Origin of the sequence: Aeromonas sp. V90_14, assembly GCF_029967615.1 — a bacterium.
Taxonomy (GTDB): Bacteria; Pseudomonadota; Gammaproteobacteria; order Enterobacterales; family Aeromonadaceae; genus Aeromonas; species Aeromonas hydrophila.
The window spans coordinates 1-112,859 of sequence record NZ_JASCAS010000006.1 but is presented as its reverse complement, the minus strand read 5'-3'; the positions used below and the strand labels follow the sequence as shown (position 1 = coordinate 112,859).

Annotated in this window: 121 protein-coding genes, 1 other RNA gene and 1 riboswitch (1 of these 123 running past the window's edge); of the genes, 37 read left to right on the top strand and 85 right to left on the bottom strand. The window is 59.6% G+C overall.

Annotated features, from left to right (window positions below; genetic code table 11):
- The 5 genes from lpdA to ampD all read right to left on the bottom strand — a co-directional run.
- Positions 1-194 carry the start of a dihydrolipoyl dehydrogenase gene (gene lpdA / locus QLG02_RS06875; RefSeq protein WP_017409445.1) on the bottom strand. 1,234 nt of this gene lie to the left of the window's left edge, so 194 of the gene's 1,428 nt are visible here — the first part of the coding sequence; its start codon is at positions 192-194; the stop codon falls past the left edge of the window.
- Between the two features lie 149 nt (positions 195-343).
- A complete protein-coding gene (aceF, locus tag QLG02_RS06870) occupies positions 344-2,248 on the bottom strand; it encodes a pyruvate dehydrogenase complex dihydrolipoyllysine-residue acetyltransferase (RefSeq protein ID WP_282464818.1) in 1,905 nt (634 codons plus the stop codon).
- 113 nt (positions 2,249-2,361) lie between these two features.
- Positions 2,362-5,022 (bottom strand): pyruvate dehydrogenase (acetyl-transferring), homodimeric type, encoded by a 2,661-nt coding sequence (gene aceE / locus QLG02_RS06865; RefSeq protein ID WP_011707563.1) that lies wholly within the window; start codon positions 5,020-5,022, stop codon positions 2,362-2,364.
- Between the two features lie 79 nt (positions 5,023-5,101).
- The gene (gene pdhR, locus QLG02_RS06860; RefSeq protein WP_011707564.1) at positions 5,102-5,866 is read right to left on the bottom strand and encodes a pyruvate dehydrogenase complex transcriptional repressor PdhR; all 765 of its coding nucleotides are present in this window, start codon (positions 5,864-5,866) and stop codon (positions 5,102-5,104) included.
- A 275-nt stretch (positions 5,867-6,141) separates the two neighbouring features.
- Positions 6,142-6,714, bottom strand: a complete 573-nt coding sequence (gene ampD / locus QLG02_RS06855; RefSeq protein WP_282464817.1) for a 1,6-anhydro-N-acetylmuramyl-L-alanine amidase AmpD — start codon at positions 6,712-6,714, stop codon at positions 6,142-6,144.
- Positions 6,715-6,860: 146 nt separating this feature from the next.
- Here ampD and QLG02_RS06850 point away from each other — a divergent pair, with 146 nt between their 5' ends.
- From QLG02_RS06850 to yacG, 9 genes are all read left to right on the top strand, one after another.
- Positions 6,861-7,331 (top strand): retropepsin-like aspartic protease, encoded by a 471-nt coding sequence (locus QLG02_RS06850; RefSeq protein ID WP_282464816.1) that lies wholly within the window; start codon positions 6,861-6,863, stop codon positions 7,329-7,331.
- A gap of 5 nt (positions 7,332-7,336) precedes the next feature.
- Positions 7,337-8,194, top strand: a complete 858-nt coding sequence (gene nadC, locus QLG02_RS06845; protein WP_282464815.1) for a carboxylating nicotinate-nucleotide diphosphorylase — start codon at positions 7,337-7,339, stop codon at positions 8,192-8,194.
- Positions 8,195-8,516: 322 nt separating this feature from the next.
- Complete coding sequence (locus QLG02_RS06840) at positions 8,517-8,948, top strand: prepilin-type N-terminal cleavage/methylation domain-containing protein (protein ID WP_282464814.1); 432 nt, start codon at positions 8,517-8,519, stop codon at positions 8,946-8,948.
- 3 nt (positions 8,949-8,951) lie between these two features.
- Positions 8,952-10,658, top strand: a complete 1,707-nt coding sequence (tapB, locus tag QLG02_RS06835; RefSeq protein ID WP_029302067.1) for a PilB family type IVa pilus assembly ATPase TapB — start codon at positions 8,952-8,954, stop codon at positions 10,656-10,658.
- 115 nt (positions 10,659-10,773) lie between these two features.
- Positions 10,774-12,015: a type II secretion system F family protein gene (locus QLG02_RS06830; RefSeq protein WP_282464813.1), complete on the top strand. Its 1,242-nt coding sequence runs from the start codon at positions 10,774-10,776 to the stop codon at positions 12,013-12,015.
- Between the two features lie 22 nt (positions 12,016-12,037).
- Positions 12,038-12,910, top strand: a complete 873-nt coding sequence (locus tag QLG02_RS06825) for an A24 family peptidase (protein ID WP_282464812.1) — start codon at positions 12,038-12,040, stop codon at positions 12,908-12,910.
- 18 nt (positions 12,911-12,928) lie between these two features.
- Positions 12,929-13,543, top strand: a complete 615-nt coding sequence (coaE, locus tag QLG02_RS06820; protein ID WP_282464811.1) for a dephospho-CoA kinase — start codon at positions 12,929-12,931, stop codon at positions 13,541-13,543.
- Positions 13,544-13,580: 37 nt separating this feature from the next.
- Positions 13,581-14,303 carry a cell division protein ZapD gene (gene zapD, locus QLG02_RS06815; RefSeq protein WP_024945431.1) on the top strand — a complete coding sequence of 241 codons (723 nt, stop codon included), beginning with the start codon at positions 13,581-13,583 and terminating at the stop codon, positions 14,301-14,303.
- A 9-nt stretch (positions 14,304-14,312) separates the two neighbouring features.
- A complete protein-coding gene (yacG, locus tag QLG02_RS06810; protein WP_005305661.1) occupies positions 14,313-14,507 on the top strand; it encodes a DNA gyrase inhibitor YacG in 195 nt (64 codons plus the stop codon).
- A 60-nt stretch (positions 14,508-14,567) separates the two neighbouring features.
- Here yacG and mutT read toward each other — a convergent pair whose 3' ends face one another.
- From mutT to QLG02_RS06710, 20 genes are all read right to left on the bottom strand, one after another.
- Positions 14,568-14,981: an 8-oxo-dGTP diphosphatase MutT gene (gene mutT / locus QLG02_RS06805; protein ID WP_016352173.1), complete on the bottom strand. Its 414-nt coding sequence runs from the start codon at positions 14,979-14,981 to the stop codon at positions 14,568-14,570.
- Positions 14,982-14,989: 8 nt separating this feature from the next.
- Positions 14,990-16,174 carry a tetratricopeptide repeat protein gene (locus QLG02_RS06800; RefSeq protein WP_282464810.1) on the bottom strand — a complete coding sequence of 395 codons (1,185 nt, stop codon included), beginning with the start codon at positions 16,172-16,174 and terminating at the stop codon, positions 14,990-14,992.
- A 74-nt stretch (positions 16,175-16,248) separates the two neighbouring features.
- Positions 16,249-18,969, bottom strand: a complete 2,721-nt coding sequence (gene secA, locus QLG02_RS06795) for a preprotein translocase subunit SecA (RefSeq protein WP_011707576.1) — start codon at positions 18,967-18,969, stop codon at positions 16,249-16,251.
- A gap of 59 nt (positions 18,970-19,028) precedes the next feature.
- On the bottom strand, positions 19,029-19,934 hold the full coding sequence (locus QLG02_RS06790) for a M23 family metallopeptidase (RefSeq protein WP_016352175.1): 906 nt from the start codon (positions 19,932-19,934) through the stop codon (positions 19,029-19,031).
- A gap of 140 nt (positions 19,935-20,074) precedes the next feature.
- On the bottom strand, positions 20,075-20,998 hold the full coding sequence (gene lpxC, locus QLG02_RS06785) for a UDP-3-O-acyl-N-acetylglucosamine deacetylase (protein WP_011707578.1): 924 nt from the start codon (positions 20,996-20,998) through the stop codon (positions 20,075-20,077).
- Between the two features lie 101 nt (positions 20,999-21,099).
- Positions 21,100-22,251: a cell division protein FtsZ gene (gene ftsZ, locus QLG02_RS06780; protein ID WP_282464809.1), complete on the bottom strand. Its 1,152-nt coding sequence runs from the start codon at positions 22,249-22,251 to the stop codon at positions 21,100-21,102.
- 40 nt (positions 22,252-22,291) lie between these two features.
- Complete coding sequence (ftsA, locus tag QLG02_RS06775; RefSeq protein WP_005305690.1) at positions 22,292-23,551, bottom strand: cell division protein FtsA; 1,260 nt, start codon at positions 23,549-23,551, stop codon at positions 22,292-22,294.
- Positions 23,532-24,284: a cell division protein FtsQ/DivIB gene (locus tag QLG02_RS06770; protein ID WP_017409434.1), complete on the bottom strand. Its 753-nt coding sequence runs from the start codon at positions 24,282-24,284 to the stop codon at positions 23,532-23,534. Before QLG02_RS06770 ends, ftsA begins: the two co-directional genes overlap by 20 nt.
- A gap of 97 nt (positions 24,285-24,381) precedes the next feature.
- Positions 24,382-25,836: a UDP-N-acetylmuramate--L-alanine ligase gene (gene murC, locus QLG02_RS06765; RefSeq protein WP_016352177.1), complete on the bottom strand. Its 1,455-nt coding sequence runs from the start codon at positions 25,834-25,836 to the stop codon at positions 24,382-24,384.
- The gene (gene murG / locus QLG02_RS06760; RefSeq protein ID WP_282464808.1) at positions 25,833-26,918 is read right to left on the bottom strand and encodes an undecaprenyldiphospho-muramoylpentapeptide beta-N-acetylglucosaminyltransferase; all 1,086 of its coding nucleotides are present in this window, start codon (positions 26,916-26,918) and stop codon (positions 25,833-25,835) included. Before murG ends, murC begins: the two co-directional genes overlap by 4 nt.
- On the bottom strand, positions 26,918-28,099 hold the full coding sequence (gene ftsW, locus QLG02_RS06755; protein ID WP_016352178.1) for a cell division protein FtsW: 1,182 nt from the start codon (positions 28,097-28,099) through the stop codon (positions 26,918-26,920). Before ftsW ends, murG begins: the two co-directional genes overlap by 1 nt.
- Complete coding sequence (gene murD / locus QLG02_RS06750; RefSeq protein ID WP_065392461.1) at positions 28,096-29,379, bottom strand: UDP-N-acetylmuramoyl-L-alanine--D-glutamate ligase; 1,284 nt, start codon at positions 29,377-29,379, stop codon at positions 28,096-28,098. The genes ftsW and murD overlap by 4 nt, the downstream gene beginning before the upstream one ends.
- Before the next feature lie 3 nt (positions 29,380-29,382).
- Positions 29,383-30,465: a phospho-N-acetylmuramoyl-pentapeptide-transferase gene (mraY, locus tag QLG02_RS06745; RefSeq protein ID WP_011707583.1), complete on the bottom strand. Its 1,083-nt coding sequence runs from the start codon at positions 30,463-30,465 to the stop codon at positions 29,383-29,385.
- Complete coding sequence (gene murF / locus QLG02_RS06740; RefSeq protein ID WP_282464807.1) at positions 30,459-31,814, bottom strand: UDP-N-acetylmuramoyl-tripeptide--D-alanyl-D-alanine ligase; 1,356 nt, start codon at positions 31,812-31,814, stop codon at positions 30,459-30,461. The genes mraY and murF overlap by 7 nt, the downstream gene beginning before the upstream one ends.
- Positions 31,811-33,295, bottom strand: a complete 1,485-nt coding sequence (gene murE / locus QLG02_RS06735) for a UDP-N-acetylmuramoyl-L-alanyl-D-glutamate--2,6-diaminopimelate ligase (protein WP_282464806.1) — start codon at positions 33,293-33,295, stop codon at positions 31,811-31,813. The genes murF and murE overlap by 4 nt, the downstream gene beginning before the upstream one ends.
- Entirely contained in the window at positions 33,276-35,030 is a 1,755-nt protein-coding gene (locus tag QLG02_RS06730; protein ID WP_011707586.1) for a peptidoglycan glycosyltransferase FtsI, read from the bottom strand. The genes murE and QLG02_RS06730 overlap by 20 nt, the downstream gene beginning before the upstream one ends.
- Positions 35,027-35,341, bottom strand: a complete 315-nt coding sequence (gene ftsL, locus QLG02_RS06725; RefSeq protein ID WP_005305726.1) for a cell division protein FtsL — start codon at positions 35,339-35,341, stop codon at positions 35,027-35,029. Before ftsL ends, QLG02_RS06730 begins: the two co-directional genes overlap by 4 nt.
- A gap of 3 nt (positions 35,342-35,344) precedes the next feature.
- Positions 35,345-36,283, bottom strand: a complete 939-nt coding sequence (gene rsmH, locus QLG02_RS06720; RefSeq protein WP_101614263.1) for a 16S rRNA (cytosine(1402)-N(4))-methyltransferase RsmH — start codon at positions 36,281-36,283, stop codon at positions 35,345-35,347.
- A complete protein-coding gene (gene mraZ, locus QLG02_RS06715) occupies positions 36,284-36,742 on the bottom strand; it encodes a division/cell wall cluster transcriptional repressor MraZ (protein WP_060390599.1) in 459 nt (152 codons plus the stop codon). It lies immediately after the preceding gene.
- Between the two features lie 240 nt (positions 36,743-36,982).
- Complete coding sequence (locus tag QLG02_RS06710) at positions 36,983-37,279, bottom strand: hypothetical protein (RefSeq protein ID WP_282464805.1); 297 nt, start codon at positions 37,277-37,279, stop codon at positions 36,983-36,985.
- Between the two features lie 257 nt (positions 37,280-37,536).
- Between QLG02_RS06710 and QLG02_RS06705 the strand changes: the two genes are divergently transcribed.
- Complete coding sequence (locus QLG02_RS06705; RefSeq protein WP_282464827.1) at positions 37,537-38,391, top strand: lytic transglycosylase domain-containing protein; 855 nt, start codon at positions 37,537-37,539, stop codon at positions 38,389-38,391.
- 380 nt (positions 38,392-38,771) lie between these two features.
- Here the strand turns inward: QLG02_RS06705 and lafU are convergent, their stop codons facing one another.
- The 23 genes from lafU to lfgB form a co-directional block, all read right to left on the bottom strand.
- Positions 38,772-39,719, bottom strand: a complete 948-nt coding sequence (gene lafU / locus QLG02_RS06700; protein WP_017409424.1) for a lateral flagellar motor protein LafU — start codon at positions 39,717-39,719, stop codon at positions 38,772-38,774.
- Positions 39,719-40,576, bottom strand: coding sequence for a lateral flagellar motor stator protein LafT (gene lafT, locus QLG02_RS06695; protein WP_017409423.1), 858 nt, complete (start codon positions 40,574-40,576; stop codon positions 39,719-39,721). The genes lafU and lafT overlap by 1 nt, the downstream gene beginning before the upstream one ends.
- A gap of 47 nt (positions 40,577-40,623) precedes the next feature.
- A complete protein-coding gene (lafS, locus tag QLG02_RS06690) occupies positions 40,624-41,337 on the bottom strand; it encodes a lateral flagellar system RNA polymerase sigma factor LafS (RefSeq protein ID WP_282464804.1) in 714 nt (237 codons plus the stop codon).
- 7 nt (positions 41,338-41,344) lie between these two features.
- Positions 41,345-41,803 carry a lateral flagellar basal body-associated protein LafF gene (gene lafF / locus QLG02_RS06685; protein WP_039213955.1) on the bottom strand — a complete coding sequence of 153 codons (459 nt, stop codon included), beginning with the start codon at positions 41,801-41,803 and terminating at the stop codon, positions 41,345-41,347.
- Between the two features lie 37 nt (positions 41,804-41,840).
- Entirely contained in the window at positions 41,841-42,929 is a 1,089-nt protein-coding gene (lafE, locus tag QLG02_RS06680; protein WP_282464803.1) for a lateral flagellar hook-length control protein LafE, read from the bottom strand.
- Positions 42,920-43,072, bottom strand: a complete 153-nt coding sequence (locus QLG02_RS06675; RefSeq protein WP_282464802.1) for a hypothetical protein — start codon at positions 43,070-43,072, stop codon at positions 42,920-42,922. Before QLG02_RS06675 ends, lafE begins: the two co-directional genes overlap by 10 nt.
- Positions 43,073-43,381: 309 nt before the next feature.
- The gene (gene lafC / locus QLG02_RS06670; protein WP_026141638.1) at positions 43,382-43,774 is read right to left on the bottom strand and encodes a lateral flagellar export chaperone LafC; all 393 of its coding nucleotides are present in this window, start codon (positions 43,772-43,774) and stop codon (positions 43,382-43,384) included.
- A 54-nt stretch (positions 43,775-43,828) separates the two neighbouring features.
- Entirely contained in the window at positions 43,829-45,112 is a 1,284-nt protein-coding gene (gene lafB, locus QLG02_RS06665; protein WP_282464801.1) for a lateral flagellar capping protein LafB, read from the bottom strand.
- Between the two features lie 118 nt (positions 45,113-45,230).
- Positions 45,231-46,070: a lateral flagellin LafA gene (gene lafA / locus QLG02_RS06660; RefSeq protein ID WP_039213951.1), complete on the bottom strand. Its 840-nt coding sequence runs from the start codon at positions 46,068-46,070 to the stop codon at positions 45,231-45,233.
- A 188-nt stretch (positions 46,071-46,258) separates the two neighbouring features.
- Positions 46,259-46,534: a hypothetical protein gene (locus QLG02_RS06655; RefSeq protein WP_039213950.1), complete on the bottom strand. Its 276-nt coding sequence runs from the start codon at positions 46,532-46,534 to the stop codon at positions 46,259-46,261.
- A complete protein-coding gene (locus QLG02_RS06650; protein WP_282464800.1) occupies positions 46,531-47,817 on the bottom strand; it encodes a 6-hydroxymethylpterin diphosphokinase MptE-like protein in 1,287 nt (428 codons plus the stop codon). Before QLG02_RS06650 ends, QLG02_RS06655 begins: the two co-directional genes overlap by 4 nt.
- Before the next feature lie 50 nt (positions 47,818-47,867).
- Positions 47,868-48,869, bottom strand: coding sequence for a hypothetical protein (locus tag QLG02_RS06645; protein ID WP_282464799.1), 1,002 nt, complete (start codon positions 48,867-48,869; stop codon positions 47,868-47,870).
- Between the two features lie 21 nt (positions 48,870-48,890).
- Entirely contained in the window at positions 48,891-49,790 is a 900-nt protein-coding gene (lfgL, locus tag QLG02_RS06640; protein WP_039213947.1) for a lateral flagellar hook-associated protein LfgL, read from the bottom strand.
- Positions 49,791-49,800: 10 nt separating this feature from the next.
- Positions 49,801-51,120: a lateral flagellar hook-associated protein LfgK gene (lfgK, locus tag QLG02_RS06635; protein WP_139704533.1), complete on the bottom strand. Its 1,320-nt coding sequence runs from the start codon at positions 51,118-51,120 to the stop codon at positions 49,801-49,803.
- A complete protein-coding gene (locus tag QLG02_RS06630) occupies positions 51,120-51,518 on the bottom strand; it encodes a rod-binding protein (RefSeq protein WP_017409409.1) in 399 nt (132 codons plus the stop codon). Before QLG02_RS06630 ends, lfgK begins: the two co-directional genes overlap by 1 nt.
- A gap of 8 nt (positions 51,519-51,526) precedes the next feature.
- Entirely contained in the window at positions 51,527-52,630 is a 1,104-nt protein-coding gene (fgIL, locus tag QLG02_RS06625) for a lateral flagellar basal body P-ring FlgIL (protein WP_017409408.1), read from the bottom strand.
- Positions 52,631-52,638: 8 nt separating this feature from the next.
- Complete coding sequence (flgH, locus tag QLG02_RS06620) at positions 52,639-53,310, bottom strand: flagellar basal body L-ring protein FlgH (protein ID WP_017409407.1); 672 nt, start codon at positions 53,308-53,310, stop codon at positions 52,639-52,641.
- Entirely contained in the window at positions 53,310-54,095 is a 786-nt protein-coding gene (lfgG, locus tag QLG02_RS06615; protein ID WP_017409406.1) for a lateral flagellar basal-body rod protein LfgG, read from the bottom strand. The genes flgH and lfgG overlap by 1 nt, the downstream gene beginning before the upstream one ends.
- 83 nt (positions 54,096-54,178) lie before the next feature.
- Complete coding sequence (gene lfgF / locus QLG02_RS06610; protein ID WP_017409405.1) at positions 54,179-54,913, bottom strand: lateral flagellar basal-body rod protein LfgF; 735 nt, start codon at positions 54,911-54,913, stop codon at positions 54,179-54,181.
- A 10-nt stretch (positions 54,914-54,923) separates the two neighbouring features.
- Positions 54,924-56,117 (bottom strand): lateral flagellar hook protein FlgEL, encoded by a 1,194-nt coding sequence (gene flgEL / locus QLG02_RS06605; protein ID WP_103827125.1) that lies wholly within the window; start codon positions 56,115-56,117, stop codon positions 54,924-54,926.
- A gap of 18 nt (positions 56,118-56,135) precedes the next feature.
- Positions 56,136-56,831: a flagellar hook capping FlgD N-terminal domain-containing protein gene (locus tag QLG02_RS06600; protein WP_029302040.1), complete on the bottom strand. Its 696-nt coding sequence runs from the start codon at positions 56,829-56,831 to the stop codon at positions 56,136-56,138.
- Positions 56,832-56,834: 3 nt separating this feature from the next.
- Positions 56,835-57,260 carry a lateral flagellar basal body rod protein FlgCL gene (gene flgCL / locus QLG02_RS06595; protein ID WP_017409402.1) on the bottom strand — a complete coding sequence of 142 codons (426 nt, stop codon included), beginning with the start codon at positions 57,258-57,260 and terminating at the stop codon, positions 56,835-56,837.
- A 2-nt stretch (positions 57,261-57,262) separates the two neighbouring features.
- Complete coding sequence (lfgB, locus tag QLG02_RS06590) at positions 57,263-57,652, bottom strand: lateral flagellar basal body rod protein LfgB (protein ID WP_005305804.1); 390 nt, start codon at positions 57,650-57,652, stop codon at positions 57,263-57,265.
- Positions 57,653-57,703: 51 nt separating this feature from the next.
- On the opposite strand from lfgB, the gene lfgA reads away from it, so the two are divergent.
- The 3 genes from lfgA to lfgN all read left to right on the top strand — a co-directional run bounded on the left by lfgA (position 57,704) and on the right by lfgN (position 59,296).
- On the top strand, positions 57,704-58,504 hold the full coding sequence (gene lfgA, locus QLG02_RS06585) for a lateral flagellar basal body P-ring formation protein LfgA (RefSeq protein ID WP_181014725.1): 801 nt from the start codon (positions 57,704-57,706) through the stop codon (positions 58,502-58,504).
- Positions 58,505-58,580: 76 nt separating this feature from the next.
- On the top strand, positions 58,581-58,856 hold the full coding sequence (gene flgM, locus QLG02_RS06580; protein WP_017782423.1) for a flagellar biosynthesis anti-sigma factor FlgM: 276 nt from the start codon (positions 58,581-58,583) through the stop codon (positions 58,854-58,856).
- On the top strand, positions 58,853-59,296 hold the full coding sequence (gene lfgN / locus QLG02_RS06575; RefSeq protein ID WP_103827127.1) for a lateral flagellar protein LfgN: 444 nt from the start codon (positions 58,853-58,855) through the stop codon (positions 59,294-59,296). The genes flgM and lfgN overlap by 4 nt, the downstream gene beginning before the upstream one ends.
- 3 nt (positions 59,297-59,299) lie before the next feature.
- Here the strand turns inward: lfgN and lfiJ are convergent, their stop codons facing one another.
- The 16 genes from lfiJ to rsmI form a co-directional block, all read right to left on the bottom strand.
- Positions 59,300-59,716, bottom strand: a complete 417-nt coding sequence (gene lfiJ, locus QLG02_RS06570) for a lateral flagellar protein LfiJ (protein WP_103827128.1) — start codon at positions 59,714-59,716, stop codon at positions 59,300-59,302.
- 12 nt (positions 59,717-59,728) lie between these two features.
- Positions 59,729-61,057, bottom strand: coding sequence for a lateral flagellar FliI-like assembly ATPase LfiI (gene lfiI, locus QLG02_RS06565; protein WP_103827129.1), 1,329 nt, complete (start codon positions 61,055-61,057; stop codon positions 59,729-59,731).
- Positions 61,050-61,742 (bottom strand): lateral flagellar assembly protein FliH, encoded by a 693-nt coding sequence (gene lfiH / locus QLG02_RS06560; protein WP_043163919.1) that lies wholly within the window; start codon positions 61,740-61,742, stop codon positions 61,050-61,052. Before lfiH ends, lfiI begins: the two co-directional genes overlap by 8 nt.
- Before the next feature lie 12 nt (positions 61,743-61,754).
- Positions 61,755-62,783 carry a lateral flagellar motor switch protein FliGL gene (gene fliGL, locus QLG02_RS06555; RefSeq protein ID WP_017409395.1) on the bottom strand — a complete coding sequence of 343 codons (1,029 nt, stop codon included), beginning with the start codon at positions 62,781-62,783 and terminating at the stop codon, positions 61,755-61,757.
- Complete coding sequence (gene fliFL, locus QLG02_RS06550; protein ID WP_080708613.1) at positions 62,770-64,512, bottom strand: lateral flagellar M-ring protein FliFL; 1,743 nt, start codon at positions 64,510-64,512, stop codon at positions 62,770-62,772. Before fliFL ends, fliGL begins: the two co-directional genes overlap by 14 nt.
- Positions 64,513-64,529: 17 nt before the next feature.
- The gene (lfiE, locus tag QLG02_RS06545; RefSeq protein WP_282464798.1) at positions 64,530-64,856 is read right to left on the bottom strand and encodes a lateral flagellar hook-basal body complex protein LfiE; all 327 of its coding nucleotides are present in this window, start codon (positions 64,854-64,856) and stop codon (positions 64,530-64,532) included.
- A gap of 12 nt (positions 64,857-64,868) precedes the next feature.
- A complete protein-coding gene (lafK, locus tag QLG02_RS06540; protein WP_282464797.1) occupies positions 64,869-66,245 on the bottom strand; it encodes a lateral flagellar response regulator transcription factor LafK in 1,377 nt (458 codons plus the stop codon).
- A 138-nt stretch (positions 66,246-66,383) separates the two neighbouring features.
- Positions 66,384-66,471: riboswitch (cyclic di-GMP riboswitch) on the bottom strand.
- A 196-nt stretch (positions 66,472-66,667) separates the two neighbouring features.
- Positions 66,668-68,743: a lateral flagellar biosynthesis protein LfhA gene (lfhA, locus tag QLG02_RS06535; RefSeq protein ID WP_026080271.1), complete on the bottom strand. Its 2,076-nt coding sequence runs from the start codon at positions 68,741-68,743 to the stop codon at positions 66,668-66,670.
- 3 nt (positions 68,744-68,746) lie between these two features.
- Entirely contained in the window at positions 68,747-69,883 is a 1,137-nt protein-coding gene (gene flhB, locus QLG02_RS06530; protein WP_282464796.1) for a flagellar biosynthesis protein FlhB, read from the bottom strand.
- Positions 69,880-70,662 carry a lateral flagellar biosynthetic protein LfiR gene (gene lfiR, locus QLG02_RS06525; protein ID WP_017409389.1) on the bottom strand — a complete coding sequence of 261 codons (783 nt, stop codon included), beginning with the start codon at positions 70,660-70,662 and terminating at the stop codon, positions 69,880-69,882. Before lfiR ends, flhB begins: the two co-directional genes overlap by 4 nt.
- On the bottom strand, positions 70,659-70,928 hold the full coding sequence (gene lfiQ / locus QLG02_RS06520; protein ID WP_017409388.1) for a lateral flagellar biosynthetic protein LfiQ: 270 nt from the start codon (positions 70,926-70,928) through the stop codon (positions 70,659-70,661). The genes lfiR and lfiQ overlap by 4 nt, the downstream gene beginning before the upstream one ends.
- Before the next feature lies 1 nt (position 70,929).
- Positions 70,930-71,664 (bottom strand): flagellar type III secretion system pore protein FliP, encoded by a 735-nt coding sequence (gene fliP, locus QLG02_RS06515; protein WP_017409387.1) that lies wholly within the window; start codon positions 71,662-71,664, stop codon positions 70,930-70,932.
- Positions 71,664-72,041, bottom strand: a complete 378-nt coding sequence (gene lfiN / locus QLG02_RS06510) for a lateral flagellar motor switch protein LfiN (protein ID WP_017409386.1) — start codon at positions 72,039-72,041, stop codon at positions 71,664-71,666. Before lfiN ends, fliP begins: the two co-directional genes overlap by 1 nt.
- A gap of 7 nt (positions 72,042-72,048) precedes the next feature.
- Positions 72,049-72,924: a lateral flagellar motor switch protein LfiM gene (lfiM, locus tag QLG02_RS06505; protein ID WP_029302030.1), complete on the bottom strand. Its 876-nt coding sequence runs from the start codon at positions 72,922-72,924 to the stop codon at positions 72,049-72,051.
- Positions 72,925-73,151: 227 nt separating this feature from the next.
- An RNA gene (rnpB, locus tag QLG02_RS06500) (RNase P RNA component class A) lies at positions 73,152-73,538 on the bottom strand.
- 125 nt (positions 73,539-73,663) lie between these two features.
- Positions 73,664-74,497, bottom strand: coding sequence for a 16S rRNA (cytidine(1402)-2'-O)-methyltransferase (rsmI, locus tag QLG02_RS06495; RefSeq protein ID WP_016352184.1), 834 nt, complete (start codon positions 74,495-74,497; stop codon positions 73,664-73,666).
- Between the two features lie 199 nt (positions 74,498-74,696).
- On the opposite strand from rsmI, the gene QLG02_RS06490 reads away from it, so the two are divergent.
- Genes QLG02_RS06490 through dolP form a run of 4 tightly spaced genes read left to right on the top strand, consistent with a single transcriptional unit; the run spans position 74,697 to position 77,980 of the window.
- On the top strand, positions 74,697-76,484 hold the full coding sequence (locus QLG02_RS06490; protein WP_282464795.1) for a penicillin-binding protein activator: 1,788 nt from the start codon (positions 74,697-74,699) through the stop codon (positions 76,482-76,484).
- Positions 76,405-76,797, top strand: a complete 393-nt coding sequence (locus QLG02_RS06485; protein ID WP_254201337.1) for a YraN family protein — start codon at positions 76,405-76,407, stop codon at positions 76,795-76,797. Before QLG02_RS06490 ends, QLG02_RS06485 begins: the two co-directional genes overlap by 80 nt.
- Before the next feature lie 9 nt (positions 76,798-76,806).
- Positions 76,807-77,397, top strand: coding sequence for an SIS domain-containing protein (locus tag QLG02_RS06480; RefSeq protein WP_005305871.1), 591 nt, complete (start codon positions 76,807-76,809; stop codon positions 77,395-77,397).
- A 4-nt stretch (positions 77,398-77,401) separates the two neighbouring features.
- Positions 77,402-77,980 carry a division/outer membrane stress-associated lipid-binding lipoprotein gene (dolP, locus tag QLG02_RS06475; RefSeq protein WP_024945441.1) on the top strand — a complete coding sequence of 193 codons (579 nt, stop codon included), beginning with the start codon at positions 77,402-77,404 and terminating at the stop codon, positions 77,978-77,980.
- Between the two features lie 52 nt (positions 77,981-78,032).
- On the opposite strand, the gene QLG02_RS06470 is transcribed toward dolP, so the two are convergent.
- The 8 genes from QLG02_RS06470 to zapE all read right to left on the bottom strand — a co-directional run bounded on the left by QLG02_RS06470 (position 78,033) and on the right by zapE (position 84,205).
- Positions 78,033-78,458: a ClpXP protease specificity-enhancing factor gene (locus tag QLG02_RS06470; RefSeq protein WP_017409380.1), complete on the bottom strand. Its 426-nt coding sequence runs from the start codon at positions 78,456-78,458 to the stop codon at positions 78,033-78,035.
- Positions 78,455-79,084 carry a stringent starvation protein SspA gene (gene sspA, locus QLG02_RS06465; protein WP_011707594.1) on the bottom strand — a complete coding sequence of 210 codons (630 nt, stop codon included), beginning with the start codon at positions 79,082-79,084 and terminating at the stop codon, positions 78,455-78,457. The genes QLG02_RS06470 and sspA overlap by 4 nt, the downstream gene beginning before the upstream one ends.
- Positions 79,085-79,171: 87 nt before the next feature.
- Positions 79,172-79,906 carry a cytochrome c1 gene (locus QLG02_RS06460; RefSeq protein WP_011707595.1) on the bottom strand — a complete coding sequence of 245 codons (735 nt, stop codon included), beginning with the start codon at positions 79,904-79,906 and terminating at the stop codon, positions 79,172-79,174.
- Positions 79,903-81,120 carry a cytochrome bc complex cytochrome b subunit gene (locus QLG02_RS06455; RefSeq protein WP_011707596.1) on the bottom strand — a complete coding sequence of 406 codons (1,218 nt, stop codon included), beginning with the start codon at positions 81,118-81,120 and terminating at the stop codon, positions 79,903-79,905. The genes QLG02_RS06460 and QLG02_RS06455 overlap by 4 nt, the downstream gene beginning before the upstream one ends.
- A 2-nt stretch (positions 81,121-81,122) precedes the next feature.
- A complete protein-coding gene (petA, locus tag QLG02_RS06450; protein ID WP_011707597.1) occupies positions 81,123-81,713 on the bottom strand; it encodes a ubiquinol-cytochrome c reductase iron-sulfur subunit in 591 nt (196 codons plus the stop codon).
- Between the two features lie 295 nt (positions 81,714-82,008).
- Positions 82,009-82,401: a 30S ribosomal protein S9 gene (gene rpsI, locus QLG02_RS06445; RefSeq protein ID WP_005336286.1), complete on the bottom strand. Its 393-nt coding sequence runs from the start codon at positions 82,399-82,401 to the stop codon at positions 82,009-82,011.
- A 14-nt stretch (positions 82,402-82,415) separates the two neighbouring features.
- The gene (rplM, locus tag QLG02_RS06440; RefSeq protein WP_005336289.1) at positions 82,416-82,844 is read right to left on the bottom strand and encodes a 50S ribosomal protein L13; all 429 of its coding nucleotides are present in this window, start codon (positions 82,842-82,844) and stop codon (positions 82,416-82,418) included.
- A gap of 266 nt (positions 82,845-83,110) precedes the next feature.
- A complete protein-coding gene (gene zapE, locus QLG02_RS06435) occupies positions 83,111-84,205 on the bottom strand; it encodes a cell division protein ZapE (RefSeq protein WP_011707598.1) in 1,095 nt (364 codons plus the stop codon).
- Between the two features lie 140 nt (positions 84,206-84,345).
- Here zapE and QLG02_RS06430 point away from each other — a divergent pair, with 140 nt between their 5' ends.
- The 12 genes from QLG02_RS06430 (at position 84,346) to QLG02_RS06375 (ending at position 95,226) form a co-directional block, all read left to right on the top strand.
- On the top strand, positions 84,346-84,726 hold the full coding sequence (locus QLG02_RS06430) for a YhcB family protein (protein ID WP_011707599.1): 381 nt from the start codon (positions 84,346-84,348) through the stop codon (positions 84,724-84,726).
- Between the two features lie 81 nt (positions 84,727-84,807).
- Positions 84,808-86,169 carry a Do family serine endopeptidase gene (locus tag QLG02_RS06425; protein ID WP_011707600.1) on the top strand — a complete coding sequence of 454 codons (1,362 nt, stop codon included), beginning with the start codon at positions 84,808-84,810 and terminating at the stop codon, positions 86,167-86,169.
- A gap of 89 nt (positions 86,170-86,258) precedes the next feature.
- Positions 86,259-87,380: an outer membrane-stress sensor serine endopeptidase DegS gene (gene degS / locus QLG02_RS06420; RefSeq protein ID WP_011707601.1), complete on the top strand. Its 1,122-nt coding sequence runs from the start codon at positions 86,259-86,261 to the stop codon at positions 87,378-87,380.
- 310 nt (positions 87,381-87,690) lie between these two features.
- Positions 87,691-88,053: a transcriptional regulator gene (locus QLG02_RS06415; RefSeq protein WP_017409378.1), complete on the top strand. Its 363-nt coding sequence runs from the start codon at positions 87,691-87,693 to the stop codon at positions 88,051-88,053.
- The gene (locus QLG02_RS06410) at positions 88,054-88,419 is read left to right on the top strand and encodes a glycine-rich SFCGS family protein (protein WP_282464794.1); all 366 of its coding nucleotides are present in this window, start codon (positions 88,054-88,056) and stop codon (positions 88,417-88,419) included. It abuts the gene before it with no gap.
- Entirely contained in the window at positions 88,419-88,715 is a 297-nt protein-coding gene (locus tag QLG02_RS06405; protein ID WP_282464793.1) for a DUF4312 family protein, read from the top strand. The genes QLG02_RS06410 and QLG02_RS06405 overlap by 1 nt, the downstream gene beginning before the upstream one ends.
- 40 nt (positions 88,716-88,755) lie before the next feature.
- A complete protein-coding gene (locus QLG02_RS06400; protein ID WP_016352193.1) occupies positions 88,756-89,532 on the top strand; it encodes a DUF4311 domain-containing protein in 777 nt (258 codons plus the stop codon).
- Between the two features lie 11 nt (positions 89,533-89,543).
- Positions 89,544-90,194 carry a DUF4310 family protein gene (locus QLG02_RS06395; protein WP_011707606.1) on the top strand — a complete coding sequence of 217 codons (651 nt, stop codon included), beginning with the start codon at positions 89,544-89,546 and terminating at the stop codon, positions 90,192-90,194.
- A gap of 43 nt (positions 90,195-90,237) precedes the next feature.
- Positions 90,238-91,377, top strand: coding sequence for an amidohydrolase/deacetylase family metallohydrolase (locus QLG02_RS06390; protein ID WP_282464792.1), 1,140 nt, complete (start codon positions 90,238-90,240; stop codon positions 91,375-91,377).
- Complete coding sequence (locus QLG02_RS06385; protein ID WP_282464791.1) at positions 91,361-92,476, top strand: DgaE family pyridoxal phosphate-dependent ammonia lyase; 1,116 nt, start codon at positions 91,361-91,363, stop codon at positions 92,474-92,476. Before QLG02_RS06390 ends, QLG02_RS06385 begins: the two co-directional genes overlap by 17 nt.
- Positions 92,476-93,216, top strand: coding sequence for a KDGP aldolase family protein (locus QLG02_RS06380; protein WP_282464790.1), 741 nt, complete (start codon positions 92,476-92,478; stop codon positions 93,214-93,216). Before QLG02_RS06385 ends, QLG02_RS06380 begins: the two co-directional genes overlap by 1 nt.
- 105 nt (positions 93,217-93,321) lie before the next feature.
- Positions 93,322-95,226, top strand: a complete 1,905-nt coding sequence (locus tag QLG02_RS06375; RefSeq protein ID WP_282464789.1) for a PRD domain-containing protein — start codon at positions 93,322-93,324, stop codon at positions 95,224-95,226.
- A gap of 15 nt (positions 95,227-95,241) precedes the next feature.
- Here the strand turns inward: QLG02_RS06375 and npr are convergent, their stop codons facing one another.
- The 10 genes from npr to QLG02_RS06325 form a co-directional block, all read right to left on the bottom strand.
- Entirely contained in the window at positions 95,242-95,514 is a 273-nt protein-coding gene (gene npr / locus QLG02_RS06370) for a PTS phosphocarrier protein NPr (RefSeq protein WP_005305943.1), read from the bottom strand.
- Between the two features lie 20 nt (positions 95,515-95,534).
- Positions 95,535-96,401: an RNase adapter RapZ gene (gene rapZ / locus QLG02_RS06365; RefSeq protein ID WP_011707611.1), complete on the bottom strand. Its 867-nt coding sequence runs from the start codon at positions 96,399-96,401 to the stop codon at positions 95,535-95,537.
- 42 nt (positions 96,402-96,443) lie between these two features.
- Complete coding sequence (gene ptsN / locus QLG02_RS06360; RefSeq protein WP_005305951.1) at positions 96,444-96,890, bottom strand: PTS IIA-like nitrogen regulatory protein PtsN; 447 nt, start codon at positions 96,888-96,890, stop codon at positions 96,444-96,446.
- A gap of 2 nt (positions 96,891-96,892) precedes the next feature.
- The gene (gene hpf, locus QLG02_RS06355) at positions 96,893-97,180 is read right to left on the bottom strand and encodes a ribosome hibernation promoting factor (RefSeq protein WP_005305957.1); all 288 of its coding nucleotides are present in this window, start codon (positions 97,178-97,180) and stop codon (positions 96,893-96,895) included.
- A gap of 21 nt (positions 97,181-97,201) precedes the next feature.
- Entirely contained in the window at positions 97,202-98,641 is a 1,440-nt protein-coding gene (locus tag QLG02_RS06350; RefSeq protein WP_011707612.1) for an RNA polymerase factor sigma-54, read from the bottom strand.
- Positions 98,642-98,706: 65 nt separating this feature from the next.
- Positions 98,707-99,432: an LPS export ABC transporter ATP-binding protein gene (gene lptB / locus QLG02_RS06345; protein WP_011707613.1), complete on the bottom strand. Its 726-nt coding sequence runs from the start codon at positions 99,430-99,432 to the stop codon at positions 98,707-98,709.
- 3 nt (positions 99,433-99,435) lie between these two features.
- The gene (gene lptA, locus QLG02_RS06340) at positions 99,436-99,963 is read right to left on the bottom strand and encodes a lipopolysaccharide transport periplasmic protein LptA (protein WP_016352198.1); all 528 of its coding nucleotides are present in this window, start codon (positions 99,961-99,963) and stop codon (positions 99,436-99,438) included.
- Positions 99,950-100,510 carry an LPS export ABC transporter periplasmic protein LptC gene (gene lptC, locus QLG02_RS06335; protein ID WP_016352199.1) on the bottom strand — a complete coding sequence of 187 codons (561 nt, stop codon included), beginning with the start codon at positions 100,508-100,510 and terminating at the stop codon, positions 99,950-99,952. The genes lptA and lptC overlap by 14 nt, the downstream gene beginning before the upstream one ends.
- Positions 100,507-101,061 carry a 3-deoxy-manno-octulosonate-8-phosphatase KdsC gene (gene kdsC / locus QLG02_RS06330; RefSeq protein ID WP_017409370.1) on the bottom strand — a complete coding sequence of 185 codons (555 nt, stop codon included), beginning with the start codon at positions 101,059-101,061 and terminating at the stop codon, positions 100,507-100,509. The genes lptC and kdsC overlap by 4 nt, the downstream gene beginning before the upstream one ends.
- Complete coding sequence (locus QLG02_RS06325; RefSeq protein ID WP_017409369.1) at positions 101,061-102,056, bottom strand: KpsF/GutQ family sugar-phosphate isomerase; 996 nt, start codon at positions 102,054-102,056, stop codon at positions 101,061-101,063. Before QLG02_RS06325 ends, kdsC begins: the two co-directional genes overlap by 1 nt.
- A gap of 207 nt (positions 102,057-102,263) precedes the next feature.
- Between QLG02_RS06325 and mlaF the strand changes: the two genes are divergently transcribed.
- The 7 genes from mlaF to murA are packed head-to-tail and all read left to right on the top strand — an operon-like array spanning position 102,264 to position 106,784.
- Positions 102,264-103,064, top strand: a complete 801-nt coding sequence (gene mlaF / locus QLG02_RS06320; protein ID WP_011707618.1) for a phospholipid ABC transporter ATP-binding protein MlaF — start codon at positions 102,264-102,266, stop codon at positions 103,062-103,064.
- Positions 103,064-103,843, top strand: a complete 780-nt coding sequence (gene mlaE / locus QLG02_RS06315) for a lipid asymmetry maintenance ABC transporter permease subunit MlaE (protein WP_011707619.1) — start codon at positions 103,064-103,066, stop codon at positions 103,841-103,843. Before mlaF ends, mlaE begins: the two co-directional genes overlap by 1 nt.
- 7 nt (positions 103,844-103,850) lie before the next feature.
- Positions 103,851-104,342 (top strand): outer membrane lipid asymmetry maintenance protein MlaD, encoded by a 492-nt coding sequence (gene mlaD, locus QLG02_RS06310; RefSeq protein WP_158196541.1) that lies wholly within the window; start codon positions 103,851-103,853, stop codon positions 104,340-104,342.
- A gap of 9 nt (positions 104,343-104,351) precedes the next feature.
- Positions 104,352-104,984 (top strand): phospholipid-binding protein MlaC, encoded by a 633-nt coding sequence (mlaC, locus tag QLG02_RS06305; protein WP_011707621.1) that lies wholly within the window; start codon positions 104,352-104,354, stop codon positions 104,982-104,984.
- Positions 104,981-105,253: an STAS domain-containing protein gene (locus tag QLG02_RS06300; RefSeq protein WP_282464788.1), complete on the top strand. Its 273-nt coding sequence runs from the start codon at positions 104,981-104,983 to the stop codon at positions 105,251-105,253. The genes mlaC and QLG02_RS06300 overlap by 4 nt, the downstream gene beginning before the upstream one ends.
- The gene (gene ibaG / locus QLG02_RS06295) at positions 105,253-105,510 is read left to right on the top strand and encodes a BolA family iron metabolism protein IbaG (protein WP_005306001.1); all 258 of its coding nucleotides are present in this window, start codon (positions 105,253-105,255) and stop codon (positions 105,508-105,510) included. The genes QLG02_RS06300 and ibaG overlap by 1 nt, the downstream gene beginning before the upstream one ends.
- Positions 105,511-105,527: 17 nt before the next feature.
- Positions 105,528-106,784: a UDP-N-acetylglucosamine 1-carboxyvinyltransferase gene (gene murA, locus QLG02_RS06290; protein ID WP_011707623.1), complete on the top strand. Its 1,257-nt coding sequence runs from the start codon at positions 105,528-105,530 to the stop codon at positions 106,782-106,784.
- An 85-nt stretch (positions 106,785-106,869) separates the two neighbouring features.
- Here the strand turns inward: murA and pmbA are convergent, their stop codons facing one another.
- Positions 106,870-108,213 carry a metalloprotease PmbA gene (gene pmbA, locus QLG02_RS06285; protein WP_282464787.1) on the bottom strand — a complete coding sequence of 448 codons (1,344 nt, stop codon included), beginning with the start codon at positions 108,211-108,213 and terminating at the stop codon, positions 106,870-106,872.
- 113 nt (positions 108,214-108,326) lie between these two features.
- On the opposite strand from pmbA, the gene yjgA reads away from it, so the two are divergent.
- Positions 108,327-108,851: a ribosome biogenesis factor YjgA gene (gene yjgA / locus QLG02_RS06280; protein WP_278191938.1), complete on the top strand. Its 525-nt coding sequence runs from the start codon at positions 108,327-108,329 to the stop codon at positions 108,849-108,851.
- Between the two features lie 86 nt (positions 108,852-108,937).
- Here the strand turns inward: yjgA and QLG02_RS06275 are convergent, their stop codons facing one another.
- Both QLG02_RS06275 and tmaR read right to left on the bottom strand, forming a co-directional pair.
- Entirely contained in the window at positions 108,938-112,021 is a 3,084-nt protein-coding gene (locus QLG02_RS06275) for a transglycosylase domain-containing protein (protein WP_269384442.1), read from the bottom strand.
- Between the two features lie 216 nt (positions 112,022-112,237).
- A complete protein-coding gene (gene tmaR / locus QLG02_RS06270; protein ID WP_016352207.1) occupies positions 112,238-112,555 on the bottom strand; it encodes a PTS system regulator TmaR in 318 nt (105 codons plus the stop codon).
- Between the last annotated feature and the right edge of the window lie 304 nt (positions 112,556-112,859).

Below are 112,859 nucleotides of genomic sequence, written 5' to 3'. Positions count from 1 at the left end.
TCTTCAATGACTTTGGCGACGTGCAGCAGCGCCTTGGACGGGATGCAACCCACGTTCAGGCAGACGCCACCCAGGGTGGAGTAACGCTCGACGATAATAGTATCCAGACCCAGATCGGCTGCACGGAAGGCAGCGGAATAACCGGCAGGGCCAGCACCCAGTACTACGACCTGGGTTTTGATTTCTTTACTCATCATGACCTCTTTGTCGTTCTTATATCCCCGGACAGCGCAGTCTTAAACCAGAACGAGGCGGCTGCAGCCGTGAAAAAAACGGGGCAAGTTTACAATCCTGTTAACGAAATGAGAAGTAAAAAGGGCAGGCTCTGGGCCCGCCCTCTCACTTACAGGACCAGTCGACGAATGTCGGACAGCACGCCGTTCATGGTGGTGATGAAGCGAGCTCCATCGGCACCATCGATGACGCGGTGGTCGTAGCTCAGGGCCAGCGGCAGCATCAGGCGCGGCGCGAATTCTTTGCCGTTCCACTTCGGCTTCATCTCGGACTTGGAGACGCCCAGGATGGCCACTTCCGGCGCGTTGACGATCGGGGTAAAGCTGGTACCGCCGATGCCACCCAGGCTGGAGATGGTGAAGCAACCGCCCTGCATGTCGGCAGCGGTCAGCTTGCCGGCACGGGCCTTCTTGGAGATCTCGGCCAGATCACGAGACAGCTCCATGATGCCCTTCTTGTTGACGTCACGCACCACGGGCACAACCAGACCGTTGGGGGTATCCACCGCCACACCGATATGGATGTACTTCTTCATGATCAGCTTGCTGCCATCTTCGGACAGGGAGCTGCAGAAGCGCGGGTGAGCTTCCAGCGCCTTGGCGGCGGCTTTCAGGATGAACACCAGCGGGGTGATCTTCACGTCTGCCTTCTGCTTCTCGAGCATCGCGTTCTGCTCTTTGCGGAACGCTTCCAGCTCGGTGGTATCGGCTTCGTCGAACTGGGTGACATGAGGGATCATGACCCAGTTGCGGTGCAGGTTCGGACCGGAGATCTTCTGGATGCGGGTCAGATCGACCTCTTCCACATCACCGAACTTGCTGAAATCGACCTTCGGCCACGCCAGCACACTCATGCCGTTACCGTTGCCAGTGCCTTGACCCGCAGCCGGAGCGGACTCGGCGCGCTTGACCGCATCCTTCACGTAGGCCTGCACGTCTTCTTTGACGATGCGGCCCTTGCGACCGGAGGCTTTCACCTTGGCCAGGTTGACACCGAACTCGCGCGCCAGACGGCGTACGGCCGGAGAGGCGTGCACGTAAGCATCGTTGGCAACGAAGTCGGAGGCAGCAGCAGCCTGGGCAACCGGAGCCGGAGCAGCGGCAACAGGGGCAGCAGCGACCGGGGCGGCAGCCTGAGCAACCGGGGCAGCTGCAGCGGCCGGAGCAGCACCAGCCACTTCGAATACCATGATCAGGGAACCGGTGGAGACCTTGTCACCCGCCTTCACCTTGATCTCTTTGACCACACCGGCGAACGGGGCAGGCACTTCCATGGAGGCCTTGTCACCTTCCACGGCGATCAGGGTCTGGTCGGCTTCAACCTTGTCACCCACGGCGACCATGATCTCGGTGACTTCGACTTCGTCGCCACCGATATCCGGTACATTGACCTCTTTGGCAGCGGCGGCAACCGGGGCAGCAGCCACGGGAGCGGCAGCCTGGGCCGGAGCAGCAGCAACGGCAGGAGCGGCGCCAGCCACTTCAAAGACCATCACCAGGGAACCGGTAGAGACCTTGGCACCAGCGGCGACCTTGATCTCGACCACGCGGCCCGCGAACGGTGCCGGTACTTCCATGGAGGCCTTGTCACCTTCCACGGCGATGATGGACTGGTCAGCTTCAACCATGTCGCCCACGGCAACCATGATCTCGGTCACGTCCACTTCGTCGTCACCGATGTCCGGCACGTGCACGTCTTTGCGAGCAGCAGCAGCAGCAGGAGCGGCGGCCGGGGCGGCTGCAACCGGGGCAGCGGCCTGAACCGGCGCAGGTGCGGCAGCACCTTCGGCTTCGAAGATCATGATCTGGGAACCGGTGGCAACCTTGTCACCCACCTTGATCAGGATCTCTTTGACGATACCGGCGGACGGGGCCGGTACTTCCATGGAGGCCTTGTCGCCTTCTACCGCGATGATGGACTGATCGAGTTCGACCTTGTCACCCACGGCCACCATGATCTCGGTGACTTCAACTTCATCGGCGCCGATATCCGGCACCATAATCTGTTTGGACATTGTGCTTTATCCTCTTGCGTGCATCCGCGTGACCGACTGCTGTCACGCGTCTCTCGCGTTAACCTTTGCAAGGTCGTGCCGGGCAGCGAGTCCCGGCACGACACTTGATCCTCTTACGCGTACAGCGGGTTGACCTTGTCGGCATCGATGCCGTACTTGGCGATGGCGTCGGCCACAACCTGCTTGTCTACCTCGCCGCGCTTGGCCAGTTCGGTCAGGGCAGCAACCACAACGTAGAATTCGTTCACTTCGAAGTGACGACGCAGGTTGGCACGGCTGTCGGAACGGCCGTAACCGTCGGTACCCAGCACGCGGTAGTTCTCGGTCGGTACGAAGGCACGCACCTGATCGGCGAAGGACTTCATGTAGTCGGTCGCGGCGATGGTGGCTTCAGAACCCAGTACCTGAGCGATGTACGGTACGCGAGCATCGGCGTTCGGGTGCAGCATGTTCCAGCGATCCGCGTCCTGACCGTCACGAGCCAGCTCGTTGAAGGAGGTGACGCTGAACACATCGGAGCCGATGCCGTACTCGCTGGCCAGGATCTGGGCGGCGGTGCGCACGTGACCCAGGATGGAGCCACAACCCAGCAGCTGTACCTTGGCCTTGGTACCGGCCACGGTTTCCAGCTTGTAGATACCCTTGCGGATGCCTTCCTCGGCGCCTTCCGGCATGGCCGGCATGGCGTAGTTCTCGTTCAGGGTGGTGATGTAGTAGAAGACGTTCTCCGGCTTCTCACCGTACATGCGACGCAGACCGTCCTGTACGATCACCGCTACTTCATAGGCGTAGGACGGGTCGTAGGAGACGCAGTTCGGGATGGTGTTGGCCAGGATGTGGCTGTGACCATCTTCGTGCTGCAGACCTTCGCCGTTCAGGGTAGTACGACCGGAGGTCGCACCCAGCAGGAAGCCACGGGCTTGCTGGTCACCGGCTGCCCACGCCATGTCGCCGATCCGCTGGAAACCGAACATGGAGTAGTAGATGTAGAACGGGATCATCGGGCAATCGTTGGTGCTGTAAGAGGTCGCAGCAGCCAGCCAGGAGGACATGGCGCCCAGCTCGTTGATGCCGTCTTGCAGAACCTGACCCTGCTTGTCTTCCTTATAGTAGGAGACGATGTCGCGGTCTTGCGGGGTGTACTGCTGACCGTGCGGGCTGTAGATACCGATCTGGCGGAACAGACCTTCCATACCGAAGGTACGGGCTTCGTCAGCCAGGATCGGGACGATGCGCTTGCCGATGGACTTGTCTTTCAGCATCACGTTCAGGGAACGCACGAACGCCATGGTGGTGGAGATTTCGCGCGCCTGTTCACCCAGCAGCGGACCAAAAGCATCCAGCGCCGGGATTTCCAGCTTGGTGGTGCTCTCGCGCAGACGGGTCGGTACATAGCCCTTCAGCGCGGCACGGCGGGCGTGCAGGTACTTGTGCTCTTCGGTACCTTCTTCGATCTTCAGGTACGGCAGGGTTTCCAGCTGCTCGTCGGTGACCGGCAGGTTGAAACGATCGCGCAGGTGACGCACGGAGCCCAGATCCATCTTCTTGACCTGGTGAGCGATGTTCTTGCCTTCGGCCGCTTCACCCATGCCGTAACCCTTGATGGTCTTGGCCAGGATCACGGTCGGCTTGCCCTTGGTCGCCGCAGCCTTGGAGAAGGCGGCAAACAGTTTGCGAGGATCGTGACCACCGCGGTTCAGGGCGAAGATCTCCTCGTCGGTCATGTCTTTGACCAGCGCGGCGGTTTCCGGGTAACGGTTGAAGAAGTGCTCGCGCACGTAGCCGCCATCACGGGACTTCATGGTCTGGTAGTCACCGTCCACGGTCTCGTTCATCAGCTGGATCAGCTTGCCGGAAGTGTCTTTCTTCAGCAGCTCATCCCACTTGCGACCCCAGATCACCTTGGTGACATCCCAGCCGGCGCCGGAGAACAGGCCTTCCAGCTCGTTGATGACCTTGCCGTTGCCGACAACCGGGCCATCCAGACGCTGCAGGTTGCAGTTGACCACGAATACCAGATTGTCGAGCTTTTCACGCACGGCAACGGTCAGGGCGCCCTTGGCTTCCGGCTCGTCCATCTCGCCGTCACCCAGGAAGGCGTAAACGGTCTGCTCGGAGCAATCCTTGATGCCACGGTCGGTCAGGTACTTCAGGAAGCGAGCCTGATAGATGGCGGCGATGGGGCCCAGACCCATGGAAACGGTCGGGAACTGCCAGAAGTCCGGCATCAGTTTCGGGTGCGGGTAGGAAGGGATACCCTTGCCATCCACTTCCTGACGGAAGTTGTCCAGCTGCTCTTCGGTCAGACGACCTTCGGCGAAGGCACGGGCATAGATGCCCGGGGAGATGTGACCCTGGAAGTAGACCAGGTCGCCACCGTCCTTCTCGCTGCGAGCGCGGAAGAAGTGGTTGTAGCAGACTTCGTAGATGGTCGCGGAAGAAGCGAAGGAAGACATGTGACCACCCAGGTCCAGGTCTTTCTTGGAAGCGCGCAGCACGATCATCATGGCGTTCCAGCGGATGATGGCGCGAATGCGGCGCTCCATCTCCAGGTCGCCCGGGTAGTCCGGCTCTTCGCTGGACGGGATGGTGTTGATGTAATCGCGGTTTGCCTTGGCAGCCACGTCCACACCGCTTGCGCGGGCTTTCTCGGCCAACTGTTCAAGGATGAACTGAGCGCGTTGGGGACCCTCTTCACGCAGCAGGGATTCCAGAGAGGCAAGCCACTCCAGCGTTTCTATCGGGTCCACATCGTTCTTCAGGATATCAGACATGGCTGGTTCCTATTTTGTTGTGATTGCACGGCATTGCACGGCGAAGGGCGCAAGCATTCGACAATAAAGCCTTGTGGGATTAGTTTTCCTGCTGACGGATCCGACGCATGGATCGCTGGATCCGGCTGTCTTCCCTCTGCATATCCAACAAGGTGTCCTCGATAAAGGCCAGGTGCTCATGACAAGCTGCCCTGGCCCGCTCCGGAGCCCCCGACAGGATAGCCTCGATCAGATGCGCGCGATGGCGACGGATCTTGGCGACCACTCCCGGACGGCGATTCAGAATTTCGTTATTGCGTAAAATGTTCTGCTCAAGCATGGGGCCCATGGCCCGCAGCAGATGCAGCAGCACCACGTTGTGGGACGCCTCGGCCACCGCCAGATAGAACTGGGTGACGGCAGCGGATTCGCTGACCAGCGAGCCTTGCTGGCCGGCCTCCTCGATGGCGGACTGCACCTGACGGATGCGCTCGAAATCGGCGTCCGTACCCCGTAACGCAGCATAGTAGGCACAGATGCCTTCCAGTGCGTGGCGAAACTCCAGCAGGTCATACTGGGCTTCCGGGTGAGTGCTGAGCAGCTCGAACAGGGGATCGGCGATCCCTTTGCTCAAGGCGTTTTGTACGTAAGTGCCGCCGCCCTGACGACGATACAAGAGTCCTCTTGCCTCGAGGCGCTGGATGGCTTCGCGCAGCGAGGGGCGCGACACCTGAAACTGGATGGCCAGCTCCCGCTCGGGCGGCAACTTCTGGCCCGGCTGCAAACTGCCTTCCAGAATCATCTGTTCCAGCTCGGCGACAATGGCGTCGGCCAACTTGGGTTGAGTAATCTTGAGATAGGGCATGAGGCTGCTTTGTTAAATTGGTATTACCAATTTCATGAATGGGGCGAAAATTAGCAGAGGGCATGGGAAAAGTCCACCCAAAAGATGATCTGAATCAAGAATCAACCTTGCCACTTAAGGGGTAAAGAGAGGGATTTATGATTTAGCTCATAGAAATTGGTCAGACCAATATTTTTGACATCGCTCACAAGCAACATTTGATCAACAGCCAGTAAAAATGGCCTACCATAAAGGCAAGCCATTGTTTTAAAAACACAAACTTATTTTTAGAATAATTACTTAAAGTTGAGTGCCTGACGGTAGCGCGACCATTCGAAACTGTCACCCGGATCCGTCTTGCGCCCCGGCGCTATGTCGCAATGGCCAACGATACGATCCGCCGTAATGGCGGGATAATGACCAAGCAAGGTTCGGCTGAGCCCGGCCAATGCCTCGTATTGTGCGTCGGTGTATGGCAGCTCATCGGTCCCTTCCAGCTCGATCCCGATGGAAAAGTCGTTGCACGCCTCTCGTCCCTGCCAGCTCGATACTCCCGCATGCCAGGCTCTGGCACCAAACGGCACATATTGCACCAGCTCACCGTCGCGCCGGATCAGGCAATGTGCCGAGACCCGCAGCTGATGGATACCGGTAAAATAGGGGTGAGCGTCGGGATCGAGCCGCCCAAGGAAAAGATCATCGATGAAGGGACCGCCAAACTCGCCAGGCGGCAGGCTGATGCCATGCACCACCAGCAGGGAGATATCGCTCGGGGTGGCCCGCTCGTTGTGGTGCGGTGACGGCACCTTGCGGGCTTGCTCACACCAACCGTCTGAATCAATGGAAAATACTATTTTTGGCTGAGTCATTGTCTACTCGCTCTGCAATGGAATGGCGCATCTGGCAACACTGGACGGGCAACAAGGCGATCCACCTCTCAGGCTCATCGCAGTCGCCTCATGACAACGGGCAACTGTGATAGGCTGGGCCATCTTCCGCTGACTCAGGAAAGAATATGCACCCGATGGCACGCCGCTTCTGGTTGCTGGCCTGGCTCTCCCTGATGGGATTGCTGACCCTCTATTTTCATGCCCGTGAACAACCATCTGTCACCGCCAGCGGCGACCTGCTGCTCAAGGCCGATGCCAGCGGCCACTATCGTCTGGAGGGTGCCATCAACGGTCAGCCGGTGCAACTGCTGCTCGATACCGGTGCGACCCGCATTACCGTGCCACAACAGGTTGCCGAGCGGCTTGGCCTGACCGCCCGCGGCAGCAGCCAGGTGAATACGGCAGCCGGCTTTATCCGGGTCGACAACGGCACCATCGAAACGCTGGCGATGGGACCACTGACCTTGTACGATCTGGCCATCTTCATCAATCCGGCAGCGGCTGGCGACGAGGTGCTGGTAGGCATGAACGCCCTCGGCCGGCTGGAGCTGGTTCAAAAGGAGCGGCAGTTGCTGCTCAGACCTTTGCAGGAATAAAAGGCATGCTACAACAGGACATCCGCCGCGCCGTACGCGCCGCACTACTCGAAGACTTGGGCGATGCCCTCACCCCGTTGGATCAACCCGATGCCAGCGCCGACATCACGGCCCAGCTGATCCCGGCGGATCGCCTCGCCAGCGCCAGGGTCATCACCCGCGAGGCTGGCGTATTTTGCGGCCAGCCCTGGGTCGATGAGGTGTTTGTCCAGCTTGGTGGCGAAGTCAGAGTTGAATGGCTGGTACAAGATGGCGAAGTGCTCTCCCCCAATCAGGAACTGTTTCGCCTGCATGGCCCGGCCCGCGTGTTGCTGACCGGTGAGCGCAATGCCCTCAACTTCGTGCAGACCCTCTCCGGAGTGGCCTCTCTTACCGCTCGCTACGTGGCCGAGCTGGCAGATACCGATTGTCGGCTGCTCGATACCCGCAAGACCCTGCCGGGACTGCGCAGCGCCCAGAAGTACGCAGTCACCTGCGGCGGTGGCAAGAACCACAGGATCGGCCTGTTCGACGCTTACCTCATCAAGGAGAACCACATTCTCGCCTGTGGCGGCATCGCTGAAGCAATCAGCGAAGCACGCCGTCTCAACCCGGGTAAACCGGTAGAGGTGGAAGTCGAATCCCTGGTCGAGCTGGAGCAGGCATTGGCTGCCAGCGCCGACATAGTGATGCTGGATAACTTCGACATTCCCATGATGCGCGAGGCGGTTGCCCTCAATCAGGGCCGCGCCAAGCTGGAGGTGTCCGGCAATGTCACGCTGGATACCCTGGCGGACTATGCCGCCACCGGCGTCGATTTTATCTCGGTCGGCGCCCTGACCAAGCATGTACGCGCTCTGGATCTCTCGATGCGATTCATCTAGCCGAAGAGGCATCATCATGCCCCTATCTTGTCGCTGACATATAACAAGATGAAGGACTTGCAAAAGGCGCCACGGGCGCCTTTTCTTTAAGGCAGGATCCCTCGGCAAAGGAGTGTGAGATGGACCCATCCCCGCCAGTAAAAAAGAGTCGATAGGGACTCTTCATCCATGATTTATATCAAAATTTTCGCAAATGACAGAAAGATTGTTAACAAAGACCCCGGCCTCTGTTGCCAAGTAAAACAGCTCGGATAAGATACTGACGTGTGGATAGTTTTCCACCGGCACTTCCCAGGAACCAAGGACAAAAAGGATATTTGAAATGAAGAAACAATCAGGCTTTACCCTTATCGAATTGATGATCGTGGTCGCGATCGTCGCCATTCTGGCCGCCATCGCGCTGCCGGCGTATCAGACCTATACCCAAAAAGCGAAGTTTTCTGAGGTTATTGCGGCAACAGGACCTGTGAAAACGGCAGTCGAGGTTTGCTTCCAGAGCACCTCTGACGCGACCAAGTGTCAAGCACAAGGGAATAATGGAATACCATCAGCCCCCAGTGCTGCAGGTAATGTGGCAAGTGTTGTATTGGCTGCAGGTTCCGGTGGTGCTGAATTCCAAATCACAGCAACATCTCAAAACCTGTCAACAAACTACACTTATATTCTATCCGGCGACACGGCCACAGGTAATGTCGTCTGGACGGCGAATGCATCTGGTGCTGCAGGTACCTGTGCTGCTGCAGGTATCTGCTGATACATGACTTCCAGCCCCAATAGCGGCCTGGCGTTAAGCCTGGCCGCCTCTTCCCTGCTCAGTGAGTCCGACTCACAACGCTACCTGAGTCAAGCCAAGGCCCAGCGTAAACCTTTTGTGACCTTTCTGATCGAAAACGAAATCCTCGACAGCAAGGCACTGGCTGACTTCTGCGAGCTGGAGTATGGGGTACCTCTGCTGGATCTTGCCGCCTTCGACCTGGCCGAGATCCCGCAGAAATACCTCAATCAAAAGCTGATTGAAAAACATCACGTCCTGCCCATCTATACCCAAGGCCACACCCTCTATATCGCCATGTCAGACCCGACCAATGTGTCTGCACTGGAGGATTTTGGCTTCAGCTTCGGGTTGCATACCGAGGCGCTGCTGGTCGAGGAGAACAAACTCACCACAGCCATCGGCAAGCTGATGGAGAGCGATCAAGATGCCCTCGGCATGGAGGACATCGACGAATCCGAGATCTCCGAGCTGGAAGTATCTGACGAGGGATCACGGCTCGACGAAAGCGTCAACACTGCTGACGATGACGCGCCCATCGTCAAATACATCAACAAAATCATGATGGATGCCATCAAGCGCGGAGCCTCCGACCTCCACTTCGAACCCTATGAGACCAAATATCGCATCCGCTTTCGGATAGACGGGATCCTGCATGAGATAGCGACCCCACCGGTCAACCTGGCCAACCGCTTCTCCGCCCGCCTCAAGGTGATGGCACGGCTCGACATCGCTGAGCGGCGACTGCCCCAGGATGGCCGCATCAAGCTCAAGCTGTCGCGCAACAAGTCGATGGATATGCGGGTCAATACCCTGCCCACCATGTGGGGCGAAAAGATCGTTATCCGTTTGCTCGACTCCTCCGCGGCACGCCTCAATATCGAGCAGCTCGGTTTTGACGATCGCCAGAAGGCGCAATACCTGCGTGCCCTGTCGAAGCCTCAGGGCATGATTCTGGTGACCGGCCCTACCGGTTCGGGCAAGACGGTTTCGCTCTATACCGGTCTCAATATTCTCAATACCACCGAGGTCAATATCTCCACCGCCGAAGATCCGGTGGAGATCAACCTGCCCGGCGTCAATCAGGTGCAAGTCAATCCCAAGGCAGGACTGACCTTCGCCAGCGCCCTGCGTTCTTTCTTGCGCCAAGACCCCGACGTAGTCATGGTGGGTGAAATCCGGGATCTAGAGACCGCTGAAATTGCCATCAAGGCCGCCCAGACCGGCCACCTGGTGCTCTCCACCCTGCACACCAACTCGGCGGCGGAAACGCTGACCCGGATGATGAACATGGGGGTGCCCGCCTTCAATATCGCCTCCTCGGTCACCCTGATCATGGCTCAGCGGCTGGCGCGCAAACTGTGCGATCACTGCAAAGCTCCCGAAGTGGTGCCAGAGGCTGAGCTGCTTGAGCTGGGTTTTACCCAGCAGCAGCTGGCCGCAGGCTTGCGACTGTTCAAACCGGTTGGCTGCAAAGAGTGCTCAGGTGGCTACAAGGGCCGGGTCGGCATCTACGAAATCATGCTAATGTCTGAAAATATCGCAAAATTGATCATGCAAGGGGCCAACTCTCTGCAAATTGCCGCCATCGCCCAGAAGGAAGGCATGCGTACCTTGCGTACCTCCGGCCTTGAGAAGGCTCGCCTGGGTGTGACCAGTCTGGCGGAGATAAACCGGGTAACAACCAACTGACAGAGTCTATCGCTCAGCCCATTCATCCAGGTGCCGCCGGCCCTGGCGATTTCCATCAGGCCGAGGCTGCTTCTCCTCATGACGAGCAACCCGGGCCCCATTGCAGGACGCAGTGATGGCAACGCTAACCCAGAAACAGAATCCCCCCAAGAAAGTCTTCGCCTTTCGCTGGAGCGGGGTAAATCGCAAGGGCCAGAAGGTTTCCGGCGAATTGCAGGCCGACAGCATCAACACGGTCAAGGCAGAGCTGCGCAAACAGGGGGTCAACGTCACCAAGGTGAGCAAGAAGAGCCAAGGGCTCTTCTCCAAGGGCGGTGCCAAGATCAAGCCGATGGACATCGCCGTCGTCTCCCGCCAGATCACCACCATGCTGTCAGCCGGCGTACCTCTGGTCCAAAGTCTGCAGATCATCGCTCGTAGCCACGAGAAGGCGGCCATGCGCGAGCTCATGGGGCAGATTGCCGCCGATGTGGAGACCGGGACCCCCATGTCCGAGGCGCTGCGCCGCCATCCCCGTCACTTTGACGATCTCTACTGCGATCTGGTGGAGGCTGGCGAACAGTCCGGCGCGCTGGAGACCATCTACGATCGCATCGCTACCTATCGCGAGAAATCGGAAGCCCTCAAGTCCAAGATCAAGAAAGCCATGTTCTACCCCACCATGGTCATTCTGGTGGCCATTATCGTTACCTCCATCCTGCTGCTGTTTGTCATTCCTCAGTTCGAGGACATCTTCAAGAGCTTCGGCGCCGAGCTGCCTGTCTTCACCCAGTTCGTCATCGGCATCTCACGCGTTATGCAGAACTGGTGGTATGTGATCTTTGGCGGCATAGCGCTCGCCATCTTTCTCTACGTGCGCGCCTGGCGCGCCTCCCAGAAGGTCAAGGACAACACCGACAAGTTCGTACTGACCATCCCTGTGGTCGGCATGATATTGCACAAGGCCGCCATGGCGCGCTTCGCCCGCACCCTCTCCACCACCTTCTCTGCCGGTATACCGCTGGTGGATGCCTTGGTCTCTGCGGCAGGTGCCTCCGGCAACTATGTCTACCGCACCGCCGTCATGGCCATTCGCAACGAGGTGGTGGCCGGCATGCAGATCAACGTGGCCATGCGCACCGTCGATCTGTTCCCGGACATGGTGATTCAGATGGTGATGATCGGCGAGGAGTCTGGCGCCATCGATGATATGCTCTCCAAGGTCGCCACCATCTTCGAGCAGGAGGTGGACGATCTGGTCGACGGCCTCACCAGCCTGCTGGAGCCTCTCATCATGGTGGTGCTGGGGGTTCTGGTCGGCGGCATGGTGGTCGCCATGTATCTGCCCATCTTCAAACTGGGATCGGTGATCCACTGATCCCCCATCAACCCGAGACTCAATGTTGCTGATCACTGACGTTTTTCACAGCCTGCCCTGGCTCTATTTCTCGCTGGTATTCCTCTTTTCCCTGATGATCGGCAGTTTTCTCAACGTGGTCATTCATCGCCTGCCCATCATGCTGGAGCGGGAGTGGCAGGCCGAATATCTCGGCTATTTCAATCCAGAGGCACTGCCGCAGCAGGAAGAGCGCTACAACCTGATGGTGCCGCGTTCTGCCTGCCCTCATTGCGGCCACGCCATCACGGCCATAGAGAACATACCCCTGCTCAGCTGGCTCTGGCTCAAGGGGCGCTGCCGTGAATGCCAGGCCCCCATCTCGGCCCGTTATCCTCTGGTGGAACTGCTGACGGCCCTGCTCTCGCTGGTCATCGCCGCAACATTCCCACCGGGCTGGGGCTTGCTGGCCGCCCTACTGCTCACCTGGGTACTGGTGGCACTCACTTTCATCGATCTGGACAAAATGCTGCTGCCGGATCAGCTGACCCTGCCACTGCTGTGGGGCGGCCTGCTGTTCAACCTGACAGGGGGATTTGTACCGCTGGCCGATGCGGTGATCGGCACCATGGCCGGCTATCTGGTGCTCTGGAGCCTCTACTGGGCCTTCAAGCTGCTGACCGGCAAGGAAGGGATGGGCTATGGTGACTTCAAGCTGCTGGCGGCGCTGGGTGCCTGGCTCGGCTGGCAGGCACTGCCCATCGTGTTGCTGCTCTCGTCGCTGGTTGGCGCTTTCATCGGGATTGGTCTCATCTTGCTGCGCAACCATCATCAGAACAAACCCATCCCCTTCGGCCCCTATCTGGCCATCGCCGGCTGGATCGCGCTGCTGTGGGGCGATACCATCACCCGCTGGTACCTCACGACGTTTCTCTGACCAAGGCAGCACTGACCCATGTATGTAGTCGCAATCACCGGCGGAATTGGCAGCGGCAAGACCACGGTTGCCAATCAGTTTGCAAAACTGGGCATCGAAGTAGTGGATGCGGACGTCATCGCCCGCGAGGTAGTCGAGCCCGGTACCCCGGCCCTGGCCGCCATCGCCGCCCATTTTGGCTCAGCAGTCATCACCCCCGCTGGCCAGCTCGATCGCCGTCGGCTGCGTGAGCGGGTCTTCACTGACCCGCAGGCCAAGGGCTGGCTCAACGCCCTGCTCCACCCCCTCATTCGCACCGAGATGCAGCGCCAGTGTGCGGCCGCTCGCTCCCCCTATTGTTTGCTGGTAGTGCCCTTGCTGGTGGAAAACCGGCTCACTGCCCTGGCCAATCGGGTACTGGTGATCGACGTGGATGAAGCGACCCAGATTGAGCGTACCTGCCGCCGGGATGGCGTGAGCCGCGAGCAGGCCCAAGCCATCCTGGCCGCCCAGGCGAGCCGGGCCGAACGGCTGGCGGCAGCCGACGATGTGCTGGATAACCAGAATGGCACGCCCGAGGCGATAAAGAGCCGAATTTTAGCGCTGCACGAGACATATCTGGCATTTGCCTCTCAACAAGCCCGCCAACTGTGAGTACACTAGGCCGGTTTATGGCTGGCCAGGATTAGGCATGATTTACGATTTTCCCCTCAATGAAAAAAGCCGGACCTATCTTCGTCTGGAGTCCCTGTTTTCCCAGATCCGCGACAATCTGGAGAGCGACCAGTCCTGGGCACATATCGCCTTTTTCAAGGGTCTGTTCGACCTGCAGGAGTTGTTGGAACGCGGCGACCTACGCGCCGATCTGATCAAGGATCTGGAGCGCCTCGGCCAGCGCCTGAGCCACTGGGCCAGCCTGCCCGATGTCGACCTGGAGCAGATCAGCCAGATGCAGCAGGAGAGCGCCCAGCTCTCCCGCAACCTGCTGAGTGCCCCACGTCCCGGTGCCCGCCTCAAAGAGGATCGGCTGCTCGGCTCCATTCGCCAGCGCTTCTCCATTCCGGGCGGATTGTGCGCCTTCGACGTGCCGCAACTGCACCACTGGCTCGCTACCCCGGCCATCGCCCGTCATCAGCAGATGCAGCTGTGGCTGAGCGACATCAATCTGTTGATGAACGCCATCTCCCTGCTGCTGCGGCTGTGGCGTGAGTCCGGCAACTTCAGCGAGCAGGTTGCCGTCAACGGCTTCTTCCAGGATACCGCCGAGAGCGCCGAGCTGATCCGCATCCGTCTGACCGGCACCCAGCAGTGCTACCCCACCCTGAGCGGCCACAAGAACCGGTTCGCCCTGCGTTTCCTGCCCACCACGGAGCAGCAGATCGGTGATGTCCCCTTCCAGCTTGCCTGCTGCTGAGGAGCATTCATGGTGACCAAAGTAAAGTGCCCGACCTGCCAAACCGAGCTGGAATGGGGCCCGCAAAGCCCGTTTCGCCCGTTCTGCAGCAAGCGCTGCCAGCTGATCGATCTCGGCGAGTGGGCCGACGAGGAGAAGCGGATCCCGGGGGAAATAGACCCGGAGCTGCTGCCCTACCCCGAAGAAGGGGAGCAGTGGCAGTAAACCAGCAAGCAAAAAGGGCCGATACGGCCCTTTTTATTTTGGTATGCACTGCGATTCACATCAGCCCTGTGCGGCCAGTGATGCCTGCAGGCGCGTCACGATCGGGCCATTGGCGTCGGGGAAGTGATACTCGTGCAGCGAGGCCAGCGGCACCCAGCGACACTCCTGCCCCTCCTTGCCGAACGGCTCGCCGCTGAAGCGGGTCACCTTCCAGATATCCAGCAGCACCTGCTTGTCCGGGTAGTCGTGATGCAGTTCCATGAAGGGGGCGCAATCCTGCACCCGGATCCCGATCTCTTCCCACAGTTCGCGATCCAGCGCGGTAAGCAGATCCTCTCCGGCTTCCACCTTGCCACCGGGAAACTCCCAGCGATCCCCCTGATGGCGATCGGCGGAGCGCTTGGCGATGAAGATATCGCCCCGTTCGTTCTCGATGACGCCAACCGCCACCCAGATCCGTTTCTTCTGTTCCATCATTGTCCTCAACGTAAACACGGCAAACGGGCAATCCAGGGCGCCAGCCGACGGGCCTGCGGCTCCCTTTGTGCCGTAAAGATATCTTGCCCCACATGTTCGCTCCCGCCAGGGGCGGGCTGCGGCCAGGGAATGGCACCGGGCGGCGTGAAGCAGCGATCGTGCACCAGACAGCTCTGCGAGAAATAACCCCAGAGCCGGTCGCGCAAAAACCATTGATCGATGTTTGGCGTCTCCATCACGTCGGGCTGATAGCCTTCGAGCAGGGGCTCCAACGGTGGCAATACGCCGGCCACCCCGCCCCACATCCCCGCCAGCACCAGATCGGTATGGCTCCACCAGTCGCGCATGATATGAAACCAGCGCGTCGATGCAAGCCACTCCTGTACCGCCAGCCGCTCGCGCACACCCGGCACCGAATCCACATCCCGCACCAGGAAGCGCCCCACCAATGGGTCATTGGCCACCTGGAAGCGCCAGCACAGACGCTGACGCAAAGGCTGACCGGCAGGTTGCAACAAGAGCTCTGCCCCCAGTTCGCGCAGCGCAGCGAGCAACTCGGCCGGCACGCTCTCATCCACGTAGAAACGCACCCGCCAACCCGGGTAGAGATAGGCCGCCGCCAGCACGTTGTCGATGGCCCCCCGCAGATAACGGGGCTCGCTACCCCACAGGGAAAAAGCGATGACATCCAGCTTGCAACTGCCATCGGCCAACCAGACGGCCGGTTCTGCCGCAGGCAATGACCAGGATGGTGGCGCCTTGCCCGCCGACCGGGCCTTCAGGGTCAGTGAGCGAGTTCCCGCCTGGGCAGCCTCATCGTGGCGATCCAGTTTGGCCAACGAGGCGCAGAGGGCGTCCAGCGCATGGAAATCGTTGGGGGCGCGCTGCTGCAAGGTTTGCAAGCGTGCCACTGCCAGCTCGTACTGACCGGCCCGTGACAGGCAAGCACAGAGGTTGCGCAGCACCTCGTCATTGCCGGGTTCGGCCTTGTGGGCCATCTCCAGCACCTGCGCCGCGGAAGCCGGGTCGTCGCACAGAAATAGGTAATAAGCAAACTGCAGCTGCAAGGCAATCGGCTTGGCCGTGCTGCCGTTGAGCCGGGCCAGCAGTTGCTGGATGGCCACCTGGCGCTGGCCGGCCAGCCAGCTGTTGTGGGCAGTGGCATCCCACCCTGTCGGCATCTTGCTCATCGCACGGCTCTCCTTCTTTGCCTGCCGGAAATGAATGCACCGCCCGGAGGCGGTGCATCATCGTCATTGCGCTATCAGGTCAACTGACCGTGGCAGTGCTTGTATTTTTTGCCTGAGCCGCACGGGCAGGGGTCATTGCGTCCCACCTTCTGCTCGTCCCGCACGAAGGTAACCGGCGCCGCTTCGGCCTGGGCCTCGTCATCAGCCAGCTGGTTGTCGGCCGCGGCATGGGTGTAGGTGCGGGGAGCGGCTTCGGCCTGCTGGCGCTGCTGCTCTTCCATCGCCTCCACATCGCGCTCCTGAACCTGTACCCGGCTCAGGATGCTGACCACGTCGCGCTTGAGGGTTTCCAGCATCTGGGTGAACAGATCGAAGGACTCGCGCTTGTACTCCTGCTTGGGGTTCTTCTGGGCGTAACCGCGCAGATGGATGCCCTGACGCAGGTGATCCATGGCCGCCAGGTGCTCTTTCCACAGGCCGTCCAGGGTTTGCAGCATCACCGCCTTCTCGAAGTTGCGCAGCACTTCCTTGCCGACCAGCTCTTCCTTGTGGGCATATAGCTTGGTGGCTTCATCCAGGATGCGCTCGCGCAGCTTCTCTTCATAGAGCTTGTCGTCTTCCGCCAGCCACTGCTGCAACGGCAGATCCAGTGCGAAGTCAGACTTCAGGCGGGCTTCCAGACCCGGCACGTCCCACATCTCTTCCAGGGACTGCGGCGGGATGTACTCGTCGATGATGGCGCCATAGACGTCGTCACGGATGACGTGGATGGTCTCGGAGATGTCGCTGGTGTCCAGCAGCTCGTTGCGCTGCTCGTAGACCACCTTGCGCTGGTCGTTGGCCACGTCATCAAATTCCAGCAAGCTCTTGCGGATATCGAAGTTGCGACCTTCCACCTTGCGCTGGGCATTTTCGATGGCCTTGGTCACCCACGGGTGCTCGATGGCCTCGCCCTCTTCCATCCCCAGCTTCTTCATCATGCCGGTGACGCGATCGGAGGCGAAGATCCGCATCAGGGTATCTTCCATGGAGAGGTAGAAACGGGAGGAGCCCGGGTCGCCCTGACGACCGGAACGGCCGCGCAGCTGGTTGTCGATACGACGAGATTCGTGGCGCTCGGTACCTATGATGTGCAGACCACCGGCGGCCAGTACCGCATCGTGACGCACCTGCCAGGCCGCTTTCAGCTCGGCGATTTGTGCCTCGGTCGGGTTCTCCAGCTGGGCGATTTCCGCTTGCCAGTTGCCGCCGAGCACGATGTCGGTACCACGACCGGCCATGTTGGTGGCGATGGTGACGGCGCCGGTCTGGCCGGCCTGGGCGACGATCTCTGCTTCCATGGCGTGGAACTTGGCGTTCAGCACCTTGTGCGGGATGTTTTCCTTGGTCAGGATGCCGGAGAGCAGCTCGGAGTTCTCGATGGAGACGGTACCGACCAGCACCGGCTGGCCACGCTCGACGCAGCCGCGAATGTCTTCGATGATGGCGGCATACTTCTCGTTGGCGGTCAGGTAGACCAGATCGCCCATGTCCTTGCGCACCATCGGCTTGTTGGTCGGGATAACCACGGTATCCAGGCCATAAATCTGCTGGAATTCAAAGGCTTCGGTATCAGCAGTACCCGTCATGCCCGCCAGCTTGTCGTACAGACGGAAGTAGTTCTGGAAGGTGATGGAGGCCAGGGTCTGGTTCTCGTTCTGGATCTTGACCCCTTCCTTCGCCTCGACTGCCTGATGCAGACCATCGGACCAGCGACGACCCGGCATGGTACGGCCGGTGTGCTCGTCGACGATGACGATCTCGTCCTTCTGGACGATGTAGTCGACGTTGCGCTCAAACAGGGTGTGAGCACGCAGGCCGGCGTTGACGTGGTGCAGCAGGCTGATGTTGGTGGCGGAGAACAGGGAGTCGTCCTCGGCCAGCAGTCCCTCTTTCTTGAGCAGCTCTTCCACGAAGATCTGGCCGTTTTCGGTCAGCAACGCCTGACGGTTCTTCTCGTCCACCGTGTAGTGGCCGTCGCCGGTGTACTCTTCAGAGTCTTCCTTGTCCTGCTTGACCAGCAGCGGGATCAGCTTGTTGACGCGGATATAGAGCTCGGAGCTGTCTTCAGCCGGGCCGGAGATGATGAGCGGGGTACGGGCTTCATCGATGAGCACCGAGTCCACCTCATCCACCAGCGCATAGTTGAGCGGACGCTGCACGCGCTGCTCGGGCGAGAACGCCATGTTGTCGCGCAGGTAGTCGAAACCGAATTCGTTGTTGGTACCGTAAGTGATGTCGGCGGCGTAGGCGTCACGCTTCTGGGACGCGTCCATGCCGGGCACGTTGCAGTCGACGGTCATGCCGAGGAAGGCGAACAGCGGGCGGTTCGCCTCGGCGTCACGCTTGGCCAGATAGTCGTTCACGGTCACCACGTGCACACCACGGCCACTCAGGGCGTTCAGGTAGGCCGGCAGGGTCGCGGTGAGGGTCTTACCTTCACCTGTCTTCATCTCGGCGATGCGGTTGGAGTTCAGCACCATGCCACCGATCAGCTGAACGTCGAAGTGACGCATGCCGAACACCCGGCGAGAGGCTTCACGCACGGTGGCAAAGGCCTCCGGCAGCAACTGCTCCAGTGTCTCACCCTGCTCCAGACGCTGACGATACTCGGCCGTCTTGGCCTGCAGCTGTGCATCGGACAGAGCTTCGAACTGAGGCTCCATCGCATTGATCTGTTTTACAATTTTGCGCAGAGCCTTGAGCGTTCTGTCGTTCCGGCTGCCGATAATCTTGGTAAGCAGTGTGCTAATCATGGGTACCAACTATTTCTGGTTATATAAGTGTTCCGTCACTGGAACCTGGAGAAAAAAACCTAACCCCGTCTGGCATTGAGAAAACGCGCGGGGTCCACCTGACGACCATCTTTCAACACTTCGTAATGCAAATGGACCCCGGTCGCGCGACCGGTGCGTCCCATCAAGGCAATTTTCTGGCCCTCATCGACCAGGGTGCCCACTTCGACCAGCAACTTGGAGTTGTGGGCATAGCGGGTCACCAAACCATTACCGTGGTTGATCTCCACCATGTTGCCAAATTCCGGATGACGGCCCGCCCAGCTCACTACGCCTGGGCCCGTCGCCAGAATGGGGGTGCCGGGCTTGCCACGGAAATCCACCCCTTTGTGCATCTTGGCGCGACCGTTGAACGGATCGACCCGGCCACCAAAGCCAGAGGAGACCCAAACCCGCTCCTGCTTGACCGGTGTTCCGGAAATAAAGCCGGCATCGGTTATATGGTGATTCATGATGAAAGATTCAAGTACCGACAGCTGCTCTTCACGACTGCTGAGCTGCTGGCTGAGATGCTTCATGGAGTCCTGCAGCTCGTTGAGGCTGACTTCCAGATCCGCATCATAGGAGGGGCCGCCCATGGGGGGCAGCTCCTTGAAATTGAACTCTTCGGGATCGAGGTCGGCCTTTTCGGTCAGCCGCTCGCCGAGCGCGTTGAGACGACCCAGCTGCCCCTGCATGGTGCCCACCTGAGCGGCCAGCATGGCAAGCTGTTCGCGGGCTTCGTCAGCCCCTTGCGTGGATTTTTGCTGTTCGGCCATGGCCAGCGCGACTTCCAGCGCCTCCATTTTTTGATGCCAGCTCTGCCAGAGCCAGCCACCACTCAGGGCCAATACAGTGAAGAAGATACCGCCGACCCAGGCCAGACGTTGTTTCGGTAAGTGCAACTTGCGTCGCTGCTTGCCATTGAGGATCAGGGTAATGCTCATAGAAATCAGTCTGCTCGGTCAGGTGTGGCCATTGGCCCGCACGGAAAATAAAACCGGGAGATAATCGGTATTACAGAATGGAGTAAACAAATGACGGAACGTCGGTGCGGAGAGAGGACCGACGTTCCGTTGCACAGCTATCAGGCCAGAACCAAACCGTTATCGTAGTAAGCGATGGGCGCTTTGTCGCCCTCACCCTCGAAGGTCACCAGTTCCCAGGCCTCCTGCTTGGCCAGCAAGGCACGCAGCAGCTTGTTGTTCAGGGCATGGCCGGTCTTGTAGGCACGGAATTCGCCGATAATGCTGCGGTTACACATGTAAAGGTCACCGATCGCATCCAACATCTTGTGTTTGACGAATTCATCTTCATAGCGCAGACCATCTTCGTTCAGTACCCGGTAGTCATCCAGCACCACGGCGTTTTCCAGGCTTCCGCCCAGCGCCAGGTTCTGGGAACGCAGGTACTCGATGTCACGCATGAAACCGAACGTACGAGCACGGCTGATCTCTTTCACGAAAGAGGCACCGGAGAAGTCCAGCACGCAACGCTGATTGCGTCCTTCAAATACCGGATGCTGGAAGTCGATCTCGAGATCCATCTTGAAGCCGTTGCGATAGGGGTGGAATTCCGCCCACTTGTCGCCGTCTTCAACCCGGATGCTCTGCTTGATCCGCACAAACTGCTTGGGCGCATTCTGTTCACGGATACCGACTTCTTGCAGCAGGTAGATAAAGGGGTGAGCACTGCCGTCCATCACCGGGATCTCGGGCGCATCAACCTCGACATAGAGGTTGTCGATGCCCATTCCGGCCAGCGCGGCAGAGAGGTGCTCAATGGTAGAGACTCGGACACCGGCTTCATTGACCAGAGCGGTACAAAGCACGGTATCACGCACCTGATCGGCATTGGCTGGCAGCTCTACCACAGGATTCAGATCGGTACGCAAGTAAACGATCCCTGTGTTAACAGGCGCCGGACGGAACGTCATTGTGACTTTCCGGCCCGAATGCAGGCCGACACCGGTGGCCTGGACACTCGTTTTCAAGGTTCTTTGTCTAATCATGGGCGTATCCGCTTAACAGCTCAAATTCCTGACCAGATGGTCGTTGCCGGGCCATCTTAGCACATTCCTTAAGCAACAAACAAACCAGCGTCATTGGAGGCTTAGTCAGCTTGCTTGCGCAGGAATGCAGGAATATCGAGATAATCCGGTTCGCGACGAGCTTGCGGCTCGGCGTTGACCACCTTGGCCGGGGTCTCTTCCATCACGCGAGACTGCAGGGCTTCGCTGATCAGGGGCTGACGGGCCGGACGCTCTTGTACCATGTTGTTCTTCACCAGCGTGATGTCGGGCTTGCGCTCGGCACCGATACCGGTGGCAACCACGGTCACACGCAGTTCGTCGTGCATTTCCGGGTCGATTACGGTACCCACCACCACGGTGGCGTTTTCGGAGGCGAAGGCCTTGACCGCGTTACCCACGGTTTCGAACTCTTCGATGGTCATGTCCATGCCGGCGGTGATGTTGACCAGGATGCCACGGGCACCGGCCAGATCCACGTCTTCCAGCAGCGGGCTGGAGATGGCTTTCTCGGCCGCTTCTTCGGCACGGTCATCACCGGAGGCGGAACCGGTACCCATCATGGCGGTACCCATTTCACGCATCACGGTACGCACGTCCGCGAAGTCGACGTTGATCAAGCCCGGACGGGTGATCAGCTCGGCAATGCCCTGTACCGCGCCAAGCAGTACGTCGTTGGCAGCCTTGAAGGCGTCCAGCAGGGAGATGCCGCGGCCCAGCACCTTCAGCAACTTGTCGTTGGGGATGGTGATCAGGGAGTCGACGTTCTTGGACAGCTCTTCGATGCCGTGAGCCGCGAAGCCCATCCGCTTCTTCCCTTCGAAGGAGAACGGCTTGGTTACGACAGCAACTGTCAGAATACCCATCTCGCGAGCCACTTCGGCCACGATCGGTGCAGCACCGGTACCGGTACCACCACCCATGCCGGCGGCGATGAACACCATGTCGGAGCCGGTCAGCAGCTCGCGCAGCGCTTCCCGATCTTCCATGGCCGCATCACGACCCACTTCCGGATTGGCTCCGGCACCCAGACCCTTGGTGATGCCACCGCCGATCTGCAGGGTTGTGTTGGCGCTGGAGTTACGCAGAGCCTGGGCGTCGGTGTTGACGGTAATGAATTCAACGCCTTCGATGTTTTGACGAACCATGTGCTCGACCGCGTTGCCGCCGCCGCCACCCACACCAATCACTTTAATGACGGCTTCGTCAGTGTGGCTATCCATAAATTCAAACATGTTGTCTCTCCGCTTTATTTGCCTGACTCAGCAAAATCTTTTAGAACTCGCCACGCAACCAGTTGCTGACCCGTTTGACCAGCCCACCTACGCTTGCCTTGGCGGCATATTCCTTGCTACTGCCGGTGGATTGATGGGTGCGGCCATACTGCAGCAACCCGACCGCGGTCGAGTACACAGGCGCCTGCACATAATCACTCAATCCCCGGATATTCATGGGCTCCCCTACCCGGACCTGGCTCTGGAAGATCTGCTCTGCGCACTCCACAATGCCTTCGATCTGGGCAGCGCCGCCGGTCAAGACCACACCGGCTGCAAGCTGATGCTTGACCCCCTGCGCTTTCAATTCGCTTTGTACCCGCACCAGCTCATCATTCACCATGGAGAGCAACTCGGTGTAACGGGGCTCAATCACTTCAGCCAGTGTCTGCCGCTGCAGGCTGCGCGCCGGACGACCGCCGACACTGGGTACTTCAATATTGTCTTCCTTGCTGACCAGCCGGCCGAGGGCGCAGCCATAGCGCACCTTGATCGCCTCCGCATCCAGTGGCGGGGTGCCGAAGGCATAGGCGATATCGCTGGTCACCGTGCTGCCGGCGTACGGGATCACCTTGGTGTGACGCAGGGCACCGCCGGTAAACAGCGACATGTCCATGGTGCCGCCACCGATGTCCACCACGCAGACACCCAGCTCCTTCTCGTCTTCGGTCAGCACGGCGTAGCTGGACGCCAGTGCGGAGAAGATCAACTGATCCACCCGCAGACCCACCTTCTCCACGCATTTCTCGATGTTGCGAGCCATGTCGTTGTGGCAGGTGATCAGGTGCACCTTGGCCGCCATCCGCACGCCGGAGAGGCCGACCGGGTTCTTGATCCCTTCCTGGTAGTCGATGGCGAACTCCTGGGGCAGCACGTGCAGCACCCTCAGCTCATCGGACAACCGTACCGACTTGGCGGTGTGGATGACGTTGTCCACGTCCTCCTGGGTCACCTCTTCGTCAGAGATGGGCACCATGCCGGTTTCATTGCGACAGTCGATATGCTTGCCGGACAACCCCAGATAGACGGAGCTAATCTGGCAGTCGGCCATCATTTCAGCCTCTTCCACCGCGCGACGCAGGGACTTGACCACGGAATCAAGATCGTTGACCCCGCCCTTGTCCATGCCGCGAGAGGCGTGACTGCCCATGCCGATGACATTGAGCTCACCGTCTGGCAGCACTTCGCCAACCAGAACCGCCACCTTGGTTGTGCCGATATCCAGCCCGACAATCAGATTTCTATCTGCGGTTTTGGTCATTCACTTTCTCTTCGTTCTTCTTCCAGCCAACTGCCATTCCGGTGTCGTATCGAAGATCCACGTAAGCAACCCGCTCACGAGGTTCGATGACCGGAAAGGCATCGATAAACCGCTGCAGTCGAAGCGCGATATCCGAGCGCCCCAAAAACAGCTGAATGTTGCCATCCAGGGTCAGTTCCCAGGCATGGCGAGGGGTCAGATTCACCCCCAGCAGCTTGTACCCTCTGGCCGCCAGCTGCGCCTCGTATTGGCGGCTGGCCTCCAGCACCTTGACGGCCTGATCTTCTGGCCCCGACAGCTGCATCAGAGGGGTCTTCACCCTGTCCGGCGCACTGAACACCTCACCCTTGGTGTTGACGAAGCGGTTGCCATTCCAGCGGGCCGCGACCGCCTGTTCGGTGAGGTAGACCTTGATCTTGTTGGGCCACTTCTTGCGTACCGAGACCTGGGCCACCCAAGGCAAGGCGTTCAACCGCGCCTGCAATTCGTTCACATCCAACTCGAAGAAGTTGCGCAACTCGGCGCCATCCAGCACGGCGCTGCGCAGTTCATCGGTTTGCAAATACTGGTGTTGCCCCTGCAGCAACAGCTCGCTCATGGGCAACCGATTGGCATCCGTCAGCCAATCTTTAACATCCAGCGCGGTCTGGTAGAGGCCCCACATGACCAGGATGAAAAATCCCACCCCGGCGATGAAGCCCCCCTTGGTGCGCCCTTGTGCCCTTGCCTCCACCCGATCGATCCCCGTTTAACGCGCCATGCCGGCCCTTTGCAGACCGGTTCGCCATTATATAGGCCCCGGCTTGGCGGTCAAAATACTCATTGGGCCCTCAGGCGCCGGATTTCATGCTCTCGATGCTCAATTTCATCTCGCCGAGACGACGAGCCAGTGCGCCGACGTTCCCTGCCCCCTGGGTCAGTACCAGATCGCCCTCACCCACCAGCCCGGCCAGCACCGCCGGCACATCGTCCGGCGTCGCGACAAAGATGGGCTCCAGGCTGCCGCGGGAGCGGATGGAGCGGCACAGGGCACGGCCATCGGCGCCCGGAATCGGCTCTTCACCGGCGGCATAAACCTCCAGCATCACCAGCACGTCCACCTTGGAGAGCACATCCGCGAAGTCTTCGTAGAGATCGCGGGTACGGGTGTAGCGGTGCGGCTGGAACACCATCACCAACCGCTTCTCGGGCCAGCCGGCGCGAGCGGCATTGATGGTGACCTTGACCTCGCTCGGGTGGTGACCGTAGTCGTCCACCAGCATGGCCTTGCCGCGACCGGTCTCGAACTCGCCATATTGCTGGAAGCGGCGACCCACCCCTTCAAACTTGGCCAGCGCCCGGATGATGGCATCATCGCCGATCCCGTCCTCGGTGGCGACCGCAATCGCCGCGGCGGCATTGAGCGCGTTGTGGATGCCGGGCAGGTTGAGGGTCACCTCCAGCTCGCCGGCATCTTTGCGGCGCACCCGGAAGCGACTGCGGTTGCTGGTCTGCACGAAGTCCAGCACCTGCACGTCGGCATCATCACTCAGGCCGTAGGTAATGGTGGGACGGGCGATCTCCGGCAGCATGCCGCGGATCACCGGATCATCCACGCACACCACGGCCAGCCCGTAGAACGGCAGGTTGTGCAGGAAGTCGATGAAGGTGGCCTTCAGCCTGGAGAAATCGCCACCATAGGTATCCATGTGATCCGCTTCGATGTTGGTCACGATGGAGACCATCGGCTGCAGATGCAGGAAGGAGGCGTCGCTCTCGTCCGCCTCGGCAATCAGATAGCGGCTGCTGCCCAGACGGGCATTGGTACCGGCGCTGTTGAGCAGGCCACCGATGACGAAGGTCGGATCCCGGTCCGCTTCGGCATAGATGCTCGCCACCAGACTGGTGGTGGTGGTCTTGCCATGGGTGCCGGCGATGGCGATGCCGTGGCGGAAACGCATCAACTCGGCCAGCATCTCGGCACGGCGCACCACGGGAATGCGCAGCTCGCGGGCGGCCAGCAGCTCGGGGTTGTCCTGCTTAATGGCGGTGGAGACCACCACCACGCTCGCCTCGTTCACGTGCTCGGCACTGTGGCCGACGAAGATGTGGGCGCCAAGGGACTCGAGTCGCTCGGTCACCGCATTGCGGGCCAGATCCGAGCCGGTTACCTGATACCCTTCGTTGGCAAGTACTTCGGCGATACCGCCCATCCCGGCACCACCGATGCCGATGAAGTGGATGCGACGCACGCGGCGCATTTCAGGGATAACGGTACGCAGTTTTGCCAGTTCAACCTTGGTCATAGTTCTCTCTCAATCTGCCCGGTCGCCAGGCGTTTGCACTCGTCGGCAACCCGCTCGGCGGCATCGGTAATGGCCACGCGACGGGCGGCCTGGGCCATGTTCAATAGGGTTTCCCTGCGCCCGGCAAGCCAGGAGAGACGGGCGGCCAGCGAGGCCGTCGTCAGCTCGGATTGGGGCAGGAATTCAGCCGCACCGCCGTCGACCAGAGTCAGGGCGTTGCGGGTCTGGTGATCATCCACCGCGTGGGGCAGCGGTACAAAAATGGCGGCGACCCCGGCGGCAGCCACTTCGGAGACGGTCAGCGCCCCCGCCCGGCACACCACAAGATCGGCCCAGGCGTAGGCATCGGCCATGTCCTTGATAAATTCACTCACTTCGGCCGCAACACCCTGCTTGGCGTAGGCTTCGGCCACGGCATCCCGATTGCCCTTGCCGCACTGGTGACGCACCTCGATGGGCACGCCGGCCGCCGCCACCGCTGGCGGCACCTGCTCGTTGAGCACCCGGGCCCCCAGGCTGCCACCGACGATCAGCAGCCGCAGTGGCTCGGCCCCGTTGCGCAACTGGGGATCCGGCAGCGCCACCACTTCGGGGCGTACCGGATTGCCCACCACGGCGGTGCGACGGCTCGGCGCGAAGGCGCCCGGAAATGCCATCAGCACCCGCTTGGCGAGGCGAGCCAGCAGCTTGTTGGTCAGGCCGGCCGCAGCATTCTGCTCGTGCAGCAGCAGCGGGATACCGGACAGCCACGCCGCCACGCCACCCGGGCCGGAGGCAAAGCCGCCCATGCCGAGCACCACGTCGGGGCGAATGGTCTTGAGCACCCGCCGCGCCTGCAGCACGGATTTGACGATGCGATAGGGCGCCACCAGCAGACGCTTGATGCCGTTGCCACGCACCCCCTGGATATCGATGAAGGAGATGGGGTAACCATGGGCAGGCACCAGCTCGGCCTCCATCCGGTCGGCGGTGCCGAGCCAGTGAATGGTCCAGCCCTGGGCCTTCAGGCGATCAGCCACGGCCAAGCCGGGGAACACATGGCCCCCGGTACCGCCTGCCATCACCAACAGCGTCTTGCTCACTAAACCTCCCGCACGCGCGCCTGGGCACTGGCCTGGCGCAACTCGAAATCGATACGAATCAACATGCTCACCGCCACCATCATGATGATGAGGCTCGAACCACCATAACTGACCAGCGGCAGGGTCAGCCCCTTGGTCGGCATCATGCCGCTGGCTGCCCCCACGTTGACGAAGGTCTGGAAGCTGAACCAGATGCCGATGCCGATGGCCAGATAGCCTTCATACAGTCGCTCGGCCACCAGCGCCTGGTGCCCCAGCTTGAGCGCCTTGATTGCCAGCGCAAAGATGAGAAACAGCGCGCCCAGCACGCCCACATAGCCCAGCTCTTCCCCCAGGATGGCGAACACGAAGTCGGTGTGCGCCTCCGGCAGGTACTCCATCTTCTGGATGGAGTTGCCAAGCCCCTCGCCAAACCAGCTGCCACGGCCGAAGGCCATCAGCGACTGGGTCAGCTGGTAGCCGCTGCCGAACGGATCGGCCCAGGGATCGAGGAAGGAGGTCACCCGCCGCATCCGATAGGGCTCGGCGATGATCAGAGTCACCACCGCGCTCACCCCCACCAGGATGAGACCGATGAACTGCACCAGCCGGGCGCCGGCCAGGAACAGCATGCCGAGCGAGGTGACGAACATCACCACCACCGAACCCAGATCAGGCTGGGCCAGCAGCAGGATGGCCACCACGAACAGCACCGCCATCGGCTTCATGAAACCGATGAAACGCTCGCGTACCTCGCTCTGGCGGCGCACCAGGTAGCCCGCCAGATAGACGAACAGCGCCAGCTTGCCGAACTCGGCCGGCTGCAGGTTGAACGGGCCAAGCGGCAACCAGCGCACCGAGCCGTTGACGCTGCGGCCCACCAGCAGCACCAGCACCAGCATGACGATGGCCAGCAGCAGCATGGGGCCGTTGTAGTGCTGCCAGCGCGCCATCGGCACCTGCAGCACGAACCAGGAGATGCCGAGCGCCATCAGCAGAAACAGGCCGTGACGCTTCACGAACATGAAGGGATCGTTGTTGATGGCGATCCCCTCCGGGATCGAGGCGGAGGCCACGATCACCAGACCCACCGCCATCAGCGCCAGCGCCAGCACGACCAGCTGCCGGTCATAGAGACCGGCAGGGCGCGCCGGCAACAGCCAGCGCTGCAAGAAGCCTGCGACTGCGCGAAGGGCGTTCATAACTTTTGTACCAGCTCGGTGAAACGATCACCGCGCGCTTCGAAAGACTTGAACTGGTCCAGGCTGGCGCAGGCCGGCGCCAGCAGCACCCAGTCGCCGGGTCTGGCATCGGCAGCCGCCTTGGCGACCGCGGCATCCAGATCCGCCACCCGCTCGGTCTGCTCGCCCAGCGCCAGCAGCACCTCGGCATCCTGGCCGAAACAGTACATGTGATCGATCTGGCTGCCGAGCAGCGCCTGCACCGGGCCGAAATCCTGACCCTTGCCCTGGCCACCGGCCAGCAGCAGCAGACGGCCTTTCACCGACTCGCGCACTCCGGCCACGGCAGCCAGGGTCGCCCCCACGTTGGTGGCCTTGGAGTCGTTGATCCAGCGCACCCCGTTCACCTCCCGCACGAAGCGGGCACGGTGGGGCAGCCCCTCGAAACGGCGCAGTACTCTCAGCTGCGGCTCGCGCGGGATGCCGACCGCATCGCACAGGGCCATGGCGGCCAGTGCGTTGGCCTGGTTGTGGGCGCCGACGATCTTCATCTCGTCCACCGCCAGCAACGGCTCGCCGTGCAGGGTCAGCCAGTGACGGCCATCCAGCTCGCAGCGGCCATAGCCGTTGCAGTCAAGGCCAAAGCTCTGCCACACCTGGCCCACGTCGGGCAGGGTCTGGGCATCGTCGCGATTGATCAGGATGTGCTGGGAGTGCTGATGGATCTCCATCTTGGCGGCCCGATAGTCGGCCATGCCCTGATAGCGATCCATATGATCCTCACTGAGGTTCAATACCACGGAGGCGGCGGCGCGCAGGCTGTGGGTGGTCTCCAGCTGGAAGCTGGAGAGCTCCAGCACGCAGAGATCCATCGGCTGCTTGAGCAGCTCGAGCGCCGGCGTGCCGATGTTGCCACCCACCCCGACCTTGAGGCCGGCTTCGGCGATCATTTCGCCCACCAGGGTGGTGACAGTGCTCTTGCCGTTGGAGCCGGTGATGGCGATCACCGGCACCTGGGTCTCGCGCACGAACAGCTCGATGTCGCCGACGATGCGCACCCCGAACTCGGCGGCCGCTTGCAGTTCGGGCGTAGCCAGGGCAATGCCCGGGCTCGCCACTATCATGTGCGCCTGCTTGAGCAGCTCGCCATCCAGCCCGTGGATGAGTTCCACCTCGGCAGGCAGTTGATCCTTGCCGGGCGGGTTGGCGCGGGTGTCCATCACCAGCGGCGTCACGCCACGGCCGAGGAAATAGTCGACGCAGGAGAGTCCGGTTTTGCCGAGTCCGATGATGATGACCATGGCTTACCTCACCTTCAGGGTGGCGAGGCCGAGCAGCACCAGCATGAGCGTGATGATCCAGAAGCGCACGATGACGCGCGGCTCCGGCCAGCCCTTCTTCTCATAGTGGTGATGGATCGGTGCCATGCGGAAGATGCGCACGCCGCGCAGTTTGTAGGACCCCACCTGCAGGATCACCGAGACGGTCTCCATCACGAAGACGCCACCCATGATCACCAGCAGAAACTCCTGACGCACCAGCACTGCGATGGTGCCAAGTGCGCCGCCCAGCGCCAGGGAGCCCACGTCCCCCATGAACACCTGGGCCGGGTAGGTGTTGAACCAGAGGAAACCCAGACCCGCCCCGACGATGGCGGTACAGACGATCACCAGCTCGGAGGTATAGGGCACATAGGGAATATGCAGGTAGTTGGCGAAATTGACGTTGCCGGTGGCCCAGGCGATGAAGGCGAAGCCCCCCGCCACCATCACGGTCGGCATGATGGCCAGACCATCCAGGCCATCCGTGAGATTGACCGCATTGGAGGTGCCGACGATGACGAAGTAGGTCAATACGATGAACATCAGCCCGAGTTGCGGCATCACATCCTTGAGGAAGGGCACCACCAGCTGGGTCTGACCGTCGTGAGTGGCGGTGGCGTAAAGGAACACGGCCACCCCCAGCGCAACGGCGGATTGCCAGAAGTACTTCCAGCGGGCGATCAGGCCGTCGGTGTTCTTGCGCACCACCTTGAGGTAGTCATCGGCGAAACCGATGGCGCCATAGGCACCCAGCACGAACAGCACCAGCCAGACATAGGGGTTGTCGAGGCGGCACCAGAGCAGCACCGAGATGAAGATGGCAGCGATGATCATCAGTCCGCCCATGGTCGGAGTGCCTTTCTTGCTCAGGTGCGACTCGGGACCGTCATTGCGGATCACCTGGCCGAATTTGAGGATCTGCAGGCGGCGGATGAGACGCGGCCCCATCCAGAGCGCCACCACCAGGCCGGTGATGATCGACAGGATGGCGCGAAACGTCAGGTAGGAGAAGACGTTGAAGAAGGTGAAGTGCGGGGTGAGCAGTTCCGCCAGCCAGACTAGCATGTGGCTGACTCCTGACGGTCTTTGACCATCTCGACGATATCTTCCATGCGGGAGCCACGGGCACCCTTGACCAGGATCGCGATTTCTTGATGTGTATTTATCATTTGCGCAAGCACTTCAAACAACGACGCCTTGTTATCGAAATGTCGGCCAGCCGCGGCATCTGCGGTGTGGCGACTCTGTTCCCCTACGGTCAGCACGGCATCAAGGCCGCGCTCGCTGGCGTGGCGTCCGACCCGGGCGTGCTGCTCGGCGGACTCCTCACCCAACTCCTTCATGTCACCGAACACCAGCACCTTGTAGCCGCTCATGGCGGTCAGGGCATCGATGCCCGCCAGCACGGACTCCACGCTGGCGTTGTAGGTGTCGTCCACCAGGGTGAGACCACCCCAGCGCTGGACGCAGAAACGGCCCTTGACCGGCGCCATCTGCTCGAGCCCGGCCTTGACCGAGGCGAGCGAGGCACCGAGCGCCAGCGTGCCGGCGGCGGCGGCCAGGGCGTTCGCCACGTTGTGGCGGCCCGGGATGGCCAGGGTCAGGCTCACTTCGCCCTGCGGCGTCACCATGACGAACTCGGCACAACCCTGCTGATTGATCACCACGCTTCTGGCATGGAACGGCTGACGCTGATCCTCGATGGAGAAGGCGCAGTGGATCCCGCGGGCCTGCCATTTGGGCCAGAACTCGTTGTCGGCATTGACGATGGCGGTGCCGCCCTCGCCTAGCCCCTCGAAGATTTCGCTCTTGGCATGGAATACACCTTCCAGCGAGCCGAAACCCTCCAGGTGGGCCGCCGCCACGTTGTTGATGATGGCGGCATCGGGTTTGGCCAGCGAGGTGGTCCAGGCGATCTCGCCCGGGTGGTTGGCCCCCAGCTCCATCACCGCAAAGCGGTGTTGCGGCTCGAGGCGCAGCAGGGTCAGCGGCACCCCCACTTCGTTGTTGAAGTTGCCGGCGGTGGCCAGCACTTCCCCTTCCTGACGCAGGATGGCGGTCGCCATCTCCTTCACCGTGGTCTTGCCGCAACTGCCGGTGATGGCCAGCACTTTCGGGTTGATCCGCTCGCGCACCAGCCGACCGAGGCGACCCAGTCCCTTGAGACTGTCGGTCACCACCAGCTGGGGGATCGCCAACGGCAGTTCACGCTCGACCAGCAGGGCCGATGCCCCGGCGGCCACGGCCTGCTCGCAGAAATCGTGGGCATCGAAACGCTCGCCGCGCAGCGCAACAAACAGCGCGCCTGCGCCCAGGGTACGGGTGTCGGTGCTGACAGCCGTGATCGCTCCGTCTTCACCAATCAGACGGGCATCGAGTACCTGCGCCAGCTCGGCAAGCCTGAGGGTCATCATGCGAATGACTCCAATAATGTGTGCAAGGCGGCCGCGACGGTTTCCCGGTCGCTGTAGTGCCGCTTGTCGGTTCCAATGATCTGATAATCCTCGTGGCCCTTACCGGCCACCAGAATGATGTCCTGTTTGCTCGCCTGGCTCAGTGCCAGCTGGATTGCCTTGGTCCTGTCGTGCTCGATCTGCACGGCGCCGGGATCGCGAAGACCCGCCACCATGTCGGCCATGATCCGGGCCGGCTCCTCGGTACGGGGATTGTCATCGGTCAGGATCACGCGATCCGCATGCAGCTCGGCCATGGCGGCCATCATGGGCCGCTTGCCGCGATCCCTGTCGCCACCACAGCCCACCAGACACCAGAGCCGCCCTTCACAGTGCACCCGCAGGGCCTGCAAGGCCTTCTCCAGCGCATCCGGCGTGTGGGCATAATCGACCACGGCGAGCGGCGCCTTGCCGCCACCGAAGCACTCCATGCGGCCGGTTACCGGCTGCAGTTGCGGCGCGCTGGCCAGCAGCTCGTCGAAGTCATAACCGAGCACCAGCATGGCGCCCATCGCTGCCAGCACGTTGCTGACGTTGAAGCGCCCGAGCAAGGGGGCGGATAATACACCATTCCCCCAGCTGGAGTTAATCTGCGTGCGAAAACCTTGCTGGTGGAAATGGGGATCCTGCGCCGTCAGCTGTCGCCCCGGGTGGCCGGCCACCGGGCCGTGCACGCTGAACGCCACGGCGGCCGGATAGGCAGCCAGCCATTGGCGGCCCAGCCGGTCATCGGCATTGAGCACGGCGCAGGGTTCGTCCACCAGTTTCAGCAGCTCTTCCTTGGCGGCGCCGTAGGCCTCCATGGTGCCGTGATAGTCCAGATGATCCCGGCTCAGGTTGGTGAACACGGCGGCGGCAAACGGCAGGGCCGCGACGCGATGCTGTACCAGGCCGTGGCTGGACACCTCCATCGCCACCAGATCCGCCCCCTGCGCTTGCAGAGCGGCCAGATTCGCCTGCACCTGCACCGCGCTGCCGGTGGTGTTTTCCGCTTCCACCAGCTCGCCGAACAGGCCGTTGCCTATGGTGCCCATCACACCGGCCTTGCCCCCCAGCAGGGTGCGCCAGTTGGCTACCAGCAGCGCCGTGGTGCTCTTGCCGTTGGTGCCGGTGATGCCCACCAGATCCAGCTTGCCGGCCGGCTGGTCGTAGAAATAGCCGGCCAGCTCGGAGAGCCTGGCTGGCAGAGCCGGGATCCCGAGACAAGGCACGCTCAGCGCCGGTGCCACGAATTCACCGTCCTCTTCAAACAGTACGGCGGTCGCTCCCTGAGCCACCGCCTGTTCGATAAACCGTCTGCCATCCACCTGATGCCCGCGAATCGCCACGAAGAGACAACCGGGCCCGACCCGCCGACTGTCCAGCTGGATGTCATTAAGCGCGAGCGCCGGGGCAGTAATGCCAAAGGGGCGCATCAGTTGATCAAGTGCGCGGGACAACATTGGAAGCCTCCGTACGGGCAAGTTTGGTGGGCACCGCAGGCGGCACCGCGTCGGGACGAATATTGAAGAGCTGCAGCACCCCGCCCATGGCTTCGGCAAACGGCGGCGTCGCAACGGCGCCACCGTAGTAGGCGTCGCCCTTGGGCTCGTTGATCACCACTACCATGACGAAACGGGGATTGCTGGCCGGGGCGAAACCGGCGAACCAGGCCATGTAGTCCTTGCCGTAGCCACCCGCGACCGCGACCTTGGCGGTACCACTCTTGCCGCCGACCCGGTAACCGGGGATCTGCGCTTTCGGAATGGCATTGCTGACCACGTACTCCAGCGCCTGCAACATGGCGGTGGCGTTGTTGTGATCGATGACCTGCTCCCCCTTGGGAGGCTCGGTCACCTTGACGATGGAGAGCGGCACCCGCTTGCCCTTGTTGGCCAAAGTGGCATAGGCGGAGGCCAGCTGCAGCGGGGTGACTCGCAGGCCATAACCGAACGACAGGGTGGCCCGTTCGATGTCAGACCAACGCCGGCGCTGGGGCAGCATGCCGCTGCTCTCACCCATCAGGCCGCTGCCGGTGTCCATCCCGAAGCCCACCATGCTGAGGGTGTTGATCATCTCCTGCGCCGGCATCCGCAGCGCGATGCGCGACATGCCGATGTTGGAGGAGTAGCGCAGGATGTCGTACAGGTTGGTCGCCTTGTGGATACTCACGTCGCGGATCTGCTTGGCCCCGATAAAGAGCGGGCCGCCCGGAATGGTGTCCTTCCAGCTGGTGACGCCGGCCTGCAGGGCGCTGAGCAGGATCAGCGGCTTGACGGTGGAGCCCGGTTCATAGGTATCGGTCACCACCCGGTTGCGCACCCGGAAACTCTGGTACTGACCGCGGTTGTTGGGGTTGTAGGAGGGGGTGTTGACCATGGCGAGCACCTCGCCGGTCTTGACGTCCAGCATCACCATGGAACCGGAAGTCGCCTTGTTCTCGTCGGTGGCCCGCTTGAGCGCCCGGTAGGCCAGTGCCTGCACCCGTTGATCGATGCTCAGTTGCAGGTCGTTGGCGTTCTTGCCCTCTTTGACCAGACCAAGCCGCTCGATGACCCGGCCCTGCCTGTCCTTGCGCACCCGCATCTCGCCAGGGGTCGCCGTCAGCCACTCGTTGTAGCTGCGCTCGATCCCCTCGATGCCGCTGCCGTCGATATTGGTTACCCCCACCAGGTGGGCGCTGATCTCGCCGGTCGGGTAGAAACGGCGTGCTTCGGGGCGCAGATAGATGCCACCCAGCTTGAGGCCCTTGATGTATTCCGCCACCGCCGGCGTCACCTGACGCTGCAGGTAGACGAAGCGCTTGCTCGGATTGGAGATGCGGTGCTTGAGGGTGTTGATGTCGAGCTTGAGCACGGCGGACAGGGCCAGCCAGGCACGCTCGTTATGAATGGCGCCAGACTCATGCACCGTCTTGGGATCGGCCCAGACAGCCTCAACAGGCACCGACACCGCCAGCTGTTCGCCGTTGCGATCGGTGATCATGCCGCGCACCGCCTGAGTAGCAGTGGTACGCAGCGAACGCATGTCCCCTTCCTGGCGCAGCCGATCCGGGTCGATCACCTGGATCCAGGCCAGTCGCAAGATCAAGCCGGCAAACGCAATGCCGATGAAGAACACCAGCGTGCGAAAGCGCCACGGATAGAGTGACGGAGCTTTGACCTTGGGTTGGGCCTTGGCGGAAGCCTTGCGTTTCATGGTTGTGTAATTACCTTCTCGGTGGTCACCAGCGGGCGAGCCATCTGCAACTTGTCCATGGCCAGACTCGCCACCCGGGAGTGCTCGGCCAGCGTGCCCTGCTCCAGCAACAGGTGCCGCCATTCGATGTTGAGCCGATCCTCCTCCGCCATCAGGTCGTTCTGCTTGGCCGTCAGACCGCGGGTCATGTTGGTCACCAGGATCACCGCAAAGGCGGTGATCAGCACGGCGATGGCCAGCACCACCTGCAGCTTGTGCCGCCAGAGATCACCGAGGATCTCCCTGGCCAGATGGACGCGCACCTCGCTCATGGCTTACTCCGCCAACCGCTGGGCGACCCGCAGCACCGAGCTGCGGGATCGGCTGTTTTCATTGACCTCGTGCTCGGAAGGCTTGAGCGCCTTGCCGATCGACTTCAATTTGCGACCGCCGGCCAGCTGGGCCTCGGTCAACGGAATGCCGTGCGGCACTTCCGGCCCTTTCTCGTGCTTGCGAATGAAATGCTTCACCAGCCGATCTTCCAGCGAGTGGAAGCTGATGACGGAGAGACGACCTTCCGGTGCCAGCACCTGCAGGGCGCCGTTGAGCGCGGTCTCGATCTCGTCCAGCTCGCTGTTGATGTAGATGCGGATGGCCTGGAAGCTGCGGGTGGCGGCGTGCTTGCCCTTCTCCTTGCTCGGATTGACCCGGGCAATCATCTCCGCCAGTTGACGGGTACGGACATAGGGCTCGGTCACCCGATCGTGCACGATGGCACGGGCGATCTTCTTGGCGAAACGCTCCTCGCCGAAAGTCTTCAGCACCCAGGCGATGTCGTCCACATCGGCACGAGCCAGCCATTCGGCGGCGCTCTGACCGGAGGTTGGGTCCATCCGCATGTCGAGCGGACCGTCCTTCATGAAGCTGAAACCACGCTCGGCATCGTCCAGCTGGGGAGAAGAGACCCCCAGATCCAGCAGGAAACCGTCTACCTTGCCCAGCAGGCCGCGTTCATCCAGATAGGAGGCAATGCCGGAGAAGGGGCCGTGCACGATTTCGAAGCGCGGATCCTGGATCTTGGCCGCTTCGGCAATGGCCTGGGGATCCCGGTCGATGGCGATCAGCCGGCCGTTGGGGCCAAGCTGCTGGAGAATGAGACGAGAGTGACCACCCCGGCCAAACGTACCGTCGACGTAGATGCCGTCCGGCTTGATAGCCAGCCCTTCAACGGCTTCGTGCAGCAGCACTGTGATGTGTTCAGCGGCTTGGGTCATTTATAAAGAGAAATCCTGTAGTCGTGGCGAGCTTGCCCAGTCGTCTTCGGGCAGACCCTGAATGTCGTCATTGACCTGTTGTTGCCAGCGGGCTTCATCCCACAGCTCAAACTTGTTGAGCTGGCCCACCAGCATGATCTTCTTGTCCAGCCCTGCATGGTTGCGCAGTGGCTGGCTGAGCAGCAGACGGCCATTGCCGTCCAGCTCGCATTCGGTCGCATGCCCGAGCAACAGCCGCTGCAGGCGGCGCTCAAGGGGATTCATGCTGGAGAGCGTCTTGAGCTTGCGCTCGATCTCTTCCCATTCGTTCAGGGGGTAAAGCAGCAGGCAGGGATGGGCAATATCGATGGTGCAGACCAGCTGGCCCTCGCTTTCGTCGCGCAGCCAATCACGGTACTTGGTCGGAATCGCCAATCGCCCCTTGCTGTCGAGGCTGATGGCATGCGCACCACGCAACAAATTGCAGTCCCTGAAAATGAGTTAAAGGGGGCAAACCGCCCGATAAAAACCACTTTGATCCACTTTTCCCCACCTTGAAGTTTAAGGACGTGCTGAGGGCTTTTCAAGCGAGGATCTCGGGCATGGGGAACATATTGACGCAGCGTTTCAGCAGCGAGGATTAAATGAGTTGATTTTCCACAAGTTATTTGCGCAAGAGGTGTATCGATTAATTAGCTGTCGACCTGAATGCCGATTCTGTCAGGGGGAAATAATGAAGCGGAACAACACCACGGCACACAAGATGATGCTAACACCGACCACTGGATAAATGATGTAGCCATCCCCGACACGTCGAGCCCGCAGGCAGACCAGCTGGCAAAGCAGCAGATTGTAGATAATCAGCAGGAACGTCAGCAGGATATTGGTACCAAATGCCAGCTCTCCGGCATGCACGACATAAAGTCCCATCAATACAAAATTGGCGAGAATCAAATACAGTAGAAATTTCTGGATCGCCTTGCCCGCTTTTGGGGTCTTTTTTACTCGTGCTATCATGCTCATCACATCCTGGATTCCACATGAACAGTCGACAAAAACTATCGAAAACTGTTGAGATACATCATGTTTTTATTTTTTAGCGCAGCCTGTCTTTCCCCCGCATCATGACTCGAGCTATCCGCTGGCTAGTTAGCGTACTGCTAATGACTTCTCCTTATTGTTATTCCTATCATAACTATCATTGGCTGGCTGGTTTTCCTACCCCAATACAAGGAAAAGGAGCTGACCTGGTCACTCAGCAAACCCAGTTTCTGTTGAAGCAACGCGATCACCTGCAAAGGCGACTGGCACAATCCCAGCCAATGATCCGCTGGGTGGAACAGCAGGTTAGCGCTCGCAAGTTACCCAGTATGCTGGCCTTTTTGCCACTGATTGAGAGCAGTTATCGGCTGGATGTGGTATCGACAGCGGGAGCCGCAGGTCCCTGGCAGTTGATGCCGGACACAGCCGCACGCTTCTCCATTCCCATGATGCCAAGCTTTGACGGCCGCTACTCCTTGCCCCTTGCGACTGATGCTGCGCTTTCCTATCTCAGCTGGCTTCATCAATTCTTTGGGCAAGACTGGTTACTGGCGCTGGCGGCCTATAACGCGGGGGAGGGCCGAGTACTGAAAGCTGTGCTCAATGCAGGTACGCGCAATGTATGGGAGCTGCAGTTACCCACGGAAACACGCCTCTATGTGGCTCGCTTTATCGCGCTCGCCCAATTGCTTGATCGAGCAGAACAACACCAGCTCACCCTGCCCCCCTGGCAAGCAGGAGAAAATATTCAGGTAGCCATGCATCCTGGCAGTTGTTCCCTGTTGCAGTGGGCCATGACAAAGGGGGTAGCGATGAATGAAGCAAGCCGCTGGAATCCGGCGTGGCAGCTTCCTGATGCTCCCGGCATCACCAACTGTCCCATCGTCTACAGCCGGGGAGGCTCTCCTGCCCCAACACACCAAAACAGCAAAGCGGTGTTTCGCAAGGCAGTATCACTGGAAAGCTTGCATGACCCCTTGTTGCTGCAAGCGGCAAGAGGATTGGATATGAGTCGAGGTAAGATCAAGCTGGATGCGTTACAGGATCCACTGGGGCTGGACACGAGGCGCCCACCCCTGTTGCCATGAAACAGTGACGCCAATGGCTGAGTACCGGTGAGAGATCGACTGACTCAGGTACCGACCAGCGTGCACCATAGAAACTGAGATATTGCCCGATGGCTCGTCGATGGGTGATACGACAATCGAGCACAATCCGGGGGGAGAGAGACAGACTAACCGTCTCGGGCAGGATGAAACGGGCAGGAGCCAGAAAACCAACGCCTCCCGGCCCAATATCCTTGATCACTGCCCTGCCGATGCTCTTGTCAAACAGTAAACCAGAAACCATCAGCCGCGCGGCAATGCCGCAGCTTTGTGATTCCAAGGGGGTAGTACCGTCGTGTAGATACCAGCGGGGTACCTTGCGGCGGGGATCATTGAACTCGCTCGGTTCCGACAGCGCTACTTCAAGGTTGTCCATGGGAAGTTTCGTCCTTGGCCTGCTTCACGGCGGCTTGCGTTTGTGCGCTAAACAGTTGTTCCAGATTCTTTTCTGCCTGACTGGTCATCACCAGCAGCTCAATCCGGCGATTCTGGCTGCCCCGTGGGTCAGCCGTATTCTCCAGCATGGTATCCGACATGGCGACGACCTGCCCTACTCGTTCCGGAGGCATGCCACCAGCCAGCAGTACCCGCCTTGCCATCATGGCGCGGTCGGATGACAGCTCCCAGTTACTGTAATTATCCCCCGCGAAAGGGGTGCTGTCGGTATGACCCGAAATCATGACTCGATTTTCGACGCGTTGAAAAATCGGAGCCAGCGCCATCAGCATATGTCTGAAGAAGGGGCTGATGCGAGCACTGCCACGGCTGTACATCTCCCGCTCGTCATCATCACGAATGAGGATCCGCAGACCCTGCGGGACCAGCTGTAACTCCAGATTATTTTTGGCCTGCATCTGCTCAGCCAGCGAGCCAATGAAACCGGCCAGCTGTTTCATCTGTGCCTCGCCTTCAATTTTTCCGACCAACAGACTTTCATAACCACCGCTGGCACCATCAGAAAAAATACTGCGATCCCGCTCCATGTGCCTCGGCATCCTCTGCCCTTGTTCTACAAACTTGGGGCTGAGTTCTTCCAATACAGAAGGATTACCACCCAGATCAACCGGATAGGGGCTATTTCTGATATCGAATGGATTGGCCTCGCTGTCCATGATGCTGTAATCACGCAAGCGGCTGGCAACGACCTCACGCTCCTCCTGGCTGGAAACAGCCAGGATCCAGAGCACCATGAAAAATGCCATCATCGCTAGGGTAAAATCAGCAAAGGCGACTTTCCAGGCTCCGCCTCCCTTGGGCGCACTGTTACGCCGTTGCTGGCGTTTGATGATGATCTGTTCGTGATTGCGCATTACATGGCCCTGTTGGTCACCCAATCTTCCAGTTCGAGGAAGCTGGGTTTCACATCGGGCTCCAGCATCTTGCGGCCCGAGTCAACCGAGATCAGCGGGGTTTTGCCGCGCAACTGGGCGATCAGGATGGACTTGATGCACATGAGCAGCCCAATTCGCCGTTTGACCATCTCTTCCATGGCATTGCTGATGGGCTCAAGCAGGCAGTAACAGAGGAAGATACCGATGAAGGTGCCTACCAGCGCGGCTGCAACATGTACACCGATATTGCTCAGCGGGCCGTCCAGTTGCTGCATGGTAATGATGATCCCCATCACGGCGGCCAAGATGCCGAAACCGGGACAAGCTTCCCCGGTCTTGTGCAGTGCGTGCGCCGGCTTGAGCATGTCTTCCTCGATGGCCATGATCTCCTGTTCCAGCACGGTATCCAGCTCATGCGGCGTGATCTTGCCCATGCCCAGCAAACGCAGGTTGTCGATGATGAAACCGAGTAACTGGGGATCTTCCGATATCTGGGGATACATCAGAAACACCGAACTCTGCTGCGGGTTCTCAATGTGCTCATCCAGCGCCTTCATGCCCTTGTTGCGCGTCTCCTCCAGCAATTGATGCATCAGGGTCAGCAGCTCGCGATAGATCTCTTTTTCATCCTTGTTGGATTTGAAGCACAACTTCATCTGCCGCCACATCTCATGCATCACTTCCTTTGAATTGCCAAGAAACATGGAGCCCACCGCAGCCCCGATGATGATGATCAGCTCGGCAGGCTGCCACAAGGCAATGGGCTTGCCACCCGCCATCATGAAACCACCCAGCACACATATGAAAATGACGCCAAGGCCTATCTGTTTTTGCATGAACGCTCCCGCAGAATTCAAGGATCCTCACCAGAAATGGTGAAGCGTTAATAAATGGAGTCGACCAAACGCTGCTTGAGCTGAAGGACACACTGCTTGTGCAACTGACAAACCCGAGACTCCGTCAGCCCCAGCACCAGGGCAATCTCTTTCATGTTCAGTTCTTGCTGATAGTAGAGGGAGAGCAGCAGCTGCTCACGTTTGTCCAGCGAGGTCAGCGCCTTGCTGATGGTCATCGCCATATCGACGTCATCGGATTCGGTAGCTGGCGCCTTGCCACCGTTCTCCAGCCACTCCTCCAGGCTATGCAGCGCTTCAGCCTGACTGGCGTAGGCCAGTTGACGCACTTCCTCGATGGAGCACTCCAGTACCGTGGCCAGCTCCTGCTCTGAGGGAGGACGCCCCAATCGGTTGTGCAATTCGCGCTGGGCCTGGTTATGAGTGTGTACTTGCTGCCGCAGCTGGCGCGGCCGCCAGTCCAGGCGGCGAAGCTCATCCAGCATGGCTCCACGGATCCGCTTGAAGGCATAACTCTCAAACTGGGCATCAGGCTCGCTGTCGTATCGGCGCCAAGCTTCCAGCAGCCCCATCATGCCAACCTGTTCCATATCCTCCTGATCGAAGCAAGCCGACACCTGACTGCGCAAGTGACTAGCCGCTCGCTTCACCAGCGGCAAATATCGGGTCAGTATGGCCTGCTCGCCCGTACGGGGAGGAGAAGCGCTGAACTCGTGCGGGCTATCCCAGTCGACATCGCTCATATATGCGTTATTGAACCAGCACTTTGGTGATCAACACCTCATCCAGATAGGTCTTGTAACCGTAACTCTGCAACGTGGTAACCAACTTGCCCAGTAGAGAACTTTGCAGTGCAGTGATGTTCTGCAGCTCTTTCTTCACATCATCGTGGGTACGGTGGCTGAAGTACTGCACCATGGCATTGCGGATCAATGGTGTCAGCTCATTGAGCGAATTGAGCTGTGCCGGATTGTGGGTCACCAAAGCCAGCTCGAGCACGAGATAATGGGACTCAACACCCCCTTCCAGGCTGATGACAAAGCGCTCCATCGGCTTGAACAGCGGAGTGGCGCTAAGCTCGGGTTTTGGCTCAGCCAATCCCAGCCATACGGCAACCAGATCTCGCTTCAGATAGGCCCCATAGGCCAGCACGGCCAGCAGGCACAGAGCCATCACGCCCATCATCAACCACTTAACCACTCGCCGCATAATATGAAATCACTCTCGCTATTGCCGGATAATAAAATCAAACCAGGGTGTTCAGCCAGTCACGTCCACTGCTATCGGCAGGCTCGAACTCTTCCTGCCATTGACGTCGTCCGGCCATGATCTGCTGTTGTTGCCATTTACCCTGGCGCTCTTGCTCCCCCCCCTGACCCACGTTGACTTCGACTCCCCCCGCATGATGGGGAGTCAGGCTCATCCGCAAGCGTTCCATCGACTGGATCAAGGCCTCGCGCACCGCAGGATTGGTTACGTTGAGCTGAACATTGAGGCGATCCCCCTCAAGACGCACAGTCAACTCGAGTCGGCCCAGTTCGGGGGGGTCAAGCCGGATATGGGCCTGCTTGATCTGCTGGTTGACCTGAAGCTCCACCTTGTCTTTCAGCACATCCATCAGCTGCTGTCCCCACTGAGCGGGGTTGTCGGCCAACTTCACAGGAGCCCATTGATACTCGGCTGATTTGGGGGCTGCCACAGGCGCCAGATTGCTGATCACACCTTTCACATCGGCAAAGGTGGATTCACGTTCACCGGCACCTTCGCTCGCAAGCAGGGGCTGCACACTGGCAATCACCTTGTCACGCAATACCGGGTCCATCGTCTGCCCAGCAGGCTGTGTGCCCATGCGGTTGGATCCATCCGTACTGGAGATGAACACCCGATTTTCACTCTGAGGACCCGCCGCCTCCCCTGCTACCTTGTTGTAATCAGAACGACCATAGGCAGACAGTGAACGCAATACCGCCGAGACAGCTGACGACCCGTCAGGTCGGACAGCCTCAACCCCTTCGCCAGTCGTTACGGCTACAGGTTGTGCCTGGCGCAGCATCGACAATCTCGCAGCATCATCGGTCAAGAGGAAAGCGGGGGGCTGGTTGCTGAAAGAATCCAACTGCTCTGTGACATCATCTCGCTGCTCATCCGCCACATCCGGCTCTTTCTCGTCGATGGTTTCAACTGGCAAAGGCAATGCCGCCAGTTCTTCCATGAATGGCAGGTCCAGCGGCTGGTATGTGTCCCCCTGGCCGTCAGGCTGCCGGGAAAGACGACTGAATCCTGCGGAATCAAGCGCAGCCAAGCCATCAAGGCCTGGGAATTGAATCATGCCCATTCCTGTACCTCGCCATAGGCTTGCAGCCCTTCCCGCTTCTGAGACAACTCCTGCCACTCCCGTTTACGCAAGGCCGTCTCTTGCCGGCAAAGCAGCAGGGCCTCCTGCTGCCAGGATCGCACCTGATCCCTGGCAGGTTGCATGGCGGCCCATAATTCTGGCTGCCCTTGCATATGCTGAATGAACTGGGACAATCGGCTATCAGCCAAACGAACTGCATCCCACTGGCCGGCACGGGCCTGCTGCAATATCAGACGTCCCAACCCCAGCAGCTGACGCTGGCGTGTCTCATGCTCTGCAGTAAGTTGCTTAGTTCCGGTTACCGACATGGTGATGGCCCCCAATGAAAATGACCTTGCCAGCTAGCAAGGAGCAGGCCAGCTGAGAAATACAGGAATTCAGGAGAATGGTCAGGGATCAGGCCGGGGAAAGAAGGAAGCATCACTTCCGCATCAGCGAGGATGACGCGCCATTGCTTCCCAACCTTCCTTCAGCTCCAGCAGGATACGACGTACTTCGGCGAACCCGGCCACATCGTTCGACACGCTGATTTCAAACAGGCGCTGACCACAATAGTCATAGAGACGATGCAGGTTGACAGCAAGCTCCCCGCCCTTCTCCATGTCCAGCGCACTGTCCAGTCCACCCAGGATCTGCAGGCATTTGTTGATCGCTTGCCCTTTGCGCTCAAACTGCTTGGCCAGAATATGCCCTTCCGCCCGGGCCATTTCATCGAGCAACCCATCCATCAACATCAGCACCAGCTGATGTGGGTCCGCACTCGCCGCCTTGGCCTGGGTAGCGGCGAATTGGTAGGCATCGTAGCCATCTTGATCTTCAAACATGTACAACTCGCTTGTTCCGGATAAGATGCCGCAGATAGCAGGAAGCGTGCCGGTTTAGAGAGCACCCATGGTCTGCAACATTTGATTCATGGTGCTGAACTGATTGAGATAGCGCTTATACGCGGAGTCCATGCGGCGATCCAGCGCATCCATGCGTTCTTTGACGCGTTTCTCGCTCGCCTCAAGACCCGTCTTGCGGCCCTTGAGTGCACCATCACGCTTGGTATAAGGATCGAGTGAATCACTCATGCGTTTGAGCAGGCCATCATCGCCCAGCAACGCCTTGCCAAGCAGTTCGGGGTTCTTGTCCAGCGCCTTGTTGAAATCAGTCTCGCTGAAGGAGAGCTTGCCGGCCTTGTCGGTCTTTATACCGAGACTGCTAAGACTCAGGCCGTTGGGCAGGTCGCGCACACTGTTGGAAAGCACGCTCTTGAGGCTGCGCACCCCGCTGTCGGAAGAGAGAGCACCGGGAGCCTTGGGATCGCTGGACGTCATCTTGGCCAGCTCATCGACCAACTCGTTATAGCTGTCGACAAACTTCTTGAGCGAGCCGGTCACCGCCTCCTTGTCTTGCTCGATGTTGACCAGCAAGGGGGCATCACCGCTCTTCTGGGCCTTGGTCAGCTGCAGTGTCAGACCATCGACCACGTTTTCGATCTTGTTGCTGGCGGAGGTGATGGTCAACGGGTTGTCCCCCCCCATCCGCAACCTGGCATCCTGGGCTTTGGTAATGTCCGTTTTGCCGCTTATCGCGGCTCCAAGCGAATTGGTCGCATCTCCGCTGTAGTTGACAGAGATGGCATTCTCCAGCCCGCTGTCCTTGCTGCTCAGCACCATGTTGACCTTGCCGTCGGTGCGGACCAACGTCGCCTTGACGCCGGGATTATCCTTGGCATCGTTGATTTTGGAGACCAGATCCTTGACAGTTGACCCTGCTGGCAAGGTGGCCAGATCGATGTCGATAGTCTTTCCTTTGACGGTGAGCGAGAAGACTCCATCCGCAGGCAAGGGGGCAGTTTCACTATCCAGACTGAGACCAACCTGATGGGACTGGGCCAGTTGCTCTACAAAGAAGTTGTACTGTCCCGAGCTGGCCTTGCCGTTGCTCGTCACCGTCATGACCCCCTCCTGGGACATGGTTGCCTTCTGTGCCTGTAAATTGGACGCCTTGTTGAGATCCTTGAGCATGGTCTGGAAGGTGGACAGCTTGGTATTGAGAGTGCTGAGCGCACTCTGCTGACCCTTGATGCCATCCATCTGCTTCTTCAGCAACGAATCCATATTTTTTCGCTCGATAGCGACTAGCTGCATCGCCGTAGCGGCCGGATCTATTTGCATCTTAATCCCTCTTCATTTCACTCAACTGGCATGCCTGTTGGAAAATGCCGCCTCGACTCTTTCCAACCGACAACCCTGTCAGATAAAGGCCGCCCCACAGGAGCGGCCATGCGATTCATTAACGCAGCAGACCAGTTACCATGCCGGTCATCTGGTTGGAGTTGGACAGAACGGACATTCCGGCCTGCATCAACATCTGGTTCTTGGTCATGTTGGTGCTTTCCTGAGCGAAGTCGGCATCCATGATGCGGCCGTTCGCCATGTCGGTGTTCTCTTTCATGTTGGAAAGGTTGTTGACGGTGTGCTCCAGACGGTTGATGTTGGCACCGAAAGTGGAGCGGGCTTCACCGATCTTCTCCAGCATGCTGTCCATCGCAGTGATCTGGGCAGTCGCATTACCTGAGCTCAGGGTCACAGCGGCGGCGCTGGTGATGGCAGTGTTGACCGCTTTCACTTGGGTGGATGCATTCAAGTCCAGCTTCTCGGTAGCGCTGGCGCCAATCTGGAAGGAAACCGCACCGGCCTCGAATTTACCAGAGGATTTCAGCAAAGCAGTGCCGCCGAAAGTGGTGTTGTCACGGATGTTGCCCAGCTCCTTGCCCAGCTCCTTGAATTCGGCGTCCATGGCGGAGATGTCTTTATCGCTGTTGGTGCCGTTGGCTGCCTGGGTAGCCAGATCCTTCATACGCTGGGTGATGTTGGTCATCTCGTCCATGGCGCCTTCAGCGGTCTGGATCATGGAGATGGCATCCTGAGCGTTGCGCATACCCACTTTTTGACCGTTGGACTGAGCCTGCAGACGGGTGGCAATTTGCAGACCGGCCGCATCGTCGGCTGCGGAGTTGATGCGCAGACCAGTACCCAGGCGCTGCATGGCGGTGCCCAGCATCTTGTTGGTGGAGTTCAGCTGGTTCTGGGTGGTCATGGAAGCAAAGTTGGTATGAATGGACAAGCCCATGGTTATTTCCTCGATTTAGGCGCTGCACTGCAGCTTGTTAGGTAGACAAAATAGAAGGACGACCATGGGTTGGAAAAAATTGAACACAAGAGAAGGATTTTTCTTTTTATGCCTAAGAAGGGCATGCTCAGCGGAAAAACATCGGGGCTGACAAAGTGCCAGCCCCGTAGGAATAATCGCAGTGACGATCAGCGCAAGGCACGATCAATATCATCCAGCAAGACCGGAAGTTCGAACTCCAGATAGTCAGACAGTCCAACCCAATCATGACGTTCCTGACATTGCAGCAACTGCCTTGCCAGAAGCAGCAACGATGATTGCAGCTCGACCGGTAGATTCGTCATCAGCGGCGTCAGCAATTGCAGCATCCGCCCACATTCGAAGCAGGCCTCTTCATCCTTTCCCTCACGCAACAAGGCGGCCAGTGCATCTGCCCCAACCTTGAAACTGGCCACATCGATCATCCGGCAAACTCCTCATGGTAACTGGTACCCAGAATACGGGCCCCGTCCCGGCTGCTATTCATGAAATTCACCTCGGAATGACGTTGAATATAAACTTCCAAGCCATTCAGATAGATGCAGAAGCTGAGCAGTGTTTTCACCGGTTGACCATGTCCATTGGGTACTGTTCTGCGACCATAGCGGGCATCACTACCCAGTTCACCATCCTGCCATCCGGTGTGAGTCCGGCCTTCAGGAAAGGAGAAATCGGCCCCAAACAGCGTAATGTTGTGGGCCCCCATCCTGACCGCCAGGTCTGTGGCAGGGTGAATAACGCTACCCCCGGTAAAGAGGGATGCCCGCCGCAATTTCTTCTGCAGGCCGGCATAGGTGTCCAACATCTCATAAGCGCCGTACCGCGGGCCTTGCCATTGTGACAACACCATGTTGTCCACCATGGGGATATAGACAAGAGCAATATGGGAAGAGTGCAGGGGATCCAGGATACCAAGGTGAATGTGCCGATCTATGGTCACAACAATATCGGGTTTGATTCCTTGGGCCATCAGAGGCCGTAGAGCCGTGTCGACACAGATGAAAAGAGGACGCTCAGGTCGCTCATAAACCGCTTTCAATGCACTCAGATGATGAGCCAGCGTCGGCCCTGTAGCCACGACATAAGCATCCCGCCCTTTGGCTGTGCCAAATAACTGCGCCACATCGGCATCTTCGCGCAATAGGTCCAGATTGCCAGCCAGGCGCTCCGATACCCAGTCCTGTCCGAATTGTTCATTGATTGCCTCAAGCCGACTCTGGATAAGGACTCTATCCCTGATCTTGGCGGCAGATTCATCCGCCAATTCCAATTCCGAAGTGAGGAAAAGAAAAGGGGACATGACCAGCTCATTTTCTTGAGCAAGCAACAGGTTCACCCTGGGGTCAGAAAGCCAGTCCAACTGTTCCGTCAAATGCAAGACCAGAGCAAAGATAGAGGCATTCATGATCTTCACATTCAGCCGGCGCAGACGCTTGCGCCTCAACAGTACCCGCGGTACGTCACCAAGACCGGTTCCATACAAAGTCAGCTCCGGTGCTTTTGCCAAAGACATGGCAGCAATCCGTTCGGCCTCCTGCATCCTGTCATGACGACTGGTCAGTTGAATGCCGTTGATGGCCAGGGTGGAGCTGAGCCCTTCTACTAGTTCGGCAGGCACACTGTTGACGTCCTGTGCTTGCAGGCATGCCAAAACGGCAGGCCAGCGACGAGCAATGAGCTCTGCATGCTGGGGGAAATAGTCGATCATGTGGGTAATGTCACTTGCAGAAGAGGAATGAAAAAAAGAGAAGAAAGGGTTCAGGTCAGCAACGCGACCACATTCTGGCGGGAGACATTTGCCTGTGCCAGCAGGCCGGCCATAGTGCCCATGAAGCCCCCCTCCTTGAGTTGCTGGCTGAGCTTGCCCTGCAGCTGCTCAAGCTCTTCCTGCTTGAGGTTCTGGCTGCGCGCCTTGACCCGATCAAGCTGCTTGACCATGCGTTGGCGAAACTGTTTCAACTCACGGACGGATTGCTCAATCTCACCCAACAGGCGTTTCAGACGCTGCTGTTCCTGCTTGAGCTCCCCCTTGTCGATGCCCTCCCCCAGCTGGGTCAACTGCCCAGGCTTGGGTTTGAACTGCACCGGAACAGGATTGCCGGCCGGAATACGGATCCCCTCGCCGCTGAGCAGAACCGGTTCATCCAGTTTGCGTCGATGCAGCTCGGGTACGGTCAGTTCCAGCTTGCCCAGTTCGTTCAAGCGAGCCTGGATGTGCTCTTTGCGCAGAGCCCGATCCAGCCGGGTAACCACCTCCGCCTCATTGGCGCCAGCAGGCAGCATCACCTCGACGGCGCTGCTGGTCTGCGGGAAGGAAAAGATCAGGCGTTCGGCACTCGCCTTGGGACTAAGCAGATCGATCCGCTCCGAGCCATAACTTACCCGGCTCTCCCCTGCTGACGCCAGCAAACGGGGCTTCAACTCTGTGGTCAGCGGTGCCTGGGGCTGGGTCAGCTTCTCTTCCAGCGACTTGAGGCGTGATACCAGATCACCGCTCGCGGCACGGTTTTGGCCAAGCTGCTGCTCGAGACGTTTCAATTCACCCCAGACCTGGCTCAGCGCTTGTTCTCCCCCCTGCGCGTGGGCGATCCGCTGCTGCGCCGTACCGATCAGGGCCCAGCGGTCCAGCCGGACGATATTGGGATTGCGCTCCGTTTTGCTGGTTGGCTGGGACGCACTCTGAGCAGCCACGCGCCCGCGCAGTCTGGGTTGGGCTGGCGTTTCGGCCACGCCGCCCAAACGGGTTTGTTGAATCTGCATCATGGCTCCCTGAAGCTGAACTTATGGCATGTAATTGAACAGGCTCAGCCCATTGACCTTGGCAAAGGCCTGCTGCTGAACTTGCAGAGCCATCAGCACATGGGCCTGCTGGGTGACGGCACTGGCATAGTCGAGGGACTCTATCTGATTACTCACTTCCTTGCTATAGGTCCCCTTCTCGGCATGCCCTTCATCCACCTGATCGAGCAGATTGATGCGGGCACCAATGGTACTGACCATCTGGCTGATATCATCCTGCAGTGTCTTGCTCCGGCCCAGCATGTCACGGGCTTGGTCGGCTGCATCCGGCGCACCATTTTCCAGGGCATCCACCACGGCATCGAGTTGCTTGAAGAAGTCACCATTCTGGATGAACAGCTGATCCGCCGTCTGATTGAGCCCAACGGTCACCCCCTTGGCGATGCTGACCTCGCGGATCAAGGCATCCCCCTGATACTGGTAGTCACCGGTCGGGGTTTTGACGATGGCAGTCTTGCCAACCTGGCTGCCCGCAAAGAGGCTGGATCCACTCTCATTTCTGGCATTGGCCAGATCGAGCAACCCATCTTTGATAACGGCCGTCTCACTGGCGACCGCCCGGCGATCATCCTCTGACAATGAGCCAGTGGCAGCGGTCTGAGTCAGCTCGCGCAGCCGCATCAGCATGTTGGTCATGGTTTCCAGCTGCTGTTCTCCTTGGGAGAGCTGGCTCTTGGCATTGGCAATGTTCTTCTGATACTGCTCCATGGCCACCTGCTCTTTCTTCAATCCGAGCAGACGCACACTCCCTACCGGGTCATCCGAGGGTTGCAGAATGCGCTTGTTGGTGGAGATCTGACGATCGAGGCGAGCATATTCACCAAAACCATGCTGCAGGTTGTCGAGCATGCTGAGTTGAATCTGGTTGGTACTGATGCGCATGATCGCTCCGTTAGAACATGTTCAGGATGGAGGTAAAAAGTTGTTCTGAAGTGCTGATCACCTTGGCGTTGGCCTGATACGCCTTGGTGTAGGCCATGATCTTGACCCCTTCCTCATCCGTGTTGACCCCGCTGACACTGCTCAGCTTGGTGGCCAGCTGTTTCTCCATATTGGCATCGGCCGTCATGGTGGCCTTGGCCTGACCACTTTGTACCGCCATCCGGCCAAGCAAGGCGCTGTAGGCATCATATTGATCATCCTTGATGGTCAACAGATCCTGCAGATTGCGGTTGTCACCACTGCCGCCGCCGGCCTTGGCAAAGGCGAGATCATCGCCAGTGAAGCCATCGGCAATCTTCAGAGTGCCGGACGGGTTGAGGGGATCGTAGGTGAAGAGCGGCTTGCCCGGATTACCATGCAAGTCGACACCGCCACCCTGCTTGGCATTGAAATCATCCGCCAGTTTTTTCGCGATCTGGTTGAGCTCGTCGCGCAGCGGACGCAGAACTGTCGTCCGATATTCCATGACCCCCGCCAGGCTGCCGCCATGCAGCTTGGGAATATCGAACGATTGCGGACCGAAGCTCAAACTGAGCTTGTCGCCCGCCAGCGAGAGTGTGCTGCTGCTGCCGGCCAGCACCAGCGGCTGACCCTGAGGCAGACTCAGTGAGAACGAGCCGTCACTTTGCCGGTTGACCCGGACTTCCATGAAGGTCGACAGTTCACGTACGATCTGCTCACGACTGTCTTCCAACACCGAGGTATTGACGCCCTTGGAGGCCTGCTCGCTGATCTGGGTGTTCAGCTCGGCAACCTGTTTCAGATAGCTGTTGACCTGAGAAACGGTACTGTTGAGCTGATCATCGATCTGCTTCTCCTGGGTCAGCATGCTTTCATTCAATTGGCCAAAGCGGTTGGCCAGCGCCCCCGCCGAGCTGACGATCTGGCTACGCTGAGCCGGCGTTTCCGGGCTGTCGAGCGCTGCACTCAGAGAGGCGAAGAAACTGTCCAGTCCCTTGGCGATGTTCATCGACTCGCTGCCCAGCAGTTGTTCGGTGGTATTGATGTATTGATGGAAAGAGTAAGAGGCGCCGGTTGCAGAGCGGCTGCGCCAATGTTGGGAGACCAGATAGTCATCCGTGATCCTGCGAACACCGGTTACCTCTACCCCCTGGCCATTATCCAGCCGGCCAAAACCGGACAGGCTGCCCATCATGGCTTCCTGGCGGCTATAGCCGATGGTATTGACGTTGGCGATATTCTGGGCGGTGATATTTAACGCGATCTGGGCCGAGTTAAGTCCGCTAAAACCGATATTGAGCAGCGACATCAGTCAACTTTCCTCATTTTTGCCGAATTCAGAGGCTGACTGAAGGCAGCCAGGGTCTGCTGTTCTGAAGCGACCACCGACTCGGCATTCTTTAATGTCGGCGCCAATTGGCTGACCATCTGCTCTTTCAACCCGATGCCGCCGCGCTTGACCATGCTCATCGCCAGCTGGCTGTCATACATATCGCGATAGAGCTCCTGGCCCTTGATGAGCTTGTCATCCTCGTCCTGCATGGCATCGGAGGCTGAGCGCATGTGCTTGAGCACAGTTTGCAGAAAGCTCACTTCAAATTGGCCGGCGGCCGCATCCAGTGCGGCACGCTGATCCGGGTTGCTCTTTATCTGCTGCAGTTCGTTGAGATCCTGATAAAACCCAGGTTCCGAGGTTATTCTGGTCATAGAGATCCTTAGATGACCACCAGCTCTCCCTCGAGGGCACCAGCCTCATCGAGTGCTTGTAGAATGGCCATGACGTCATCGGGGGTTGCCCCGAGCGAGTTGACTGCCTTGACGATCACCTCCAGTGAGGTGCCATCCGGCCAGACAAACATGTTGTTTCGTTCCCGATCCACCTGGATCTTCGAGTTGGGGGTCGTGGTGGTCTGCCCATTGGAGAAGGCATTGGGCTGACTGACCGTCTGGCTCTCGCCAATGGTCACCGTCAGACTACCATGGCTGACCGCCGCTTTGTGAACCTTGACCCCCTGCCCCATGACCACGGTTCCGGTCCGGCTGTTGAAGACGACCCGGGGGCGCTCCTTGCCCATATCAACCTGAATGTCCTGTAGCAGCGCCATGAACGAGATCCGCTGGCTCTCGTCCTTGGGTGCCGCCACCTGGATCCGCCCCGCACTGACCGCTCTGGCCACCGGCCCCAGCTGACGATTGATCTCCCGCTCCACATTGCGAGCGGTCTTGAAGTTGGGCTGGTGCAGATTGAGCGTCACTTCGGGCTTTTCCGCAAAGTTGCTGGCTACTTCGCGCTCTATGATGGCGCCGTTGGGAATGATCCCTGCGGTCGGCACGTTGATGGTGACAGAAGAACCTGACTGCCCCTCGGCCTTGACCCCGGCCACAACCAGATTCCCCTGGGCGACGGCATACACTTCCCCATCGATACCTCGCAGTGGCGTCAGCAGCAGCGAACCGCCGCGCAGACTCTTGGCATCCCCGATCGAGGTGACCGTTACATCCACCATCTGTCCCTTGCCAGCCAAGGCCGGCAAATTGGCCTGAACCGACACCGCAGCAACGTTCTTGAGCTTGGGATCGATATCATCCGGCAGTTGGACCCCAAACTGCTTGAGCATGTTGGCCATCGACTGGCCGGTGAACTTGACCTGACTCTTGTCACCCGTGCCGGACAACCCCACTACCAACCCATAACCCACCAGCTGGTTGGTCCGCATCCCCTGCACATCGGCGATATCCAGCAAGGCCCGCTTGGCGGGTGCGGCATTGGCCCACCAGGGCAGGCAGAGGCAAAGCAGGGTGATAAACCATCTGTTCATGTAAAACCTCAAAAGGGGGCGAATGCGGAGCTGAAGAAACGCCCCAGCCACCCCATCTGGTTGCTGTCGGCAAGGGCGCCACGGCCGGCATAGGTGATGCGGGCATCAGCGATGCGCTGGGACGAGATGCGGTTGCTCTGGTCGATATCCTCAACCCGTACCATGCCACCCAACCGGATATACTCATCGCCCTGGTTAAGCCGGATCCACTTCTCGCCGCGGATCCCCAGCACCCCGTTTGGCATCACTTCGGCCACCGTCACCGTGATCGAGCCGGCCAGGGTATTTTGCTGGCTGGAAGTCGCACCGCCATCAAAGTCACGATCCGCGCTGAGTGACGCCCCCCAGTCAGAACGCACCTTGCCACCAATGGTCGGTGCCGGCACGTTCATACTGCTGTTCTTGCTCATACTGGTATTGGCTTTCTTGCTCGACTGGGTGCGCTCTTCCAGCACCACGGTGAGAATATCACCGATACGATAGGCTCGACGATCCTGAAACAGGGTCATCATGTAGTCGCCGCGATAGAGGCTACCGTCTTCTCCCTTGGCCGAGACGGGCAACTTGGGGCGTGAAGGCGCCCACTTTTCCTCACCCGGTTCGGGAGCCTTGAGCTCATAGGTGGCACAACCGCCCAACAGCAGAACCACCCACAGATAACGCCACATCGTCTTCATCATCACAGCGCTTGGGTAATGAACTTGAGCATCTGGTCGGCCGACGAGACGACCTTGGCGTTCATCTCATAAGCCCGCTGGGTAGTGATCATGTCGACCATCTCCTCCACCACGTTGACGTTGGAGCTCTCCAGCGTGAACTGCTTGATGGCCCCCATGGCCTCTTCACCGGGCACACCTTCAATGGCCTCACCAGAGGCGCCGGTCGCTCGATAGAGGTTTCCACCGAGCGCTTCCAGGCCGGCAGGGTTGGCAAAGTTGGTCAGGGTGATACGACCCAGCTCCACATTTTCCTGTTGGCCCGGCAGGGTCGCACTCACGGTTCCATCGGTGCCGATGGACACCTTGGTCGCATTGTCCGGGATCTGGATCTGCGGCAGCATGGGCAAGCCATCGGAGTTGACCAGCAGGCCTTCGGCGTTGCGATGCCACTGACCATTACGGGTATAGGCGGTCTCACCGTCAGGGCGTTCCACCCCGAAGAAACCAGCCCCCACGACGGCCATGTCCAGCTCCTGGTTGGTGTTCTGGAACTGGCCGGGAGTGAACACTTTCTGGGTACCGACCACACGAACCCCGTTACCCATCTGGATGCCGATGGGAGACAGGTTCTGTTGATCCTGCTGGGCCCCGGGCTGGCGTTGCACCTGATAGAACAGATCTTCAAAAGCAACCCGATCGCGTTTGAACCCGACCGTGTTTACGTTAGCCAAGTTGTTGGAAATACTGGCCATCTTGGCATCTTGCGCCGACAGACCGGTTTTACTTACCCAAAGTGCCGCGTGCATCTTCGTCTCTCCACCTGATTCATGAGGGCGTCAACGCCCCCTCAATGCGAATTGGCCGTGGCGGGCGGCAAGCCCGCCACTCATCAGCCCTGACCGGAAATCAACCGGGCACCTTGCCGGGCCTGATCATCCGCCGTTTTCATCAATTTGACCTGCAGCTCGAAGTTGCGGGTCAGCGACATGCTGCTGATCAGCTCGTCGACTGCATTCACGTTCGCCCCTTCCAGAAAGCCGGACGCCAGTACCACCTGCTCACTGGCTTCGGCATCCCCGCCCTGACGCAACCGAAAGAGACCATCCGGCCCCTTGACCAGTTCTGCCGGGTCCGGATTCACCAGCTTGAGACGCCCTACATCCAGCCGGGCACCGCCGCCGGGCGGTGTGATACTGAGTGAACCGTCCTTGCCAAAACTCAGATCCCGATAGGCAGGAAGCACCATTTCCCCACCTTCCCCCAGTACCGGACGGCCATTGAGCGTCAGCAGACCATCGGCATCGCTCTCCAGATTGCCGGCCCGGGTATAGGCCTCTTTGCCATCGGCGGTCTGGACCGTGATAAAGCCTTCACCACGGATCGCCACATCCAGCTTGCGGCCCGTCTGCATCAGGGCTCCCGCCTTGAAGTCGGTACCGGCCAGCTCCTCGCGGGCCATTACCCGGCTTGGATAACCATCACCGGCTAGGGCATAGGCCGACACGCGCTCGAAGTCAGCCCGAAAGCCGGCCGTGTTGACGTTGGCCAGGTTGTTTGCCCGGATTTGCTGGGCCATCAGGGTATGCTGCGCCCCCGACATGGCGGTATAGATAAGCTTTTCCACGCATCAAGCCTTAGAAGGAGTTGAAGAGAACCTGGGTCATCTTGTCAGCGGAGCTGATGGTCTTGGCGTTGGCCTGATAGTTGCGCTGAGAAGTCATCAGGCTGACCAGCTCCCCGGTCAGATCCACGTTGGAGCCCTCATAGGCCCCTGCGGTCAATGACCCCATGGTCCCTGTGCCAGGGGCACCCAATACCGGCTGGCCAGAGCTGAACGATTGCTGCCAAGTGGTGTTGTTGGTTTGCAGCAGACCGTTGGGGTTGGTGAAGTTCGCCATCACCACCTGGCCCTGCAACAGGCTCTGACCGTTGGTAAAGGTGGCATAGACACCACCATCGGCATCCACCCGCACCCCGGTCAGATCGCCAGCCGCATAACCATTTGACTGGTTGCGCGTGGCGTTGAAATCGGAGGCGTACTGGCTGACACGGGCGATATCGACCTGCAGAGAGATCTTGTCAGCGCCGGGCGGAGTCAGGTCCAGGACCGGGGAGGTCGTCGGAGATTTCAGGGTACCGTTGGTGTTGAACTCCAGCGTCACCGGTGTGCCTGTCTTGGTGCCATTGAAGGCATAATTGACCTGCCAGGTGTTGTCGGCCGTCTTGACGAAATACTGGGTGACGGTGTGTTCAACCCCCAGCGAGTCATACACCTTGCTGGACTGGGAATAGCTGAAGCTGTCCGACTTGGCTGGGTCGAACGGATGGGCCGTCTGGTCGATCACGCCGGCATCGGCCTTGAGGTTGGCGACGAACTCCAGCTTGTCGGATGGTTTGGCAGGCAGGCTGCCAGCCTTGACCTGAATGTCTCCCACCACGCCGGACTGCAGTTCGCCCGCATCATTGGTGGTGTAGCCTTGCAGCCGGGTACCGCTGGCGGTGGTCAGGTAATTGTTGGGATCCCGCTGGAACATGCCTGCCCGGGTATAGGAGGTCTGACCGTTGCTGTCCTTGAGTACAAAGAAGCCGCTGCCCGAGATCGCCAGATCCAGCCCTCGACCGGTACGGGTCACGTCACCATTGCGGTCGAAATTCTGGGAAACGTTGTTCATCTCTACACCACCAGCCTGGCCACCGCCATAAATGGCGGCAAACTCGGCACGGCTTGACTTGAAACCGGCCGTGCTGGCGTTGGCCACGTTGTTGCTGATGACACTCAATTCCTGGTTTACGGCGCGCAGGCCGCTCAATCCGATACTGAAAGACACAGTTTCGCTCCTATCTGATTACGCCGATTTGCCGAACTGGATGGCGCTGAAGAGAGGGACATCGCCCACTCCGGCCACCTGTAACATGATTTCGCCTGTACCAGGCAGGGTGACCCGCTCTACCGTGCTGGCCACATAATTCTTGGTAGTGGTCGCCACACCGTTGAGCGAGGCTTTGACCTCGAAGCTGTATTCACCGGCAGGCAAAGGCGGCAGTTCATAGTCGAGGCCACCGGCCTTGCTCTCACCCCAGTTCTTGGTTGCAACCAGGGTGCCGTGCTCGTCATACACCTTGAGCTCAACCTGATCGGCGGCACCGGCCAGCTCCACCTGCCCCCGGATCGCTTTTTCATCGCTCTTGGTCAGTGTCTTGCTCGGAACCATCACTTCCTTGTCGATCAGGTCCGTACTCTGCAGTACCTGCTGGGTATCCATCATGTTGATGGACTTCTGCTGCAAGACTTTCAGGCTTTCCACCCCTTCCACCATGCTGAACTGGGCCAGCTGGGTAACATACTGGGCACCATCCAGCGGGTTGGTGGGATCCTGGTTCTGGATCTGGGCAACCATCATCTGCAGGAATTCGTTACGCAACTGCATACCGCTCTGGGCATTCTGGCCGGCAGCCGTGTTATTGGGGGCAATGTCCGGTGTCGTGTTGCGCTGGCTGGTGCTGCGGGCCGTATCCAGACTGCTTACCTGAGGCAGGCTCATGGCTTACACTCCCTGACCCAGGCGCAACAGACCCTGCTGCATGCTGTTGATACGGTTGATCACCTCGACGGAGGTTTCAAAACCACGGGAGGCACTCATCATGTCGGCCATCTCCTCCACCGCGTTGACGTTGGAGTAGTAGACAAAGCCGTCCTGATCAGCCAGGGGGTTGGTGGGCTCAAGACGCTTCTCGACCTGACGATCCGATTGCACTATGCCGGCAATCTGCACCTGGGCCGACCCCAGCGACTCGGCATCCTGCACCCGCTGATAGAGGGTGGAGAACACCGGCTTGATGGCACGGAACGCTGCCTCTTCACTGCCCGCGGCACTGTCCACGTTCGCCAGGTTGGAGGCAACTGTGTCCAGACGAACGGTTTGTGCTCGCATTGCACTACCGGCAATGTCATAGATGCGATTGAACGACATAATCAGCGGCCCTCGATCGCCTTGGCGATCCCGGTAATTTTCATATTCAGAAAGGTGAGACTGGTCTGGAAATCAGTGGCATTGTTGGCAAACTTGCTCTGCTCGACGCTGAGTTCGGCGGTGTTGCCATCCATCGATACCTGATAGGGAATGCGATAGAGAGGATGCTGCATGTCATTGGCCATGCTGCCTTGTGCAATGGCGGCACTCTCGTCTCCCGCTGCAACTTGCTGCGCGACACGCCCCAGAATCGTCTTATAATCGACATCCCGGGCCAGATAACCTGGGGTATCTACATTGGCCAGGTTGCCTGCCAGGATACGCGCCCGATCCGCCCGCACATCGAGGGCATAAGGGTGTACACCCAAAGCGCTGTCAAATGAGATACTCATGCTTCATCCTTCTATGAATCAGTCAGACCGGTGCACTCTTTATCAAGACTCATGCCAACCATGAAGAACCTTTATTTCCGCTGGTTACAGCGTCGACAGTGGCTGATAACACGGATAAAAGGGGAAGCACTGTTTCCCGTATGGAAGCGAATCAACCTGCTGGCCCTGTGGCTGCTGTCATGGTCACTGCTGGCCGAGCCGACCGCCCTGACCCGGCAGCTCGAAGCACTGTTGCAGGAAGATGCCAGCCAGGCCCTGCATGCCTATCTGCAGCAGCAGGGCTGGCCAGCGCCCGAAGCGGAATATCAGGTCTGGATCTCCCCGGCAGTCTCCCATCTGCCGGACTGTTCGCAACCCATCCGCCTGCAGGCCGGCGGTCAGTACCGTCAGCCCTGGGGACGACGACCCTATCTGGCAGAGTGCGTCGACCCGGCCTGGCAGATCAGGGCCAGGGTCGAGGTGACACTGATGCTGCCGGTCTGGGTGACGGCACAAGAGCTGCCGAGAGGTCATGTCATCCGACCGGGCGATCTGATCGAAAAATCACTTGAGGTCAACCGGTTGCAACGTGGCTTTGTGCCCACCTCAGAGTCTCTGGTGGGCAGCAAGAGCAACCGCAACCTGCGGATGGGTCAGTTGATTGGTGAGCTGGATTTGCAGAAAGCCTGGGCCATACGGGAAGGTGAAGGGGTGTTGATCCGGGCTGGCCAAGATGGATTTTCCGCCACAACGCGGGGCCGAGCCCTGGCGAACGGGGCCATCGGCGAGGGAATTCGGGTGAAAAATCTGAGTTCAGGCAAGGAAATCCAGGCCTGGGTGATCGACAAGGGAGAAGTTGAAACCCGTTTTTAACGCAAAGCACGGGTTTGATTTAAGTTACATCGACCTTGGGTCGCTTGTCATAGATAGACCATCAGGAATTGACGTTATGAAGATCACACGCACCGACCCGCTCTATGTTCAGGCCCAGCTGCAACGCAAGCAGGAAGCGCCATCAACCCCGTCGCAGCCACGCGCCAGCCAGGCAGATGCCCAGATCAGCACCACGGCCCAGTTCGTGAATCAGGCGAGGGCCGAACTGGCTACGACTTCCGACGTGGACATGGACAAGGTCAACCGGATCCGCCAGGCCATCAGCGAGGGCAAGCTCGAACTCGACATGGATGCGCTGGGTCAGGCCATTCTGGACATGCATCGTCGATGAGCATGGACGCCAAGCAGAGGGTCAAAGAGCTGATCCTGGGCATTCAGCAAGACGGCACCCGCTATGTCGCCCTGCAACAACTGCTGCTGCGCCAGCACAGTCTGCTGGCAGCTCACGACGTCGACGCGCTGGCTGAACATAATCAGCAGCAAACACAACTGATGATGCAGGTGCAGCAACAGGCGCAGCAACGCTGTCAGCATCTGCTGGGGCTGGGATTGAAGCCTGATGAAAAGGGGATGGCGGCACTCATCGAAAAACTGCCCGCCAACCTGCAACACAAGGTTGCCAAGCAGTGGCTGCAGCTGGAACAGCTGTTGCAGCAATGTCTGCGTCAGAACGAGCTCAACGGCCGCTTGCTGGCGGGCCAGATAGAAACCATCAATACGCTGCTGGGTCAGGAACCCGCTTATGGGCAGCAGGAACGCTTTCCGGATTAATCCCTACTCCACTTTCATCATGCGATGCCGCAGACTGGCCAGCTCATCCAGCTGGCGTTGATCGCGCGACTCCAGCTGCCGCTGCTGTACCTGTTCACGTTTATCCAACAGCAGTTCCAGCCCTTTGACCCGACCAAACTGTTTGAGCACCTCTCCCTCGTGTCGCTCCAGATCGAGTCTGGCAAGAGCAGACTGCTGCATTTGATGGGCCAGCAGTTGCCGCAGCTGACCATCCATCTGATGCTTGTTCTGCCACAACAGGGGGTGAAAAGTTGCCGAACCACTGTGCAATGAGCCAATGACCTCCTGCAACCGCAATGCCCGCTGCTCTTCCCGCATGGCATCTTCCCGCAGTCGTTGGCGCTCCTTGCCCATGTTTTCCAACGCATCCTGCTGCAAACCAAGATAAGACTTCAGCACGGTAGCCCCTTATTACCTTCCTAGCACTTGTCGGAGCCCGGCGGTGACCTGAGCGAGAGGGGTCTCTTCGTGGATGCCTTGCTGCAGAAAAGCAGCAATGGCTGGATAACGCTGCACGGCTTCATCCATCTGGGGATCGGCGCCAGGCTGATAACCACCTAGCGGCAGCAATTCACGCACCTGCTGATAACGGCCCCACAGTTGACGCAACGTGACGGCCAGTTGTTGCCATTCGGCAGGCACCACTTGCGGCATTACCCGGCTGACCGAGGCACCAATGTCGATGGCTGGATAGTGACCTTCCTCCGCCAATCTGCGGGTCAACACTATGTGACCATCCAGAATGGCGCGAGCCGAATCCACGACCGGATCCTGCTGATCATCCCCCTCCGCTAGCACCGTATAGAAGGCGCTCAGGGAACCATCCGGGTGCGTACCATTACCGGCTCGCTCCACCAGCTGGGTCAGCATGCTGAATACCGAGGGTGGATAACCTCGAGTCGCGGGCGGTTCCCCTATTGCCAGGGCTATTTCACGCTGGGCCTGGGCATAGCGGGTCAGAGAGTCCATCAACAGCAACACATCCTGACCCTGCTCACGAAAGTACTCGGCGATACGGTGGCACAGCTGAGCCGCCCGCAGCCGCATCAGTGGTGACTGATCTGCCGGCGCCGCTATCACCACGGCGCGAGCCAGCCCCTCCGCCCCCAAGCTGTGCTCAATGAACTCGCGCACCTCGCGCCCCCGCTCACCAATCAGGCCGACGACGACTATCTGGGCGGTGGTATTGCGGGTCATCATGCCGAGCAACATACTCTTGCCGACCCCTGAGCCCGCAAACAGGCCCAGCCGCTGTCCCTTGCCGACCGTCAGCAAGCCGTTGATGGCGCGGATGCCTACATCCAGCGGCTCACGAACCGGTGTACGCAGCAAAGGGTTCGGGGGGGAAGAGAACAGCGCTACATGCTCCCCCTCATCGCGCAGCGGCCGGCCATCCAGTGGCTGCAGCAGGCCATCGACGACACGACCCAGCAGGTGTTCACCAACCCGAATCGTCTCTTCACCGTCGATGGGCAGCACCCGGGCTCCGGCATAGAGACCGCCCATCGGTTGCAGCGGCATCAGATAGGAGACATCGCGGTTGAAGCCCACCACTTCAGCCAGCAATGGCGTGCCTGTCGCAGTATCGACCCGGCAACGCTGACCCATCACCAGCTGGCAGCCCACCACCTCCAGCGTCAACCCCGTCACCCGCACCAGCCGGCCATAGCGGCGAAAGCCGGGGACATTATCAAAACTGTCCAGCGCCGATGTGAGCGCCTGTTGCAGGGCTTCATGCATCCTGGGGCAATTCCAGTGTGCTGTTGAGCTGCTCCATACAGGCGGCAAGGCGTTCGCTCGTGTTGACCTCAATGACCGCCGCCCGGGTCTCAAGGCGTGCATCGCCTATTCCCAGTGCCGGGTCCACCTGCAATGGCCACCCCTCGCAGCGGGTCACCCCCTGCTCTGCCAGTCGCTGCCGATCCCCTTCGCTGAGATAGATCACCAGTTCTTCCGAGGTGGCTGGCAGGCTCGCCAACGCCTGTTCTACCTGTTTGAGCACCTGTTGCGGATTGAGCGTAAACTCGGCCTGGATCACCCGCTTCGCCACCTGGGCAACCAGCTGGGCAACCAGTTCCTTCTGTTCCTGCATGCGGCTGCGGGTCAGGGACTCCCATTGCGCCTGCAATTTGGCAAACGGCACCATGGCCTGATCGAAAGAGGCTCGCCCTTCCGCCAGTCCCTGGGCAAACCCGCGGGTTTGCCCTTGTTGTAGCCCCTTCGCCTCCCCTTCCACCAGACCGCTGGTCAGGCCCTGCTGGTACCCTGACTGATATCCTTCGTCGTGACCTTGTTCCAGACCCTGCTGATAGCCGAATTCGAATTGTTCCTGCTGGCTCTGTGCCTCTTCTCCACTCTGTCCCAAGGACGGGAAACGATAGAGACGGGTGGCTCCCGCCGCCAGCTTGCGCACACTGTGGCTCATGGACGCCTCCTGTTAATTGACGGTGGGTTCTTCGAATAGCTGGAATTCGACTTCGCCCTGCTCCACCAATTCGCGGACCAGCTGCATCACCTCTTCGCGGGCCTGTTCGACCTTGCGCAGAGAGACACTGCCCTGTCCCTGAATCTGGGCTTCCAACGCCTGTGCCATCCGCTTCGGCATGGCTCCCAGCACCACCTTGCGGAAGCTGGCCTCGGTATTTTTCAGTGCCAACGCCAGCAGATCGCCTGGCAGCTCCTGCACCAGACGCTGCAGGGTTTCGTCGGTCTGACGGCGCAACGCCATGAAATCGAACATGTTTTTCTCGATTTCCAGCGCCATGTCGCCATCGTGTTCGCGCAGCAGAGAGAGCATCTGCTCCTTGTCACCCTGATAGCGGTTCAGAATGTCCGCCACCTGGCGCACCCCGTTGACCTTGGCTCCCGACTGATCGGCAACATAAGCAAGACAACGGTCCAGGGTCAGACGCAATTCTCCCAGCACGTGTTCGCTGACACTGTTGAGACTGGCAACACGAACCAGCAGATCGTCGTGCACCGAACCCGGCAGAGCATCCAGCACGGCGGATGCCGTCTGCGGGGGCAGGAAGGCCAGCAACACGGCCTGCATCTGTGGATGTTCATTGCGGAAGAAACGGGCAAGCACCTCGGCGGGTACCCACTGCAAACGCTGGATGTCCTGGCTCATCACGTCGCCATACAGGCTGTCGAGCAGGCTGCGGGAGAGGCGCTGACCCAGCGCCAGATCCAGCGTCTGTTCCAGATACTCGCGTGAGGCGCTGCCAATGCCGCTCTGTTCACGGTACTGATTGAAGAACTGCTGCAGCGTCCACTTGGCTTCCATCGAACTGACCCCTGACAGGCCAGCCATCTTGGAGATAAGTCGTTGTACCTCATCACGGGACAGCTTTTGCATCACCTTGGCGGCAGCCTCGGTCCCCATGCTCAGCAGCAGAATCGCGGCCTTCTCCAGATTGTCGATGTCGATGTCGACGGCGTTTTGGTTCAGGTTAACGTTGTTCATTGCCACTCACCCATGATCTGACCACTTCCGCGACGCGCGCCGTGTCTTTTTCCACCAGCAGTTGCAGGTGTTTGAGCTGTACTTCAAGTTCGGAGCCCGGCTCTGGCAAAGCCTCCAGATCCAGCGAGGAGAACTGCGGTTCCATCTGGTTGTCAGAGCGGATCAAACCATTGCCCATCGCGGGGGCAGCCAGAGCCGCATCATCATCCCGGCGCATGGAAAGACCCACTGTCGGTTCCAGCGGCTCATCTTGCTCTTCGGTCGCGGTTTCCTCAGGCAACTGCTGGGTACGCACCAGATGTTTGACCAACGGTCTTATGCCGAAGAACACCAGCGTCAGGCCAAGCAGGCCGCCCACCAGATAACGCAGAGAGTCCTGCCAGTACGGGGTTTCCCACCAGCTCGACTCGGGCGGAGCGATCGGCACGGCACCGGTAAAATCGAATACCTGCAGGCTGATCTGATCGCCACGGGTATCGTCAAACCCCACCGAACGTTCCACCATCTGCCGGATCTGCTCCAGCTGCTGTTCATTCCAGCCACCCTTGGGGGCACTCTGCTGATTCAGCAAGATGGAGACATTCATCTTCTCCAGGCGACCTTGCTGGTAGCGGGTGTGCACTATGGTGCGGCTGTTTTCGTACTGCTTGTTGACCTCTTGGCGCTCGGTACGAGAATCGTTCTTCTGGGCTTCTGCACTGGCCGCCCCCTGATTCTGTGCTGGTTGTTCAGTCTTGGGGGTCGTTTCGGGCGGGCGATTGGACAAGGCGCCGGGGATCCCCAATGCCAGCGCATCAATGGTTTTGTCCGACTTGCTGGACTCCTTGGTGACCACGCCCTGTGGATCCAGCTGTTGCTGGGTCTCCTCTACCGCATTGAAGTTCACGTCGGCAGCAATCTGTACCCTGAAGTTGCCGGTGCCCAGCATGGGATAGAGCATGTCGTTGGCGCGCTGACGGATGTACTGCTCTAGCTTTCGTACATACTCCATCTGCTGCACGCTCTGCTTGCCAAAGCCAGCCTTGTCTCCCAGTTCGGCGCTGAGCAGCTGACCCGCCTGATCCACTATGGTCACTGCCCCCGGCTTCATACCGGAGATGCTGCCAGCGACCAGATTGGCGATCGCTTCGACCTGTCCAGGCTCCATGGCCTGACCAGGCTGCAGGTCCAGCATGACGGAGGCACTTGGCTTCTCTTCATCCCGGCCGACGAACAGTGTCCGCTTGGGGATCGCCAGATGCACGCGGGCACTGCGCACCGCATCCAGAGAAATGATGGTTCTCGCCAGCTCTCCTTCCAGCGCATGCCGGTAACGGGCTCCCTCCATGAACTCGCTGGTCCCGAGGCCGGTCACATTGTCCAGCCCTTCCAGACCGGCGGGCATGGCGGCCCTTACCCCTCTGGCCGCCAGCGCCATGCGCACATGGGCCAGCTGATTTTCTGGCACCAGGATCTGGCCGGAGCTCTTCTCCAGCCTGAATGGCACCTGCTCTTTTTCCAACATCTCCATGATGTTGGCCGTGTCATACAACTCCTGCTTGCCGTAAAGAGGGACGTAGTTCTTGCTGGAGGTCCACAGGATCACCACTATGGTGCCCGCCACGATGGCGGCGAGCAGCGCTATGGTCAGGATGGATTTGTTGTCGCGGGACAGACTGCGCCAGTTGCGCAACCCCTCCTGGACGCGTGTTCTGAAGGAATCCGAAGCCCCTTGCGGGGACGTTACCAGTTCAGTCATCACTTACCTCAGAGTGGCATACGCATAATGTCGTCGAAACCGGTCATCAGCTTGTTTCGCACCTGCATGAGGGCGGAGAAACTGAGGCCCGCTTTCTGGCTGGCGACCATGGCACCAACCAGATCATCGCTCTGACCCGCATCCACGGCAGTCATCAGCCGTGAGGCGATATTTTGTTGTTCGTTGACCCGGCCAACCACATCGCGCATGGCGTCACCGAATAATACGTTCGAGACATCATTTGATTCGATAACAGGGGTTTGGCTGGCGACTCGCTGCATCTCCTGCATCTGCTGCAAGAGCGTCACCTGTGATGACATCATTTCAATCTTCACTCGGTTTATCCCTTAGTTTTGAAGCTGCTGCTCAATATCTATGCCCTGCTCACGCATGGCCGCCAGCTTGTATCTCAGTGCCCGGGTCGTCATCCCAAGGGCTTCAGCCGTGCGGGTCCGATGGCCGCGAAAGCGGCGCAAGGTCTCTAGTACAAATTGAAATTCTGCGTAGCGGCGAGTCTCACTCAGCCCTTCCGGGGCGGAAAGCACTTCCGGCAACGCATCGTCGGATTCAATGGTGTAACTGGGCAGCATCAAATCGACGGCCTGAATATGCAATCCGCGAGCCATGATTAATGAACGTTGTATGACATTGTCCAACTCCCTGACATTGCCGGGCCAGCCGTATGTCAGCAGTTGCTTGCGCGCATTTTCACTGAGGCGATAGCCCTGCTGCGGGGCATGCCGTTCAATGAAGTATTTCGCCAGCGGCAATATGTCGTCGGGGCGCTCGCGCAATGCAGGCCAGCTCATGGGCAACACATCAAGGCGGTAAAACAGATCTTCCCGAAACTGACCTGCCGTGACGAGGGTACGTAGATCCTTGTTGCTGGCGGCGATGATCCGGACATCCAGCGCAATGGTTTGGTGGCTGCCGAGCCGTTCAACTTCTTTCTCCTGCAAGACCCGCAGCAATTTTGCCTGCAGCGTCAACGGCAGTTCGGAGATTTCGTCGAGCAACAGCGTGCCTCCCTGGGCCTGCTCGAATTTCCCGGCCTGGGCTCCCGTTGCACCGGTAAACGCGCCCTTATTGTGACCAAACAAAATGGACTCGAGCATGGATTCGGGGATAGCTGCGCAGTTGATGGCAACGAATGGTCGACCGGACCGGCTGGACATATCGTGGATATAACGGGCCAATCGCTCCTTGCCGGTACCGGACTCACCACCAATCAGAATGGTAGCAGGGGTCTTGGCCGCGCGGCGGGCCAGTTGCAGTACCTGCAGGCTCATGGCGGAGACAGCGATCAGATTGGGAATGGATTGACGCAAACGCAGCGCCCCCTTCACCGCATCAACCATCTGCTGGCCACTGAAGGGTTTGATGATATAGTCGATGGCCCCCGCCCGCATCGCTTCCGCCGCAAGATAGGCTTGATGTTCGTTGACCAACACCATGCAATCAGTACCACTGAAATCATGTACCAATTGCGGACCGGCTTCGGTCATGGCATCCATATCGAGCAGGATCAGATTAACTGAATTATCAGCGAGAATTAATTTTGATTTGCTGATGGAATCAACACAGGAAATGTTATAGCCATGGGCCAACAATATTCCTGCAATATCGTTTCCATTTGATAACGAAGAGCCAATCAATAACAAATGGGGAGCACTCTCAATAGCGATTGGCCTTGAGTTTTTTTTAGTAGATAAATCCGAAAGCATAGGAACCCGAACCCGTGATTGTGGACAAACCAATCAACAGAACTGATGTGTCAAAAATAAAAGCGCACCATCCCCAAAAGGCGCCAAAAAAGACGTCATCTATTGGGTGAGAAGTGATATCAAGGCGGTGACAATGGCCTTGGTAACCCCGCTATCATTAGCATTCCTGCTATTAGACCGGAGGCTTTGCGTCCTGACTTTTCAGTTCAGTTTGCCTTTATCATGCGACTGTCCGTATTGGGACAAGGCGGCACCACCTATTCGGTGGGAGCTGCATGGCACATGTGAATTGTTATATTTGTTATTTATTTTTAACATCAAGTGCGTCAAAAACAGTCACATCATAACGGCTTCCAATGACAATTCAAGTAGATATGCGGAATATCATCTTCCTGTCAGTTCATTAACATGGCAGTTCTGCTTCAGCCCAAGGTGCCAATAACTTCCACCCGCAAATCCTCCGGAATTTCATTATAAGAGAGCACTTTGAGGCCTTTTGAAAATGAACGGGCATAGCGTGCCATCAGGGGGCGAAGTTGAGGCATGACCACCAGCACGGGAGCATGTCCCTGCTGTTGCAATTGCTCCTTCACCAGCGGCATGTTTTGCTGCAATTGCGCCAGCAACTGGGGATCAACCGGAAAACTGTCCAGCTGGATCTTGCCTTGCTGCTGGGACTGGTTCATGGCCGCCAGCAAGGTTTGCTCCAGCCGATCATCCAGCGTAAAGGTGGCCAGTACATCCCGGTTGCCGATAGCCTGTCTGACAATCTGGCGCTTGAGCGCACAACGTACATCGGAGGCCAGCAGAACCGGATCCTTGGTCAACTCACTCGCATCCAGCAGGGTAGTGGCAATGGTGCGGATATCGGTCAGGCTGATCTGCTCCTTGAGCAGTTGACGAAAAACTCGCAATTGCTGCATTTGGGTCAGCGCCAGATTCAGTTCTTCCGCCAGACGAGGAGACTGGGTAGCCAGGTGCTGGCCGAGCTTGCCGACCTCGTCATGACCGAACAACCCATCCAATTGCTCCCTGAGCAGCTTGCTTGCATGGGTGGCGATGACGGTCGCAGAATCGACCACCGAATAGCCCAGGTTCAGAGCCTTGGCCTTGTTCTCAGGCGAGATCCAGACTGCACTCATGCCATAGGCCGGATCCTGAGTCAGCTCACCGTCCAGCGCACCATAGGTTTCACCACTACTGATCGCCATCAACCGCTGGCAATCCACGTTACCGGTCGCCAGCCCTACACCTGACAGCTTGATCCGGTATTGATCCGGCTGCAGTTGCAGGTTGTCACGTACCCGGATTTCGGGCAGCAGAAAACCATACTGTTCTGACAAGGTTTTACGAATGCCCCGCACCCGAGCCAGCAATTCAGCCCCCTTGTCGGCCTCAGCCAGTGGTACCAGCCGGTAACCCAGTTCAATGGCAACCGCATCGACCGGCAGCAAATCCTGCCACTCCAGCCCCTGTGGTTCCGGCTGAACCAGCTGACGAGTCAATTCTTGCGCGGCATCCAGATCCGGTTCATTGGCCCGCCGCTTGCTCACGCTCCAGCCAGCCCAGGCCAGTACGGCGGCGAAGCTGAGGAATGCCAGCATGGGCATACCGGGTACCAGACCCAGTATCAGCATGATGGCAGCCGCAGTGTAGATTACCCGGGGCGATGCCAGGATCTGCTGACCCACCTGATCAGACATCTCTCCTTCATCACTGACCCGGGTCACTATGATGGCCGCTGCAGTGGACATCAGCAGGGAGGGGATCTGGGCAACCAGACCATCACCGATAGTGAGCAATGCATAGCTCTGGAACGCCTCAGCAACTGGCAGAGAGTGCTGGAAGATACCGATGGCCAAACCGCCAACCAGGTTGATGATGAGTACCAGCAGACCGGCAATGGCATCACCACGCACGAATTTGGACGCGCCATCCATCGCACCGTAGAAGTCGGCTTCCCTCGCGATCTCATCACGCCTTGCTCGCGCCTGATGCTGATCCATGGTGCCGGCATTGAGATCGGCATCGATCGCCATCTGTTTGCCCGGCATGGCATCCAGGGTGAAACGGGCGGATACCTCGGAGATCCGCTCTCCCCCCTTGGTGATCACCACGAAGTTGATGATCATCAGGATCACGAAGACCACCAGACCGACGACATAGTTGCCGCCAATCACCACCTCACCAAAGGCTTGAATGACCTTGCCCGCAGCCTCATGCCCTTCATGACCATGCAGCAACACCACCCGGGTAGAAGCGACGTTCAGCGACAGTCGCATCAAGGTGGCAACCAGCAGCACGGTCGGGAACACGGAAAAATCGAGCGGTCGACGAGCCGAGACGGAAACCAGCAACACCAGCACTGCCAACACTATGTTGAATGTAAACAGAGCATCCAGCAGCCAACCCGGCAGAGGCAGGATCATCATGGCCAGAATGGCCAGGAGCATCATGGGGATCGCGGTATAGGATTTGGTCAATACACGCCAGTTCACAACTTACCTCTCAGGTTGACGTAACTCGGGCGGCACATGCAAAGGTGCAAGAGGATTGGGTTTTTTCCCCTTGCCAGCCGCATAGGCCCGTAACTGCAATACATGGTTCAGCACATAGGCGACCGCGGTATAGAGGCCCGCCGGCACCTCCTGGTCCACCCGGGTGGAGTAGTAAATGGCCCGGGTCAGCTCAGGCAGACTCATGATCATCTTGTCGTGCTGCTTTGCGACCTGACGGATACGCTCCGCCATGCCGTCGACCCCTTTGGCAATCACATAAGGTGCATTGGCCCGAGCAGGGTCATACTTGATGGCCACCGCATAATGGGTCGGGTTGACGATGATCACATCAGCCTGCGGCACACGCTGTTCAATGCGCGCCCTGGCAAGCATCCCCTGAACCTGGCGAATCTTGGCCTTTATCTCGGGTCGGCCTTCGCTATTCTTGTGCTCATCCTTGACCTCCTGCTTGGTCATGCGCAACTGCTTGTTCAACGACCAGCGCTGATAAGGCACGTCCAACACGGCAATCAGCATCTGCACGGAACCAAGCAAAATAAATGCCTGCGAAAGAATGCGCAGCGCCTGCTCCATCGCAGCCTGGGGAGGCATTCGGTTCATCATCATCAGCAAGGGCCACTGGTGCTGCAACATCAAGGCCAGCGTCGAACCAATGAGCAGGATCTTGAGTACCGACTTGAGTAACTCCATCATGCTGTGAGACGAGAACATCCGTTTAAGCCCTTTGAGCGGATTGATTTTTTCCGCACTGGGCAGGAGTTTCTTCCAGGTCAGTACCATGCCGCCCGGAACAATGCTGAGCAGCACCAGCAGCAGGGCCAGAAAACCGAACAGAGGCAGCAAGACCCACAACATGCTGAGCAGGGCTTCTGCCGTCCAGTGGAGCATCATCTGGGGATCCCGGGCCCCCTGCCAGTCGAAACGCTGGGGGCGTTTCATCAACTCGGCAAAGAAGTTACCGAAGCTGGGCACCATCCATTGCATGGCTAGCCCTCCCAACAACAGCAGCCCGGCCGAGCTCAGCTCCTTTGAGCGCGCAATTTGCCCCTCTTCCCGTGCCTTGCGCAGTTTCTGGGAAGAGGCCTCTTCGGTTTTATCCTGAGCGCTGTTCTGACTCATGAAGGTGTCAATGCCCTGAGCTGTTCCAGCACATAGGTCACCAGATCAAGGTAACGAGCAGGTACGCCGCTGATGGAAATGGCCATGGTCAGCAGGCCCAGCATCAGCGTCATGGGAAAGCCCAGCGAAAAGATATTCAAGGAAGGGGCGGTTCTGTTCATCACCCCGAAGGTAAGGTTGACCATCAACATGGCAACCACGGCTGGCAGAGTCAGGATCAGGGCGGCTCCGATACTCCAGCCAAACAGACCGATGACGCCCTTCATATCCAGCAGATCGAGCGAGGAACCGGGCGGCCAGCTCCGCAGGCTCTGCACCAGCACGTCCAGTGTAACCAAGTGCCCGTTCAGGCCGAGAAACAACAATGAGCAGAAGATAAGCATCAGCTGGCTGACGATGGGGGCCGTATCTCCGTTGCTGGGATCATTCATCACCGCCATCGCCAGACCCATCTGCATGGAGAGGATCTGACCGGCCATGGTCATGATCATGAACAGCATCTGGACACAAAGCCCGAACAGCAGTCCAAACAATAACTGCTCTATGGTCAGCACCAGCGCGCCCGTGCTGAAAGGGTCGACCACGGGCATGCCCTTGAGCATGGGCGCCAGCAGCAGGCTGATGATGAAGGCAAGAAACAGACGAACCTGGGGCGGCAACCGACCATCACCGAAGATGGGCATCACCCAAAAGGCGGTGGCGATCCGGATAAACGGCCACCACCACTGCCCCAACCAGGCCGTCAGGTCGGCTGCGCTGAGGGACAGCAGAGAATTCATCCGATCAATCCGGGTATCTTCAAAAACAGATCGTGGAACAGGGTAGTGATTTGGGAGAGCAGCCAGTTTCCGGTAAAGATGAGCGTCATCAGGGTTACCAAAAAACGAGGCAGAAAGCTGAGGGTCTGCTCCTGGATCTGCGTTGCGGCCTGGAACACGCTGACGATGAGGCCGATGACGAGGCCGGGAACAATCAGCACCGACACCATCACCACGACCAGGTTGACGGCACCGCCAACCAGCGCAACACTCTGCTCCGGCGTCATGTCAGCCTCCCCCACCAAAACTGGCCGCCAGCGTACCGACCGTCATCGACCAGCCGTCTACCAGCACGAACACCATCAGCTTGAATGGCAATGAAATGATCAGAGGGGACAACATCATCATCCCCATCGCCATCAGCACGCTGGCCACCACCAAATCGATCACCAGAAAGGGGATAAACAACATGAATCCGATCTGGAATGCCGTATTTAGCTCGCTCAGCACAAACGCCGGCAACAAGACACCAAACGGGACGTCGGCCTTGCTGAGGGTGGTGGGCTCACCGGAGATCCGCAGCATCTGCTCCAGATCCGGCTCCCGGGTCTGGGCCAGCATAAAGTGACGCAGCGGTTTTTCAGCCCGGGCCAGCCCTTCCGACAAGGTAATTTCGTTCTGATCGTAGGGAACAAACGCGTTCTGATACATATCGGTCCAGACCGGACGCATGATGACCAACGTCAGGATCAGGCTGATACCGATCAACACCCTATTAGGCGGGCTTTGCTGCAATCCCATCGCCTGCCGTAAAATTGCCAACACTATGATAATACGAGTAAAACTCGTCATCATCAGCAACAGAGTCGGCAACAATCCCAACAGGGTCATGAAGAAGAGGATCTGCAACTTGATGTTGTAGTCCTCGCCACCACCAGCCCCAGGCAGTACTGAGAACAGCGTCATATCCGCCCCCCAGCCGGGCAGCGAAAACAACAGCAGAGCAAACAGCAGATGGCGCATCAGTCGTCCATGCCACCCAGCAGATTGGTGTCGATCACATCCACCAGACGCAGGCCATACTTGCCGTTGACCACGACCACTTCTCCCTTGGCAAGCAATCGGCCGTTGACTCGAACATCCAGCGGTTCACCAGCCAACTTGTCGAGCTCGATCACGGCCCCTTCTTCAACACGCATCAAATCACCGAGCGGCACTTCGGTGCTGGCCACTTCCAATGTCACTTTGACCGGGATCTGGCGAAAAAAGGAGAGATCACGCTGCTTGCTGCTACTGGTGGGGGACATGTAATCGGCGGCACTCGGCATGCTGATATCATCACCAAACAGTTGATCCAGTCCATCCAGGTCCAGCGGGTCGTTCATATTGTGCTCGTTCATGATGTGATTATTCCTCTACAACTGTCGCGACCTGATAGACCAGGTTGCCTTTATGTTCGGCGACTCGTCCGCTGAAACAGGAACGATTGCCAATCAGGGCCGGAACTACCTCCGGTAGATCCAGCGAGAGCACATCGCCTACCTTGAGGCACTCCAGATCGGCCAGTGTCATGGATAGTTGCCCCATGACCACGCGCAACCGCACTGGCACATGTGTCAATGCCTGCTCCAATGCACCATCTTGCAAATCATGTCCCACAGAGCAACCGTTACTCTCGGCAGGTGGTACCAACCAGAGCCGCCAATCATGGGCAAAACTGCCAACGGTCAGGTTGGCCTCTGCCATCCACAACCGTGATTGCGGTAATGCATCGCGGGTAATCAGGGTCAGCTGCCAATCAAGATCGCCCAATCCCAGACATGAAGACCAGATGTCGACCTGATATTGGCAAAGACGCAGCATCAGTCGCTGCTCGGTATCGGTCAGCCCTTTACCATGGGAGGGAGCCTCGCTCTGGTCGCGCAATGCACCACCAAAAAAGAGCACGGCCAGGCGATATATGACGGCCGGCGAGATAGAAAAATAGGCAACCCGATGCGCATCGAGTGCACTGCGAGCTTCAACCCAGATCAGACCGTCGTCATGCTCCGGAGATGCCAGCACGGTGAACTCCTGATAATTCAGTTCACAATCCGCACTATTGAAAAGCTGGGCCATACACCCTGCCGCTTGCAGAGAAAAGGTTCCCAACAGGGCATTGATTTGTTTGAGTCGTTCCTGGTCGGCACGTTCAATACCAAGAAGATCGTAATGGGGAAGAGTTTTGCCCCGCTGTGCACAGAGCAACCGGGAAGGTGTGAGCATTACGCCGCTTGATGACATTCAAAATCCACCTTAGCCATTCTTATTTCACCTTACAGCCACAAAGGCGTCTATCAGGCCAGCCATGTGATCGGTACAGATAGTCCAGCCGACTTAGAGCGACCAGAATGGGCGAGAACTTTATTACAAAACCCTAAAAGGCGCCACGCACCAGCCCCGCAACTCCATAATAAAAATCCCGGCACCAGAAGGTGCCGGGATTGGTTGGTATTTGCATACCTTGAATAGGTCGGAGTCGGCCTGTAAGCCGGGTTCTGTACCGGGTTGCCCCGGGTAGCAATCATTCCTCTAGGCCAGCAATCGCTCGCTGGCTCAAGCAACCTACCCGCCCCCAACGCGGGCCGCGCCAATAGGGGCCTATTTGGTCTTGCTTCGGGTGGAGTTTACCGTGCCACGAACTGTTGCCAGTCGCGCGGTGCGCTCTTACCGCACCCTTTCACCCTTACCTGATCCCTTGCGGGCCATCGGCGGTTTGCTCTCTGTTGCACTGGTCGTAGGCTCACGCCCCCCAGGCGTTACCTGGCACCCTGCCCTATGAAGCCCGGACTTTCCTCCCCTCCGCCCGTCTGTCCCGAGGGACACAACGACGAAGCAGCGATTGCCCAGCCAACTCCGGGCGCGGATTATAGCCTTGTCCGGCACCTCGGGTAAACCTGCAATTGAGTTTTGACCGAGTTAATCGCACTCGAAGCCAGGCCAGACAACGCCAAGGCTGGCCTCCGGCCTGCATTTATCCGCCTCAGTAATGTTCGAGGCCGTACTTGTAGAGCGCGTTCTTCTTCACCCCGTGGATCTCGGCGGTGAGCGCCGCCGCTTTTTTGAGCGGCAGTTCGGCAACCAGCAGTCCCAGGGTACGGATCGCCTCGGCCGGCAGCTCCTCTTCCGTTTTATTGGCGCCCGCGACCACCAGCACGATCTCGCCGCGGCAGCGATTTTCGTCCTCGCCCAGCCAGACCAGCATCTCGGAGGCGGGCAGACCGTGGATCGACTCGAAGGTCTTGGTCAGCTCGCGACACACCACCACCTGGCGTTCGCCGAGAATGCGGGCGATTGCTTCCACCGTGTCCTGCACCCGACGCGGGGATTCGTAGAACACCAGTGAGCGGGTGTCTTCGATCACCGCCTGCAAACGGTCGTCACGGCCCTTGGCTTTTGCCGGCAAAAAGCCTTCGAAGGCAAACCGGTCGGTGGGCAGCCCGGCCGCGGACAGCGCCGTGATCGCGGCACAGGGGCCGGGCAGCGGCACTACCTTGACCCCGGCTTCGCGACAACGGGTGACCAGGTGATAACCGGGGTCGCTGATGAGCGGGGTGCCGGCATCGGAGACCAGGGCCACGCTCTTGCCCTCTTTTATCCGGCCGATCAGCACGTCCGCCTTCTGCTGTTCGTTGTGATCGTGCAGCGCGAAGGTGGGCACCGAGATTTGATAGTGGCTGAGCAGGATGCCGGTATGACGGGTATCCTCGGCAGCCACCAGATCGACACTGCGTAAAATGTCCAATGCACGCTGGGTAATGTCAGCCAGATTGCCGATCGGGGTGGGGACTATGTACAGGGTTGGGATGTCACTCATGGGAGCTCCGAGTGTCCCGACAATTGTGTCGCCATATTGGCCCGTTTACACTATGGAGAATTTCAACACTGGTCGGGGAATGAACTTGAACCGGGTTACAAAGCAGCTAAGTGTATCACGACTCTTCGGCATCCTACTCGCGGCAGTACTGCTTGCCGCCTGTGCGTCGGAGCCCAATCAATCAGCCGGACAATCCGGCATGCCGTCGGCCTTCTCGGATCTGACCAAGAATGCCCAGTGGTATCTGGCACAGGTGGATCCGGCCAAACCGGCCGAAGCCTTCACCTGGCAAGTGATGGCGGCGCGCAGCTATCTGGCGCTCGGCCAGGCCAAGCCGGCTGCGGCCCTGTTCCAGCAACTACAGAAGCAGGGCCAGAGCGCCGAGCAAAAGGCCCAGCTGCAACTGTTGCAGGCTCACCTGCTGCTCGCCCAGGGCAACGCCAACCAGGCGCTGATCCTGCTGGAGGGCAAGCCCGAGGTGGCGCTGGATGCCGATACCCAGAAGGACTGGTATCGCCAGCGGGTGGTGCTGCAACTGGACATCAACAACAAGTTCGGTGCCGCCAAGTCGCTGATCCTGCTGGAGCCCTACCTGGCCCAGAATGAGCTGGCGACTAATCACCAGCAAATCTGGTCACTGCTCAAAAGCATGACCCCCTCCACCCTGCAGGCACTGGAAGAGGCGCCGGCTCCCGACGTGACTACCGGCTGGCTGCGACTGGCAGAGCTGGTGAACGAGTTCGGCGCCCAGCCCAATCAGCTGGCGCGCCAGCTCGCTGGCTGGAAGCAGGCCTTCCCGAACCACCCGGCCCAGAAAGACATGCCGGCGGGTCTGGGCGATCTGGCGACCAGCAACATCAATACCCTGCAGCAGATCGCCGTGTTCCTGCCGCTCTCCGGCAATCTAGAGCCGCAGGGCGCCGCCATCCGTAACGGCATGCTGATGTCTTACAAGGAGAATCAGGGCCAGTTCACCCTGAACTTCTACGACACCCAGACCAAGGCGATGGGCGAGCTCTACAAACAGGCGATTCAGGAAGGGGCCAACATGATCATCGGCCCGCTGCTCAAAGACCGGGTCGAGGAGCTGCTCAAGTCCAATCCGACCGTGCCGGTGCTGGCGCTCAACGAGCTGGACAAGCCGATCGTCAATGACAACACCTTCTACTTCTCCCTCTCCGCCGCCGCCGATGCAGCGCAGGCCGCCCAGTACCTCTACGGTCAGGGCTATCGCAAGCCGCTGCTGATCGCCGCCCAGGGCCGGATCGGCTATGGCAGCATCAAGGCGTTCGAACAGGCCTGGGCCACCGTGAGCCAGGACAAGCCGGTCGTCGCCACCTTCGGCGCTCGCAACGAAGTGCAGGGCATGGTCAAGAACGCCCTGAGCGGTCGCTCCACCGCCCGGGCCGGCGAAGTGGTGCAGCTTGCTGACACGGTGCCGCGCAGCATCGACGTGGTCTATGTGGTCGCCAACAGCCTGGAGACCCGGATGATCAAGCCGTATGTGGACATCTCGGTCAATCCGATGGGCAGCCTGCCGATCTACAGCAGCTCGCGCAGCTATGACAGCGCCACCACCGAAGTGGCTTCCGAGCTCAACGGCATGCATATCTCCGACATGCCACTGCTGCTGGGCGGTTACGAGAAGCAGCGCGAACAGATCGCCCTGCTTTGGCCGCAAACCCAGGGTGACCTGCTGCGCCTGTTCGCGCTGGGCTACGATGCCGTGGCGCTGGCGGAAAATCTGCAGCAAATGCGCAAGGTCAATGCCATGCAGCAGCCTGGCATGAGCGGCCAGCTGAGCGTGGATGCCAGCGGCAACATAGTGCGGGTACTGGACTGGGCCACCTACCAGAATGGCAAGCTGGTCAGTGACAGTGCCATGCCTCAGCTCGAGGGAGCCCCCCATGAAGGGTCTATTGGCACGGATGCACCAGCAGTGGCAGAACCTGTTCCCGTCAGCACCGAGCAAGGGACAGCACTTTGAGCAGCTAGCGGAACATTGGTTGCAGGCCCGCGGCCTGCAACCCTTGACCCGCAACTACCGCTGCCGGGGCGGCGAGATCGATCTCATCATGCGCCAGGGAGAGACCCTGGTGTTTGTTGAGGTCCGCTACCGCGCCCAAACCAGCCATGGCGGCGCAGCCGCCTCGGTCACCCGGCGCAAGCAGCACAAGATCGTGCTGGCAGCGCGCCACTATTTCAAGCAACATGCCATCAACGAGGCCAGCCAGGCCTGCCGATTCGATGTGATCGCGTTCGAGGGCGACCAGCCAGACTGGATCCAGAACGCATTTTAAGAGGACCCCATGACTGACCGCATCAAAGAGAACTACACCGAGAGCATCCAGACCAAGATAGCCGCCGCCGAGGCGCTGCCGGATGCCATCCATACCGCAGCCCAGATGCTGACCATCTGCCTGCTCAATGGCCACAAGGTGATGGCATGCGGCAACGGTCCTTCCGCAGCGCTGGCCCAGCTGTTCATCTCGGAATTGGTCAACTGCTACGAAACCGAGCGCCCTTCCCTGCCCGGCATGGCGCTGACCCCTGACATGGCCACCATCAGCGCCATCGCCACCGACCACGGTTTTGAAGAGGTGTATGCCAAGCAGATCCGGGCGCTCGGTCAGCCCGGCGACATCCTGGTGGTCATCACCACCACGGGCAACAGCCGCAGCCTGATCAAGGCTGCCGAGGCCGCCCTCTCCCGCGACATGACCATAGTGGTGCTGGGTGGTGGTGACGGCGGCGAGATCGCCGGCCTGCTCGGTCCCAACGACGTGGAGATCCGGGTGCCGTCGGCTCGTCGACCCCGCATTCTGGAAGTGAACCTGTTGACCCTGCACTGCCTGTGTGATCTCATCGACCAGACTCTTTTCCCGCAACAGGAAGATTGAAACCATGAACAAGCAAATGCTCCTGCTCGGCCTGCTGGCCGGCACCCTGCTGCTGCAAGGCTGCGCGGCCGTAGTGGTTGGCGGTGCCGCCGGCACCGCCAAAGCCTCCGGCGATCGCCGCACCCTGGGCGCCCAGTGGGACGATCAGGCCATCGAGTTGAAAGCGGCCAACCTGCTGGCTGACAACAAGCCGCTCAGCGCGGCCAGCAAGATCAGCGTCTACAGCAACAACGGCCGCGTGCTGCTGGTCGGCCAGACACCTTCTGACGCTTACAAGCTCGAAGCTGGCAAGATAGTGGCCCGCATCGAGGGGGTGCGCCACGTCTACAACGAATTGCGCCTCGGCCAGCCGGTCAGCATAGGGGTTCGCAGCAACGACTCCTGGATAACCTCCAAGGTGCGGGCAGACATGCTGGGTGCCAAGAATTTTGACAGTGCCAAGGTCAAGGTGGTCACCGAGAATGGCGAGGTATTCCTGATTGGCCTGGTGACCCGCCAAGAAGGGGATCACGCCGTCGAGATCGCCCGCCACGTCAGCGGCGTGAAACGCGTGATCAAGGCCTTCGAGTTCGCCCAGAACTAGCACTGACTACCGATGCTCGGCATAAAAAAACGCAGCCAGTTGGCTGCGTTTTTTATTTGATGACCTTCAGGGTCGGACGACCGCTCGGACGCGGCGGTTCCGGCTCGGGTTCCACCGGCGCTTCGGCTTGCTCCAGCCAGAGGTCATAACCCGGCTCGGGCGGAAACAGGGTTCCCACGCCGTTTTCCCGGGCATGGATGGCCAATACGGCCGCCATCGGGATGTAAACCTGCTGGGAGACACCACCAAAACGGGCGCTGAAGCTGATGGCTTCATTGTCCATGTGGAACTGCCCTACCGCACGGGGTGCGATGTTCAGCACTATCTGTCCATCCTGGACAAACTGCATCGGCACCATCACATGAGGGATGTTGACGTTGACCACTAGATGCGGGGTCAGGTCATTGTCCAGCAACCAGTCGAAGAACGCCCGCAGCAGGTACGGGCGACTGGGTGTCATTGTCGGTTCCATGCTCATACGCCGGCACGGATCTCGCGCTCGGCTTCAGTCAGGGAAGCCTGGAAAGACTCGCGCTCGAACAGACGAACCATGTAGGCCTTCAGCTCTTTGGCGCCACGACCGGTGAAGTCGATGCCGAGGCTCGGCAGACGCCACAGCAGCGGGGCCATGTAGCAGTCGACCAGGCCAAACTCTTCGCTCATGAAATAGGGCATTTCACCGAAGATCGGCGCGATGGCCAGCAGGTTGTCCCGCAGTTCGGCACGCGCCGCATCCACGTCGGTACCCGCCATGATCTTGTCGGCCAAAGAATACCAGTCCAGCTCGATACGATGCATCATCAGACGGCTGTTGCCGCGGGCCACAGGGTAGACCGGCATCAGGGGCGGGTGCGGGAAGCGCTCGTCCAGATACTCCATGATGATGCGTGAGGTGTACAACGCCAGCTCGCGATCGACCAGAGTCGGTACGGTGTTGTAGGGGTTCAGCTCGGCCAGCTCATCCGGCAGGTTGCTTGGGTCAACCTGGCAGATATCTACGCTAACACCCTTCTCCGCCAGGACAATGCGCACCTGATGGCTGAACATATCGTTGGCACCGGAAAACAGCGTCATTACCGAACGCTTATTGGCAGCTACAGCCATTGAACCCTCCCGTCATTAAAAAGCAGAAACGGCAATGAAGCCTCTTGGTCTTCATTGCCGTGCATTATATTACCCGGATCTGGTCGCTTAGTGAACGTCGCGCCAGAATTCCTTCTTCAACAGCACAGTGAAGATGAAGAAGATCACGATGAAGCCAAGTACCCAGAAGCCCATGCGTTCGCGCTCCTGTTGTACCGGTTCAGCTGAGTAGACCAAGAAGTTTACCAGATCCAGTACCGTCTGATCATACTCTTCGTTATTCATTTCACCGTTGCCGTCAGATTTGACACTGACAACCTGCTGTACTTCCACTCCGTCGACGGTGTGGGTCGCGAACTCGGCGCGGGGCGTGCCTTGCAGCGGCTCCAGCACATGGGGCATGCCCACGGACGGGAATACCACGTTGTTCACACCAAACGGACGGGTCTCATCCACGTAGAAGGAGCGCAGGTAGGTGTAAATCCAGTCGGCACCACGTACCCGGGCAACCAGCGTCAGATCGGGGGGCGGGGCGCCAAACCATTTGGCCGCATCCTTGTCCGGCACCGAGTTTTCCATCAGATCGCCGATCTTGGCACCATTGACGATCAGGTTGGCCGCCATCAGATCTTCCGGAATACCGATGTCTGCCGCCACCCGGTTGTAACGCTGGTACTGGGTGCTGTGACAGCCAAAGCAGTAGTTCATGAAGGTGGCCGCACCACGCTGCAACGACGCCTTGTCGTTCAGGTCATAGTTGGCCTTGTCCAGGTGCACTGCCCCGGTGTTGGCAAACACCAGCGACGGCAGCAGGGTCAGCACTGCAAAAATTATTCTTTTCATTTAAATGTCACCCTCTCCGGCAGCGGCTTGGTGCTTTCATTCTTGCTGTAGAAGAACAACAGGACGAAGAACCCGAAATAACCCAGGGTACAGATCTGGGCGATCAGCGTCAGGGTCGGAGTCGATGGCAAGACGCCGAGCACCCCGAGAATGATGAAGCAGACCACGAACTGGGCGATGTTCAGCTTGTGCAGGGTACTGCGATAGCGCACCGAACGTACCTTGCAGCGATCCAGCCAGGGCAGCAGGAACAGCACCACGATGGAGAGCCCCATCATGATGACGCCCAGCAGCTTGTCAGGCACCGCCCGCAAGATGGCGTAGAAGGGGGTGAAATACCAGACCGGGGCAATGTGCGCCGGGGTCTTCAGACCATTGGCCACTTCAAAGTTCGGCTTCTCGAGGAAATAACCCCACATGTCCGGCTTGAAGAAGATGATGGCGCAGAACAGGAACAGGAAGCCTGCAACCCCGATCATGTCCTTGACGGTGAAGTAGGGGTGGAATGCCACCGCATCCAGCGGCCAGCCGTTCTCGTCCTTGTGCTTCTTGATGTCGATACCGTCCGGGTTGTTGGAACCCACTTCGTGCAGCGCCAGGATATGCATGGCAACCAACATCACCAGTACCAACGGCAGGGCGATGACGTGCAGCGCGAAGAAGCGGTTCAGGGTAGCGCCGGAGATGACGTAGTCACCGCGGATCCACAGGGTCAAATCGTCACCGATGACCGGAATGGCACCAAACAGCGAGATGATGACCTGGGCTCCCCAGAACGACATCTGGCCCCACGGCAGCAGATAGCCCATGAAGGCTTCCGCCATCAGGCAGAGGAAGATCAGCATGCCGAAGATCCACAGCAGCTCGCGCGGCTTCTGGTAGGAGCCGTAGATCATGCCGCGGAACATGTGCAGATAGACCACGATGAAGAAGGCGGATGCACCGGTGGAGTGCATGTAGCGCAACAACCAGCCGTAGTCCACATCCCGCATGATGTACTCCACGGAGGCGAAGGCACCTTCGGCGGAGGGGTTGTAGTTCATGGTCAGCCAGATACCCGTGATGATCTGGTTGACCAGCACCAGCATGGCGAGCGAGCCAAAGAAGTACCAGAAGTTCAGGTTCTTGGGCGCCGGGTACTTGGCCATGTGGTCGTTGTACATGGCAGTGAGCGGAAAGCGGTAGTCAATCCAGCCCATCAGTTTGGCAAACATGGTCAGGCCTCCTTGCCATCGGCACCGACCAGGATGGTGGTGTCGCTAAGATATTTGTACGGCGGAATGACCAGGTTCAAGGGTGCTGGCACCCCCTGGAACACTCGACCAGCCATGTCGAACTTGGAGCCATGACAGGGGCAGAAGAAGCCTGAGGTCACGCCCTGCACCTGCTCGCCAAAGCTGTCCGGCAGATAGGAGGGGGAGCAGCCCAGATGAGTGCAGATACCGACGGCAACGAAGATCTCCGGCTTAATGGATCTGTAGCCGTTGTGGGCATAGTCAGGTTGCTGGGGCTCGTCGGAAGCCGGATCGCGCAACTTGTCGTCGTGCGCGGCCAGGGCATCCAGCGTCTGCTTGGTGCGTTTCACCACCCAGACCGGCTTGCCTCGCCACTCAACACGGATGAGCTGGCCTGGTTCCAACTTACTGATATCCACTTCTACCGGAGCACCCGCCGCTTTGGCTTTGGCACTCGGGTTCCATGATTTAATAAACGGCACTGCGGTAAAAGCAGCTCCTACCCCACCAACGGCTACCGTTGACCAGGTAAGAAATCTGCGGCGACCGGTATCAACTGGCGCATTGCTCATCCAAAAACTCTCCCATGTGGACTCCGCACATTCTTATTGTGTCCCTGTTCCCCTTTCTTCCGTGACAACAGCGGCGGAAGCGGAGTTACAATTGTCACAGAAAAACCGAGGGAATTTTAAAGAAAAGATAACAACTTGACAAGAAAGAGAAGCGAAGGTCAAAAACAATAAATACACAATTTTTTGTCTTTTGTGACGTGGTGTTAGCAATACCGTTGGTAATATTACCAATAAAAAAAGCCTGGCACATGGCCAGGCTTTTTTGACACTCGCGAGAGTGCGTACCAAAAGCGAATTAACGCTTGGAGTACTGCGGACGCTTACGAGCTTTGTGCAGACCGACTTTCTTACGCTCAACCTTACGGGCATCGCGAGTAACAAAGCCTGCTTTACGCAGTTCGGAACGCAGGGTTTCATCGTACTGCATCAGAGCACGAGTGATACCGTGGCGGATCGCACCAGCTTGACCAGAGATGCCACCACCGTTAACGGTGATGTACAGGTCCAGTTTCTCGGTCATCTCAACCAGTTCCAGCGGCTGACGAACTACCATGCGGGCAGTCGGACGGCCGAAGTACTGCTCCAGGGAGCGCTGGTTGATTACGATTTTACCGCTACCCGCTTTGATAAATACGCGAGCAGTGGAGCTTTTGCGACGGCCGGTACCGTAGTATTGATTTTCTGCCATGTTGCCAGTTCCCGTTAGATATCCAGTACTTGAGGTTGCTGAGCAGCATGAGCGTGCTCGGCGCCTGCGTAAACTTTCAGCTTACGGAACATGGCACGGCCCAGCGGACCCTTCGGCAGCATGCCTTTGACGGCAGCTTCGATTACCATTTCCGGTTTACGCTGAATCAGCTTGTCGAAGCTGATGGACTTGATACCACCCGGGAAACCGGAGTGAGCATGGTACATTTTGTCGGTAAATTTCTTACCGGTTACGTGTACCTTCTCAGCGTTTACAACGATGATGTAATCACCGGTGTCAACGTGCGGAGTGTACTCAGCTTTGTGCTTACCACGCAGACGAGCAGCGATCTCGGTTGCGATACGACCCAGAGTTTTACCTTCTGCGTCCACAATGTACCAGTCACGTTTTACGGTTTCTGGCTTGGCAACGAAAGTTTTCATTAAGTTAAACCCAATTACCTGTTACAGACCCAATTGCTTATGGGGGCTCTCCCACAAACAACAAACGATGGCCTACCTGTACCCCTTCGAATACAAGTAAAGCTTAAAGTGTTGCTGTCTTATCGACAGCTGTAACGTGGGCCGGGCGATTATAAGTGAAGTTGCCTTAAATATCACCTGCTAATTTCACTGCCATGAAGCTAGCAAATGTCGCCCGGCCCTACCTGCCGCAGATGCCCATCCGACTGGCAGGCGCGGTATTGTGACTAAGGAAGGTGCACTCTGGCAAGGTATTCGTGCGATTGCATTTCCTGAAGCCGTGAAAGACAACGTTTGAACTCGAAATTCAGCAGCCCGTTGCCATAGAGTTCCTGCATGGGTACCGCCGCCGATATGATCAGCTTGACGTGCCTCTCATAGAACTCATCCACCATGGCAATGAAGCGGCGCGCTGCGTCATCCGTGCCCGCCCCCATTGGCTGCACATTGGCCAGCAGGACGGTGTGAAACAGCCGGGCCAGCTCGATGTAATCGCCTTGTGAGCGGGGAGTACAGCAAAGTTGCTCAAACTCCATATAGAGCACACCTTCTCCCATCCCCAACGACGCCAGTTGACGGTGATTGATCTCGACACTGCCCGCCCGGGCCTCTTCCAGCCCGGTTAACTGCCGAAAATAACGATCCAGATTGGATTTTGCCTGCTGATCCAGCGGGAAGTGATAAATCTCCGCCTGCTCCAGCGTGCGCAAGCGATAGTCGGTGCCGCCGTCCACGTTAAGTATCTCGCAATGGCGCTCGATGAGCGCGATCGCCGGTAGAAAACGGGCCCGCTGCAGACCATTTCGATACAAATCCTGCGGTGGTATGTTCGAGGTCGCCACCAGTACCACTCCATGGCCGAACAACTCCTGGAACAGAGTCCCCAACAGCATGGCGTCGGTGATGTCGGAGACGAAAAACTCGTCGAAGCAGATGACGTCGGTCTCGCCGGCCAGCTTGCTGGCGATCAGCTTGAGCGGATCGGCCTGACCGGTCAGCCCCTTGAGCTCATCGTGCACCCGGTGCATGAAACGGTGGAAGTGAATGCGCAGCTTGCGCTCTCCCGGCAGGCTGTCGAAAAAAGTATCCATCAGCCAGGTCTTGCCTCTGCCCACTCCGCCCCACATATATAGACCCAGGATGGGCGTGCGGGGTTTCGGCTTTTGCAGCCAGCCCAGCAGGCCGCGGGATCTGGTCGGAGTCGGGGTTTGGCACAAATCCTGATAGAGTCGCTCCAGACGGGCCACTGCCATCGCCTGGGCGGGGTCGGCCACGAAGCCGGGGCGCTGCAAATCCTGCTGATACTTTTGCTGCGGGGTCATCCTGTCGATTGCCTTCAAGTCCCTGAATGAAGGACAAAATGGTATCACGCTCTCGGGGTGCACGGTATAGTGCCATCAAGGCGTAGCGGCCGCTTTGGCCGCATCAACCCACATTGATTTAGCTGTAACAAGGAGCATCTATGAGTCTGTTAAACGGGATCCTGCTGGCTGTCGCCGCCTTGATTATCGGTGTCATCATCGGCCGCTTCACAGTGCGCAGCCGGGATGCTGGCCGTCTGGAACAAGAACTGAAGAAGGCTCACAAGGAACTGGAAAGCTACCAGGGCCAGATCAATACCCACTTCGCCGACAGCGCCGCCCTGATGGAGCAGCTGGCCGAGCAGTACCAGACCCTTTATCGCCATATGGCGGAGCAGAGCAAGTTCCTGGCCAAGGCTCAGGAGCCGCTGTTCCGTGAAACCCTGCTCGACGAGAGCAGCGATGTCCCGGCCAATGAAGAACCGGGCGTACCACCCCGTGACTATGCAGGGGCCTCCGGTCTGCTCAAGCAGTCCAGTTAGTTCCCTGCGGAACTAATTGCGCGGTAGCGTGGTCAGACCTTGACGATTGCATTGCAACTTTTTCTGGGAGCTGTTTTTCATATGCGTAAACCTCTTTCTGTGCTCAGTGTGTTAGCCCTCAGTGTCGGTATCGCCATGTCTGCGGCCCCTGTACAGGCTGCACTGCCCTCTCTGCTGGCGAACAATCAGGAGATGCCGAGCCTGGCGCCGGTGCTCGAGCAGGTCACCCCTGCCGTGGTCAACATTTCAGTCTCCGGCAAGAAGATCACCCGCCAGCGTCTGCCGGAACAGTTCCGTTTCTTCTTCGGTCCCAACATGCCCGACGAACAGGTGAGCGAGCAGCCCTTCCAGGCGCTGGGCTCCGGGGTCATCATCGATGCCAAGAAGGGCTACGTGATCACCAACGCCCACGTGGTGCACGAGGCGGACGAGATCAAGGTCAACCTGAAGGATGGCCGTGAATACGCCGCCAAGAAGATCGGCGAGGACAAGCAGTCCGACATCGCGCTGCTGCAAATCAAGGCCGAGGATCTGGTGCAGATCAAGTTTGCCGACTCCGACGAACTGCGGGTCGGTGACTATGCGCTGGCCATCGGCAACCCGTTCGGCCTCGGCCAGACCGTCACCTCCGGCATCGTCAGTGCGCTCGGCCGCAGCGGCCTCAACATCGAAAATCTGGAAAACTTCATCCAGACCGATGCCGCCATCAACTCCGGCAACTCAGGTGGCGCCCTGCTCAACCTGCGCGGCGAGCTGATCGGCATCAACACCGCCATCCTGGGCCCGAACGGCGGCAACATCGGCATCGGCTTCGCCATTCCGTCCAACATGGTGCGCGACCTGTCCGAACAGATCGTGAAATACGGGGAAGTGCGCCGCGGCCAGCTGGGCATCACCGGCACCGAGCTCACCTCCGAAATCGCCAAGACCTTCGGCTACAACAAGAAGGATGGCGCCTTCGTCAACCAGGTGATGCCTGACTCCGCCGCCGCCAAGGCGGGCATCAAGGCAGGCGACATCATCATCAGCATCGATGGCAAGGCCATCCGCTCGTTTGGTGAACTGCGCGCCAAGATCGCCACCATGGGGGCTGACAAGCAGGTCGCCCTTGGCCTCATCCGTGATGGCAAGGAGCAGACCGTCAAGGTCACGCTGAAGAAGGCGGATGACAGCGAGATCCTGGCCAGTGCCCTGCACCCGGCCCTGGAAGGGGCCAAGCTGAGCACCACCGCCGAACCGGTGACCGGCGTGGCCGTGGCCGACATCGATCCGCGCTCACCTGCCGCCGCCTCCGGCCTGCAGAAGGGTGACATCATCATCGGGGTCAACCGCCTGCGCATCAACTCGCTGGAAGAGCTGAGCAAGGCGTTGAAGAACAAGCCGGATGTGCTGGCGCTGAACATCCAGCGCGGGGAATCCTCCCTCTATCTGGTGATCCGTTAACTGCCTCTCACCCGCGGCCCTCGCCGCGGGTGATTTTTATCCACCGATAGTGTTATTCTCTGCGCGCTGTATGTACGGATGAGAATGACATGAAAATCCCCCCTCTAGTCAGTTACTTGGGCAAGTCTGTCGGCTTCGGTCTCACCGTGGCGGCTCTTCTGTTGCTGCTGTTTCCCAATTTCCGTGGCGGGGCCCAGCTGCCCGGCCTCATCACCAATGCCCGTGAACTGAGTTTTTCCTACGCCGCCCACCGCGCCGGGCCGGCGGTCGTCAACATCTATACCCGCAGCTTCGCCCGCAACCAGGGCAATCAGGCCGAACTCAGGCCGCAAGGGCTCGGCTCCGGCGTCATCATGAGCCAGCGTGGCCACGTGCTGACCAACTATCATGTCATCGCCGACGCGGACCAGATCATCGTTGCGCTGCAGGATGGGCGGGTATTCAGCGCCGAGCTGGTTGGCTCCGATCAGCTGACCGATCTGGCGGTGCTCTACATCGAGTCGGACAATCTGCCGGTGATCCCGCAGGATCCGGAGCGCCTGCCCGACGTGGGCGACGTGGTGCTCGCCATCGGCAACCCCTACAACGTCGGCCAGACCATCACTCAGGGCATCATCAGCGCCACCGGCCGCATCGGCCTCTCCAGCATGGGCCCGGACAGCAACGGTCGGCAGGATCTGCTGCAGACCGACGCCGCCATCAACGAGGGCAACTCGGGGGGCGCCCTGGTCAATGCCCGCGGCGATCTGGTGGGCATCAATACCGCCGCCTACCACCTCAACGGCAATCAGGAGAGCTACGGCATCAGCTTCGCCATCCCCTACAAGCTGGCCAAGCGCATCATGGATGAGCTGATCGCCAACGGTCGGGTGATCCGCGGCTACCTCGGCATCTCCAGCGTCGAGATCAACCCCATCGTCGCCCGCATGATGAACCTGGGCGACCTGCGCGGCCTGGTGGTGGAGAGCCTGGATCCCAACGGCCCGGCCACCAGAGGCGGGCTGAAGCGGGGCGACGTGCTGCTCAAGATCAACGGTGAGGCCATCAGCGGCGTACGTACCGCCATGGACAAGATCGTCGAGAGCCGGCCGGGCACCAAGCTCACCATCTCGGTGATCCGTGACGGCAAGCCGCTGGAGGTGGAGGTCACCATCGAAGAGGATCTGCGCTACCAGAACCGGGCCAGCGCGAGCGCCGCCACCGCCAGCTGATATCCCGCCAATACTCTTTAACAGGGGCGGTCAACCGCCCCTGCTTGCTTCCCCCGTACTCCCCCATCCGTGAGGCGACTCACAGTTTCCAGCAAGCCTGCTCGGCCCGGCTCGACGGGCCAAGTGCGCTCTCGATCACACAAAGTCGGTCCCGATAGCAGCCCTTTCCCCCTCCATTCCACAAAAATCACCGTTTTCAGCCCAAGCGTGCGGGAATTTCCGCTTCGAATCGGAAAAACAGTGCCTCCTCTCTTCTCTACTGCCGGCTTAGGGTAGCGCTATCCCTTCTGCCAGCCTTGGAGAGCAGACCTTGCACACAGAGACCCATGACCAGAACCTGACCCCGGACAGCCCGGCGTTGCTGCGCCAGACCGACCACACGCTGGCGCGCATCCACACCCTGCTCGGCGAGCAGGGCATCCGTCCCAACGAGGTACAGCGGCAAATGCTGGCCTCCCACGTCAAAGCCATGGTGTGGCGCTCCTACAGCGGTGAGTCGCTGCCGGAGGTCGATCTCAGCCTGTTCGAGGAGATCTCCCCCCTCTCCCTGCGCCTGGCCGAACAGGTCGTCGCCTGGCTGGACAAGCTGGCCTATGAAGAGGCCCATTTGCTGTCCGTCCATTTCGAAGTTGCCAAAGAAAACGAACTCAGCTCAGTGAAAGGAGAAAGCTAAATGACAGCCATCAAACTCGTGATCGGTGATCGACTCGGCAAGGGCCAGAAAGTGGGAGCAGGCGCGGAAACCGCCGGTGCCTGCGTGACCATCATCCCCGGCATGGCCGCCGACATGAAGCTCGGTGACGTGATGAACAAGGAGCAGGCGGATCTCGGCATCTCCTTCTGCGGCAGCGGCGGTGCCGGTGCCATCACGGCCCAGACCAAGTACGGCTACAAGTGCCGCTACGGCATGCGCTCCATCGAAGAGGGCGTGACCGCCATCAACGAAGGGTGCGTGGTGCTGGGCTTCGGCTTCATGGACAAGGAAGAGCTGGGTCAGAAGCTGATCGAAGCCTTCGCCAAGAAACACGGACGCGCCTGATGAAAGAGGACTTCACCACCCAGGTCATGGTCAACGGCAAGGGGCCGACTCGCCAGCAGGCGTTCGCCGCCGCCCTCAGCCAGGTGCAGCCAACGCTGCTCAAGGACAACCCGCGGGTGATGCTGCGCATCGAGCCGCTCGAGGTGCAGGTGCTCAAGGCCGAAGAGTCGGTCCGGGTGGAGAAGTTCCTGTTCTTCTTCCTGCCGCGCCAGCGCCGCGAATTCCGGGTCCAGCTGGCGATCACGGTCAAGGTCACCAGCCTGGATGCCGAACAAGTGGTGTTCACCCTGGTGTGACGCCGCCCGCGGGTACCACCCCACAAGAAGGATACGTTGGATGTTTCTAATCATATTTATCAAGTCACTCATCATCGGCGGCCTGGTAGGCGTCGGGGTGGGGGCCGGCGCGGCACGGATGTTCCACGCGCCAACCGTACAGGGCATGGGAGCCTTCCGTACCCTGGGTGAGCTCAACTCCTGCGAAGGGGACCCCGCCTCCCACTTCTCGTTTGGTCTGGGCTTCTTCTTCAACGCCTGGGCTTCCACCGTGGCAGCCGGCGCCTTCACCCAGGATGTGGATCACCGCATCATTCCGCACTGGGCCACGGCGGCACTGCTGTTCAAGAACCGGGATCTCGCCACCACCCTGCACGACCCGAAGAAGATGGCCATTGCCGGCGGCATCATAGGTGCCATCGTGGTTGCCTTCCTCAACAGCACGGCCGCCGCCGTACCGGCCGCATTGCAGGTCACCGCGGTCAAGGTGCTGGTACCGGCCGCCAACCTGCTGGTCAACACCGTCATGCCGGTGATCTTCTGGCTGGCCGCCATCGAGGCGGGCAAGAAGTCCGGTTTCTGGGCCACCATCTTCGGCGGTCTGGCCCAGCTCATCATGGGCAACGCGGTACCGGGCCTGGTGCTCGGCATCCTGATCGGCAAGGGTGTGGAAGAGAGCGGCTGGAACCATGTCACCAAGGTGATGATGGCGGCCATCGTCCTGCTGTTCGTGCTGAGCGGTTTCTTCCGCGGCTTCGACATGAAACTCATCGAGTCCTTCCATCTGGGTGTTCCCCTGTGGCTGGAAAACGTCCATAACCTGCTGAGCGGCAAATAAGGGGTCACACCGTGGATGAGAAACTGAAAAACAACTTCTGGTACGCCGACTGGTCCTTCCCCATTTTTGTCGGCCTGCTCTCGGCCGGGGTCTTTGCCGGTACCCACATGTTCTATCTGTACGGGGTCGGCGCCTTCAACGAGGTGGCCTTCGTCGCCATGCTCAAAGCAGGCATGGATACCGGTGCCTATGGCGCGGTGGCGGCCTTCGGCGCCAGCTTCCTGTTTGCCCGCATCATCGAGGGCTCCCTGGTGGGGATCCTGGATATCGGCGGCGCCATCCAGACCGGGGTAGGCCTCGGCGTGCCTGCCCTGCTGCTGGGGGCCGGCATCGTCTATCCGGTGGAGAACTTCGGTGCCTCGCTGGCGACCGGCATGGGGATTGGTCTGGCCATCGGCTACGTGATCATCCTGGCGCGCAAGTTCACCATCAACCAGAGCAACTCCACCTACGGCGCAGACGTCATGATGGGGGCTGGCAACAGCTCGGGCCGCTTCCTCGGCCCCTTAATCATCCTCTCCGCCATGGGCGCCTCGATCCCCATCGGTATCGGTTCCCTGCTGGGTGCTCTGCTGTTCTACGTGTGGGGCAAGCCCATCACCGGCGGCGCCATCCTGGGGGCCATGCTGCTCGGTACCTTCTTCCCGGTTGCGCTTGCATAACCATCCGCCGCCCTGCGGGGCGGCGCTCGAGAGGCCATCTAGCATGTACGACATGATCATCAAAGCGGGGCGCCAGGGAGATGGCCAGCTCGTCGATATCGCCATCAGGGAGGGCAAGATAGCCGCCATCGGTACCCTGCCGGAGACGGCCGCGGCGCGGCAGATCCTGGATCTCGGCGGCCGGGTGCATGTGAGTGCCGGCTGGATCGACGGCCACACCCACTGCTACCCCGCGTCCCCCCTCTATCACGATGAGCCGGACAAGGTGGGCGTTGAGTCCGGCGTCACCACCGTCATCGACGCCGGCAGCACCGGGGCCGACGACGTGGATGACTTCCAGCGTCTCGCCGCCGGCTGCAAGACCCGGGTGCACGCCCTGCTCAACATCTCCCGCATCGGCCTGCTGCGCCAGAACGAGCTGGCCGACAGCCGGGACCTCGACATGGATCTCGCCTCGGCGGCCATTGCCCGCCACCCCGGCTTCATCGTCGGCATCAAGGCGCGGATGAGCGGCAGTGTGGTCGGCGAAAACGGCCTGCAACCGCTGCGCATGGCCAAGGCACTGCAACAGGCCCACGGCCAGCTACCGCTGATGGTACACGTGGGCAACACGCCGCCGGATCTGGACGAGATCGTCACCCTGCTGGGGGATGGCGATCTGCTGACCCACTGCTTCAACGGCAAGCCCAACCGCATCCTGACCCCGGCCGGTGAACTGCGCCAGACGGTGCGTGAGGCGATGCAACGGGGCCTCTTGCTCGACATCGGTCACGGCGGCGCCAGCTTCAGCTTCGAGGTGGCGGAGCTGGCCATTGCCCAGGGGATCCTGCCCCGCACCATCAGCTCCGACATCTACTGCAAGAACCGCATCAAAGGGCCGGTCTACAGCCTGGCCCACGTGATGTCGAAATTTCTCGCCATCGGCATGACGCTGGAGCAGGTGATCGCCTGCGTCACCCACCATGCCGCCGATGCCCTGCGTCTGCCCGGCAAGGGGCGACTCGAGGTGGGCGCCGCTGCCGATCTGACCCTGTTCGAGGTGAGCAGCGGCCCCACCCTCTTTACCGATACCGAAGCCGGCGCCCGCAATGGCGACCGGCAGTTGCTGCCCCTCGCCGCCCTGGTCGGTGGCGAACTGGTTCTGACTCACTATGGGAAATCACACCATGCCTTCTGTGTATGAGAAATATCAGCTCAAACCGGTGATCAACGCCTCCGGGCGCATGACCATTCTCGGCGTCTCCACCCCCGAACAGGAGGTGGTCGACGCGGTCAACTTCGGCCTCGGCCACTACTTCGAGGTGAAGGATCTGGTCAACAAGACCGGCGCCTATCTGGCGGGCTTGCTGGACGTGGAAGATGCGGTGGTAGTCTCCTGCGCCAGCGCCGGCATCGCCCAGTCGGTGGCCGCCGTGATAGTGCGCGGCGACCCCTACCGCCTCGAGCAGTTGCACGCCCATGCCCACCATGTGCCGAGCGAAATCGTGCTGCCCAAGGGGCACAACGTCAACTTCGGCGCCCCGGTCGGTACCATGGTCAATCTGGGGGGCGGCAAGGTGGTGGAGGCCGGCTACGCCAACGAGTGCTCCGCCGCCCAGCTGGCCGCCGCCATCAATGCCAGCACAGCTGCCATCCTCTACATCAAGTCCCACCACTGCGTGCAGAAGAGCATTCTGTCGGTGGCAGAGGCAGCCGAGGTGGCCAAGGCCCACGGGCTCCCGCTCATCGTCGATGCGGCGGCCGAGGAAGATCTGCGTCTCTACTACAACCAGGGGGCGGATCTGGTCATCTACAGCGGCGCCAAGGCCATCGAAGGGCCCACCAGCGGGCTGGTACTCGGCAAGCGCCAGTACGTGGAGTGGGTCAAGCAGCAGGCCAACGGCATCGGCCGTGCCATGAAGGTGGGCAAGGAGGGGATCCTCGGCCTGACCCACGCCATCGAGCGCTACCTGGCCAAGGAGAAGGAGAGCGGCGCCGCCATGGTCGCCAAGATGACCCCCTTCATCGAGCGCCTCAACCAGCTGCCCGGCGTCAGCGCCAAGGTGGTGTGGGACAGCGCGGGGCGCGACATCGCCCGCACCGACATCGCCTTCGACCACCAGCAGATCGGCATGACCACAGTGCAGGTCGTCGCCCGTCTGCAGCAGGGCACGCCAGCCATCTACTGCCGTGGCTACAAGGCCAACGAGGGGCACCTCGAGATAGACGTGCGCAGCGTCACCGTGCCCCAGCTCGACCAGATCCATGCCGCCATTGCCCACCTCGTTCAGGAGAACAACTGATGTCTTTGACTCCCAATTACTACCGCGCTCGGGTCTGCCTCAACGTGCTGGCCGGCTCCCGACAGAATGCCGTCGACATTTATGAGGCCGCCGAGGGCCACGTGCTGGTCGGCGTGCTCTCCAAAAACTACCCGGATGTGCCCTCCGCCGTCGCTGACATGCAGGCTTACGCCAAGCTTATCGACAACGCCCTCTCCATCGGGCTGGGGGCCGGCGATCCGCGCCAGTCTGCCATGGTGGCCGAGCTGGCTCGCCAGCTGCAGCCCCAGCACGTCAACCAGGTGTTCACCGGGGTCGGCGCCAGCCGGGCACTGCTCGGCCAGTCTGACACCCTCGTCAATGGCCTTGTTTCTCCCACCGGCACGCCGGGGATGGTGAAGATCTCCACCGGCCCACTGAGCAGCCAGCAGCCCGACGGCATCGTTCCCATCGACACCGCCATCGCCCTGCTCAAGGACATGGGCGGCAGCTCGGTCAAGTTCTTCCCGATGGGCGGGCTGACCTGCCGCGCCGAATATCAGGCGGTGGCCGAGGCCTGCGCTCGCCACGGCTTCTGGCTGGAGCCCACCGGCGGCATCGATCTCGACAACTTCGAGGAGATAGTGCGGATTGCGCTGGATGCCGGGGTCGAGAAGGTGATCCCCCACATCTACAGCTCCATCATCGACAGCGCGAGCGGTCAGACCCGTCCCGAGGACGTGCGTACCCTGCTGACCACGGTGAAGCGGCTGCTGGCCTGACAGCCCTTCAGGCACCGGTCCGATCACTGACCGGTGCCTGGCTTGTTAATGACCCGCTTGTTAACATCGATTTTTCATTCCGCGACAGGAGTCCGTTCCCCCCTCATGATCAAGCTGCCCCACCCCAGACTCCATCAACTGCTCACCCTGCTCCACGCCGAACCGCTGCCGCAGGAGGAGCTGGCCCGCCGCCTCAATGTCTCCACCCGCACCGTGCGCACCGACGTGGCGACCCTGAACGAGCTCATCGCCACCCGGGGCGCCCACCTGATCCACCAGCGCGGCAGCGGCTATCAGCTCAAGATCTACAATCAGGAGCTGTTCGAGGCGCTGCTGGCGGCCCAGGAGCAGGAGAGCGGGCTGCCCCGCACCAGCCGCGAGCGGGTGCTGCACCTGCAGATCCTGCTGCTGACGGCGGAGCAGGGCATCAAGCTCGACGAGCTGGCGGACACCTGGTATCTGAGCCGGGCGGCACTGCAGGGGGACATGGCGGAAGTACGGGAGCGGCTCGCCCACTTCGGACTCGCCATCGACAGCAAACCCAGGCAGGGGATGCGGATCCAGGGGGGCGAGACGGCCATCCGCGCCTGCCTCACCCAGTTGCTTTACCAGGAGCTGCTGCACAGCAACCCGCTGCAGAGCCTGCTGCCCAACCTCTGTCCCAGCAAGACGCTGGAGGTAGTGGGCAATCACATCCACGAGCAGCTCGGCCGTCATCAGCTGCGCCTGGCCGATGAGAGCCTGCAGCAGCTCGCCATCTACTGCGCCGTCGCCCTGCTGCGCCAGGCGGCCGGCCACGAGCTGCGCCAATTCACCAGCGAGGATCTCACGGCGCCTCTGCTGGCGGTTGCCCACGACATCTATGGCGAGCTGCCGACCCTGACCCCGCCGGGGGAGGAGGAGATAGCCTGCCTCGCCATCCAGATCCAGGCCCGCCTCACCGCCGATGCCCCCCAGCTCAGCCCGGCCATGGCGGCCGAGAGCGAACAGCTGGTGGAGCATCTGCTGGCCTACATCCACCAGCACTACCCCTATGACCTGCGCGGCGATCTGCAACTGCGGGCCGACCTGCAGACCCATATCAGCGCCATGCTGCTGCGGGTCAAATACCAGATCGGCAGCCACAATCCGCTGGCGGACCACATCAAGCAGTACTACCCCCTCGCCTATGACATCACGCTGGCGGCCATCTCGGAGTGGATCAGGCAGACACCCTATCGGCTGACCCACCACGAGATAGGCTATCTGGTGATCCACATCGGGGTCGGACTGGAGCGTCACTACGACATCGGTTACACCCGCCGTCCCCAGGCGCTGCTGCTGTGCGATGCGAGCAACGCCACCTTCCGGGTGCTGGAGGCCCGCATCAAGCGGGAGTATCCCCAGTTGCAGCTGACCATGCTGGAGTCGGTGCGGGATTACGAAGGGCTGGCGCGGATCGAGCAGGACTTCGTCATCAGCACCGTCAAGGCCGGCGAGAAGAACGTGCCCGTGGTGCAGGTCGCCCCCTTCCCGACCCAGTACCAGCTGGAGCAGCTCGGCAAACTGGTGCTGGTTGATCGCACCCGCCCCTACCTGCTCGACAAGTACTTCGATGCCGACCACTTCATGGTGGTCACCGAACCGCTCAGCCAGGCGGCGCTGTTTGACCGTATCTGCAGCCAGCTGGAGGCGGAGGAGCTGGTGGAGAGCGGCTTTCGGGGATCATTGCAGGAGCGGGAGCGGATCGTCTCCACCATGCTGGGGGATGGCATCGCCCTGCCCCACTCCCTCGGCCTGCTGGCGCGCCGCACCCTGGTCTATACCGTGCTGGCCCCGCAGGGGATCGACTGGGGCAACGGCGAGAGCGCCACCCTCGTCTTCGTGCTGGCCATCGCCAAGGCCGACTACGAAGAGGCGATGGGGCTCTATGACCTGTTCCTGGCGCTGATGAACGAAAAAGCCAGCAGGAATCTGCTGGCTTGTCGGGATTTTGCCGCCTTCAAGGCGCTGGCACGCAGCGCACCTTGAGCACGCCGAGGCGCGTTACTCCTCGTTGAAGCCCGAGGTGAACAGCGCCACCACGGCGGCCAGAGCCTCCACTTCCTCGGGCCCCTCCACCTGGACTTCCACCTGCTTGCCCTGGGCGGAGTCCAGCATCAACAGGCCGATCACGCTGTCCGCGTCGGCCTCCACCCCCTCTTCGTTGCGCAGCAACACGTGGGCATCGAACCCCTGCACCAGCTCGAACAGCATCATGGCCGGTCTGGCATGCATGCCCAGTTTGTTTTTCACTTCCACCGAGGCTGAGACGGTCATCTGATCTTCCTATTGGTCCATCAAAATTGCGGCGCACTCTTGTCGAGGGTGCGGTGGCGGATCTGGACGTTCTTGCCCAGCAGGCGGAAGGCGCCGGCCAGTTGCTCGGCAATGAACACCGATCTGTGCTGGCCACCGGTACAACCGATGCCGACCGTCACATAGCTGCGATTGTTGCGCTCCAGATGGGGCAACCAGGTCGCCAGCATGTTCTCGATCTGCAGGATGAACTGCATCACGTCGGGCTGGCTGGAGAGATAGCGGGCCACCGGCTCATCCTTGCCGGTGAAAGGTTTGAGCTCGGGGATCCAGTGCGGATTGGGCAGGAAGCGGGCGTCGAACACGAAGTCGGCATCCTTGGGAATGCCGTACTTGAAGCCGAACGACTCGAACACCAGCACCAGCTCGTTCTCCTTCTTGCCGAGCACCCGGGTCTTGATGAGCTCGCTCAGGTCGTGAATGCTGAGGTTGGTGGTATCGATGCGCAGGTCAGCCGTCGAGGAGAGCGGCGCCAGCAGGTGGGTCTCTTCCCGAATTGCCTCATCCAGCGACAACTGATTGCGTGACAAGGGGTGCAGCCGGCGGCTCTCGCCGTAGCGCTTGAGCAGGGTGGAGTTTTCCGCATCGAAGAAGAAGCTCGAGAACTCCACCCGCCCCTCGTTGCGAACCTGGGCCAGCAGGGTTTCCAGCTTGTCCGGGCTCGCCGGCAGGTTGCGCACGTCGATGCTGACCGCCAGCTTGTCATACTGGCTCTCGACCGACACGATCAGCTGGGGCAGCAGGTTGACCGGCAGGTTATCCACACAGTAATAACCGAGATCCTCCAGCACACGCAGGGCAACTGTCTTGCCCGAGCCGGAGCGCCCACTCACCACTATTAATTGCATCTTGTTCCCTCACCGCTTGGCGTCATTGCAAGGGCCTGCTTCTCAGGCCGATGTCATGATCTGATAGAGTTCTTCGTCGCTGGTTGCCTGGCGCAACTGGCGGCATACCGCCTTGTCGCCCAGTTTGGATGCCATCAGGGAAAGGGTCTTGAGGTGCTGCTTGCACTCGCTTTCCGGCACCAGCAGGGCGAACAGCAGGTCAACCGGTTGATTGTCGATGGAATCGAAGGGGATCGGCTCTGCGAAGGTCATCAGGATGGCGGTCGGCGGAAACTCGTCGCCAATCCGGCCGTGGGGAATGGCGATACCGGCACCGATCCCGGTACTGCCCATTTTTTCTCGCGCCAGCAGGCACTCGAAGAGCACCTGACGAGAGGTCCCCAGACGCTCAGCGGCTAACTCGCTGATGATCTCCAGGGCGCGTTTCTTGCTGGTACAAGGGACCGCACTTTTGGTGCAGTCCCGACTCAGTATGTGTTCAAGTTGCATGGTTATTTTTGATTTAACTTATCTTTGTGCTTGATGATCTGCCGATCCAGCTTGTCCAGCAGGGTATCAATCGCAGCGTACATGTCGGCATGCTGCGAATTGGCGAACACCTCACCCCCGCTGACATGCAGCTTGGCTTCGGCGATCTGGTTCAGTTTTTCTACGCTCAACACCACATGAACATTGTTGATGTGGTCAAAGTGACGCTCGAGTTTGGCAAATTTGTTGTTCACATAATCACGCAGAGCTTCGGTGATCTCGACATGGTGTCCGGTCAGGTTAATTTGCATAACGTCTTCCTTTTGTTTTGCCTAAACCAGGCGTTTGCGCTGATTGGATGGCGGGATCAACAAGGATTCACGGTACTTTGCGATCGTGCGTCTCGCCACCATAATACCCTGTTCGGCCAGCAAATCCGCGATCTTGCTATCACTTAGCGGCTTGGCGGGATTCTCCGCCGTCACCAGCTTCTTGATGAGCGCGCGAATTGCGGTCGATGAGCACTCTCCTCCTCCCTCCGTGTTGACATGACTGGAGAAAAAAAACTTCAGTTCGAAGATGCCGCGCGGCGTATGCATGTACTTCTGGGTCGTGACCCGCGAGATGGTTGACTCGTGCATCTCCACCGCTTCGGCGATGTCGTTGAGCACCATGGGTTTCATGGCCTCTTCACCGTATTCGAAAAAGCCCTGCTGCTGCTCGACGATACAGCTGGCCACCTTGAGCAGGGTGTCGTTGCGGCTCTCCAGGCTCTTGATGAACCACTTGGCTTCCTGCAGGTGGGAACGGATGAACTGGGTATCCTGGCTGGTGCGAGCCTGACGGGCCATGGCGGCATAGGTCTCGTTGACCCGGATGCGCGGGGCCGAGTCCGGATTGAGCTCGACCACCCACTTGTTGCCCTTCTTGACCACGGAAACATCCGGGATCACGTACTGGGATTCGCTCTGGATGACGCCGTTGCCGGGTCTCGGCTCCAGCTGCTGGATCAAATCCAGCACCTCCTTGAGGTCGCTCTCCTTGAGCCGGGTCTTGCGGGCCAGGGTGCGGTAGTCGCGATTGCCGAGCAAGTCCATGTGCTCGAGGATCACCTCCTTGGCCTCGTTCAGCCAGGGCAGGTCCGGGGAGTATTGGCCCAGCTGGATCAGCAGGCACTCCTGCACCGAGCGAGCGGCGATGCCGACAGGATCGAAATGCTGCACTCGCTTGAGCACCGCCTCCACCTCATCGAGCTCCACCTCGACATCCTCGCTGCTTACCGCAGTCTGGATATCCTCCAGCGACACCGTCAGGTAACCGGATTCGTCGATAGCGTCGATGATGGCGAGGGCGATGGCGGCATCCACGTCGCTGAACGGCGTCAGGCGCATCTGCCACAGCAAATAATCCTGCAGGTTTTCGGTGGTTTCGCCCTGATAGATGCTGTCTTCACCGTCGTGGATCGGGCCCGCGCTCTGGGCCGTGCCGGCCGAGTAGACCTCTTCCCAGGTGGTATCTACCGGCAGTTCGTCCGGCATATTGTCCTGAGACATGGCATCGCTGGAGTCGAGTTGGCTGGCATCGACTGGCTCTTCCGGGCTGGTCTCCTGCACATCATTTTCCTCTTGCTCCAGCAAGGGGTTGTTGTCGAGCGCTTGCTGAATTTCCTGCTGGAGTTCCAGAGTGGAGAGCTGGAGCAGACGAATCGCTTGTTGTAATTGCGGCGTCATGGTCAGGGACTGGCCGAGACGCAACTGTAATGTCGGCTTCATCTACGTCGGGATATCCTTATGTTCAGCGAGGCAGTCGTCACAGGAAATGAAGAGATGCCCCCTTACTATAGACTGAATTGATCGCCCAAATAGACGCGCTTGACCTGTTCGTCGGCCAGTATGTCGGCCGGTGCACCTTCGGCAATCATCTTGCCGTGGCTGACGATATAGGCCTTCTCACATACGTCCAGAGTCTCTCTGACGTTGTGGTCGGTGATCAAGACGCCCAGGCCTCTATCTTTGAGATGCTGGATGATCTTCTTGATGTCTATCACAGAAATGGGGTCGACCCCGGCAAAGGGTTCATCCAGCAGGATAAAACGCGGCTCGGCAGCCAGTGCCCGGGCGATCTCGACCCTGCGCCGCTCCCCGCCCGACAGGCTCTGCCCCAGGCTGTCACGGATATGGGTGATGTTGAACTCTTCCAGCAGTTGCTGGACCTTGTCCTCCCGCTCTTCGCGGCTCAGCCCCTTGCGGGTCTGCATGACCCCCATCAGGTTGTCGAACACCGACAGGCGACGGAAGATGGAGGCCTCCTGCGGCAGATAGCCGATGCCGTTGCGGGCACGGATATGCATGGGCTGCAGGCTGATGTCCTGATCATCGATGGTGATGAGGCCGGCATCACTCTGCACCAGCCCCACGATCATGTAGAAGGAGGTGGTCTTGCCGGCTCCGTTCGGGCCTAACAGCCCGACGATCTGGCCGGTCCCCACTTCCAGGCTCACATCGCTCACTACCATGCGGCGCTTGTAACTTTTTTGCAGGCCGGCTGCTTTCAACACTGCCATGGTTTATTTTCCCTGCTTCTTCTGGTCGGCCGGCTTGTCGAAATTCTCTACCTGATCCGGCAGGAACACCGTCTTGACCCGCTGGTTCGGGGTCTTGCTCTCGGCAATCATCTTCTGTTTGACGATGTCGTAACGGATCAGGTCGCCATTGACCTGGCTATCTTCCTGCTTGAGCTGACCGTTGCCGGTGATGGTCACCAACCGGTTTTTCAGCTCATAACGGATGCTGTTGCCATGGGCATTGACCGGCTTGCCGTTGTCCAGGATCTGGAAGAAGGTGGCAGGCTTGCCATAGGCCGTCATCACCTCGGCCCCCTTCTCGCCGGAGCGGATCACCACCACCTTGTCCGCCTTGATCTTGATGGTGCCCTGAGTGATGGTCACATCCTGCTCGAAGGTGATGCGGTTGTCCTGCATCTCGGCCACCTGCTTGACCGCATCCACATAGACCTTCTCGGCAAAGTCGGACTCTTTGGCGCTCACGGTGCCGCACAGCAGCAGGGCCGCGAGGGCCAGATTAGCGTTTTTCATTGAAATAGATGGCATGGCCCTGATCCAGTAATTCAAAATATTTGCGTTCCAGATGACCCTTCAGGCCAACGCCCTCGGTCTGGAAATCCTTACCCACTATGCTGACCTGCTGATTGCTTCTCACGTTCTGGGTCACCAGATCCAGCTCCAGATAGGGGGTATCCAGCGTGGAGATGAAAGAGGTGGGCAATAAGCCGTCCAGATGCACCTTGTCCCGCAGGATCACGTTGTCATCGGTGTTGAGCACGCCGGTATCGGCAGTAACCTTCCACTCGGGCTCGCCCTGCTTGTCGAACATGTAGACCACCGGCTTGTCAAAAGTGGCCTGCTCGAGGATCTGGTAGTACTCCGCGTAGCGGGACTCCAGCCGCTCGGTGCGACGGCCTTCGACATCGAAGCGGGTCGTCACCAGATTTTTGGCGGTGAAGTCCGGCTGATAATTCTCCACCTTGGTGGTCGGCTCCGGCGCCAGTTCGATGTCGCCGAGCTGCCAGGCGGCCAACGCAACTAGGAACAGCAGGGCGAACAACAGGGTCTGTCTGCTCATACCGAGGCCTCTGGCTGATAGTCACCCAGCCCCTGGGCCTGCAAAATGAGATCGCACACCTCGCGCACCGCGCCAACACCACCGGCCAGCCGGGTCACCATGTCGGCCCGCGCCAGCACCAGCGGATGGGCATCGGCCACGGCGATGCCGAGACCACAGGCCTGCATCACCGGCAGATCGATGGTGTCATCGCCGATGTAGGCCGCCTGCTCGGGGGTCAGTGCCAGCTTGGCCAGCAGCGCCTCGAAGTGAGGCAGCTTCTGATCTGCCCCCTGTACCAGGTGCTGCACCCCCAGGCTCTTCATCCGATCGCTGACGATGCGGGAGTTGCGCCCAGTGATGATGGCAATCTCGATCCCGGCGTTGAGCAGCGCCCGCATGCCGGCACCATCGCGGGTACAGAAGGTCTTCAGCTCTTCGCCGTCATTTCCCATGTAGATGAGGCCATTGGAGAGCACCCCGTCCACATCGCACACCAGCAGGCGGATCTGCGCCGCCTTCTCAAACTGGCTGCGCGTCACCGGACCATAGAGGGTCGGTACGTTTTGCATCAAATTACTCCGGCTTTCAGCAGGTCATGCATGTTGAAGGCACCCAGCGGGCGCTTGTCGCCATCCACAACCAGTAATCCGTTGATCTTTCTGGTTTCCATCAGTTTGACGGCCTCGGCTGCCATCATCTCTGGTCCCACGGTAACACAGTTGACCGTCATCACGCGGCTGATCGGGGTGTGGTGGATATCCACCTGCAGGTCCAGAATGCGGCGCAGGTCGCCGTCGGTGAACAGGCCGGCCAGGCGGCCATCGGCATCGGCCACGGCCGTCATACCGAGCCCCTTGCGGCTCACCTCCAGCAGTGCCTGGCTGATGGTGGCATCTATCCCCACCTGGGGCAACAGCTCGCCGCTGTGCATCAGATCGCCGACCCGCAGCAGCAGTCGCTTGCCAAGGGAACCGCCCGGATGAGAGAGGGCGAAATCGTCGGCGGTAAAGCCGCGGGCTTCCAGCAGGGCCACCGCCAACGCATCGCCCATCACCAGGGTCGCGGTGGTACTGGACGTGGGCGCCAGCCCCAGCGGGCAGGCTTCTTTCTCTACCTTGATGCACAGGTGCACGTTGGCTTCTTTCGCCATGGTGGAGGCCGGGTTGCCGGTCATGCAGATGAGCGGGATACCGCGGCGCTTGAGCACCGGCAACAGGGCCAGGATCTCGTCGCTCTCGCCGGAGTTGGAGATGGCGATGATGAGATCGCCGCCGGAGATCATCCCCAGATCGCCGTGGCTGGCTTCACCCGGATGGAGGAAGAAGGCGGGAGTGCCGGTGCTGGCCAGGGTGGCCGCAATCTTGCTTCCGACATGACCTGACTTGCCCATGCCGGTGACCACTATCTTGCCACTGCAGCGCAGTATCATCTCGCACGCCTGATCGAAGGCATCGTTCAGGTACTGGTAGAGTCCATCAATCGCTTGTTTCTCGATGTCCAGCACGGTACGGGCGCTGCGACGAAAATCGAACAGTTCAGACACTTTTTCAGACTTTACAGACATAAAGGCACAGCTCCGGGCTGAAATTTGCTGCGGGATTATAAAAAAGTCTGTCGAGATAAGCGAATCGGATACTTCCCGACCTGAAAAGAGAGACAATTGGTTACAAAAAACTGTCGCGCGTCTGGACAGGCAGGCTGTTCAATAGTTGTTCCTTGCTGTTGCTTAGACCTAGACTAGCCCATAAAATTCGCTCTTCATTTACACCGGATGGACAATTGTTTGAACGATGACCTGATCACCATCTCCGACCTGACCTTCAGTCACGGAGATCGGCTGTTATACGACGGGATAAACCTGACCATTCCCCGTGGCAAGGTCACTGCGGTCATGGGCCCCAGCGGCATCGGCAAGACCACCTTGCTGCGGTTGATCGGCGGCCAGCTCAAGCCCGAATCCGGTCATATCCTGTTTGACGGGGAAGATATCCCCACCCTCTCCCGCTCACGCCTGTACGAGGTACGCAAGCGGATGAGCATGCTGTTCCAGAGCGGCGCCCTGTTTACCGGCATGACGGTGTACGACAACGTGGCCTTCCCGCTGCGCGAGCACTCCGGCCTGCCCGAGGAGCTGATCCACACCATCGTCATGATGAAGCTGCAGGCGGTGGGCCTGCGCGGCGCGGCAAGACTGATGCCGTCCGAGCTCTCCGGCGGCATGGCCCGGCGCGCGGCGCTGGCCCGTTCCATCGCGCTGGATCCGGACCTCATCATGTATGATGAGCCGTTCGTCGGCCAGGATCCCATCACCATGGCGGTGCTGGTGAAGCTCATCAAGGATATGAACGATGCCCTCGGCATCACCTCCGTCATCGTCACCCATGACGTGAAAGAGGTGCTGAGCATTGCCGACTACGCCTATATCATCGCCAACCGCAAGGTGGTGGCGCATGGCACACCGGCCCAACTGCGCGAGGAGCACAATCCCGAGGTCGAGCAGTTCCTGAAAGGATTGCCCGACGGTCCTGTTCCGTTTCATTTTCCGGCAGGCGACCTGCTACAGGATCTCTGATGTTGACAAGCCAGGTAAGCAAACTGGGGCGAAGCGGGGTGCGATTCATCAGCGCCATCGGCCGCGCCACCATCATGTTGTTTCACGCGTTGGCGGGCAAACCCGCGCCGCGCAAGCACTTCCCGCTGCTGGTGCAGCAGTTGTATGTGGTCGGGGTACAGTCGGTCGCCATCATTCTGGTGTCGGGCCTGTTCATCGGCATGGTGCTCTCGTTGCAGGGCTACAACGTACTGAAGGACTTCGGTGCCGAGCAGAGTCTGGGGCCGCTGGTCTCCCTCTCCCTGCTGCGGGAGCTGGGCCCCGTGGTGACCGCGCTGCTGTTTGCCGGCCGCGCCGGCTCGGCCCTCACCGCCGAGATCGGCCTGATGAAGGCCACCGAACAGCTCTCCAGCCTGGAGATGATGGCGGTGGACCCGCTGCGCCGGGTCGTCGCGCCGCGCTTCTGGGCCGGGGTCATCAGCATGCCGCTGCTGGCCTTCATGTTCAGCCTGATCGGCATCTTCGGCGGCAAGCTGGTCGGCGTCGACTGGCTGGGGGTGGACGAAGGCAGCTTCTGGTCCGCCATGCAGGCCTCCGTCGACTGGCAGGATGACATCATGCAGGGGGCCATCAAGAGTCTGATCTTTGCCCTGGTGGTCACCTGGATTGCGCTCTTTAACGGTTATGATGCCAAGCCGACCTCGGCCGGGATCAGTCAGGCCACGACCCGCACCGTGGTCCACTCCTCCCTGGCCGTACTCGGCCTGGATTTTATACTCACCGCAGTCATGTTTGGATAAGGTAAAGATGAAGTTCAGCAAAGTAGAATTCCTGGTTGGCGCTTTCATGCTGGCCGGCATCGGTGCCATTCTGGCGTTGGCACTGCAAGTGGCAGGTTTGAGTTTCAAACCGGAAGGAGAAACCTATACCCTGCGCGCCCATTTCGATAATATCGGCGGCCTGAAAGTACGCTCACCGGTCAAGGTGGGCGGCGTGGTGGTCGGTCGGGTCAGCGACATCACTCTGGACGCCAAGAGCCAGGTGCCGATCGTCTCTCTGCTGATGCAGAAGAGCGCCGGTGAGTTCTCCGAGACCAGTACCCTCTCCATCCTGACTTCGGGGCTGCTCGGCGAGCAGTACATAGGCCTGATGCCCGGCTTTACCGATGAGGAGATGGGCACCAGCATGCTCAAGGATGGCGACATGATTGAAGACACCAAATCCGCCATTGTGCTGGAAGACCTGATTGGCAAGTTCCTCTACAGCCAGTCTTCCGACACCAAATCAGACAGCAAGTAAGGAGTAACCATGTTCAAGAAGATCGCCCTGCTGCTGGGCCTGATGACCAGCATGCTGTTTTCCCTGACTGCGCAAGCCACCGATGCCACCGATCCCTATGCCCTGGTGGATCAGGCGGCCAAGCAGACCTTCGCCCGCCTGAAGGCCGATCAGGCCCAGGTGAAGAGCAATCCGGACCACCTGCGGGTCATCATCCGCGAAGAGCTGCTGCCCTACGTGGACAACCGCTTCGCCGCCTACAAGGTGCTCGGCAACCAGATCAAGCAGACCACCCCGGCCCAGCGTGACGCCTTCGTCGAGGTGTTCACCGAGTACATGGTGAGCTCCTACGCCGACGCCCTGGCCCATTTCGACAAGCAGACCGTCAAGGTCGAGCCGGGCAAGGCCGCCGGTGACAGCAACATCACCGCCGTCAACGTCAGCGTGAAAGAGGCCGGCAAGCCGGACATCTTCCTCGAGTTCAAGCTGCGCAAGAACAACAAGACCGGCGAGTGGAAAGCCTTCGACATGGTCGCCGAAGGGATCAGCCTGCTCTCTGCCAAGCAGAACGAGCTGGGCGGCCTCATTCGCCAGAACGGCATCGATGCGGTGATCGCCCAGCTGCGCGCCCACAATGCCAAGCCGCTGGTGCTCAAGAAATGAGACTGAGCGGCGAGCTGCAGGCGGCCCAGGTCGTTGAGTTGTGGCAACGGCGGGCCGACTGGTGGCAGGAAGACCAGATCGAGCTCGGCGACGTCACCACCCTGGATTCGGCAGGGCTTGCCCTGCTGGTCAAATGGGCCAAAACCGCTCTGGCACGAGGCGCCACACCGCAACTGGTGGGCGCCTCCACTGATTTTTATACCCTGGCCAACCTCTACGGGGTGGCCGGATTGTTTCAGTCAACCCCGCTCACAACTGAGGACGCATAATGCAAGTCTCTGAAATTGAAGCGATACTCCTCGAGGCTCTGCCATTGTCCGAAGTCCATGTCAAAGGGGACGGCAGTCACTACCAAGTGATCGCCGTCGGCGACATGTTTGACGGCATGAGCCGGGTCAAGAAGCAACAGGCCATCTATGCCCCGCTGATGGACAAGATCGCCAGCAACGCCATTCACGCACTCTCCATCAAGGCTTTTACCGATGCCGAGTGGAAACGCGAACGTAAATTCCTACTGCCCTCCTGATTTGGTATCAAACGTAAATGGACAAATTCAAGATCGATGGTCGTTGTACTCTCAACGGCGAAGTGACCATCTCTGGCGCCAAGAACGCCGCTCTGCCGATCCTGTTCGCCACCCTGCTGTGTGATGAGGAGATCCACCTCTCCAACGTGCCGCGCCTGAAAGACGTGGGCACCACCATCAAGCTGCTGGAGATGCTGGGCGCCACCACCAAGGTGAACGGCAACGTCACCGTGCTGACCGGCGCGGTGAACAACCATGTCGCCCCCTACGAGCTGGTGAAGACCATGCGCGCCTCCATCCTGGCACTGGGCCCGCTGGCCGCCCGCTTTGGCGCGGCTGACGTCTCCCTGCCCGGTGGCTGCGCCATCGGTGCCCGTCCGGTCAACCTGCACGTGCACGGCCTGGAGCTGATGGGTGCCAAGATTGCCATCGAGGATGGTTACATCAAGGCTCGTGTCGACGGCCGCCTGAAGGGTGCCCACATCCTGATGGACATGGTCTCCGTCACCGGTACCGAGAACCTGATGATGGCCGCCACCCTGGCTGATGGCCGCACCGTGATCGAAAACGCCGCGCGCGAGCCGGAAGTGGTCGATCTGGCCAACTTCCTCAACGCGCTGGGCGCCAAGATCCAGGGCGCGGGCACCGACACCCTGACCATCGACGGTGTCGAGCGTCTGCATGGCGGCAGCTACAGCGTCCAGCCCGACCGTATCGAAACCGGTACCTTCCTGGTGGGAGCAGCGGTCACCGGCGGCAAGATCACCTGCCGCAAGACTGACCCGACCCTGCTGGAAGCGGTACTGGTCAAGCTGGAAGAGGCTGGCGCCCTGATTGAGAAGGGTGAAGACTGGATCACCCTCGACATGACTGGTCGCACTCTCAAGCCGGTCACCATCAAGACTGCTCCCTACCCGGCCTTCCCGACCGACATGCAGGCCCAGTTCACCGTGTTGAACGCGGTGGCCAAGGGCACTGGCATGGTCACCGAGACCATCTTCGAGAACCGCTTCATGCACGTACCCGAGCTGGTACGGATGGGCGCTGACATCGAACTGCAGGGCAATGTGGCCATCTGCCGCGACACCCAGCAGCTCAAGGGTGCCCAGGTGATGGCAACCGATCTGCGCGCCTCCGCCAGTCTGGTGCTGGCCGGCTTCGTCGCCGAAGGCTCCACCATCGTCGATCGCATCTACCACATCGACCGTGGCTACGAAGACATCGAGCACAAGCTGCAAGGCCTTGGCGGCCGTATCGAGCGCATCAAGGGCTGATTGCCGCCCCTGAGCACGCCGATACAAAAAGGCCCCTCGCTGTGCGAGGGGCCTTTTTCATGGCGGTAATCCGCTGATGCCGGGATCAGTGACCGGCCAGCTTCATGCTCTCGACCAGCACCGAGCCAGTCTTGAGACTGGAGCGCTCATCTTCGTCGCTGCCCACCGCCACGATATGGCTGAACATCTCGGCCAGATTGCCGGCGATGGTGATCTCTTCGACCGGATAGGCTATCTCGCCGTTCTCCACCCAGAAACCGGCAGCGCCGCGGGAGTAGTCGCCATTGACGATGTTGACCCCCTGCCCCATCAGTTCGGTCACCAGCAGGCCGGTGCCCATCTCCTTGAGCATGCCATTGAAATCCTGACCGGTGCTGGAAACCTGCCAGTTGTGGATGCCGCCGGCGTGGCCCGTGGTGGTGAGCCCCAGCTTGCGGGCGGAGTAGGAGGTAAGCAGCCAGCTCATCAGCTCGCCATTGCGCACTATGTCCATGTCGCGGGTCAGCACGCCTTCGCCATCGAACGGGGTGCTGGCGAGCCCCCCCAGCAAATGGGGGAACTCCTGGATGGTGAGCCACTCGGGCAGGATCTGCTTGCCCAACTTGTCCAGCAGAAAGCTCGACTTGCGGTAGAGATTGCCACCGCTGATGGCCATCACCAGATGACCCCACAGACCGGCCGCCGTATCCGGATGGAACAGCACGGGAGCGTGGCGAGTGCTGATCTTGCGGGCACCCAGGCGAGAGAGGGTGCGCTCTACCGCCTCGTCGGCGATCCGCTGCGGGCTCCAGAGCCCGTCCAGGGTTCGGCTGGAGGAGTAGCCGTAATCGCGCTGCATGTCGCCGTCCTGCTCGCCGATCAGCACGCAGCTAAGGGAGTTGCGTGATGCCGCGTAGCCTTTGACGAAGCCATGGCTGTTGCCATACACCTTGATGCCGAGGTGACTGGAGAAACCGGCGCCGTCGGAGTGCTTGATGCGGGTATCGCGGCCCAGCGCCAGTCGCTCACACTCGATGGCCAGTTCGATGCCGCGCTGCGGATCCAGCTCGATCGGATGACACAGTTGCAGATCCGGGGCATCCCAGGCCAGCAGCTCGGCATCAGCCAGACCGGCGCAGGCATCCGGCGAGGTGTGCCGGGCAATCTCCATGGCCGCTTCGACGGCGGCACGAATGGCCAACGGGCTCAGATCCGTGGTGGAGGAGGAACCCTTGCAGCCATCGCGATAGACGGCGATGCCGAGCGCCCCGTCCTTGTTGAATTCGATGCTTTCCAGTTCACAACCCCGGGTGTTCACCGATAGCCCGGTCTGCTTGCTGATGGAGACTTCGGCAAGCCCGGCACCCAGTCCCTTGGCAATCTCCAGGGCCTCGGCAACTACGGCTTCAAGATGGGCTTGATCCTGGCGGATTTGGTCTTGCTGATCCATAACTCACATCTGTATGAAGGAAGGAAAGGGGCTAAGCATATCAGACCCCTGCGCCCAGCGGGAGAAGCTGGTAACATATCCACCAAACGTGAATGACAGGAATCAAGAGACCGATGAGTCAATATCAAGACGACAACGAGTGGGAAGACTGGGGCCCCAGCAAAAGCCAGCTCAAGCGCGATGCCGAAGCCTTGCAGAAGATGGGGGAAGAGATCGTCTCCCTCAGCCACAGCGAGCTGGAAAAGATCCCGCTGGATGAAGAGCTGGCCGAAGCGGTCGAGCTGGGCCGCAAGCTCAAGCCGAAGAAGGACGAGTCTTTCCGTCGCCACCTGCAGTTCATCGGCCGGTTGATGCGCAGCCGCGATGTGGAGCCCATCGTCGAGGCGCTCTCCATCATCAAGAATCGCCACTCCACCGTGAATGCCCGCCTGCACCGGCTGGAACAGTGGCGTGAGCGGCTGATCAATGAAGGTGACAGCGCCCTCAACGAGCTGATGTCCCAGTTCCACGAACTGGACCGCCAGAAGCTGCGCCAGCTGATCCGCTCCGCCAACAAGGAGCGGGAGCTGAACAAGCCGCCGGTGGCCTATCGCGAGATGTACCAGTATCTGCGCGGCGAGATCGAAGATCTGCTGTAAGTGATGACTCACCTTCGCCGACCGGCGATGAACAGTACGAAATAAAACGGGGCCAATATGGCCCCGTTTTCGTGTCGCCGCAGCTGTCAGCTGCCCGCCATGCACTGGGTGTGAGTGCCTGGCTGCAGATACGGCATCAGCAGCGGTGCCATCCCCTTGAGCACCTGCACCGGCAGGGCCGAGGTGAAGCGGAACTTGTCGGACTGGCTGCCCGGCACATAGGCCGTCAGGGTGCCGAAGTGATCCTCTCCCAGATAGAAGACGAAGGTGGCGGTCCGGTTGCGAGCCAGCGAACTGGTCACGTTGCCGTAGCGACCGACCGTTTCAATCCGGTTGTCACCCGTCCCCGTCTTGCCTCCCATCTGCAGCACGGTACCGTCCGGCAGGGCGAAGGCACCGGCAATACGTCTGGCCGTGCCCCCTTCCACCACCTTCGACAGCGCGTTGCGCAGCGCGGTGGCCACCTCGACCGGCAGCACCCGGGTCCCCTCGGTCTGCGCCGGCTGGAACTCGGTTTCGAACGGCGTGCCCTTGGCAAACGACAGATGCTCGATGCGCAGGGTCGGCGCACGAATGCCGCCGTTCTGGATGATCCCCATCAGCTCGGCCAACGCAGCAGGGCGATCGCCCGAGCTGCCCAGGGCCGTTGCCAGCGACGGCACCAGGTGATCGAACGGGTAGCCCAGTCTGGCCCAGCGTTGATGGATGTCGAGGAAGGCCTCGACCTCCAGCATGGTGCGGATCCGGCTGTCGCGGGCGCTACGGTGGCGGGTCTTGAACAGCCAGCTGTAGACCTCCTGCCGCTCGTCCCGGCTCGCCTCGACGGCATCGGCGAAAGTCGCCTTGTCGAACTCCTTGAGATAGGAGAGCAGCCACAGCTCCAGCGGGTGCACCCGGGCGATATAGCCTTGATCCGGCAGCGAATACTTGCCGGGACCATAGCTGGTATAGAGCTGCTCGATACGACGATCGCTCAGTTTCTCCCGCGGCAGGCGCTTCGCCAGGAAGGCAGCGAACGTCTCCTGCGACGCATCCGGCATCAGGTAGCGATGTACGGCTGCCAGGCGCACGGCGCTGGGCTTGAGACCATCCAGGAAGGTATCAAGCTGTTCATCCGCAGTCTTGCCACGGTATTTGCGCCAGAAGCGCAGCAGATAGGTCTGCCCCTCTTTATCCGCAAACTTGGCCAGATACTCGGTACGGCGCGGATCCTTGTCATCCTTGAGCAACTGGGCACGGTTGCCCTCCCGGTAGAGGCTGTAGCGGACGATGTCACGCATCAGGCGCACGAAGGGCAGATTGATGGATTCACGCAGCGCGTCGCGAATGGCCGGAATGCGGCCATTGTCCTCACGTCGGAAGTTGTTGAAGGTGTGCATGCCGCCGCCGGTGAAGAATCCCTCGTTCGGGCTGGCGGAGTATTTGCGATCGAGCGCCGCCTCCAGCATGGGGGGCAGACTCTTGTCCTTGGCAGTCATCAGGTAGGAGACGGCCCAGCGGCTGATGTTGTCCTGCTCCGATACCTCTATCTTGCGCAGGCTCTCGACCGACATGCCCGCGTAGTTGTCATGCAGCTCGGAGACGATCTCCAGGTAGGTGGTCAGCACCCGCAGCTTGGCGGTTGACCCCAGCTCCAGCTTGCTGCCCTCGTTGATGTCGAACGGCTGATCCGTGTTGTCGGTCTGCACCCGCACCTTGAAGCCCTGCGGGGACTTCTCGAACAGCGTGAAGCTGTACTTCACGTCTCCCGTCTTCTCCGGCGAGAGCAGGCGCTCACCAAACAGCCCAACCTGGGCTGCAAACGTCGGATCGGCCAGCTGCTGCAGATAGCGAGAGACCTCGTTTTGCAGCGGCATGTTGAGGCTGGTATCGGCCGTCAGATCGAGTCGGTCCAGATCGTAGAGCTGCACCCCGAGCTGACGGCTCAGACGGGTGCGGGCAACTTGCAGGCCCTTGTTGTTGTTGACCTTGGTCACCGCCGGGGACTGCAGGAAATCACGGAACGAGATCTTGGCCTTCAGCGCGGCTTCCATCAGCGGCGGCGTGATCATCCCCTCCTGTACGAACAGCCGCAGATAGCTGTCGGTCAGGGTCGCCAGTGCATCACGCCCCTGCGCCAGATAGTAGGAGGGTCGGCGATGGGCAATCATCAGCGAGACCACCTGGCGCAGCGCCAGGCCCTGCTCCGCCAGCGAGGCATCCTGGTTGCGCGCAGGGTCCAGCAGCCGATTTACCTCATCCACATTGGCGCCAAACCATACCCAGAGACCATCCCCCAGGCCGTGCACCTCCCCATAGCCGGGCGCTGCAGAGAGCGGCACCGAGTTGAGATAGGCCCAGGCGACCAGCTTGCGCGCCTCCAGCGTCTTGGGCCCCAACCGGTAGGCCCGCACACTGGCGGACGCCATCTGGCGGATCTTCTCGGTGGGTGACAGCGTCAGGCCATCCGGCGAGTGGCGATACTTCTCGACCTGAGTTGCCAGCGTGCTGCCGCCGGCCGATTGATCCTGCATATCAAGCGCCTTGCCGACCTGCGACATGGCCGCCTTGGCAAAACGGGGCCAATCCACGGCCGGGTTGGCCAACGGCTGCTCATTGCTGAGCAGGTCGCGGTTCTCGATGAACAGGAGCGACTGGATCACCAGCGGCGGAATGGAGGCAAAATCCGGGTAATAGTGGGTCGGATACTTGAATTGATAGAAGGGTTCCGCCCGACAGTCGTGCAGAGTCAGACCGGCCTGCACCTTCTCGGTATAAGGCACGAAAAAGCCACGACTGGCATAGTCATACAAGGCGTCGGAGAAATGTACCTGCTCGCTGACCTGATAACCGCGCTGCAGCAAGCGTTCCTGCATCATGGGCAACAGTACATAACCGAGCCGCTTGTCGAAGGGGCCGTCTTCGGGGAAGGCAATCTGCTTGCTGGGGCCCGGTTCGACTTGATAGGTCAGCTTGGCCGCATAGCGGGAGATCTCCTGCGACTGCAGGCGGGAAGTCTGCATCTCATAACCGACCAGAGCAATCACCGCAGCCAGGCACAGCAAAAAGAAAAAGCAGAACAACCAGCGCCACCAGGAACGACGCTTGCGCTTGTATTTGCCGTCCGCGCTTGGGACAGATGAATCCTGAGATGCCACTTTGTTCAAATCCGTCTGTTCTGATGCGCCCATATCAGCCCCACCATGGTTGCGCAATTTATTGTGTTTCACTCAAGCTTAGTCGTTTCAAGTCAATGGCTTGAAAACTATTGACCGCTTTGTAGTGATGGTAACAGGGCGATCATAAAAAGGGGAGCCGATTGTTGCAGCGCAGTGAGAGATCCGAGCTGATGACAGAAAGCAAAACACCGGCCTATGGCCGGTGTTTTGAGAAGACAGTGAGCAGGCTTATTTGCTGGAGCTCATTGCCTTGAGCTTGGTGCTCAACTCTTTACGCTCTTTGGACAGCTCGGCATTCTTGATGATGTGGTCGTCCACACGCTCTTCATAATCAGCCCGCATGTTGGCGATGATGGCTTGCACCTCATCGATGCTCATACCCGGTTTGATGTAATCGCTCAGGTTGTCGAGCAGCAGCACCCGCTTCTGGTTGTCACGGACCTTCTTCTCGTTGTCCGCAATTTCACGCTTGAGTTTGTTCTGACGACGGGACATACGCACATATTCCAGTACATCGCTGAAGGTGGACTTGTTTACTTGTTCCATATCGATACCACTGACGTAAGGTTGATAAAAGCAGGCCAAGTTGCATCCGTACTAAAGAAACCAGCATGAGAGAGTACGGGCCAACCCAAGATGCCTTTACTCTACCGAGTTATGAGGCAGATACAACCCTAATTGCAGGCCTGACGCCGGGTTTCGGCACGAGAGAGCCGAGTGAACAACAGGGTGGAAAGCAGTACAGGCTCTCCATCCAAAGGCGCATATCAGGGGTGAGACAAGACGAATTTCAGACAATAAAAAACCCCGCTCAGATGAGCGGGGTTTCTCGTGTTGGGTGCCTGGCAGT

Coding starts and splice junctions, on each gene's coding strand:
- sspA (WP_011707594.1), bottom strand. CDS start 79,084: ATGGCTGTAGCTGCCAATAAGCGTTCGGTAATGACGCTGTTTTCCGGT.
- petA (WP_011707597.1), bottom strand. CDS start 81,713: ATGAGCAATGCGCCAGTTGATACCGGTCGCCGCAGATTTCTTACCTGG.
- QLG02_RS06425 (WP_011707600.1), top strand. CDS start 84,808: ATGCGTAAACCTCTTTCTGTGCTCAGTGTGTTAGCCCTCAGTGTCGGT.
- fgIL (WP_017409408.1), bottom strand. CDS start 52,630: ATGAACAGATGGTTTATCACCCTGCTTTGCCTCTGCCTGCCCTGGTGG.
- lafA (WP_039213951.1), bottom strand. CDS start 46,070: ATGGGCTTGTCCATTCATACCAACTTTGCTTCCATGACCACCCAGAAC.
- QLG02_RS06675 (WP_282464802.1), bottom strand. CDS start 43,072: ATGCAACCTGCCAGGGATCAGGTGCGATCCTGGCAGCAGGAGGCCCTG.
- QLG02_RS06710 (WP_282464805.1), bottom strand. CDS start 37,279: ATGATAGCACGAGTAAAAAAGACCCCAAAAGCGGGCAAGGCGATCCAG.
- lptA (WP_016352198.1), bottom strand. CDS start 99,963: ATGAAAAACGCTAATCTGGCCCTCGCGGCCCTGCTGCTGTGCGGCACC.
- lafE (WP_282464803.1), bottom strand. CDS start 42,929: ATGGGCATGATTCAATTCCCAGGCCTTGATGGCTTGGCTGCGCTTGAT.
- flgM (WP_017782423.1), top strand. CDS start 58,581: ATGAAGATCACACGCACCGACCCGCTCTATGTTCAGGCCCAGCTGCAA.
- lptB (WP_011707613.1), bottom strand. CDS start 99,432: ATGGCAGTGTTGAAAGCAGCCGGCCTGCAAAAAAGTTACAAGCGCCGC.
- murE (WP_282464806.1), bottom strand. CDS start 33,295: ATGTTGTCCCGCGCACTTGATCAACTGATGCGCCCCTTTGGCATTACT.
- lfgL (WP_039213947.1), bottom strand. CDS start 49,790: ATGCGCATCAGTACCAACCAGATTCAACTCAGCATGCTCGACAACCTG.
- QLG02_RS06375 (WP_282464789.1), top strand. CDS start 93,322: ATGATCAAGCTGCCCCACCCCAGACTCCATCAACTGCTCACCCTGCTC.
- QLG02_RS06600 (WP_029302040.1), bottom strand. CDS start 56,831: ATGAGCCTGCCTCAGGTAAGCAGTCTGGATACGGCCCGCAGCACCAGC.
- mlaD (WP_158196541.1), top strand. CDS start 103,851: ATGAAGTTCAGCAAAGTAGAATTCCTGGTTGGCGCTTTCATGCTGGCC.
- lfiI (WP_103827129.1), bottom strand. CDS start 61,057: ATGCATGAAGCCCTGCAACAGGCGCTCACATCGGCGCTGGACAGTTTT.
- flhB (WP_282464796.1), bottom strand. CDS start 69,883: ATGAGTCAGAACAGCGCTCAGGATAAAACCGAAGAGGCCTCTTCCCAG.
- mlaF (WP_011707618.1), top strand. CDS start 102,264: ATGGACAATTGTTTGAACGATGACCTGATCACCATCTCCGACCTGACC.
- rsmH (WP_101614263.1), bottom strand. CDS start 36,283: ATGACCCAAGCCGCTGAACACATCACAGTGCTGCTGCACGAAGCCGTT.
- zapD (WP_024945431.1), top strand. CDS start 13,581: ATGATTTACGATTTTCCCCTCAATGAAAAAAGCCGGACCTATCTTCGT.
- murF (WP_282464807.1), bottom strand. CDS start 31,814: ATGATGACCCTCAGGCTTGCCGAGCTGGCGCAGGTACTCGATGCCCGT.
- QLG02_RS06385 (WP_282464791.1), top strand. CDS start 91,361: ATGCCTTCTGTGTATGAGAAATATCAGCTCAAACCGGTGATCAACGCC.
- lfiQ (WP_017409388.1), bottom strand. CDS start 70,928: ATGACGCCGGAGCAGAGTGTTGCGCTGGTTGGCGGTGCCGTCAACCTG.
- QLG02_RS06430 (WP_011707599.1), top strand. CDS start 84,346: ATGAGTCTGTTAAACGGGATCCTGCTGGCTGTCGCCGCCTTGATTATC.
- QLG02_RS06460 (WP_011707595.1), bottom strand. CDS start 79,906: ATGAAAAGAATAATTTTTGCAGTGCTGACCCTGCTGCCGTCGCTGGTG.
- QLG02_RS06275 (WP_269384442.1), bottom strand. CDS start 112,021: ATGGGCGCATCAGAACAGACGGATTTGAACAAAGTGGCATCTCAGGAT.
- QLG02_RS06655 (WP_039213950.1), bottom strand. CDS start 46,534: ATGATCGATGTGGCCAGTTTCAAGGTTGGGGCAGATGCACTGGCCGCC.
- lafS (WP_282464804.1), bottom strand. CDS start 41,337: ATGAGCGATGTCGACTGGGATAGCCCGCACGAGTTCAGCGCTTCTCCT.
- QLG02_RS06325 (WP_017409369.1), bottom strand. CDS start 102,056: ATGTCTGTAAAGTCTGAAAAAGTGTCTGAACTGTTCGATTTTCGTCGC.
- lfgB (WP_005305804.1), bottom strand. CDS start 57,652: ATGAGTATCTCATTTGACAGCGCTTTGGGTGTACACCCTTATGCCCTC.
- rpsI (WP_005336286.1), bottom strand. CDS start 82,401: ATGGCAGAAAATCAATACTACGGTACCGGCCGTCGCAAAAGCTCCACT.
- QLG02_RS06405 (WP_282464793.1), top strand. CDS start 88,419: ATGAAAGAGGACTTCACCACCCAGGTCATGGTCAACGGCAAGGGGCCG.
- mlaE (WP_011707619.1), top strand. CDS start 103,064: ATGTTGACAAGCCAGGTAAGCAAACTGGGGCGAAGCGGGGTGCGATTC.
- QLG02_RS06730 (WP_011707586.1), bottom strand. CDS start 35,030: ATGAAACGCAAGGCTTCCGCCAAGGCCCAACCCAAGGTCAAAGCTCCG.
- lfiN (WP_017409386.1), bottom strand. CDS start 72,041: ATGAACGAGCACAATATGAACGACCCGCTGGACCTGGATGGACTGGAT.
- lafK (WP_282464797.1), bottom strand. CDS start 66,245: ATGCTTTCGGATTTATCTACTAAAAAAAACTCAAGGCCAATCGCTATT.
- aceE (WP_011707563.1), bottom strand. CDS start 5,022: ATGTCTGATATCCTGAAGAACGATGTGGACCCGATAGAAACGCTGGAG.
- QLG02_RS06630 (WP_017409409.1), bottom strand. CDS start 51,518: ATGACCAGAATAACCTCGGAACCTGGGTTTTATCAGGATCTCAACGAA.
- murA (WP_011707623.1), top strand. CDS start 105,528: ATGGACAAATTCAAGATCGATGGTCGTTGTACTCTCAACGGCGAAGTG.
- QLG02_RS06490 (WP_282464795.1), top strand. CDS start 74,697: ATGCCGTCGGCCTTCTCGGATCTGACCAAGAATGCCCAGTGGTATCTG.
- lfiM (WP_029302030.1), bottom strand. CDS start 72,924: ATGTCATCAAGCGGCGTAATGCTCACACCTTCCCGGTTGCTCTGTGCA.
- dolP (WP_024945441.1), top strand. CDS start 77,402: ATGAACAAGCAAATGCTCCTGCTCGGCCTGCTGGCCGGCACCCTGCTG.
- mraY (WP_011707583.1), bottom strand. CDS start 30,465: ATGCTAGTCTGGCTGGCGGAACTGCTCACCCCGCACTTCACCTTCTTC.
- QLG02_RS06480 (WP_005305871.1), top strand. CDS start 76,807: ATGACTGACCGCATCAAAGAGAACTACACCGAGAGCATCCAGACCAAG.
- lafT (WP_017409423.1), bottom strand. CDS start 40,576: ATGCAAAAACAGATAGGCCTTGGCGTCATTTTCATATGTGTGCTGGGT.
- ptsN (WP_005305951.1), bottom strand. CDS start 96,890: ATGCAACTTGAACACATACTGAGTCGGGACTGCACCAAAAGTGCGGTC.
- QLG02_RS06840 (WP_282464814.1), top strand. CDS start 8,517: ATGAAGAAACAATCAGGCTTTACCCTTATCGAATTGATGATCGTGGTC.
- npr (WP_005305943.1), bottom strand. CDS start 95,514: ATGACCGTCTCAGCCTCGGTGGAAGTGAAAAACAAACTGGGCATGCAT.
- kdsC (WP_017409370.1), bottom strand. CDS start 101,061: ATGCAAAACGTACCGACCCTCTATGGTCCGGTGACGCGCAGCCAGTTT.
- QLG02_RS06410 (WP_282464794.1), top strand. CDS start 88,054: ATGACAGCCATCAAACTCGTGATCGGTGATCGACTCGGCAAGGGCCAG.
- mlaC (WP_011707621.1), top strand. CDS start 104,352: ATGTTCAAGAAGATCGCCCTGCTGCTGGGCCTGATGACCAGCATGCTG.
- QLG02_RS06350 (WP_011707612.1), bottom strand. CDS start 98,641: ATGAAGCCGACATTACAGTTGCGTCTCGGCCAGTCCCTGACCATGACG.
- lafU (WP_017409424.1), bottom strand. CDS start 39,719: ATGCGCAATCACGAACAGATCATCATCAAACGCCAGCAACGGCGTAAC.
- lfgN (WP_103827127.1), top strand. CDS start 58,853: ATGAGCATGGACGCCAAGCAGAGGGTCAAAGAGCTGATCCTGGGCATT.
- aceF (WP_282464818.1), bottom strand. CDS start 2,248: ATGTCCAAACAGATTATGGTGCCGGATATCGGCGCCGATGAAGTTGAA.
- lptC (WP_016352199.1), bottom strand. CDS start 100,510: ATGAGCAGACAGACCCTGTTGTTCGCCCTGCTGTTCCTAGTTGCGTTG.
- yjgA (WP_278191938.1), top strand. CDS start 108,327: ATGAGTCAATATCAAGACGACAACGAGTGGGAAGACTGGGGCCCCAGC.
- flgH (WP_017409407.1), bottom strand. CDS start 53,310: ATGATGAAGACGATGTGGCGTTATCTGTGGGTGGTTCTGCTGTTGGGC.
- QLG02_RS06455 (WP_011707596.1), bottom strand. CDS start 81,120: ATGTTTGCCAAACTGATGGGCTGGATTGACTACCGCTTTCCGCTCACT.
- lafC (WP_026141638.1), bottom strand. CDS start 43,774: ATGTTTGAAGATCAAGATGGCTACGATGCCTACCAATTCGCCGCTACC.
- lafF (WP_039213955.1), bottom strand. CDS start 41,803: ATGCGGCGAGTGGTTAAGTGGTTGATGATGGGCGTGATGGCTCTGTGC.
- lfiR (WP_017409389.1), bottom strand. CDS start 70,662: ATGAATTCTCTGCTGTCCCTCAGCGCAGCCGACCTGACGGCCTGGTTG.
- QLG02_RS06380 (WP_282464790.1), top strand. CDS start 92,476: ATGTCTTTGACTCCCAATTACTACCGCGCTCGGGTCTGCCTCAACGTG.
- ibaG (WP_005306001.1), top strand. CDS start 105,253: ATGCAAGTCTCTGAAATTGAAGCGATACTCCTCGAGGCTCTGCCATTG.
- QLG02_RS06485 (WP_254201337.1), top strand. CDS start 76,405: ATGAAGGGTCTATTGGCACGGATGCACCAGCAGTGGCAGAACCTGTTC.
- flgCL (WP_017409402.1), bottom strand. CDS start 57,260: ATGTCGTTCAATCGCATCTATGACATTGCCGGTAGTGCAATGCGAGCA.
- ftsA (WP_005305690.1), bottom strand. CDS start 23,551: ATGACCAAAACCGCAGATAGAAATCTGATTGTCGGGCTGGATATCGGC.
- rsmI (WP_016352184.1), bottom strand. CDS start 74,497: ATGAGTGACATCCCAACCCTGTACATAGTCCCCACCCCGATCGGCAAT.
- ftsZ (WP_282464809.1), bottom strand. CDS start 22,251: ATGTTTGAATTTATGGATAGCCACACTGACGAAGCCGTCATTAAAGTG.
- lafB (WP_282464801.1), bottom strand. CDS start 45,112: ATGCAAATAGATCCGGCCGCTACGGCGATGCAGCTAGTCGCTATCGAG.
- QLG02_RS06830 (WP_282464813.1), top strand. CDS start 10,774: ATGGCAACGCTAACCCAGAAACAGAATCCCCCCAAGAAAGTCTTCGCC.
- zapE (WP_011707598.1), bottom strand. CDS start 84,205: ATGACCCCGCAGCAAAAGTATCAGCAGGATTTGCAGCGCCCCGGCTTC.
- QLG02_RS06800 (WP_282464810.1), bottom strand. CDS start 16,174: ATGAGCAAGATGCCGACAGGGTGGGATGCCACTGCCCACAACAGCTGG.
- mutT (WP_016352173.1), bottom strand. CDS start 14,981: ATGGAACAGAAGAAACGGATCTGGGTGGCGGTTGGCGTCATCGAGAAC.
- nadC (WP_282464815.1), top strand. CDS start 7,337: ATGCTACAACAGGACATCCGCCGCGCCGTACGCGCCGCACTACTCGAA.
- ftsW (WP_016352178.1), bottom strand. CDS start 28,099: ATGAACGCCCTTCGCGCAGTCGCAGGCTTCTTGCAGCGCTGGCTGTTG.
- pdhR (WP_011707564.1), bottom strand. CDS start 5,866: ATGCCCTATCTCAAGATTACTCAACCCAAGTTGGCCGACGCCATTGTC.
- QLG02_RS06650 (WP_282464800.1), bottom strand. CDS start 47,817: ATGATCGACTATTTCCCCCAGCATGCAGAGCTCATTGCTCGTCGCTGG.
- QLG02_RS06400 (WP_016352193.1), top strand. CDS start 88,756: ATGTTTCTAATCATATTTATCAAGTCACTCATCATCGGCGGCCTGGTA.
- QLG02_RS06645 (WP_282464799.1), bottom strand. CDS start 48,869: ATGCAGATTCAACAAACCCGTTTGGGCGGCGTGGCCGAAACGCCAGCC.
- lfgG (WP_017409406.1), bottom strand. CDS start 54,095: ATGCACGCGGCACTTTGGGTAAGTAAAACCGGTCTGTCGGCGCAAGAT.
- QLG02_RS06470 (WP_017409380.1), bottom strand. CDS start 78,458: ATGAGCATGGAACCGACAATGACACCCAGTCGCCCGTACCTGCTGCGG.
- ftsL (WP_005305726.1), bottom strand. CDS start 35,341: ATGAGCGAGGTGCGCGTCCATCTGGCCAGGGAGATCCTCGGTGATCTC.
- tapB (WP_029302067.1), top strand. CDS start 8,952: ATGACTTCCAGCCCCAATAGCGGCCTGGCGTTAAGCCTGGCCGCCTCT.
- QLG02_RS06850 (WP_282464816.1), top strand. CDS start 6,861: ATGCACCCGATGGCACGCCGCTTCTGGTTGCTGGCCTGGCTCTCCCTG.
- pmbA (WP_282464787.1), bottom strand. CDS start 108,213: ATGGATCAGCAAGACCAAATCCGCCAGGATCAAGCCCATCTTGAAGCC.
- coaE (WP_282464811.1), top strand. CDS start 12,929: ATGTATGTAGTCGCAATCACCGGCGGAATTGGCAGCGGCAAGACCACG.
- QLG02_RS06825 (WP_282464812.1), top strand. CDS start 12,038: ATGTTGCTGATCACTGACGTTTTTCACAGCCTGCCCTGGCTCTATTTC.
- lfiH (WP_043163919.1), bottom strand. CDS start 61,742: ATGAGCCACAGTGTGCGCAAGCTGGCGGCGGGAGCCACCCGTCTCTAT.
- lfgA (WP_181014725.1), top strand. CDS start 57,704: ATGCCAACCATGAAGAACCTTTATTTCCGCTGGTTACAGCGTCGACAG.
- tmaR (WP_016352207.1), bottom strand. CDS start 112,555: ATGGAACAAGTAAACAAGTCCACCTTCAGCGATGTACTGGAATATGTG.
- fliGL (WP_017409395.1), bottom strand. CDS start 62,783: ATGAACAACGTTAACCTGAACCAAAACGCCGTCGACATCGACATCGAC.
- lfgK (WP_139704533.1), bottom strand. CDS start 51,120: ATGTCGCTGCTCAATATCGGTTTTAGCGGACTTAACTCGGCCCAGATC.
- QLG02_RS06300 (WP_282464788.1), top strand. CDS start 104,981: ATGAGACTGAGCGGCGAGCTGCAGGCGGCCCAGGTCGTTGAGTTGTGG.
- degS (WP_011707601.1), top strand. CDS start 86,259: ATGAAAATCCCCCCTCTAGTCAGTTACTTGGGCAAGTCTGTCGGCTTC.
- fliP (WP_017409387.1), bottom strand. CDS start 71,664: ATGCGCCATCTGCTGTTTGCTCTGCTGTTGTTTTCGCTGCCCGGCTGG.
- QLG02_RS06790 (WP_016352175.1), bottom strand. CDS start 19,934: ATGAGCATTACCCTGATCCTCAATGGCAAGCAGCGACGCAAGTTGCAC.
- rapZ (WP_011707611.1), bottom strand. CDS start 96,401: ATGCAATTAATAGTGGTGAGTGGGCGCTCCGGCTCGGGCAAGACAGTT.
- QLG02_RS06390 (WP_282464792.1), top strand. CDS start 90,238: ATGTACGACATGATCATCAAAGCGGGGCGCCAGGGAGATGGCCAGCTC.
- murD (WP_065392461.1), bottom strand. CDS start 29,379: ATGGTCATCATCATCGGACTCGGCAAAACCGGACTCTCCTGCGTCGAC.
- yacG (WP_005305661.1), top strand. CDS start 14,313: ATGGTGACCAAAGTAAAGTGCCCGACCTGCCAAACCGAGCTGGAATGG.
- rplM (WP_005336289.1), bottom strand. CDS start 82,844: ATGAAAACTTTCGTTGCCAAGCCAGAAACCGTAAAACGTGACTGGTAC.
- secA (WP_011707576.1), bottom strand. CDS start 18,969: ATGATTAGCACACTGCTTACCAAGATTATCGGCAGCCGGAACGACAGA.
- lpxC (WP_011707578.1), bottom strand. CDS start 20,998: ATGATTAGACAAAGAACCTTGAAAACGAGTGTCCAGGCCACCGGTGTC.
- ampD (WP_282464817.1), bottom strand. CDS start 6,714: ATGACTCAGCCAAAAATAGTATTTTCCATTGATTCAGACGGTTGGTGT.
- hpf (WP_005305957.1), bottom strand. CDS start 97,180: ATGCAAATTAACCTGACCGGACACCATGTCGAGATCACCGAAGCTCTG.
- murC (WP_016352177.1), bottom strand. CDS start 25,836: ATGACCAAGGTTGAACTGGCAAAACTGCGTACCGTTATCCCTGAAATG.